Annotated in this window: 103 protein-coding genes and 3 pseudogenes (2 of these 106 running past the window's edge); 58 read left to right on the forward strand and 48 right to left on the reverse strand. The window is 62.1% G+C overall.

Annotated features, from left to right (window positions below):
- From TU79_RS01000 to TU79_RS01010, 3 genes and pseudogenes are all read left to right on the forward strand, one after another.
- Positions 1 to 269, forward strand: a pseudogene (locus TU79_RS01000) (DUF3077 domain-containing protein); it begins 12 nt to the left of the window's first position.
- 221 nt (positions 270 to 490) lie between these two features.
- Positions 491 to 1700, forward strand: a pseudogene (locus TU79_RS01005) (PAAR domain-containing protein).
- Positions 1697 to 2086 (forward strand): hypothetical protein, encoded by a 390-nt coding sequence (locus tag TU79_RS01010; RefSeq protein WP_057006308.1) that lies wholly within the window; start codon positions 1697 to 1699, stop codon positions 2084 to 2086. The pseudogene TU79_RS01005 and the gene TU79_RS01010 overlap by 4 nt, the downstream one beginning before the upstream one ends.
- Positions 2087 to 2638: 552 nt before the next feature.
- Here TU79_RS01010 and aspA read toward each other — a convergent pair.
- Positions 2639 to 4063: an aspartate ammonia-lyase gene (aspA, locus tag TU79_RS01015; protein ID WP_057006309.1), complete on the reverse strand. Its 1425-nt coding sequence runs from the start codon at positions 4061 to 4063 to the stop codon at positions 2639 to 2641.
- 182 nt (positions 4064 to 4245) lie between these two features.
- Between aspA and TU79_RS01020 the strand changes: the two genes are divergently transcribed.
- The 5 genes from TU79_RS01020 (at position 4246) to TU79_RS01040 (ending at position 7993) form a co-directional block, all read left to right on the forward strand.
- Positions 4246 to 5154: a LysR substrate-binding domain-containing protein gene (locus TU79_RS01020; RefSeq protein WP_010566930.1), complete on the forward strand. Its 909-nt coding sequence runs from the start codon at positions 4246 to 4248 to the stop codon at positions 5152 to 5154.
- A gap of 285 nt (positions 5155 to 5439) precedes the next feature.
- On the forward strand, positions 5440 to 5931 hold the full coding sequence (gene purE / locus TU79_RS01025; protein ID WP_003231730.1) for a 5-(carboxyamino)imidazole ribonucleotide mutase: 492 nt from the start codon (positions 5440 to 5442) through the stop codon (positions 5929 to 5931).
- A gap of 11 nt (positions 5932 to 5942) precedes the next feature.
- Positions 5943 to 7028 (forward strand): 5-(carboxyamino)imidazole ribonucleotide synthase, encoded by a 1086-nt coding sequence (locus TU79_RS01030; RefSeq protein WP_057006310.1) that lies wholly within the window; start codon positions 5943 to 5945, stop codon positions 7026 to 7028.
- 105 nt (positions 7029 to 7133) lie between these two features.
- A complete protein-coding gene (locus tag TU79_RS01035; protein WP_057006311.1) occupies positions 7134 to 7379 on the forward strand; it encodes a GlsB/YeaQ/YmgE family stress response membrane protein in 246 nt (81 codons plus the stop codon).
- A 77-nt stretch (positions 7380 to 7456) separates the two neighbouring features.
- A complete protein-coding gene (locus TU79_RS01040) occupies positions 7457 to 7993 on the forward strand; it encodes a DUF3299 domain-containing protein (protein ID WP_050784921.1) in 537 nt (178 codons plus the stop codon).
- A gap of 110 nt (positions 7994 to 8103) precedes the next feature.
- On the opposite strand, the gene TU79_RS01045 is transcribed toward TU79_RS01040, so the two are convergent.
- Both TU79_RS01045 and TU79_RS01050 read right to left on the reverse strand, forming a co-directional pair.
- Positions 8104 to 9003 carry a D-hexose-6-phosphate mutarotase gene (locus tag TU79_RS01045; protein ID WP_057006312.1) on the reverse strand — a complete coding sequence of 300 codons (900 nt, stop codon included), beginning with the start codon at positions 9001 to 9003 and terminating at the stop codon, positions 8104 to 8106.
- Positions 9004 to 9061: 58 nt separating this feature from the next.
- On the reverse strand, positions 9062 to 9466 hold the full coding sequence (locus TU79_RS01050; protein ID WP_003176975.1) for an acyl-CoA thioesterase: 405 nt from the start codon (positions 9464 to 9466) through the stop codon (positions 9062 to 9064).
- A 406-nt stretch (positions 9467 to 9872) separates the two neighbouring features.
- Between TU79_RS01050 and TU79_RS01055 the strand changes: the two genes are divergently transcribed.
- The 7 genes from TU79_RS01055 (at position 9873) to TU79_RS01085 (ending at position 19243) form a co-directional block, all read left to right on the forward strand.
- Complete coding sequence (locus tag TU79_RS01055) at positions 9873 to 11162, forward strand: MFS transporter (protein ID WP_057006313.1); 1290 nt, start codon at positions 9873 to 9875, stop codon at positions 11160 to 11162.
- A 167-nt stretch (positions 11163 to 11329) separates the two neighbouring features.
- Entirely contained in the window at positions 11330 to 12316 is a 987-nt protein-coding gene (locus tag TU79_RS01060; protein WP_015886581.1) for a phosphate ABC transporter substrate-binding protein PstS, read from the forward strand.
- A gap of 402 nt (positions 12317 to 12718) precedes the next feature.
- Positions 12719 to 14752, forward strand: a complete 2034-nt coding sequence (locus tag TU79_RS01065; protein WP_173670280.1) for an ABC transporter permease subunit — start codon at positions 12719 to 12721, stop codon at positions 14750 to 14752.
- A gap of 15 nt (positions 14753 to 14767) precedes the next feature.
- Positions 14768 to 16438, forward strand: coding sequence for a phosphate ABC transporter permease PstA (pstA, locus tag TU79_RS01070; protein WP_057006315.1), 1671 nt, complete (start codon positions 14768 to 14770; stop codon positions 16436 to 16438).
- Positions 16439 to 16510: 72 nt separating this feature from the next.
- Positions 16511 to 17344, forward strand: coding sequence for a phosphate ABC transporter ATP-binding protein PstB (gene pstB, locus TU79_RS01075; RefSeq protein WP_003231719.1), 834 nt, complete (start codon positions 16511 to 16513; stop codon positions 17342 to 17344).
- Between the two features lie 70 nt (positions 17345 to 17414).
- On the forward strand, positions 17415 to 18176 hold the full coding sequence (gene phoU / locus TU79_RS01080; protein ID WP_057006316.1) for a phosphate signaling complex protein PhoU: 762 nt from the start codon (positions 17415 to 17417) through the stop codon (positions 18174 to 18176).
- Positions 18177 to 18346: 170 nt separating this feature from the next.
- The gene (locus TU79_RS01085) at positions 18347 to 19243 is read left to right on the forward strand and encodes a response regulator (RefSeq protein WP_057006317.1); all 897 of its coding nucleotides are present in this window, start codon (positions 18347 to 18349) and stop codon (positions 19241 to 19243) included.
- A gap of 104 nt (positions 19244 to 19347) precedes the next feature.
- Here the strand turns inward: TU79_RS01085 and TU79_RS01090 are convergent, their stop codons facing one another.
- From TU79_RS01090 to phoB, 3 genes are all read right to left on the reverse strand, one after another.
- Entirely contained in the window at positions 19348 to 20688 is a 1341-nt protein-coding gene (locus TU79_RS01090) for a hemolysin family protein (protein ID WP_057006318.1), read from the reverse strand.
- A 207-nt stretch (positions 20689 to 20895) separates the two neighbouring features.
- The gene (gene phoR, locus TU79_RS01095) at positions 20896 to 22182 is read right to left on the reverse strand and encodes a phosphate regulon sensor histidine kinase PhoR (protein WP_231986906.1); all 1287 of its coding nucleotides are present in this window, start codon (positions 22180 to 22182) and stop codon (positions 20896 to 20898) included.
- 78 nt (positions 22183 to 22260) lie between these two features.
- Complete coding sequence (gene phoB / locus TU79_RS01100; protein ID WP_003231714.1) at positions 22261 to 22950, reverse strand: phosphate regulon transcriptional regulator PhoB; 690 nt, start codon at positions 22948 to 22950, stop codon at positions 22261 to 22263.
- 155 nt (positions 22951 to 23105) lie between these two features.
- On the opposite strand from phoB, the gene TU79_RS01105 reads away from it, so the two are divergent.
- Positions 23106 to 23483 carry a COG4315 family predicted lipoprotein gene (locus tag TU79_RS01105; RefSeq protein ID WP_057006320.1) on the forward strand — a complete coding sequence of 126 codons (378 nt, stop codon included), beginning with the start codon at positions 23106 to 23108 and terminating at the stop codon, positions 23481 to 23483.
- Positions 23484 to 23602: 119 nt separating this feature from the next.
- On the opposite strand, the gene ubiA is transcribed toward TU79_RS01105, so the two are convergent.
- Both ubiA and TU79_RS01115 read right to left on the reverse strand, forming a co-directional pair.
- Positions 23603 to 24493 (reverse strand): 4-hydroxybenzoate octaprenyltransferase, encoded by an 891-nt coding sequence (gene ubiA, locus TU79_RS01110; protein WP_057006321.1) that lies wholly within the window; start codon positions 24491 to 24493, stop codon positions 23603 to 23605.
- The gene (locus tag TU79_RS01115; protein ID WP_057006322.1) at positions 24493 to 25056 is read right to left on the reverse strand and encodes a chorismate--pyruvate lyase family protein; all 564 of its coding nucleotides are present in this window, start codon (positions 25054 to 25056) and stop codon (positions 24493 to 24495) included. The genes ubiA and TU79_RS01115 overlap by 1 nt, the downstream gene beginning before the upstream one ends.
- 194 nt (positions 25057 to 25250) lie before the next feature.
- On the opposite strand from TU79_RS01115, the gene TU79_RS01120 reads away from it, so the two are divergent.
- From TU79_RS01120 to TU79_RS25925, 9 genes are all read left to right on the forward strand, one after another.
- The gene (locus tag TU79_RS01120) at positions 25251 to 25418 is read left to right on the forward strand and encodes a rubredoxin (protein WP_003213373.1); all 168 of its coding nucleotides are present in this window, start codon (positions 25251 to 25253) and stop codon (positions 25416 to 25418) included.
- A 36-nt stretch (positions 25419 to 25454) separates the two neighbouring features.
- Positions 25455 to 26603 carry an NAD(P)/FAD-dependent oxidoreductase gene (locus TU79_RS01125; RefSeq protein WP_057006323.1) on the forward strand — a complete coding sequence of 383 codons (1149 nt, stop codon included), beginning with the start codon at positions 25455 to 25457 and terminating at the stop codon, positions 26601 to 26603.
- 191 nt (positions 26604 to 26794) lie between these two features.
- Positions 26795 to 27070 carry an HU family DNA-binding protein gene (locus tag TU79_RS01130; protein WP_003213368.1) on the forward strand — a complete coding sequence of 92 codons (276 nt, stop codon included), beginning with the start codon at positions 26795 to 26797 and terminating at the stop codon, positions 27068 to 27070.
- A 206-nt stretch (positions 27071 to 27276) separates the two neighbouring features.
- Positions 27277 to 27711 (forward strand): DUF1795 domain-containing protein, encoded by a 435-nt coding sequence (locus TU79_RS01135; protein WP_057006324.1) that lies wholly within the window; start codon positions 27277 to 27279, stop codon positions 27709 to 27711.
- A gap of 43 nt (positions 27712 to 27754) precedes the next feature.
- Positions 27755 to 29008, forward strand: coding sequence for a PAAR domain-containing protein (locus tag TU79_RS01140; protein WP_057006325.1), 1254 nt, complete (start codon positions 27755 to 27757; stop codon positions 29006 to 29008).
- 8 nt (positions 29009 to 29016) lie between these two features.
- Positions 29017 to 29280, forward strand: a complete 264-nt coding sequence (locus TU79_RS01145) for a hypothetical protein (RefSeq protein WP_057006326.1) — start codon at positions 29017 to 29019, stop codon at positions 29278 to 29280.
- Positions 29281 to 29310: 30 nt separating this feature from the next.
- Positions 29311 to 29550, forward strand: coding sequence for a hypothetical protein (locus TU79_RS01150; RefSeq protein WP_331716187.1), 240 nt, complete (start codon positions 29311 to 29313; stop codon positions 29548 to 29550).
- Positions 29551 to 29681: 131 nt separating this feature from the next.
- A complete protein-coding gene (locus tag TU79_RS26705; protein ID WP_269457978.1) occupies positions 29682 to 30950 on the forward strand; it encodes a PAAR domain-containing protein in 1269 nt (422 codons plus the stop codon).
- Positions 30947 to 31396, forward strand: coding sequence for a hypothetical protein (locus tag TU79_RS25925; protein WP_139136744.1), 450 nt, complete (start codon positions 30947 to 30949; stop codon positions 31394 to 31396). The genes TU79_RS26705 and TU79_RS25925 overlap by 4 nt, the downstream gene beginning before the upstream one ends.
- Here TU79_RS25925 and TU79_RS01165 read toward each other — a convergent pair.
- The 12 genes from TU79_RS01165 to tssA all read right to left on the reverse strand — a co-directional run bounded on the left by TU79_RS01165 (position 31393) and on the right by tssA (position 44974).
- A complete protein-coding gene (locus tag TU79_RS01165; RefSeq protein WP_057006328.1) occupies positions 31393 to 31944 on the reverse strand; it encodes an RNA 2'-phosphotransferase in 552 nt (183 codons plus the stop codon). The genes TU79_RS25925 and TU79_RS01165 overlap by 4 nt on opposite strands.
- Before the next feature lie 239 nt (positions 31945 to 32183).
- Entirely contained in the window at positions 32184 to 34115 is a 1932-nt protein-coding gene (locus TU79_RS01170) for a type VI secretion system Vgr family protein (RefSeq protein ID WP_057006329.1), read from the reverse strand.
- Positions 34116 to 34264: 149 nt separating this feature from the next.
- On the reverse strand, positions 34265 to 36916 hold the full coding sequence (gene tssH / locus TU79_RS01175) for a type VI secretion system ATPase TssH (protein WP_057006330.1): 2652 nt from the start codon (positions 36914 to 36916) through the stop codon (positions 34265 to 34267).
- The gene (gene tssG, locus TU79_RS01180) at positions 36909 to 37952 is read right to left on the reverse strand and encodes a type VI secretion system baseplate subunit TssG (RefSeq protein ID WP_057006331.1); all 1044 of its coding nucleotides are present in this window, start codon (positions 37950 to 37952) and stop codon (positions 36909 to 36911) included. The genes tssH and tssG overlap by 8 nt, the downstream gene beginning before the upstream one ends.
- Positions 37916 to 39775 (reverse strand): type VI secretion system baseplate subunit TssF, encoded by a 1860-nt coding sequence (gene tssF / locus TU79_RS01185; RefSeq protein WP_003231700.1) that lies wholly within the window; start codon positions 39773 to 39775, stop codon positions 37916 to 37918. Before tssF ends, tssG begins: the two co-directional genes overlap by 37 nt.
- Complete coding sequence (tssE, locus tag TU79_RS01190) at positions 39772 to 40287, reverse strand: type VI secretion system baseplate subunit TssE (protein ID WP_057006332.1); 516 nt, start codon at positions 40285 to 40287, stop codon at positions 39772 to 39774. The genes tssF and tssE overlap by 4 nt, the downstream gene beginning before the upstream one ends.
- Complete coding sequence (locus TU79_RS01195) at positions 40281 to 40727, reverse strand: hypothetical protein (RefSeq protein WP_057006333.1); 447 nt, start codon at positions 40725 to 40727, stop codon at positions 40281 to 40283. Before TU79_RS01195 ends, tssE begins: the two co-directional genes overlap by 7 nt.
- On the reverse strand, positions 40724 to 41161 hold the full coding sequence (locus TU79_RS01200) for a type VI secretion system amidase effector protein Tae4 (RefSeq protein WP_003231694.1): 438 nt from the start codon (positions 41159 to 41161) through the stop codon (positions 40724 to 40726). Before TU79_RS01200 ends, TU79_RS01195 begins: the two co-directional genes overlap by 4 nt.
- 80 nt (positions 41162 to 41241) lie before the next feature.
- A complete protein-coding gene (locus TU79_RS01205; RefSeq protein WP_003231692.1) occupies positions 41242 to 41730 on the reverse strand; it encodes an Hcp family type VI secretion system effector in 489 nt (162 codons plus the stop codon).
- Between the two features lie 164 nt (positions 41731 to 41894).
- Positions 41895 to 43391, reverse strand: coding sequence for a type VI secretion system contractile sheath large subunit (tssC, locus tag TU79_RS01210; RefSeq protein ID WP_057006334.1), 1497 nt, complete (start codon positions 43389 to 43391; stop codon positions 41895 to 41897).
- A gap of 2 nt (positions 43392 to 43393) precedes the next feature.
- Positions 43394 to 43900 carry a type VI secretion system contractile sheath small subunit gene (gene tssB / locus TU79_RS01215; RefSeq protein WP_003231688.1) on the reverse strand — a complete coding sequence of 169 codons (507 nt, stop codon included), beginning with the start codon at positions 43898 to 43900 and terminating at the stop codon, positions 43394 to 43396.
- Positions 43901 to 43954: 54 nt separating this feature from the next.
- Positions 43955 to 44974 carry a type VI secretion system protein TssA gene (tssA, locus tag TU79_RS01220; RefSeq protein WP_057006335.1) on the reverse strand — a complete coding sequence of 340 codons (1020 nt, stop codon included), beginning with the start codon at positions 44972 to 44974 and terminating at the stop codon, positions 43955 to 43957.
- A 393-nt stretch (positions 44975 to 45367) separates the two neighbouring features.
- Here tssA and tagH point away from each other — a divergent pair, with 393 nt between their 5' ends.
- From tagH to TU79_RS01285, 13 genes are all read left to right on the forward strand, one after another.
- Complete coding sequence (gene tagH / locus TU79_RS01225; RefSeq protein WP_057006336.1) at positions 45368 to 46669, forward strand: type VI secretion system-associated FHA domain protein TagH; 1302 nt, start codon at positions 45368 to 45370, stop codon at positions 46667 to 46669.
- 55 nt (positions 46670 to 46724) lie between these two features.
- Positions 46725 to 47234, forward strand: coding sequence for a type VI secretion system lipoprotein TssJ (gene tssJ, locus TU79_RS01230; protein ID WP_057006337.1), 510 nt, complete (start codon positions 46725 to 46727; stop codon positions 47232 to 47234).
- A gap of 18 nt (positions 47235 to 47252) precedes the next feature.
- The gene (gene tssK, locus TU79_RS01235) at positions 47253 to 48587 is read left to right on the forward strand and encodes a type VI secretion system baseplate subunit TssK (protein WP_057006338.1); all 1335 of its coding nucleotides are present in this window, start codon (positions 47253 to 47255) and stop codon (positions 48585 to 48587) included.
- A 6-nt stretch (positions 48588 to 48593) separates the two neighbouring features.
- The gene (locus tag TU79_RS01240; RefSeq protein WP_003231678.1) at positions 48594 to 49883 is read left to right on the forward strand and encodes a DotU family type VI secretion system protein; all 1290 of its coding nucleotides are present in this window, start codon (positions 48594 to 48596) and stop codon (positions 49881 to 49883) included.
- Positions 49880 to 53380, forward strand: a complete 3501-nt coding sequence (gene tssM, locus TU79_RS01245; RefSeq protein WP_057006339.1) for a type VI secretion system membrane subunit TssM — start codon at positions 49880 to 49882, stop codon at positions 53378 to 53380. The genes TU79_RS01240 and tssM overlap by 4 nt, the downstream gene beginning before the upstream one ends.
- Positions 53377 to 54030: a type VI secretion system-associated protein TagF gene (gene tagF / locus TU79_RS01250; RefSeq protein WP_057006340.1), complete on the forward strand. Its 654-nt coding sequence runs from the start codon at positions 53377 to 53379 to the stop codon at positions 54028 to 54030. The genes tssM and tagF overlap by 4 nt, the downstream gene beginning before the upstream one ends.
- A complete protein-coding gene (locus TU79_RS01255; protein ID WP_057006341.1) occupies positions 54031 to 54750 on the forward strand; it encodes a PP2C family protein-serine/threonine phosphatase in 720 nt (239 codons plus the stop codon). It begins immediately after the preceding gene.
- Positions 54747 to 57719, forward strand: a complete 2973-nt coding sequence (locus TU79_RS01260) for a serine/threonine-protein kinase (RefSeq protein WP_057006342.1) — start codon at positions 54747 to 54749, stop codon at positions 57717 to 57719. The genes TU79_RS01255 and TU79_RS01260 overlap by 4 nt, the downstream gene beginning before the upstream one ends.
- Positions 57719 to 58423: an ABC transporter ATP-binding protein gene (locus TU79_RS01265; RefSeq protein WP_057006343.1), complete on the forward strand. Its 705-nt coding sequence runs from the start codon at positions 57719 to 57721 to the stop codon at positions 58421 to 58423. The genes TU79_RS01260 and TU79_RS01265 overlap by 1 nt, the downstream gene beginning before the upstream one ends.
- Entirely contained in the window at positions 58423 to 59607 is a 1185-nt protein-coding gene (locus TU79_RS01270) for an ABC transporter permease family protein (protein WP_057006344.1), read from the forward strand. The genes TU79_RS01265 and TU79_RS01270 overlap by 1 nt, the downstream gene beginning before the upstream one ends.
- The gene (locus TU79_RS01275) at positions 59600 to 61312 is read left to right on the forward strand and encodes a formylglycine-generating enzyme family protein (protein ID WP_057006345.1); all 1713 of its coding nucleotides are present in this window, start codon (positions 59600 to 59602) and stop codon (positions 61310 to 61312) included. Before TU79_RS01270 ends, TU79_RS01275 begins: the two co-directional genes overlap by 8 nt.
- An 83-nt stretch (positions 61313 to 61395) precedes the next feature.
- Complete coding sequence (gene tagQ / locus TU79_RS01280) at positions 61396 to 62325, forward strand: type VI secretion system-associated lipoprotein TagQ (protein WP_057006346.1); 930 nt, start codon at positions 61396 to 61398, stop codon at positions 62323 to 62325.
- A 124-nt stretch (positions 62326 to 62449) separates the two neighbouring features.
- Positions 62450 to 62824 carry a hypothetical protein gene (locus TU79_RS01285; protein ID WP_057006710.1) on the forward strand — a complete coding sequence of 125 codons (375 nt, stop codon included), beginning with the start codon at positions 62450 to 62452 and terminating at the stop codon, positions 62822 to 62824.
- 30 nt (positions 62825 to 62854) lie between these two features.
- Here the strand turns inward: TU79_RS01285 and TU79_RS01290 are convergent, their stop codons facing one another.
- The 6 genes from TU79_RS01290 to exbB all read right to left on the reverse strand — a co-directional run bounded on the left by TU79_RS01290 (position 62855) and on the right by exbB (position 69637).
- Complete coding sequence (locus TU79_RS01290) at positions 62855 to 64255, reverse strand: aminoacyl-tRNA deacylase and HDOD domain-containing protein (RefSeq protein ID WP_057006347.1); 1401 nt, start codon at positions 64253 to 64255, stop codon at positions 62855 to 62857.
- Between the two features lie 77 nt (positions 64256 to 64332).
- Entirely contained in the window at positions 64333 to 66408 is a 2076-nt protein-coding gene (gene recG, locus TU79_RS01295; protein ID WP_057006711.1) for an ATP-dependent DNA helicase RecG, read from the reverse strand.
- An 8-nt stretch (positions 66409 to 66416) separates the two neighbouring features.
- Entirely contained in the window at positions 66417 to 67337 is a 921-nt protein-coding gene (locus TU79_RS01300; RefSeq protein WP_057006348.1) for a hydrogen peroxide-inducible genes activator, read from the reverse strand.
- 153 nt (positions 67338 to 67490) lie between these two features.
- Entirely contained in the window at positions 67491 to 68237 is a 747-nt protein-coding gene (locus tag TU79_RS01305; RefSeq protein ID WP_057006349.1) for an energy transducer TonB family protein, read from the reverse strand.
- Positions 68234 to 68659, reverse strand: coding sequence for a TonB system transport protein ExbD (gene exbD, locus TU79_RS01310; protein WP_003231649.1), 426 nt, complete (start codon positions 68657 to 68659; stop codon positions 68234 to 68236). The genes TU79_RS01305 and exbD overlap by 4 nt, the downstream gene beginning before the upstream one ends.
- A 6-nt stretch (positions 68660 to 68665) precedes the next feature.
- Positions 68666 to 69637, reverse strand: a complete 972-nt coding sequence (exbB, locus tag TU79_RS01315) for a tonB-system energizer ExbB (RefSeq protein WP_057006350.1) — start codon at positions 69635 to 69637, stop codon at positions 68666 to 68668.
- A 191-nt stretch (positions 69638 to 69828) separates the two neighbouring features.
- Between exbB and TU79_RS01320 the strand changes: the two genes are divergently transcribed.
- Positions 69829 to 70680 carry an SDR family oxidoreductase gene (locus TU79_RS01320; protein WP_057006351.1) on the forward strand — a complete coding sequence of 284 codons (852 nt, stop codon included), beginning with the start codon at positions 69829 to 69831 and terminating at the stop codon, positions 70678 to 70680.
- 65 nt (positions 70681 to 70745) lie between these two features.
- On the opposite strand, the gene TU79_RS01325 is transcribed toward TU79_RS01320, so the two are convergent.
- The 6 genes from TU79_RS01325 to TU79_RS01350 form a co-directional block, all read right to left on the reverse strand.
- Positions 70746 to 71486, reverse strand: a complete 741-nt coding sequence (locus TU79_RS01325; RefSeq protein WP_057006352.1) for a hypothetical protein — start codon at positions 71484 to 71486, stop codon at positions 70746 to 70748.
- A gap of 55 nt (positions 71487 to 71541) precedes the next feature.
- Entirely contained in the window at positions 71542 to 71922 is a 381-nt protein-coding gene (locus TU79_RS01330; protein ID WP_003176922.1) for a RidA family protein, read from the reverse strand.
- Between the two features lie 24 nt (positions 71923 to 71946).
- Positions 71947 to 74052, reverse strand: coding sequence for a bifunctional GTP diphosphokinase/guanosine-3',5'-bis pyrophosphate 3'-pyrophosphohydrolase (spoT, locus tag TU79_RS01335; RefSeq protein ID WP_003231642.1), 2106 nt, complete (start codon positions 74050 to 74052; stop codon positions 71947 to 71949).
- A 60-nt stretch (positions 74053 to 74112) separates the two neighbouring features.
- Positions 74113 to 74376, reverse strand: a complete 264-nt coding sequence (rpoZ, locus tag TU79_RS01340; RefSeq protein ID WP_003176920.1) for a DNA-directed RNA polymerase subunit omega — start codon at positions 74374 to 74376, stop codon at positions 74113 to 74115.
- A 167-nt stretch (positions 74377 to 74543) separates the two neighbouring features.
- Positions 74544 to 75164: a guanylate kinase gene (gmk, locus tag TU79_RS01345; protein WP_057006353.1), complete on the reverse strand. Its 621-nt coding sequence runs from the start codon at positions 75162 to 75164 to the stop codon at positions 74544 to 74546.
- A 10-nt stretch (positions 75165 to 75174) separates the two neighbouring features.
- On the reverse strand, positions 75175 to 76038 hold the full coding sequence (locus tag TU79_RS01350) for a YicC/YloC family endoribonuclease (RefSeq protein ID WP_057006354.1): 864 nt from the start codon (positions 76036 to 76038) through the stop codon (positions 75175 to 75177).
- Between the two features lie 182 nt (positions 76039 to 76220).
- Between TU79_RS01350 and rph the strand changes: the two genes are divergently transcribed.
- Both rph and TU79_RS01360 read left to right on the forward strand, forming a co-directional pair.
- A complete protein-coding gene (gene rph, locus TU79_RS01355) occupies positions 76221 to 76943 on the forward strand; it encodes a ribonuclease PH (RefSeq protein ID WP_057006355.1) in 723 nt (240 codons plus the stop codon).
- A 23-nt stretch (positions 76944 to 76966) separates the two neighbouring features.
- The gene (locus TU79_RS01360) at positions 76967 to 77335 is read left to right on the forward strand and encodes a DUF4870 domain-containing protein (RefSeq protein WP_057006356.1); all 369 of its coding nucleotides are present in this window, start codon (positions 76967 to 76969) and stop codon (positions 77333 to 77335) included.
- A 57-nt stretch (positions 77336 to 77392) separates the two neighbouring features.
- On the opposite strand, the gene TU79_RS01365 is transcribed toward TU79_RS01360, so the two are convergent.
- Positions 77393 to 78172, reverse strand: a complete 780-nt coding sequence (locus TU79_RS01365) for a catabolite repression control protein Crc (protein WP_003195493.1) — start codon at positions 78170 to 78172, stop codon at positions 77393 to 77395.
- A gap of 82 nt (positions 78173 to 78254) precedes the next feature.
- On the opposite strand from TU79_RS01365, the gene pyrE reads away from it, so the two are divergent.
- Positions 78255 to 78899, forward strand: coding sequence for an orotate phosphoribosyltransferase (gene pyrE, locus TU79_RS01370; protein WP_003195489.1), 645 nt, complete (start codon positions 78255 to 78257; stop codon positions 78897 to 78899).
- A gap of 69 nt (positions 78900 to 78968) precedes the next feature.
- On the opposite strand, the gene argB is transcribed toward pyrE, so the two are convergent.
- From argB to coaBC, 4 genes and pseudogenes are all read right to left on the reverse strand, one after another.
- On the reverse strand, positions 78969 to 79874 hold the full coding sequence (gene argB, locus TU79_RS01375) for an acetylglutamate kinase (protein ID WP_003231632.1): 906 nt from the start codon (positions 79872 to 79874) through the stop codon (positions 78969 to 78971).
- 20 nt (positions 79875 to 79894) lie between these two features.
- Positions 79895 to 81310: pseudogene (locus TU79_RS01380) on the reverse strand (phosphomannomutase/phosphoglucomutase); the annotation flags it as partial.
- A gap of 246 nt (positions 81311 to 81556) precedes the next feature.
- Positions 81557 to 82012: a dUTP diphosphatase gene (gene dut, locus TU79_RS01385; RefSeq protein ID WP_057006358.1), complete on the reverse strand. Its 456-nt coding sequence runs from the start codon at positions 82010 to 82012 to the stop codon at positions 81557 to 81559.
- Between the two features lie 5 nt (positions 82013 to 82017).
- On the reverse strand, positions 82018 to 83226 hold the full coding sequence (gene coaBC / locus TU79_RS01390; RefSeq protein WP_057006359.1) for a bifunctional phosphopantothenoylcysteine decarboxylase/phosphopantothenate--cysteine ligase CoaBC: 1209 nt from the start codon (positions 83224 to 83226) through the stop codon (positions 82018 to 82020).
- 152 nt (positions 83227 to 83378) lie between these two features.
- Here coaBC and radC point away from each other — a divergent pair, with 152 nt between their 5' ends.
- On the forward strand, positions 83379 to 84053 hold the full coding sequence (gene radC, locus TU79_RS01395; RefSeq protein ID WP_057006360.1) for a RadC family protein: 675 nt from the start codon (positions 83379 to 83381) through the stop codon (positions 84051 to 84053).
- 18 nt (positions 84054 to 84071) lie between these two features.
- On the opposite strand, the gene TU79_RS01400 is transcribed toward radC, so the two are convergent.
- Positions 84072 to 85664, reverse strand: a complete 1593-nt coding sequence (locus TU79_RS01400; protein ID WP_057006361.1) for an ABC transporter substrate-binding protein — start codon at positions 85662 to 85664, stop codon at positions 84072 to 84074.
- A 458-nt stretch (positions 85665 to 86122) separates the two neighbouring features.
- Between TU79_RS01400 and rpmB the strand changes: the two genes are divergently transcribed.
- Together rpmB and rpmG are read left to right on the forward strand one after the other, a co-directional pair.
- Positions 86123 to 86356 carry a 50S ribosomal protein L28 gene (gene rpmB, locus TU79_RS01405; RefSeq protein ID WP_003176907.1) on the forward strand — a complete coding sequence of 78 codons (234 nt, stop codon included), beginning with the start codon at positions 86123 to 86125 and terminating at the stop codon, positions 86354 to 86356.
- Between the two features lie 11 nt (positions 86357 to 86367).
- Positions 86368 to 86523 (forward strand): 50S ribosomal protein L33, encoded by a 156-nt coding sequence (gene rpmG, locus TU79_RS01410; protein WP_003176906.1) that lies wholly within the window; start codon positions 86368 to 86370, stop codon positions 86521 to 86523.
- Positions 86524 to 86595: 72 nt separating this feature from the next.
- On the opposite strand, the gene TU79_RS01415 is transcribed toward rpmG, so the two are convergent.
- The gene (locus TU79_RS01415; protein ID WP_057006362.1) at positions 86596 to 86958 is read right to left on the reverse strand and encodes a cupin domain-containing protein; all 363 of its coding nucleotides are present in this window, start codon (positions 86956 to 86958) and stop codon (positions 86596 to 86598) included.
- A 227-nt stretch (positions 86959 to 87185) separates the two neighbouring features.
- Between TU79_RS01415 and TU79_RS01420 the strand changes: the two genes are divergently transcribed.
- Complete coding sequence (locus TU79_RS01420; RefSeq protein ID WP_057006363.1) at positions 87186 to 88679, forward strand: aldehyde dehydrogenase; 1494 nt, start codon at positions 87186 to 87188, stop codon at positions 88677 to 88679.
- 170 nt (positions 88680 to 88849) lie between these two features.
- On the opposite strand, the gene TU79_RS01425 is transcribed toward TU79_RS01420, so the two are convergent.
- Positions 88850 to 90418, reverse strand: a complete 1569-nt coding sequence (locus TU79_RS01425; protein ID WP_057006364.1) for a phospholipase D family protein — start codon at positions 90416 to 90418, stop codon at positions 88850 to 88852.
- Between the two features lie 62 nt (positions 90419 to 90480).
- On the reverse strand, positions 90481 to 91905 hold the full coding sequence (locus TU79_RS01430; RefSeq protein ID WP_057006365.1) for an aminotransferase-like domain-containing protein: 1425 nt from the start codon (positions 91903 to 91905) through the stop codon (positions 90481 to 90483).
- Positions 91906 to 92069: 164 nt separating this feature from the next.
- Between TU79_RS01430 and TU79_RS01435 the strand changes: the two genes are divergently transcribed.
- Positions 92070 to 92294, forward strand: a complete 225-nt coding sequence (locus TU79_RS01435) for a DUF1127 domain-containing protein (RefSeq protein ID WP_057006366.1) — start codon at positions 92070 to 92072, stop codon at positions 92292 to 92294.
- Here TU79_RS01435 and TU79_RS01440 read toward each other — a convergent pair whose 3' ends face one another.
- A complete protein-coding gene (locus TU79_RS01440; RefSeq protein WP_057006367.1) occupies positions 92295 to 93587 on the reverse strand; it encodes an NAD(P)/FAD-dependent oxidoreductase in 1293 nt (430 codons plus the stop codon). It lies immediately after the preceding gene.
- 114 nt (positions 93588 to 93701) lie between these two features.
- Between TU79_RS01440 and TU79_RS01445 the strand changes: the two genes are divergently transcribed.
- Positions 93702 to 94055 (forward strand): YkgJ family cysteine cluster protein, encoded by a 354-nt coding sequence (locus tag TU79_RS01445; protein WP_057006368.1) that lies wholly within the window; start codon positions 93702 to 93704, stop codon positions 94053 to 94055.
- A gap of 18 nt (positions 94056 to 94073) precedes the next feature.
- Here TU79_RS01445 and TU79_RS01450 read toward each other — a convergent pair whose 3' ends face one another.
- Positions 94074 to 94562, reverse strand: coding sequence for an Lrp/AsnC ligand binding domain-containing protein (locus tag TU79_RS01450; RefSeq protein ID WP_003206849.1), 489 nt, complete (start codon positions 94560 to 94562; stop codon positions 94074 to 94076).
- Positions 94563 to 94717: 155 nt separating this feature from the next.
- Between TU79_RS01450 and dadA the strand changes: the two genes are divergently transcribed.
- From dadA to TU79_RS01475, 5 genes are all read left to right on the forward strand, one after another.
- Complete coding sequence (gene dadA / locus TU79_RS01455) at positions 94718 to 96019, forward strand: D-amino acid dehydrogenase (protein WP_057006369.1); 1302 nt, start codon at positions 94718 to 94720, stop codon at positions 96017 to 96019.
- 125 nt (positions 96020 to 96144) lie between these two features.
- Positions 96145 to 97218 carry an alanine racemase gene (gene alr, locus TU79_RS01460; protein WP_057006370.1) on the forward strand — a complete coding sequence of 358 codons (1074 nt, stop codon included), beginning with the start codon at positions 96145 to 96147 and terminating at the stop codon, positions 97216 to 97218.
- A gap of 116 nt (positions 97219 to 97334) precedes the next feature.
- Entirely contained in the window at positions 97335 to 97883 is a 549-nt protein-coding gene (locus tag TU79_RS01465; RefSeq protein ID WP_057006371.1) for a cupin domain-containing protein, read from the forward strand.
- 66 nt (positions 97884 to 97949) lie between these two features.
- Positions 97950 to 98375, forward strand: a complete 426-nt coding sequence (locus TU79_RS01470) for a c-type cytochrome (protein WP_173670279.1) — start codon at positions 97950 to 97952, stop codon at positions 98373 to 98375.
- Positions 98376 to 98507: 132 nt separating this feature from the next.
- Positions 98508 to 100430 carry an acetyl-CoA hydrolase/transferase C-terminal domain-containing protein gene (locus tag TU79_RS01475; RefSeq protein WP_057006373.1) on the forward strand — a complete coding sequence of 641 codons (1923 nt, stop codon included), beginning with the start codon at positions 98508 to 98510 and terminating at the stop codon, positions 100428 to 100430.
- A gap of 126 nt (positions 100431 to 100556) precedes the next feature.
- Here the strand turns inward: TU79_RS01475 and TU79_RS01480 are convergent, their stop codons facing one another.
- On the reverse strand, positions 100557 to 101126 hold the full coding sequence (locus TU79_RS01480) for a xanthine phosphoribosyltransferase (protein ID WP_003176890.1): 570 nt from the start codon (positions 101124 to 101126) through the stop codon (positions 100557 to 100559).
- Positions 101127 to 101184: 58 nt separating this feature from the next.
- Positions 101185 to 103194 carry a DNA helicase Rep gene (gene rep, locus TU79_RS01485; protein WP_057006374.1) on the reverse strand — a complete coding sequence of 670 codons (2010 nt, stop codon included), beginning with the start codon at positions 103192 to 103194 and terminating at the stop codon, positions 101185 to 101187.
- A gap of 255 nt (positions 103195 to 103449) precedes the next feature.
- Here rep and TU79_RS01490 point away from each other — a divergent pair, with 255 nt between their 5' ends.
- Entirely contained in the window at positions 103450 to 105114 is a 1665-nt protein-coding gene (locus TU79_RS01490) for a putative bifunctional diguanylate cyclase/phosphodiesterase (protein ID WP_057006375.1), read from the forward strand.
- A 13-nt stretch (positions 105115 to 105127) separates the two neighbouring features.
- Here the strand turns inward: TU79_RS01490 and TU79_RS01495 are convergent, their stop codons facing one another.
- Positions 105128 to 106504: a NorM family multidrug efflux MATE transporter gene (locus tag TU79_RS01495; protein WP_057006376.1), complete on the reverse strand. Its 1377-nt coding sequence runs from the start codon at positions 106502 to 106504 to the stop codon at positions 105128 to 105130.
- A 229-nt stretch (positions 106505 to 106733) separates the two neighbouring features.
- Here TU79_RS01495 and TU79_RS01500 point away from each other — a divergent pair, with 229 nt between their 5' ends.
- A complete protein-coding gene (locus TU79_RS01500) occupies positions 106734 to 108710 on the forward strand; it encodes a methyl-accepting chemotaxis protein (protein ID WP_057006377.1) in 1977 nt (658 codons plus the stop codon).
- A gap of 71 nt (positions 108711 to 108781) precedes the next feature.
- Here TU79_RS01500 and TU79_RS01505 read toward each other — a convergent pair whose 3' ends face one another.
- The gene (locus tag TU79_RS01505) at positions 108782 to 110278 is read right to left on the reverse strand and encodes a YifB family Mg chelatase-like AAA ATPase (protein ID WP_057006378.1); all 1497 of its coding nucleotides are present in this window, start codon (positions 110276 to 110278) and stop codon (positions 108782 to 108784) included.
- Positions 110279 to 110433: 155 nt separating this feature from the next.
- Positions 110434 to 110697 carry an accessory factor UbiK family protein gene (locus tag TU79_RS01510; protein ID WP_057006379.1) on the reverse strand — a complete coding sequence of 88 codons (264 nt, stop codon included), beginning with the start codon at positions 110695 to 110697 and terminating at the stop codon, positions 110434 to 110436.
- A gap of 423 nt (positions 110698 to 111120) precedes the next feature.
- On the opposite strand from TU79_RS01510, the gene glnK reads away from it, so the two are divergent.
- From glnK to TU79_RS01525, 3 genes are all read left to right on the forward strand, one after another.
- Positions 111121 to 111459, forward strand: coding sequence for a P-II family nitrogen regulator (gene glnK, locus TU79_RS01515; protein ID WP_002555808.1), 339 nt, complete (start codon positions 111121 to 111123; stop codon positions 111457 to 111459).
- A gap of 34 nt (positions 111460 to 111493) precedes the next feature.
- On the forward strand, positions 111494 to 112831 hold the full coding sequence (locus TU79_RS01520) for an ammonium transporter (protein ID WP_057006380.1): 1338 nt from the start codon (positions 111494 to 111496) through the stop codon (positions 112829 to 112831).
- Positions 112832 to 113042: 211 nt separating this feature from the next.
- Positions 113043 to 113371, forward strand: partial view of a secondary thiamine-phosphate synthase enzyme YjbQ gene (locus tag TU79_RS01525; RefSeq protein WP_057006381.1) — the 5' portion only. It continues 97 nt past the right edge of the window; only the first 329 of its 426 coding nucleotides appear in the window; it begins with the start codon at positions 113043 to 113045; its stop codon lies beyond the right edge, outside the window.

The raw sequence follows: 113371 nt of genomic DNA on the forward strand, positions 1-113371 counted from the left end.
GCCGAAACCATCGGCGCTGCCACCTTCGCAGACTGCGGAACAAAAGCCACCTGAAACTGTTCCGCGTCGACGCCGGGGTTCCGCTTGTGGAAGCCCTCGAACACGCCTCCCACGTGCTCTACTACGCCAAAATGCTCTCCCTTGAAGCCGCCATGGACCCAAGGGCCGAGAGGTTTGCGTTTGCCTCGCATTACTTGGGCGAAATGGGCAAAGCCATCATCGATGATCTGCTGCTGGCGATGCAGCCTGGCAGCCAAACTCCGCAGTAAGCAGTACGCGCCCGGTGCACGGCATCGGGCGCCGCAGATCTATCAGACTTATGCGACGAAACTCACGGAAACGTCCGACTTTACCCTCAGTAAATCCCTCTCCAAAGTTTGGCTTGCCACTGACTCTCCCTTGCTCGTTTACCTCGATTGAAATGCGTCACGCGTCAGTTTTCTTATCGAAACGAGCAGGAAAGCACACCATATGGATAAAGGGCAAAACAATGAGTGAAGGGTACTTTGTTGGTCTAGGCGACAAAACGACATGCGGCGGTGAGATTCTCGATGGTGACCCCAGGGTAAATATGCACGGTGTTCTCCACGCGCGCGAAGGAGACCGAGTAACTTGCGGAAAACATGTAGGGACTTATCAGATTCAAGGCGGTATTTCCCACATTCAAAGTCATGGGAAACGTGTCGCTGGCACGCTGGACAGCTACAGCAGTTGCCCCTGTCGAGCTCGCCTGATTCCCTCGGTGTACTCGGCTACCTACGAAAACCAGAGCGCCGCATCACCCATGGGGCAGCGAGTTGCTTCATCGAATGCATCAGCTGGAAATGGCAGCCCTGTAGCACCGCGTCAATCTGGTTTCGTGCCGTCCGCTCGTACAGCGCCAACGACATTCAGTGGTGCGCACGGCCAGGAGCCTGGCTTCTATATCGTTCCCGAGAGCATGACCCGCGAGGCGCTGGAAGCCACACTTTTGCCATGGAGCTGAAATCGCCAGTTTCATCGGGCAGACCTCAACCTGGTTAGGTGTCAGTGCGGTGGTGATGGAAAAACACCTGAGCAACTTGCGCGACACGCTGCAGGCCATGGAACGCCTCCATCAGGACAGCTATCGGCAGCACGGGCACCTTAGGTCACCGCAGTTCTTTGCTGATCGCCAGCGGTTGATGAATCAGCTGGATGCTCATTTGCTCAACTCCACGGGCCTGCGCGGCCAGACAACCTTGGGCGATCACCCCAAGTTGAAAACGGCCCTGGGTATATCCAGTCGCAGCTTGGTGCATCACTGGGACAAGGCAGGTGGGCCGGGTCAGATTCCGGGGTATGCCGCGCATGTGGAAGCGGTCAGTCGTGCCACGAAGTATATGAAGGCCGGTGGTTACATCGGTATTGGCCTTGGTGGGGGGGCTTCGCTGCTGGCTGTTCAGCAAATATGTAATGGTGAATCTGGAGCTGCTTGCGAAAAGGTTAAGTTTACAGAGAGCGGTAAGTTCGCAGGGGCCACGACGGGTGGTTATATAGGCGGAGAGATAGGTAAGTACGTTAGTGCCCCTATTTGCGTAGCGCTTGGTGTTTCTACGGGTATAGGAGGTGTTGTCTGCGTCGCTGCCATAATAGGGGCTGGGGCGTGGGTCGGTACAACGGTTGGGGAGAGGGAAGGTGAATATATGGGTGAGATAATTTATGAAATTAATCAACTATGACCAGTATCGACACCTGGTCCCCGTGGGTTGCACTCATCGCTACAGGTGGACCAATCCTGCTTGCGATAGTCAACGTTATATACAGTTTGTATCTGCGCAGTCGTCATCTGGATGCCATAAAAGAGGCATTGAAGCACAGCCGTTATGTCTACCTGTGGGGACCGAGTTTGGGGCGCCGGGGTTTGATCTGGTCCCTTTTGGAAATCGTAAAATTCACAGGAATGGTCACCCTGCCAAAAACACACATCCGCCTTGGTGATTTGGACCCTACGGATGCTGAAAATTTTCCTTCCCGCCTCAAGCGGCTATTGCAAATTAAAGCAGTAATGATGATTGGGGGAGGGGTTTGGTTGGGAGTGGTGTTCGCGCTGCTGCAATCCAGGTAGCGTAATGAATACCCGCGAACATTCGCAACATGGCGCTAGGGCTACTACAGGTATAGGGGGCAGTCCGGGTGGTGACAGTAATAGGAGCTGGCGCTTGGGTGGGTACGACTTATGTTGGTGGAGGGGGCGAGCATTTTGGGAGATAAAATTTATGAGGTTTCTCAACCATGACCAGTATCGACTACTTTAGAGATGTAAACCCATACTTATCGACAGCATGGGGACCTTGGATCACCGCAGTTCTTTGCTGATCGTCAGCGGTTGATGCATCAGCAAAAGCCAATTGCCAGCGCACAACCCCTGTGGGAGTGGGCTTGCTCGCGAATGCGCCATACCAGCCACTACATGCGTTGACTGGCCCACCGTCCCAGGCGAACGCTGAAAGGAAGTAAGGGGGAAATGTTTTTATATGAAACGCAGTAGATGAAGGCAAGGGCTTTATATAAGCAGCGCAATGACAGGCAAAAAAAAGAGCCTGAAGAACGAGCCTTCAGGCCCTCAAAAGGTGAGAGGTGTCTAGTCCCTCAGCCTGGTGAGCGGTGCAACAAACACTTAGGCCTTCAGCGGCACCAAGCGTGGAGCAATCATGTTTTCCGGGCGCAGGATGTCGTCGAGCATGGCGTCGTCGAGCAAGCCTTCTTCGCGCACCAGTTCCAGCACGCCGCGACCGCTTTCAAGGGCGATTCGCGCAATGCGGGTGGCGTTTTCGTAGCCGATGTAGGGGTTCAGCGCGGTGACCAGGCCGATGGAGTGCTCCACCAGTTCGCGGCAGCGCGCTTCGTTGGCGGTGATGCCGACGATGCAGTGTTCGCGCAGCATGTCCATGGCGCGTTGCAGCAGGCGGATCGAGTCGAAGATCTTGAAGGCGATCAGCGGCTCCATCACGTTCAACTGCAGTTGGCCGCCTTCGGCCGCCATGGTCAGCGCCAGGTCGTTGCCGATCACCTGAAATGCCACCTGGTTCACGGCTTCCGGGATCACCGGGTTGACCTTGCCGGGCATGATCGAGCTGCCTGGCTGGCGGGCCGGCAGGTTGATCTCGTTGATGCCGGTGCGTGGGCCGCTGGACAGCAGGCGCAGGTCGTTGCAGATCTTCGACAGCTTCACGGCGGTACGCTTGAGCATGCCGGAGAACAGCACGAAGGCGCCCATGTCGGAAGTGGCTTCGATCAGGTCGGCGGCCGGAACCACTGGCTGGCCGCTGATAACGGCCAGGCGTTGCACGGCCAGGGCCTGATAACGCGGGTCGGCGTTGATGCCGGTACCGATGGCGGTGCCGCCCAGGTTCACTTCGGTCAACAGCTCTGGCGCCAGGGTTTTCAGGCGGGCCAGGTCTTCACCGAGGGTAGTGGCGAAGGCGCGGAATTCCTGGCCGAGGGTCATCGGCACGGCGTCCTGCAACTGGGTGCGGCCCATTTTTAGCACATGGCCGAACTCCACGCCCTTGGCGGCGAAGGCCTGGATCAGGCTGTCGAGGCTGGCCAGCAGCGCGTCATGGCCCAGCAGCAGACCCAGGCGGATCGCGGTGGGGTAGGCGTCGTTGGTCGACTGCGCCATGTTCACGTCATTGTTGGGATGCAGGTACTGGTATTCGCCCTTCTGGTGACCCATGGCCTCCAGCGCGATATTGGCGATGACTTCGTTGGCATTCATATTGGTTGAAGTGCCGGCGCCGCCTTGAATCATGTCCACCACGAACTCTTCGTGGAAATCGCCGCGGATCAGGCGGGCACAGGCTTCGCTGATGGCCGCGTGCTTGGCGTCGCTGAGCTGGCCCAGCTCGCGGTTGGCATCCGCCGCCGCCTGCTTGACCATTGCCAGACCGACCACCAATTTCGGGTAATGCGAAATCGGAACGCCCGAGAGGCGGAAGTTGTTCACCGCTCGCAGGGTCTGGATGCCGTAGTACGCTTGGGCGGGTACTTCGAGTACGCCAAGCAGGTCTTTTTCTGTGCGGAATGATGCAGCGGAGGACATGACGGAAATCATCTCGATAAGGACCCGGAACAGGCCGGAACGCTGCGAATGCTAGGCGTGTGGGCGTTTTTGGGCCAATGCTGTTAAACACTGGGCTATGCACAAACGGCATAATGTCGGCGTGACCCGGCTATCATGATGGGCGTGTGTGCCAAATGGGTGCGTGACCTTGGGAGGCAGTGATGAACCTTGAGAGCAAATGGCTGGAAGACTTCAGCGCCCTGGCGGCGACGCGCAGCTTTTCCCAGGCGGCGGAGCGGCGGTTCGTCACCCAGCCGGCGTTCAGTCGGCGAATTCGCAGCCTGGAGGCCGCGTTGGGCCTGACGTTGGTCAACCGTTCACGTACGCCGGTGGAGCTGACGGCGGCGGGGCAACTGTTTCTGGTCACCGCGCGTACGGTGGTCGAACAACTGGGCGAAGTGCTGCGCCATTTGCATCATCTGGAAGGCGGGCAGGGCGAAGTCATGCAAGTGGCCGCCGCCCACTCCCTGGCGCTGGGCTTCTTCCCGCGCTGGATCGCCCAACTGCGCAACGAAGGTTTGAACATCGCCACGCGGCTGGTCGCCACCAACGTCGGCGACGCCGTGCACGCCCTGCGTGAAGGCGGCTGCGACCTGATGCTGGCGTTCTACGACCCGGATGCCGCGATGCAGATGGACGCCGAGATCTTCCCCTCGCTGCACCTGGGCAACACCGAAATGCTCCCGGTGTGCGCCGCCGATGCTGATGGCAAGCCGCTGTTCGATCTGGAGGGTGAGGGCAGCGTGCCGCTGCTGGCCTACAGCGCCGGCGCATTCCTCGGGCGCTCGGTGCATTTGCTGCTGCGCCAGCGCGCGCTGCGCTTCACCACCGTGTACGAAACCGCGATGGCCGACAGCCTCAAGAGCATGGCGCTGGAAGGCCTGGGCATTGCCTGGGTGCCGCAACTGAGCGTACGGGCAGAATTGGCCCGAGGCGAGTTGGTGGTGTGTGGCGGGCCGCAGTGGCATGTGCCGCTGGAGATTCGCCTGTATCGCTGCGCATTGGTGCGCAAGGCGAATGTACGGTTGTTGTGGCGCAAGCTCGAAGGGGGCGCCGCGCAAAACACCTGAGTTCAATCTCGGGCCCAACACAGGACACACCGTAATCGGGAGCAAGCCCCCTCCCACACTATTTTGCGGTGCTTTGGACTGACTCTTAAGTCAATAAAACCGCCACTTTGCACCGCTGGACAGATGGTCATCCAAGGGGCTGTTTATCCCGATTATTACGGTATACTGCGCGGCCTTCGGCCGGTCCAACCGGCCTTATTTCGTACACCAAGCCACGCCGGACTTCCTGCGTGGCTTGTTGTTTTTTGACGCGCCTGCGGGCGCCCAGAGAGAAGAGGCACGACGATGAGTGCATTGGTTGGCGTGATCATGGGCTCCAAGTCCGATTGGTCCACCCTTAGCCACACCGCCGATATGCTGGAAAAACTCGGCATTGCGTACGAAGTGAAGGTGGTCTCCGCCCACCGCACTCCGGACCTGCTGTTCCAGTATGCCGATGAAGCAGAATCCCGTGGCATCGAGGTGATCATCGCCGGGGCCGGCGGTGCGGCGCATTTGCCGGGCATGTGTGCGGCCAAGACCCACCTGCCTGTGCTTGGGGTGCCGGTGCAGTCGTCGATGCTCTCGGGCGTGGACTCGCTGTTGTCCATCGTGCAGATGCCCGCCGGCATCCCGGTGGCGACGCTGGCGATCGGCAAGGCCGGCGCGATCAACGCCGCCTTGCTGGCGGCCAGCATCCTGGGCGCCAAGCACCCGCAATTTCACGCGGTGCTGAAAAAATTCCGTGCCGAGCAGACAGACAGCGTGCTGGACAATCCAGACCCACGCATCGCCTGAGGTTGTTATTGATGAAAATCGGTGTAATCGGTGGCGGCCAACTGGGTCGTATGCTGGCTCTGGCGGGCACCCCGCTGGGGATGAACTTCGCTTTCCTGGACCCTGCGCCGGACGCCTGCGCGGCCGCCCTGGGTGAACACCTGCGCGCTGACTACAGTGACCCGGATCACCTGCGCCAACTGGCCGAGGAAGTCGACCTGGTGACCTTCGAGTTCGAAAGTGTCCCGGCTGAAACGGTGGCGTTCCTGTCGCAATTCGTGCCGGTGTACCCGAGCGCCGAAGCACTGCGCATTGCGCGCGACCGCTGGTTCGAAAAAAGCATGTTCAAGGACCTGGGTATTCCGACCCCGGACTTCGCCGACATTCAGTCCCAGGCGGACCTGGACGCCGCCGTCGCCCGCATCGGCCTGCCGGCGGTGCTCAAGACCCGCACCCTGGGTTACGACGGCAAGGGCCAGAAGGTGCTGCGCACCGAGGCCGACGTGGTGGGCACCTTCGCCGAGCTGGGCAGCGTCGCCTGCCTGCTCGAAGGCTTCGTGCCGTTCACCGGCGAAGTGTCACTGATCGCCGTGCGTGCCCGTGATGGCGAAACCCGTTTCTACCCGCTGGTGCACAACACCCACGACAGCGGCATCCTCAAGCTGTCCGTGGCCAGCACCGAGCACCCGTTGCAGGCCCTGGCCGAAGACTATTCCAGCCGCGTGCTCAAGCAGCTGGACTACGTCGGCGTGATGGCTTTCGAGTTCTTTGAAGTGGACGGTGGCCTCAAGGCCAACGAAATCGCGCCACGGGTGCACAACTCCGGGCACTGGACCACCGAAGGCGCCGAGTGCAGCCAGTTCGAAAACCACCTGCGGGCGGTAGCGGGCTTGCCGTTGGGCTCCACGGCCAAGATCGGCGAGAGCGCCATGCTCAATTTCATCGGTTCGGTGCCGCCCGTGGAGCGTGTAATTGCCATCGATGATTGCCACCTGCATCACTACGGCAAGGCCTTCAAGGCCGGGCGCAAGGTCGGTCACGCCAACCTGCGTTGCAAGGACCGTGCGACGCTGCAGGCGCAGATCCTCAAGGTCGAAGCGCTGATCGCCGAACAATAAGCCTGGCAATGGCGGGAACCATTGGTCGTCGCTGTCCCTCTGATTGCAGGATGGCAAAGCCTGACCAGGCTTTGGCATGACTCACACCAATCAGAGGGAAATGCCATGGGTATCATCGGAACCATCTTTATCGGCTTGATCGTCGGCCTGCTGGCGCGCTTCCTCAAGCCCGGCGACGACAGCATGGGCTGGATCATGACCATCCTGCTGGGTATCGCCGGCTCCCTGGCCGCGACCTACGGTGGTCAGGCGCTGGGTATCTACCAGGCCGGTCAAGGCGCTGGCTTCATCGGTGCACTGGTCGGTGCCATCGTGCTGCTGGTGATCTACGGCCTGATCAAAAGGAAGTAATCAGCCGACAAAGTCCTCTGCGCTGCGCAGGCGCAGAGGGCTAGAATACTCGGCACTTGAACTTGCCGAGCTTCTCCATGCGCCGTCTACTGCTGACACTCCTCTTGCTGGGCTCAGGCCTGGCGCACGCCGGTGAACTGCCGGAAACCGACTGGCTCGACCTGATGCCCCTGTCGGACCAGAAAGCCCTCGAAGCCATGCCCGAGATCGACCACAACTCCCCCGAAGCCCAAGGCACATTCACTGACAAGGGTGGCCTCAAGCAAAGCAAGGGGTTGCCGGCGGTGATGTATTCCACCAAGACCGTGGCTGCCATGAACGGCAAGAACATCCGCATTGGCGGCTACCCGGTGCCGCTGGAAACCGATGCCAAGGGCCGCAGTACGCTGTTCTTCCTGGTGCCATACCCGGGCGCGTGTATCCACGTGCCGCCACCGCCGCCCAACCAGTTGGTGCTGGTGCGCTATCCCAAGGGGCTGAAGCTGGATGATATCTACACGCCGCTGTGGGTCACGGGGACGCTGAAGGTGGAGAAGGTGAATAACGATTTGGCGGACGCGGCGTATGCGCTGGATGCGGGGAAGGTCCGTGTAGTGAAGGAATCCGACCTGTAAGAAACCTGCCCGTGCGGGCGCTGGCTTGCCTGCGATGCAGAGGCCTCGGTGTGTCAGTAATACCGAGGTGATGCTATCGCAGGCAAGCCAGCTCCCACATGGAATCGGGTTTACAGGGGGACGGCTGTGATGCTCACGGCCAGGGAGTGGCTTTCGCCCGGGGCCAATGCCACCACATCATCCAGCACATTCGCCGTCTCGATGCACAACATTCCCTGCCAGCCATCGTCGGCCATGTCGTCGAAGGCCTTGGCGCGTTCGGTCCACGGGTTCCAGATGACGGTGGAGTGGGAGCCCTGGCTGGTGAGCTGGATGCGGCGCTGCCAGTCGTTGTCGACGATGTTGAGCTGCGTCGGAGTGTCGAGATAGATACGGTCGGTCTCGGCGGCGAACGGTAGCAGGCCGGACTGCTGTTTCCCGGTCCAGCCATCGGCGGTATCGATATACGCCAGGCCATCCACGCCTTCGACCTGCACGTTGCGCACATCGCTGACGGCGAAATAGGTGTGCAGCGCCTGACTGAGTGTCACGGTGTGGTCGTCACGGTTGTGGCTGGTCAGGCGGATGTGCAGTTGGTCGTCCAGCAGCAGGCTCAGCTTCAGGTCGACCTGATGGGGCCAGCCGGGGAAGCCGCCGGCTGGCGCTGGCAGGACCAGGTCCACACGCAGTGATTCACCTTCGAGTTCGGTCGCAGCCAATTCCCAGATCGCAGTTCGCACAAAACCATGGGCACCGGCCGGCTGTTCGCTCTGGCGCATCGCCTTCACGCTCTGCGGGTTGCGCTCGAACACGCCAAACCACGGCCAGCACACCGGCACACCGGTACGAATGCCTTTGCCTTGCTTGAACACCGCCTCGGGGTTCGGCCAGATCAGCGGCTGCTCGCCTTCACGCTGATAGCTAAAGATATGCGCGCCCTGTTGGGCCACCATCAGTTCGGCGCCGTTGTGGCGAATACGCCAGCAGTCCAGTTCGTCGATCTTTACGGTTTCAACGTGGGGCGTCGGCATATCACGGCTCTCTCAATGGCAGGCAATGGGGCAATGGACCGTCAAAACCGCGCGAGGTTTAACGCGCGCGCGAAGGCACCGAGCGGGTGCGACCACTGCCATCGATGGCGACGAACACGAAGACCGCCTCGGTCACCTTGCGCCATTCGCTGGACAACGGGTCGTCGCTCCACACTTCGACCATCATCTGGATCGAGCTGCGGCCGATTTCCAGGGCCTGGGTATAGAAGGACAACTGTGCGCCCACCGCCACCGGTACCAGGAAGGCCATGCGGTCAATCGCCACGGTGGCCACGCGCCCACCGGCGACCTTGCTGGCCATTGCCGTGCCGGCCAGGTCCATCTGTGCGACCAGCCAGCCGCCGAAGATATCGCCAAAACCGTTGGTTTCACGGGGGAGCGCGGTGATTTGCAGGGCGAGATCGCCTTGCGGGATTGGATCTTCTTGTTCGAGTTCGATCATGCCGAGGGTGCCTCTGACCCGTGACGCTTCATGGGTATTTCAAATGGATAGCCGTCTTGCGAAAAAACGTTTCAGCATCAACATACACCGCTCAATGCGTTTCTCGTAAGGCGTACTGAAGGGAAACTCTGCCAAATCGGCTGGATGGCACCCAACGGCGTTTTGGCACAGCAGCCCGTCAAGACTGCGGTTCTTGCACTTGCAAGGGCCGAGTATATCCACAGGTTGGCGTCACTACGACCTCCAGGGCCGCATTTGGTCGCTAATCAGGCGCTGTACGGCGGCTTTTGCGGGCAACTGTTCTCCTGGCGCTGTGCTTTTACAAGCGATTTGCTATCTTGCCAAGCCGCCGCCCGTCACGGCGTGCCGTTCTCACTACGCTGACTACTATAAGAGAAGCCTTGCCATGTCCTCCGTGCCCGCAAGCAGTGCGCCACCCTCGCGCCCGCTGACCCGCAACGACTACAAAACCCTGTCGCTGTCTGCCTTGGGCGGGGCGCTGGAGTTCTACGACTTCATCATCTTCGTGTTTTTCGCCACCGTGGTCGGAAAACTGTTCTTCCCTGTCGACATGCCCGAATGGCTGCGCATGATGCAGACCTTCGGCATCTTCGCTGCCGGCTATCTGGCACGCCCGCTGGGCGGCATCATCATGGCGCACTTCGGTGACCTGCTGGGCCGCAAGAAGATGTTTACCCTGAGCATCTTCATGATGGCCGTGCCGACTCTGATCATGGGCCTGCTGCCGACCTACGCGCAGATCGGCCTGTGGGCGCCGCTGTTATTGCTGTTGATGCGCGTCATCCAGGGCGCGGCCATTGGCGGCGAAGTGCCCGGCGCCTGGGTGTTCGTCTCCGAACACGTTCCGCCGCGCCACATCGGCTACGCCTGCGGCACCCTGACCAGCGGCCTCACCGCCGGCATCCTGTTGGGTTCGCTGGTGGCCACCGCCATCAACACGCTTTATAGCCCCGAGCAGGTCTCGGATTACGCCTGGCGCATCCCGTTCCTGCTGGGCGGGGTGTTCGGCCTGCTGTCGGTGTACCTGCGTCGCTGGCTGCATGAAACGCCGATCTTCGCCGAGATGCAGCAACGCAAGGCCTTGGCTGCCGAGCTGCCATTACGCGCGGTATTGCGCGACCACCGGGGCGCCATCGTGCTGTCGATGCTGCTGACCTGGTTGCTGTCGGCCGGCGTCGTGGTGGTTATCCTGATGACCCCGACCGTGCTGCAAACCGTCTACCACTTCAGCCCGACAGTTGCGCTGCAGGCCAACAGCCTGGCCATCGTGACCCTGAGCCTGGGTTGCATCGCTTCCGGCGCACTGGCCGACCGCTTCGGTGCCGGGCGCGTGCTGGTCAGCGGTTGCCTGCTGCTGCTGGCGACGTCGTGGACGCTGTACCACAGCCTCATCGAGCACCCGAACTGGCTCTTCCCGCTGTACACCCTGACCGGCCTGTTTGTCGGTGTGATCGGCGTGGTGCCTTACGTCATGGTCAAAGCCTTCCCGCCCGTGGTGCGTTTCAGCGGGTTGTCGTTTTCCTACAACGTGGCCTACGCCATCTTCGGCGGGCTGACGCCGCTGGCGGTGTCGTTGCTGATGAAGGAAAGCCCGATGGGCCCTGCCTACTATGTTGCCGCGCTGTGTGTGATGGGGACGCTGGTGGGCGGGTACCTGTGGAAGCGAGGACGCTGATTGATTTGTTCCCACGCTCTGCGTGGGACACCCCTCTGGGACGCTCAAGTCCCCTTGCCAGCGATAGTGGCCTTTCATCTAACTGTCATATTCTCGACATAGAGTGTTCACACGGCCTCTCGATACTTGGCCCCGATCCAACTATCCCTATCTGCTAGGAGCAAGGCATGAAACTGAAGCGTTTGATGGCGGCAATGACTTTTGTCGCTGCTGGCGTTGCGACCGCCAACGCGGTGGCCGCTGGTGTTGACCCGGCAATCCCGGCTTATGTTAAGACCACTGGTGTGTCGGGCAACCTGTCCAGCGTCGGTTCCGATACCCTGGCTAACCTGATGACCCTGTGGGCCGAGGGTTACAAGAAGGAATACCCGAACGTCAACATCCAGATTCAAGCTGCCGGCTCCGCCACCGCGCCACCTGCGCTGACTGAAGGCACCTCCAACCTGGGCCCGATGAGCCGCAAGATGAAGGACACCGAGCTGGCCGCCTTCGAGCAGAAGTACGGTTACAAGCCAACCGCTATCCCGGTGGCCGTGGATGCCCTGGCTGTGTTCGTGCACAAGGACAACCCGATCCAGCACCTGACCATGGAGCAGGTCGACGCGATCTTCTCCTCGACTCGCCTGTGCGGTGCCAAAGCCGACGTGAAAACCTGGGGCGACCTGGGTGTGACTGGCGACCTGGCCAACAAGCCGGTGCAGCTGTTCGGTCGTAACTCGGTATCCGGCACTTACGGCTACTTCAAGGAAGAAGCCCTGTGCAAAGGCGACTACAAGCCTAACGTCAACGAACAGCCGGGCTCGGCTTCGGTTGTGCAGTCGATCAGCTCTTCGCTCAACGGCATCGGTTACTCGGGCATCGGCTACAAGACCGCCAGCGTGAAAACCGTGGCCCTGGCCAAGAAAGGCAGCACGGACTTCATCGAAGACACCGAAGAAAACGCCCTGAACGGCAAGTACCCGCTGTCGCGTTTCCTCTACGTTTACGTCAACAAAGCCCCGAACAAGCCACTGGCACCGCTGGAAGCCGAGTTCGTGAAGCTTGTACTGTCGAAGCAGGGCCAGGAAGTTGTCGTGAAAGACGGCTACATCCCACTGCCAGCCAAAGTGGCCGCCAAGGCCCTGGCTGACCTGGGTCTGAAAGAAGGCAACTAAGCCCGTAAGACCGGGTGCAGCTGCACGCTTCTCTGTGGGAGCGGCCTGCACCCAAAATCCTTTTATCCGCTGCCAGCCCCGCTGCGCGGCGGATTTCCTGCGTCACCGCATTGTCATCTTTCTGTCATACAGGACCGCTAGGGTGTGCGCATGAATGATCTGGCCAATTCCACCATGACGACGACTTCCCCCCCCAAGCGCATTGATTTCAATACGCCTGAGCTGCAACGCAAGCGCCGCATCCGCGCGCTCAAGGACCGCCTGACCCGCTGGTACGTGCTGGTCGGTGGCCTCGCTGTCCTCGGCGCCATCACTCTGATTTTCTTCTTTCTTGCCTATGTAGTGGCACCGCTGTTCCAGGGCGCTTCGCTGACCAGGGAAGACGCACTCACCCCGGCCTGGATCCAGGACGCGGGCAAGCCGCTGATGATCTCCCTTGAGGAACAGAACCAGGTGGCCATGCGGGTTTCCGACAAGGGCCAGGCGCTGTTCTTTGACATCACCACCGGCGCAGAACTCAAGCGTGTCGACCTGCCGCTGCCGGCCGGTGCCAGCGTGGCGTCCATCGGTGAAGACCAGCCCGGCAGCCCGCTGGTGGTGCTCGGTCTGTCCAACGGTCAGTCTCTGGTGTTCCGCCACACCTATAAGGTGTCTTACCCGGACGGCAAGAAAACCATCAGCCCTGCCATCGAATACCCGTACGGCGAAACGCCCATCGTATTGGATGACGCCGGTCGCCCGCTGGAGCACGTGGCGCTCACCGCCACCGACTCTACGCTGGTGCTGGCCGGTTCCGCCGGCTCTTTCCTGAACGTGCTGTCCCTGAGCCGCGAAGAAAACATGATGACCGGCGAAGTCACCAGCGAGCAGCAGCGCATCGAGTTGCCGCAGATGACCGAGCCGGTAAAGGCAATCTTCATCGACCCGCGCCAGCAATGGCTGTACGTGATCAACGGTCGCGCCCTGGCCGATGTGTTCAGCCTGCGCGACAAGAACCTCAACGGTCGCTATAAATTGCTCGAAGACGGCAACGCCGAAATCACTGCCAGCACCCAGTTGGTGGGCGGTATCTCGCTGATCGTCGGCAACTCAAAGGGTGGCCTGGCCCAGTGGTTCATGGCCCGCGACCCGGATGGCGAGCAGCGTCTGAAGCAGATCCGCACCTTCCAGATGGGCACCTCGCCCATTGTGGAAATCAGCGCCGAAGAGCGTCGCAAGGGCTTCACCGCACTGGATGCGTCCGGCCAGTTCGGCGTGTTCCACAGCACCGCGCACCGCACTCTGCTGGTCGACCCGGTAGTCGACGGCCTGGGCGTGTACGGCCTGTCGCCGCGGGCCAACCGGGTGATCGTCGAGGCCGGTGGCAAGCTGCAGCCGTTGCTGCTCGACAACCCGCACCCCGAAGTTTCATGGAGCGCGCTGTGGAGCAAGGTCTGGTACGAGAACTACGACGAGCCCAAATACGTCTGGCAATCGACCGCCGCCAACACCGATTTCGAACCCAAGATGAGCCTCGCACCGTTGACCTTCGGCACCTTGAAGGCGGCGTTCTACGCCATGCTGCTGGCTGCACCGCTGGCGGTGGCTGCGGCGATCTACACCGCCTACTTCATGGCGCCGAGCCTGCGCCGCAAGGTCAAGCCGGTGATCGAGCTGATGGAAGCCATGCCAACGGTGATCCTCGGCTTCTTCGCCGGTCTGTTCCTCGCGCCGTATGTGGAGGGGCATCTGCCGGGGATTTTCAGCCTGCTGATGCTGCTGCCGATTGGCATCCTGGTGGCCGGTTTCGTGTTCAGCCGCCTGCCTGAGTCGATCCGCCTGCGGGTTCCCGATGGCTGGGAAAGCGCGATCCTGATCCCGGTGATCCTGTTTGTGGGCTGGCTGTCGCTGTACATGAGCCCGTACCTGGAAACCTGGTTCTTTGGCGGCGACATGCGCATGTGGATCTCCCACGACCTGGGCATTACCTACGACCAGCGCAACGCGCTGGTGGTGGGCCTGGCGATGGGTTTTGCGGTGATCCCGAACATCTATTCCATCGCCGAAGACGCCGTGTTCAGCGTGCCGCGCGGCCTGACTCTGGGCTCGCTGGCGCTGGGCGCCACGCCGTGGCAGACCATGACCCGCGTGGTGATCCTGACCGCCAGCCCGGGGATTTTCTCGGCGCTGATGATCGGCATGGGCCGCGCCGTGGGCGAGACCATGATCGTGCTGATGGCCACCGGCAACACCCCGGTGATGGAGATGAACCTGTTCGAAGGCCTGCGCACGCTGGCGGCCAACGTCGCGGTGGAAATGCCCGAGTCGGAAGTGGGCGGCAGTCACTACCGCGTGCTGTTCCTCTCGGCGCTGGTGCTGCTGCTGTTCACCTTCATCATGAACACCCTCGCCGAGCTGATTCGTCAGCGTCTGCGCAAGAAATACTCGTCGCTTTAAGAAAGGTAGAAGTCTGTGAAACAGAACTCCCTGAACGGATGGTTCAAGAGCGGCGCCCCCGGCGTCTGGATCAGCGGTGGCGCGGTGTCCATCGCGGTCATCATGACCCTGGGTTTGCTGGCCGTGATTGCGGTGCGTGGCCTGGGCCACTTCTGGCCGGCCGACCTGATCCAGGCCAACTACAACGTGCCGGGCCAGGAAAACCATATCGTCATCGGCGAAGTGGTGCAGAAGGAAGAAGTACCGCGCGAACGCCTGAAAAGCGCGGGCCTGCCGGTGCCCGATGCGGGCCCGGAGTTCATGACCCGCGAGCTGATCAAGGTCGGCAACCGCGACCTCAACGGCAATGACTTCACCTGGATCGTCGGCGAATGGTTGAAGGACCAGACCACCCCGAAGAGCCTGATGACCATCGAACGCCGTGAGTGGGGCAATTTCTACGGCACCCTGGTCAACGTCAAGCAGGACGGCAAGGTGATCGCCGAAGGCGAGGCTGCGTGGCCGGAGCTGCAGGCCCGCGTCGACCGCGTGAACGCGCTGGCCGCCCAGCTCAAAACCCTGGAGAAGTCCGACATTGGCGCGATCAACGCCGGTCTCGAACGCATCCGCCTGCACGGGCGCAAACTGGAACTGGAAGGCAAGCTCGACGCCGCCGCCCAGGCCGACATGGAGGCTGACCGCGCTGAGCTGAACGCGCGTTATCAGGATATCGAGGCGCGTCTGGCCGACCTGCACGCGCAGTTCAACCGCGATGCGCTGACGGCGCGCGACGGCAACGGCAAGGAAATTGAAATCGGCATCGGCAAGGTGGTGCACGCCTACCAGCCGAACGCCATGAGCACGCTGACCAAGATCGGCTTCTACTTCAGCAAGGTGTGGGAGTTTCTGAGCGATGACCCACGGGAGGCCAATACCGAGGGCGGGATCTTCCCGGCGATTTTCGGCACCGTGATGATGACGTTGATCATGGCGATGATCGTGACGCCGTTCGGCGTACTGGCGGCGGTGTACCTGCGCGAATACGCCAAGCAGAACACCCTGACGCGGGTTATCCGCATCGCCGTGAACAACCTGGCGGGCGTCCCGGCCATCGTCTATGGCGTGTTCGGCCTGGGCTTCTTCGTGTATGTGCTGGGTGGTTCGGTGGACCGCCTGTTCTTCGCCGAAGCCCTGCCGGCACCGACCTTCGGCACGCCGGGCCTGCTGTGGGCCTCGCTGACCCTGGCGCTGCTGGCGGTGCCGGTGGTGATCGTGGCCACCGAAGAAGGCCTGGCGCGCATTCCGCGCACCGTGCGTGAAGGCTCCCTGGCGCTGGGTGCAACCAAGGCGGAAACGCTGTGGAAGATCGTGCTGCCGATGGCCAGCCCGGCCATGATGACCGGCATGATCCTCGCCGTGGCCCGCGCGGCCGGCGAAGTGGCGCCGCTGATGCTGGTGGGTGTGGTGAAACTGGCGCCGTCGCTGCCGGTGGACGGCAACTACCCGTACTTGCACCTTGACCAGAAGATCATGCACCTGGGCTTCCATATCTACGACGTCGGCTTCCAGAGCCCCAACGTCGAAGCGGCACGCCCGCTGGTGTACGCCACTGCGCTGTTGCTGGTGCTGGTGATCGCCACGCTTAACCTGTCGGCGGTGTGGATCCGTAACCACCTGCGCGAGAAGTACAAAGCGCTGGATAGCTGATTTATAAGTGAATGCAGAATAAATGTGGGAGGGGGCAAGCCCCCTCCCACACAACAGCACAGGGAGCATCCCATGCAACACGAAACCCAATCCCATGGCATCAACATGTCTGCCCTGGGTCGCGACAAGCAGAGCCTGAGCCTGGCCCAGGAAACCGTGGCCATCGAAGTGCCTGGCCTGAGCCTGTACTACGGTGAAAAGCAGGCGCTGTTCGACGTCAGCATGAACATCCCCAAGCAGCGCGTGACCGCCTTCATCGGCCCGTCCGGCTGCGGCAAGTCCACATTGCTGCGCACCTTCAACCGCATGAACGACCTGGTGGACGGTTGCCGCGTGGAAGGCGCGATCAACCTCTACGGCACCAACATCTATCGCAAGGGCGAAGACGTGGCCGAGCTGCGTCGTCGCGTCGGCATGGTGTTCCAGAAGCCCAATCCGTTTCCCAAGACCATCTACGAAAACGTGGTGTACGGCCTGCGCATTCAGGGCATCAACAAGAAGCGCGTGCTCGACGAAGCCGTTGAGTGGGCGCTCAAGGGCGCGGCACTGTGGGACGAGGTCAAGGACCGCCTGCACGAATCGGCACTCGGCTTGTCCGGCGGCCAGCAGCAGCGTCTGGTGATCGCGCGTACCATCGCCGTGGAGCCGGAAGTGCTGCTGCTCGACGAACCCTGCTCGGCCCTCGACCCGATCTCCACGTTGAAAGTCGAAGAACTGATCTACGAACTCAAATCCAAATTCACCATCGTCATCGTGACCCACAACATGCAGCAGGCGGCACGGGTTTCCGACTACACCGCGTTCATGTACATGGGCAAGCTGGTGGAATTCGGCGACACCGACACCCTGTTCACCAATCCGGCGAAGAAGCAGACCGAGGACTACATCACCGGTCGCTACGGCTAGGAAGCTGTGGTTCCGATTGCACTGACGCTGCGGTTCTCCGCACCTTACCGGACGCTCCAAGGACGCCAACATGATTAGCAAAGAAGGCCTCACCCATCACATCTCCGCGCAGTTCAACGCCGAGCTTGAGGAAGTGCGCAGCCACCTCCTGGCGATGGGCGGGCTGGTGGAGAAGCAAGTCAACGATGCGGTCACCGCGCTGATCGAGGCCGACTCGGGCCTGGCCCAGCAAGTGCGCGAGATCGACGACCAGATCAACCAGATGGAACGCAACATCGACGAGGAATGCCTGCGCATTCTCGCCCGTCGCCAGCCGGCGGCCTCCGACCTGCGTCTGATCATCAGCATTTCCAAGTCGGTGATCGACCTGGAGCGCATCGGCGACGAAGCCACCAAGATCGCGCGCCGGGCCATCCAGCTGTGCGAAGAAGGCGAAGCGCCGCGCGGTTATGTGGAAGTGCGCCACATCGGCGACCAGGTGCGCAACATGGTGCGCGATGCCCTCGACGCATTTGCCCGGTTCGATGCTGATCTGGCGTTGTCGGTGGCGCAGTACGACAAGATCATCGACCGAGAATACAAGACGGCCCTGCGCGAGCTGGCCACCTATATGATGGAAGACCCGCGCTCTATCTCGCGGGTCCTGAATATAATCTGGGTGCTGCGTTCGCTGGAACGCATCGGCGATCACGCGCGCAATATCTCGGAACTGGTGATTTACCTGGTGCGCGGCACCGACGTACGGCACATGGGCCTCAAGCGCATGAAGGCTGAAGTTGAGGGCACTGCCGATCAAATGCCTAATGTTCCAGGCGAACCTGACGATAAGTAAGGTTGCCCGTGAAATTAACGCCCGGCCATTGGCCGGGCGTTTTCGTTTGGGGCCAGTTGAATGTTATTGCGCCAAAGACAAAATAAAGTCAGAACGTGATTGCAGAGTTTTGGCAAAATGCCATCAGTCAGGCGTGCTGCCAGCCAAGGTTTTTATAGGATGAAGGGTCGATGAGTAAAGTCAGTGTATTGGTGGTGGATGACGCCTCGTTTATTCGCGACCTGGTGAAGAAGTGCCTGCGCAATTACTTCCCGGGGATCAAGCTTGAAGACGCGGTAAACGGCAAAAAGGCGCAATCCATCCTGATGCGCGAAACCTACGACCTGGTGCTGTGCGACTGGGAAATGCCGGAGATGTCCGGCCTGGAGTTGCTGACCTGGTGCCGCGAACAGGAACACCTGAAGGCCATGCCCTTCGTGATGGTGACCAGCCGTGGTGACAAGGAGAACGTGGTGCAGGCGATCCAGGCCGGTGTTTCCGGCTACGTCAGCAAGCCGTTTACCAACGAGCAGTTGCTGAGCAAGGTGCGCCAGGCGCTGCACAAGGTTGGCCGCCTCGACGCGCTGATCGCCAGCGCACCGACCAGGATGAGCTCGGCCTTCGGCAACGATTCCCTGAGCGCGCTCACCGGCGGCAAGCCCGAAGCCATCAAGCCGGCCCCGGTGGCGGCGCCGAGCAAAGGCCTGCTCAACACCCCACCGCCGGCTGCCCCGGCCGCTTCGCCTGCCAGCGGTCGTGGTCAGGGCCAGTTGCGTCTGTCCAGCGGCACCCAGCAATGCGTGATCAAGGCCCTGAGCATCAAGGAGGCGCTGCTGGTGGTGCGTCGCGGCGAGGTGCTGCCCCAGGTGCTGGAAAGCGCCGTGCTCGACCTTGAGCAGGGCGACAACGCCGAAGTCGCGCGCCTCAACGGCTACCTGCACGCCATCGTCGCATTCGAACCCAGGCCCGACAGCGACTGGCTGCAACTGACCTTTCGGTTCATCGACCAGGACGCGCAGAAGCTCGACTACATCTCCCGCCTGATCGCGCGCGGCACGGCGCAGAAGCATTTTGTGCCGGGTGCCTGATCTTCCAATGTGGGAGGGGCTTGGTCTCTCTCATCATCAAGCGCCGCGCATGAGTATTTCCAGCCGACCACCTCTCTGTGGCAAGCCCGCTCGCCACACAAGATTCAATCCAGCATCACAACCTTGGCCAGCACGATCTTCGGCCCTTTCATCTTCTTGATGATGATCCGCAGGCCTTCCACCTCCAGCACTTCCTCTTCTTCCGGCACCCGTTTCAAGGTGTCGTAGATCAGGCCGGCCAGGGTTTCGGCTTCGATGTGGTCCAGGTCCACGCCCAGCAGGCGTTCGACCTTGAACAGCGGGGTGTCGCCGCGCACCAGCAGTTTGCCCGGCTGGTAGGCCAGGATGCCGCGCTCGGCCTTGCGGTGTTCGTCCTGGATATCGCCCACCAGCACTTCCAGCACGTCTTCCATGGTGAGGTAGCCGATGATGTTGCCGTCGGCTTCTTCCACCAGGGCGAAGTGCGCGCCGCCCTTGCGGAATTGCTCCAGCAGCTGCGACAACGGCATGTGCCGCGACACGCGCTCCAGCGGGCGGGTCAGCTCGGCCAGGTTGAACGACTCGGGGATGTGATCGAGCGCCGCCAGCTCCAGCAACAGGTCCTTGATATGCAGCAGGCCGACGAATTCATTGCGCTCGGCGTCATACACCGGGTAGCGACTGAATTTGTGCCGGCGAAACAGCGCGAGGATTTCCTTGAGCGGGGCATTGAAGTCCAGGGTCACCAGGTCTTCCCGGGAGTTGGCCCAGTCGACCACTTCCAGCTCGCCCATCTCCACGGCCGAGGCCAGTACGCGCATGCCCTGGTCGCTTGGGTCCTGGCCACGGCTTGAATGCAGGATCAGCTTGAGTTCTTCACGGCTGTAATGGTGCTCATGGTGCGGGCCAGGCTCGCCCTGGCCGGCGATACGCAGGATCGCGTTGGCGCTGGCGTTGAGCAGGTAGATCGCCGGGTACATCGCCCAGTAGAACAGGTAGAGCGGCACGGCCGTCCACAGCGACAGCAGCTCGGGCTTGCGAATCGCCCAGGATTTGGGCGCCAGCTCGCCGACCACGATGTGCAGGTAGGAAATCACAAAGAAGGCGGCAAAGAACGACACACCCTTGATCACTTCCGGCGATTCGACGCCTGCGGCACCCAGCAAGGGCTCGAGGATGTGCGCAAATGCCGGCTCACCGACCCAGCCGAGGCCGAGGGAGGCGAGGGTGATGCCCAACTGACAGGCCGACAGGTAGGCGTCGAGCTGGCTGTGTACGGTGCGCAGGATCTGCCCGCGCCAGCCGTTGGTGTGGGCGATGGCCTCCACCCGGGTGGAGCGCAGCTTGACCATGGCAAATTCCGCCGCAACGAAGAAACCGTTGAGCAGTACCAGGACCAGAGCAAAAAGAATCATGCCGAAATCGGCGAAGAGTGTGGCGAAGGTGATACCAGGGGAAGGGTCCATGATGGGGTTTTGCGGGTTCCGTGTGTTCAATAAGGGATGGCAGGCAGGCCCCGAAAGGCAGGCGCAAGGCGGCCAATGTAGCGGCTGGCGGGGCGCTTGCCTAGTACCCGCTGGCGCGCGGGCTCTGGAATAGCGCCTCCAGCGCAATACAACTCCAATGTGGGAGGGAGCAAGCCCCCTCCCACAGGGATCTACAGTGTTCTTGGATTACAGGTCGTCGTCGACCCTGGGTGAACGCGTCACCTGCGTTGGCGGAAAATGGCAGGTGAACGTGCTGCCATGCCCCAGCACGCTGCTGATTTCCAGGCGAGCGCGATGGCGTAGCAGCACATGCTTGACGATGGCCAGGCCCAGGCCCGTGCCGCCGGTGCTGGAATTGCGGCTGGAGTCGACACGGTAGAAGCGCTCGGTCAGGCGGGGCAGGTGTTTGGCGTCGATACCGATGCCGGAGTCCTGCACGCTCAGGTGCGCGCCGTGTTCGTCGGCCCACCAGCGGATGCGGATGTTGCCTTTGTCCTGGGTGTACTTCACGGCGTTGAACACCAGATTGGAAAACGCACTGCGCAACTCGCCTTCGCTGCCCTTGAGCAGGACCGACGGATCGGCCTCCAGGCTGATCTGCTGCCCGCGCTCGCCGGAGAGGGCCTGGGCGTCGTTCTTGATGGTGTGCAACAGGCTTTTCACCACCACCGGATGATTGTCCGAGGGGTAATCAGTGGCTTCCAGCTTGGCCAGCAACAGCAAATCGTTGAGCAGGGTCTGCATGCGCGAACCCTGCTGCTGCATCTGTTGCAGGGCGCGGGTCCAGCGTGGGTTGATCTCGTCGACGTTGTCCAGCAGCGTCTCCAGGTAGCCGCAGATCACCGTCAACGGCGTGCGCAATTCGTGGGAAACGTTGGCGACGAAGTCCTTGCGCATCTGTTCCATCTGGTGAATGCGCGTGACATCGCGCACCAGCATCAGGTGCTCATTGTTGCCGTAACGCGTCAGGTACAGCTGGATGCGCACCCGGTCGTTGGTGGGCGAGGGGATTTCCAGGGCTTCTTCGTAGTTGTCCTGCTCGAAGTATTCCTTGAAGCGCGGGTGGCGCACCAGGTTGGTGACCGGCTGGCCGCTGTCCTGGGGGGTCTTGAGGCCCAGCAGAGTCTCGGCGGCGCGGTTCCACCATTCCAGGTTGCCGTCGCTGTCGAGCATGATCACCGCATCCTTGAGCGCGGCGGTGGACTCCTGCACCCGGTCGATCACCGCCTGCAGGCGCCCGCGTACCCGCTGGTCGCGGCGTTGCAGGTGGTAGATGCTGTCGAACACCTCGCCCCACAGGCCGTAGCCGTCGGGGGGCGCTTCGTCGGGTTTGTGCTGGCGCAGCCATTCGTGCAGACGCAGCAATTGCTTGAGGGTCCAGCCCAGATACAGGGCAATGCCGACCGCCAGGCTCCAGCCGTAATAGCCACTGACCAGGCCCACCAGCAGGCAGGCGGTGATCAGCAGCAGCATGTGGCGGATCAGGGTGCCATGCCAGTTTTGATTCACTTGAACATGCGTCCTTGTCAGCGGTTAAGTCAGAGGCGGGGCTCAGCCCTTGGTGGAAAACCGATAGCCGGTACCGCGCACGGTTTGTACCAGATTCTCGTAGGCATCGCCCAAGGCTTTGCGCAGGCGGCGGATATGCACGTCCACGGTGCGCTCCTCCACGTACACATTGCCGCCCCACACCTGGTCCAGCAACTGGCCACGGGTGTAGGCGCGTTCCTGGTGCGTCATGAAGAACTGCAGCAAGCGGTATTCGGTGGGCCCCATCTCTGCCGGTGTGCCGTCGATGGTTACACGGTGGCTGATCGGGTCCAGGATAAGGCCGCCGACTTCGATTGGCGCTTCACCATCGGTCGGCCCGGCGCGGCGCAGTACGGCCTTCAGGCGCGCGACCAGCTCGCGTGGGGAAAACGGCTTGGTGATGTAGTCATCCGCGCCTACTTCCAGGCCCTGGATCTTGTTGTCCTCTTCGCCCTTGGCGGTGAGCATGATGATCGGGATGTCACCGGTCAGCTCGTCACGCTTGAGGCGGCGGGCCAGTTCGATGCCGGAGGTGCCGGGCAGCATCCAGTCCAGCAGGATCAGGTCCGGCTTGCGGTCGACAATAATGGCATGGGCCTGCTGGGAGTTTTCCGCCTCCAGGCAGTCGTAGCCGGCCATTTCCAACGCAACGGCGATCATCTCGCGGATGGGCGCTTCGTCGTCGACGATCAGAATGCTCCTGCCAACCATGCTCGAAAATCCTCTTGTCATTTAACTGTCTTGCGCCGCATTAGATAACGGAATTATTGCAGTCGTGTGACAGTAATTTCGCCGCCCGGGCAATTCACGGCACTCTGGACTACCCTTTGGGTCCGAATCCTGACAACCACAAGAGGAAGGTTCCGATGACGTACCGCACTGTTTCCTGGAAAGCCCTGCTGGTATCGGCTGCGCTGGCACTGCCTGGCCTGGCGTCCGCAGCAGAGCCTGCAATGACCAAAGACGGTTTGCTGGTGGACCACAAGGGCCTGACCCTCTACACCTTCGACAAGGATGCCGATGGCAAGTCAGCGTGCAAGGACCAGTGCGCAATCAACTGGCCGCCGCTGAAGGCGGAATCCACTGATACCAAGGCCGGCGACTGGACCGTCATCACCCGTGATGATCAGACCAGCCAGTGGGCCTACAAGGGCAAGCCGGTGTACACGTTCAAGGGCGACGCCAAGGCCGGGGAAAAGACCGGTGATGGCAAGGGCGGCGTCTGGCACGTCATCAAGCCTTGAGACTGCGCCGCTGGTGAGCGCATCGGGAGCAAGCCCCCTCCCACATTTGATCTGTGAATGCACTCAAATGTGGAAGGTGGCTTGCTCCCGATGGCCTCCGAACTGTCGCCGCAAACACCTCAGCGAGCCGCGTAATCCAGCACAATCCCCACAAAAATCGCCAACCCTGCCCAGTGGTTGTGCAAAAACGCCTTGAAGCATTTCATGCGGTCCCTGTCCCGCGTGTACCAGAACTCCCACACAAAACAGCCCGCCGCTGCCAGCAGCCCCAACTGGAACCAGCCGCCCAGTTCGAACCGCGCGCCGGCCAGCAGCAGGCACACCAGCGACAGGCCCTGCAGGGAGAGAATGATCACCCGATCGGCATCGCCAAACAGAATCGCCGTGGATTTCACCCCGATCTTCAAATCATCATCACGGTCGGTCATCGCGTAGTAGGTGTCATACCCCACCGTCCACAGCAGGTTGGCGATATACAGCAGCCACGCGGTGGCCGGCAGGTGGCCGGTTTCGGCGGTGAACGCCATCGGCATGCCCCAGGAGAAGGCCGCGCCCAGCACCACCTGCGGGTAATAGGTGTAGCGCTTCATGAACGGATAGCTTGCCGCCAGCGCCAGGCCGCCGAGGGACAGCAGGATGGTGCTGGCATTGGTCAGCAGCACCAGCAGGAAACTGACGCCCATCAGCAGCGCAAAAAATACCAGCGCCTCTTTCGAGGTGATCCTGCCGCTGACCAGCGGGCGTTGTTCGGTGCGTTTCACGTGGCCGTCGACCTTGCGGTCGGCCCAGTCGTTGATCACGCAGCCGCCCGCACGGGTGAGCACCACGCCCAGCACGAAAATCACGATATTGAGCAGCGAAGGCGAGCCCTTGCCGGCGATCCACAGCGCCCACAGTGTCGGCCACAGCAGCAGGTAGATGCCGATGGGCTTGTCCATGCGCGTTAATTGAATGAAATCCCAGGCCCTGGGGTTCAGGCGATTCAGGGACTTGAGCACACGTTGATACATCAGCAACTCTCCGGATGATCTTGCAGCACCTGCCAGAAGCCCGGCAGGAAAGTTTCCGCCACCAGCACGCTCAATGCCCCGCGATCAAAGCGCGAGCGGCGTGCCCACAGCCCGTCGGCCTGGTTCGCCTCGGGCAGCCACTGGCGTGGGTAATGGCAGACTTCAATGGCCTGGCGGGTAAACGCGTGGTCGCAGAACAACAACTCACCCAGCGAGCGGCTGCCCAGCGCGTCCATGTGCAAGCCGTCACCCTGCAACGCACTGCGCGACGCCACGCTGCGGGCGAATACCCACGGCTGGCCGTGGCCGCGCAGGTACACCTCGCGCACCCAGCCGAGCGTGGCCGGCGGCAGGCCCAGCGCCGCGCATTCGTCGTCCCGCAGCGCTTGCCAGCCTTCGACCAGCGGCGTCACGCTGAACGCGTCGTTGGACAACCCCGTCAGCCGCCGCGTAAGCGAGCCTTCGTCGAACAGCCAATCGAGGATCAGGGGCGCGGGTGTCGGGCGCAGAAGGCTCTGGGGCAGCCATTGGCAAGCATCGGAAAGCGCGGTTGAGTGCGGCACGGCGAGTCAGTATGGGCAGCAAAAGAGGCGCCGAGCTTACCATGGCGTCCCGACCTTTTGCCGCGCCGAACCGGCCGTTTGCGCCGAACGTGCTTGCATCCGGCGGCCCCTGTCAGTACAAAACGCCCTGAGCCGTGCGGCAATGCGAGATAAGGACCGCCGGCCAAAATGCCTGGACCCTGAGGAAGCAAGTAATGAAGAAGTGGCAATGTGTAGTCTGCGGCCTGATCTACGACGAAAAGGACGGCTGGCCGGATGACGGAATCGCGCCGGGCACCCTGTGGCAGGACGTCCCGGAAGACTGGCTGTGCCCGGACTGCGGCGTGGGCAAAATGGATTTCGAGATGATCGAAATCGGCTGATTCGAAGTTTGAGAAACGTATTACAAGGAGAAAGGAATGAACGCACCTGTCGTGATCATCGGCACAGGACTGGCCGGTTACAACGTGGCCCGGGAGTTTCGCAAGCTCGACAGCGACACGCCTTTGCTGCTGATCACCGCCGATGACGGGCGCTCCTACTCCAAGCCCATGCTCTCCACCGGCTTTGGCAAGAACAAGGAGGCCGATGGGTTGAGCATGGCTGAACCGGGCGCCATGGCCGAGCAACTCAAGGCCGAAGTGCGCACCCACACCCGCATCAGCGGCATTGACCCCGGCCACAAGCGCCTGTGGATCGGCGAGGAAGCGGTGACCTACCGCGACCTGATCCTGGCCTGGGGCGCCGAAACCATACGCGTGCCAGTCGAAGGCGATGCGGCTGAGCTGATTTTCCCGATCAACGACCTCGAAGACTACGCCCGCTTTCGCGCCGCCGCTGCGGGCAAACGCCGCGTGCTGGTGCTCGGCGCAGGCCTGATCGGTTGCGAGTTCGCCAACGACCTGATCCTCGGCGGCTATGAAATCGACCTGGTGGCGCCGTGCGAACACGTCATGCCGACCCTGCTGCACCCGGCGGCGGCCGCAGCGGTACAGGCCGGCCTGGAAGGCCTGGGCGCGCGTTTCCACCTGGGCCCGGTGCTCAATCGCCTGCAACGCACGGCGGATGGTCTTGAGGCCCATTTGTCGGACGGCAAGGTGATCCCGTGCGACCTGGTGGTCTCGGCCATTGGCCTGCGCCCGCGCGTCGACCTCGCCGCCGCCGCCGGCCTGCAGATCAACCGAGGGATCATGGTGGACCGCCACCTCAAGACCTCCCATGCCAATATCTACGCCCTGGGCGACTGCGCCGAGGTCGATGGCCTGAACCTGCTGTACGTGATGCCCCTCATGACCTGCGCCCGCGCCCTGGCCCAAACCCTGGCCGGCAATGCCACGGCGGTCAGCTACGGGCCAATGCCGGTTACGGTGAAAACCCCGGTTTGCCCACTGGTGGTGTCGCCACCGCCACGCGGCACCGAAGGCGTGTGGAGCGTCGAAGGCGAGGGCGCCAACATCAAGGCCCTGTGCCGCGACGCCAGTGGCCGCCTGCTGGGTTACGCGCTAACCGGCAGCGCCGTGATGGAAAAACTGGCGCTCAACAAGGAACTCCCGCCTTTGCTGGCGTAAATGCCTGTCGTTCTGTCGGAATAAGCACGTTTTTGCCCAGAGAAAGGTCGCCGCGAGGCTGGCGCGGCGTCTGTGGGCATGCCATCCTCACTCCCGTCTGCCGCAGAGTAGAGCCTGCGGCGCTTTGGGCGCCGTTCCGCCAGAGAGTGGCACGGACATAACAACAAAAAACCGTCAAAGAGGCTTCATCCATGCGTAAACCAGAACTCGCAGCCGCCATCGCTGAAAAAGCGGACCTGACCAAAGAACAGGCCAACCGCGTGCTCAACGCCGTCCTCGAAGAAATCACCGGCGCCCTGCACCGCAAGGACAGCGTCACCCTCGTTGGTTTCGGCACCTTCCTGCAACGCCACCGCGGCGCCCGCACCGGCAAAAACCCGCAGACCGGCGAGCCGGTGAAAATCAAGGCGAGCAACACCGTGGCGTTCAAGCCGGGCAAGTCGTTGAAGGACAGTGTTAACCCGTAACGGGCAGTACTGCCTCGAAGGGAGGCGGGGTGGTACGAAAAAAAATGGGCACGCCGATTGGGTCGGGTGCCCATTTTTTGTGTGAGGTCTCAGCGCTAAGGCAGTAATGCCCACTCAGCGCTATCTCCCTCGGCTTGATTATTGTGGTGCATTACCTGAGTATCTACGCTTCCTCGCCTCACCCACCTCCATGGTAAGCGATCACTGTGACCCTCTACAGAATTCAAGAAGCGGACCTCGATATCCCTGATTCCTGGCAGGACCAGAGTATCAATATCTTCAAGCTGCCGGCCGTTGGCGGCGCCAAGGAAGCCAGTTTTGTCATCAGTCGTGATGCCTCCCAAGGCGACGCGATCTTTGCGGATTACATCGACAAGCAGGTGAAGAGCGCAGAGCAGCAATTGCCTGAGTTCAAGCTGGTCCAGCGGTGGGATACGGTACTGCATGAACATGCCGCCACACTGCTGGATTACACCTGGAAGCGTGAAGGGCGCGAACTGATGTTGCGCCAGATGTTCATCGAACGAAAACCGGCTGTGCTGATCACCACATTGACGACCACACCGGGTGACCTGATTCATCACGAGACCGCTTGGAAAATCGCCATGAGCAGCCTCAGGCCCCTGGTATCAGGCACCTGATTCGCACACGGCATCGGTTTAACCAATACAGTAGATAGACGCAATGGATGCGCAAGCAGCGGCCCGCTTGGGTGATGACATAGCCCACGGATTTGGCGTGGCTGCAATGCTGGCGGGCGCAGTGGCAGGTGCATTGATTGGTGCTGCGGTCATCGCAGCGACAGTTGCCACGGGCGGACTGGCAGTGGCAATCATGGCCGGCTCCGTTGCGGCGGGCGGGCTGTCTATGTTCCAGGTCGTCAAGGGCCTGAGTACCCTCTTCACTCTGCCTGAGCCCACGACGGGCAAGCTGGTGATGGGCAGTTTCAACGTCTATATCAACGGCCTCAATGCGATGCGCGCCGGTGAAGACATTGCCTCATCCTGCAGTGGGCTGCCGATGAATCATCCTGTGTGGCCCTTTCCGGTTTTGATCGCCGAAGGCAGCGCCACCGTGTTTATCAATGGCAAGCCGGCGGCACGCCTTCACAGCAAAATGGTATGCGGTGCCCATATCAAGAGTGGCAGCCCTGATACCTTTATCGGTGGACCAACCGTCTCGGTAGCCTTTGTGTTGGATATCGAGGGGTGGATGCATACCGGGTTGGAGTTTGTGGGGTTGTTGGCGGCCGGAGTTGCATTGGTTGCGGCGGCTATGGTCGGCCTGGCGGTACTTGCTGAATTTGTTGTTGTTGGTGCGGCGGTTTTGGGAGGGATGACACTCCTTGGCGATCTGGGTGACCGGCTTGGGCCAGGCTATCGGGATCTGTTGCAGGGAGTCGCTGGGATGGCGATGCTTGGGCTGAGTCCCAGGATGGCAAGGTTGGCGACGCCTAAGTACAAACTGGGCGTGACTGAGGCGGACATTCTTGCGATGCCAAAGGGCTCCCGGCCGGCGGCGGATAACTATCTATCGCCTAAGTACATCAGTGAGCATTTGGCACAGTTCGACAAAGGAGCGTCGCGTTTTATGACGAAATCCAATCTCGACAAGTACGGGATTGCGCAAAAAGATGGCACCTCTTTCATCATGCCCAAGCACGAGGCCGATCAATTGGTGGCAAATGCCAAGGGTGATCCGAGAGCCTTGGAGCAAGCGCTCGGGCTTCCTGAGAATACGCTGGACAACCACAGTCTGGTCCGTATCGACATCCCTGCTCCCAAAGACTTGAACCTGCGTATCCCCTCAGGAAACGAGGCGGGGGCAAATGATCTTTGGATTCCAGGCGGTAAATTGCCTACGGGCAGTAGCGAGGCCGTTATCGATGCGGGCAGTATTTCACCTGCGGACTTTACGTGGACACCATTAGGGCCTTAGAGACAATCATGAAATTTCAGGATGTTTTTGTAAGTCGCGAGCACATGTTTTCCTTGGGTATCGAGCAGGACTCCGGTCGCTTTTACGTATCCATACCGGTCAGTAATGGTATGGCGGACTACGAGGAATACTATGAAGTTGATCGGGCGACATTTGACTTGTTTAGTCGTGACCCGAACCTCGCGTTACCGTTTGTTATCCGCTGCCGAAAACGTGAGTTGGATGAGCTTTTGATGATCCCGCCGGGCACGAATCGGGGTACAGCAATATGATTTTCCGATACGACGTCAATAAGATGACCCTTGGCTAAGTACCACAAAGCGCTGCAATGTTTTTTCTGCGACCTGATCGACTGTACAGGCGCCGTGGCATTGGCCCTTCAGAAACAGTTGGAAAGCAACAAGACGGCCCTTGTCATCGATACTCGTTGGGCGGGCGCTGTGTGGAATAGCCAGAACGGTCTGGGGGCTCCGTTGATGCGTACTGCGCGGGTGGTTCGGGACAAACTGGGTGGTCGCGACTTCGTCCCCGCCACTATCTGATGATGCGAATGACCGCGAAAGCTGCAGGGGCCTAATCAGGATGCTTGTCCCTGCTTTTGACTCGCCTTATTGTGACGCTGGACCGTAGAGCTTTTTACCCAGTCCTCATGCCACAAGGAGAGAGGTAGGCGATGGATGCGCAAGCGGCAGCTCGTCTAGGCGATGAAGTAGCCCATGGCTTTGGCGTCGCTGCAATGCTCGCCGGGGCTGTTGCTGGCGCTTTGATTGGCGCCGCAGTCATCGCCGCTACCGTTGCTACCGGCGGGCTGGCGGTGGTGATCATGGCAGGCGCGATTGCTGCCGGTGGTCTGTCGATGTTTCAGATCGTCAAAGGCCTGAGTACGATCTTCAACTTGCCCGAACCCACGACGGGCAAGCTGGTGATGGGCAGTTTGAATGTCTATATAAATGGCCTCAATGCGATGAGAGCCGGGGAGGACATTGCGGCGTCCTGTACGGGATTGCCGATGAATCACCCTCTTTGGCCATTTCCAGTATTAATTGCCGAAGGCAGTGCCACGGTCTTTATCAACGGCAAGCCAGCAGCACGTCTTCACAGCAAGATGGTCTGTGGCGCGCATGTCAAGAGCGGCAGTCCTGATACGTTTATTGGCGGCCCGACGGTATCGGTAGCGTTCGTCCTCGATATCGAAGGTTGGATGCACACAGGGTTGGAAACTCTCGGAATGCTTGCGGCGGGAGGCGCGCTGATTCTCGCAGGCATGGCTGGCTTGGCGGTTCTTGCAGAGTTTGTTGTTGTCGGTGGTCTGGTTTTGGGCGGCATGGCTATCCTGGGTGATCTGGGTGACAGGTTGGGCCCGGGTTATCGAGATCTGTTACAAGGCGTCGCGGGCATGGCGCTATTGGGATTGGGCGCCAAGCTTGCGAAACCTAAAGCAGCGCCGGCGCTTAAAGCCGAACCTCAGACGCCGTTGCCCAAAAATTTGGAAGAGGGTCCTGTGAAGGTGCCCGATGTAAAAGGTGCGGGTACCCTTGCTAATGCAGAGCGAGGAGCGTTAACAGAAGCAAACTTTGCTCAAAATAAAATCAAGTCTGATCGTTCCTTTAGCGAAGAGGGGCAAAAGGTATACTCAGAACTTGCTGGCACGCCGGTCAAGACCGTCGATGACTTAGCCGGTGCGTTGAGGGCTGGGACCATTAAGCCTAGTCAGCTTCCCATTGATTATGTAGATATGAATGGGACTCGCCTTATTTTGAATACGCGAACGTCGACCGCACTGGAGCAGGCAGGTATCCCACGAGGTGAGTGGTATGGGCGAAATCAGACAGGTGTTGAAGCTTATCCAGGTACCACATTCAATGATTTGGCAGCAGATCAGTTGAAAAATAACAAATTACCGCCGACAGGCGCAGAAAAATTAAAATCGGTACGACCATGAAAATAAGTCAGCCAACACTAATAGTGGATCCCTATGAGTGGCTACCAGGCTATGGTGAGTCACGCGTATCATTTCGCTCCGTTGGCCCGGACGTCATAGTGGATGTTGAGTATGAGAAAGAGATCGTAGTTGATGGCGAAGAGGTCACCCTGGCTGTAAGTCGGAAGGTTGTATTCAAATCGGTGCGATGCTTTATTCGGGAGCCGTTCCCTGGAGGGGGGGCTATTTTCGAGTTTGAGGGTAATCCAGGTGAATTTCGGCCGGGGAAGTTGACAGAATTTAAAGAATCCGAATGGCTGAGAGATAACTTGAAAGTATGGCGCTCCGTGTCGAGTCATGAACCGCCGAAATTGAGGCATTTCAGTATTCAGTTTTTGTCAGAAAATATTATTTTCCATGTGCTGGCTGCGGATGTATTTTTGTCGGATGAAGTGTCTGACAGTTAATTTTGTTTTGAAATGAAATCAACGGGAACCGCTTCAGTTAACCAAACACTGTTTTCAGCTTGAAAAAATTTAAATCCCTGTTGGTACATCCGCAGGGATTCAATCTTCAGAACCACCGGCTTGCCGTAGCGCTGTCCTACAGCAATCGCTGTTAGAGTCTCTTGCGACAGGTGCACATGGTGGCGTGAACCTGCAATCAATCCTTGCTGAAGAATAGACTCAAGAAAGCGTGTTGCGGTGCCATGGTAGAGGAATTCCGGCGGCTCTTTCTCTATGTGTTGGAGGTTTACGTCGGGTGCTGAATGCCCTTGTACGGCTCGAATACGCAGGCCATCGTCGGAGAGGGAAAAACGTTTTTTGTCACTGTTATTTACTACAGACTGAATGATCGCCCGATCCAGTACACGGCCTTCTTTCGCTGCGCCGGTTATCAGCGAGTTAATATCTGTCCAGCCTTCTGCATCGAGTTGTAATCCGATAGTTTGAGGCTCATGACGCAAGACGAAGCTCAGGAATTTACTTGTTTCGTTCAGTTGTTTTTTGTTCATGATTGCCCTGCATGAATTTGTCGGTTTTCAGGATTCAATTGCCATTTTTTACTGACTGAAAAATTCCACTTTCTTCACTGATCGCCTTGGCCGTTGCCTGAGCGATCAGGCCTTGAGCATCGGCGCCGCACATTTCTGCTGTCTCGCCATTAACGTGCTCCAGATCTTACCGCCGCTGGGTAAAAATAATAGTGTTGAGGTGCGGTACTTCTGATGTGGTTGATCCATTCACCGAGCTATCAGCTTTTGGGAAAGAAGGCTTTCACTGCGGCATCAATAACGCTTTTGATACCTTTGCCCTTGTTATCAACGGCACAGGCATTGCCCGCGTTGAGGTCCAGTCGGCCGCCGGTATCGATATTGCCGTTACCACTGGCGTAGATATTGAACGCGGTACCCGAGATGTTGATCTCGCCACTGGCGTTGAACTCCAGCACACTTTTTCCACAGACCAACCGAATTTGCGAGCCTGCCTCGATCAGGTATTGGGTGTTGATGCTGTCGCTCTTGGCTCCGCCAACATGCAAAGCATCATTGGCCAACACCGCACGCAGGCGGTCATTGCCGATCCTGATCGTCTCGTTGTGATCCACAGTGCTATTGCGGTCGTGGCCAACCCAATGACCTTCGTCATTTTCTACGGCGATATCCTGATTACGCTCTGCGTGGATATAGAGTTGTTCGGCTCCTTTTTTGTCCTCCATGCGTATTTCGTTGAAGTTGGCGGGTGAGCCACCCTTGCTGGAGCGGCTTTTCATACCGCTTTGCGTGGCATTTTCGGGCAGTTTGTAAGGCACCGTCTGCTCGGCGTTGTACACCCGCCCGGTGATGATCGGGCGGTCCGGGTCACCTTCCAGAAAGCTCACGATCACTTCCTGGCCGATGCGTGGAATCTGCATCGAGCCCCAGTTCTTGCCGGCCCAGGACTGCGACACCCGAATCCAGCACGAGCTGTTCTCGTTGGACTGGTCGTGACGGTCCCAGTAAAAGTGCACCTTCACGCGGCCGTACTGGTCGGTCCAGATTTCCTCGCCCTTGGGGCCGACCACCAGCGCCGTCTGCGGGCCTTTGACGATGGGTCGATGGGTGTTGGCCAGCGGGCGGAAGCTCTGCTGGGCGTCGATGCAGGTCAGGCTGCTTTCGAATTGCGCCGAACCCGAGCCGCCGCCGCTTTCCAGGCGTTCCTGGGTGATGTAATAGCGGCAGCCGACGATCAGGTATTCGCGGTTCTGGTCCTGGCGGCTGAAGCCAGTGAGGCTGAACAGATGGCCTGAGCCCAGGCCACGGGCATTGCCGGCGAACTCAATCTGCTCGTGCAGGGTTTGCAGCGCCTCGATGCGGGTGCGCGCATAGTGTTCGCCATCGGCGCTTTGCACGTAAGTGCCGGGGTAGTCGTACAACGGGTAGTCGCCGGCGGCGTGCGGGCGCGGCATGGCCGAACGCACGTCGATGCTGGCGCTGGGGCGCTGGAAGTCGTAGTCGTTAAGCTCCAGCGAGCCCGGCTGCACTTCCTGGGCGAGGTGCCAGTTGTGCATGTGGTCGCGCTCGCGCTGCTGCTCGTCTTTGGGGTAGTACGGAATCGATGCGTAGCCGGGCACCGTGGTGTGGGCGCCATAGGCGTCGGCCAGCACCAGCACGTGGCGGTCCTGTTCATGGCGGAAGAAATAGTAGATCCCTTCCTGTTCCATCAGGCGGCTGACGAAATCAAAGCTGGTCTCGCGGTACTGCACGCAGTATTCCCACTCGCGGTACGGCCGGCTCAGGGCGTCTTCGAAGTCGGAAAAACCCAGGTCGCGAAACACCTGCTTGATGATCTGCGGGATGCTCAGGTTCTGGAAAATCCGGCAGTCCGAGGTTCGGCTCAGCAGCCAGAACCATGGACGCAACGTCACCTGGTAACTGGCGAACTGGCCTTGGTCGATGTTCTGGCTGCAGCGCGCGACGATGCCGTGGAAGTGCCGCTCACCGCCGTCCGCCAGTTGCACGCCCACGCTCATCGGTTTGCCGAGCAACTGGTTGAGGTCGATGTTGGCGTCCAGTGACGTCAGTTGCAGCTCATAGTTGAACAGCCTTCCCAGCTCTTCACCGCCGCCCATTTCATTGAGCAGCAGCACATCCGGCCCGAGGGGGCTGGTGATCCTGGCCAGGCGTGAGGCTTGGTTGAATAGCATCGGTTGTCCTGTAATGACTGAATAACTGAAGAAACCGGATCAAATGTGGGGGGGCTTGCTCCCGATTGCAGTGCGTCAGCTGATACATGGAGTGACTGATTCATCGCTATCGGGAGCAAGCCCCCTCCCACAGTTTTAACCGCACTCCGTCAGCCAAACTGATAGTGCAATTCGTTATCCCGACTGCTGATCCGCACCCCCGCCAGCGCCTTGCCTTCAAGCATGCGCGTGAGGAACTCACGGCTCATGTCCGGCAGCAACGTATTGGTGAGGATAGTGTCGATCATCCGCCCGCCGCTTTCGGTTTCGGTGCAGCGCGACACGATCAGGTCGACCACCGCGTCGTCGTAGTCGAAGGCGACCTTGTGGGTATTCTCCACGCGCTTTTTGATGCGGTTCAGTTGCAGGCGGGTGATCGCCTTGAGCATCTCGTCGCTCAGCGGGTAGTAGGGAATGGTCACCAGCCGGCCCAGCAGCGCCGGCGGGAAAATCTCCAGCAGCGGCTGGCGCAGGGCCTTGGCGATTTCCTCGGGCTCGGGGATGTTCGCCGGGTCCTTGCATACCCGGGAAATCAGCTCGGTGCCGGCGTTGGTGGTCAGCAGGATCAGGGTGTTCTTGAAGTCGATCACGCGGCCTTCGCCGTCCTCCATCACGCCCTTGTCGAACACCTGGAAGAAGATCTCATGCACGTCCGGGTGGGCTTTTTCCACCTCGTCCAGCAGCACCACGCTGTAGGGTTTGCGCCGCACCGCTTCGGTCAGCACGCCGCCTTCGCCGTAGCCGATGTAGCCCGGTGGCGCGCCCTTGAGCGTCGACACCGTGTGGGCTTCCTGGAACTCGCTCATGTTGATGGTGATCACGTTCTGCTCGCCGCCGTACATGGCTTCAGCCAGGGCCAGGGCGGTTTCGGTCTTGCCCACGCCAGAGGTGCCGGCGAGCATGAACACGCCAATCGGCTTGCTCGGGTTGTCGAGGCCGGCGCGGGACGTCTGGATGCGCTTGGCGATCATCTGCAGCGCATGGTCCTGGCCGATGATGCGTTTCTTCAGGTGCTGGTCGAGGTTGAGCACCGTCTCCAGTTCGTTGCGCGCCATGCGGCCCACCGGGATGCCGGTCCAGTCGGCGACCACCGAGGCCACGGCCTGGTAATCCACGGTCGGCAGAATCAGCGGGGTTTCGCCTTGCAGTGCGGTCAGGCGCTGTTGCAGGTCGACCAGTTGCGCGCGCAATTGATCGTCGCCACTGTCCACCACACCGGCTTTTTCGCGCAGGGTCGCGCGGGTGGCGAGCAACTCGTCCACCAGCGATTTTTCTTCGGCCCAACGGCTTTCCAGCGTCGCCAGGCGATCACGTTCTGCGGTCAGCAACGCTTCGCTGTTGCTCTGGCGCGCACCAATGTCGATGCCGATGGCATGCTCGCGGGCGATGATCTGCAGCTCGGTTTCCAGCGCTTCGATACGGCGGCGGCTATCGTCCACTTCGGCCGGCACCGCGTGCAGGCTGATGGCGACGCGGGCGCAGGCGGTGTCCAGCAGGCTTACGGATTTGTCCGGCAACTGGCGAGCAGGGATGTAGCGATGCGACAGCTTCACCGAGGCTTCCAGGGCCTCGTCGAGCACCTGCACCTGATGGTGTTTCTCCATGGTCGACGCCACGCCGCGCATCATCAGCAGCGCCTTGTCTTCCGACGGCTCGGCCACCTGGACCACCTGGAAGCGGCGGGTCAGGGCCGGGTCTTTCTCGATGTGCTTTTTGTACTCGGCCCAAGTGGTGGCGGCCACGGTACGCAGGGTGCCACGGGCCAGCGCAGGCTTGAGCAGATTGGCCGCATCGCCGGTACCGGCGGCGCCACCGGCACCCACCAGGGTGTGGGCTTCGTCGATGAACAGAATGATCGGCTTGGGCGAGGCCTGCACGTCTTCGATGACCTGGCGCAGGCGCTGTTCGAACTCGCCTTTCATGCTGGCGCCGGCTTGCAGCAGGCCCACATCGAGGCTGCGCAGTTCCACGTCCTTGAGCGCTGGCGGCACGTCACCGGCGACGATACGCAGGGCAAATCCTTCGACCACGGCGGTCTTGCCCACGCCGGCTTCACCGGTGAGGATCGGGTTGTTCTGGCGCCGGCGCATAAGGATATCCACCAGTTGGCGGATCTCTTCATCACGGCCAACAATCGGGTCGAGCTTGCCACTGCGCGCCTGTTCGGTGAGGTCGACGGTGAAGCGCTTGAGCGCTTCCTGCTTGCCCATCGCGCTGGGCGCCATGGCACCACTGGCTTCGCCGGGCACGCCGGCATTGAAGCCGTCGCTGGCGCTCAAGGCGTTTTCCGGCGAGTCGCCGATGTAGTCGTCAAAGCGTTCGCTCAGGGCTTCGGGTTTGATCTTGTCGAACTCGGCGGACAAGCCCAGCAGTGCGTGACGCAGGCTCGGTGTCTTCAAGATGCCAAGCACCAGATACCCGGTACGCACCTGGCTTTCGCCAAACATCAGGCTGCCGTACACCCAGCCGCGTTCCACGGCTTCTTCCACGTGGGAGGACAGGTCGGTGATCGACGTCGAGCCGCGCGGCAGACGGTCCAGGGCTTCGGTGAGGTCACGGGCCAGGCGCGCCGGTTCCACGTTGAACTGGCGGATGATGCGGTGCAGGTCCGAGTCCTGCAGTTGCAGCAACTGGTGGAACCAGTGGGCCAGTTCCACATAGGGGTTGCCCCGCAGCTTGCAGAACACGGTGGCGGCTTCGATGGCCTTGTAGGCCACGCTGTTGAGTTTGCCGAACAGTGCGGCGCGACTGATTTCACCCATGCTCTGGATTCCTTGAGGTGGTGGCGTGATCGGCGTAATGCCGGGCCAGGATTAGGTCGTTGGCGTCCCGCTCGGGTTGGCCGAGCCAGGTGTTGAAGCCCAGGCGGAACTGGCCGTTGAGTTGCAGCGCCGGGACTTCGGGTTGTTGCAGAATCAGGTTCAGGTCCCAGTCCAGTTCATGGCCCAGGTACTCGGCCACCCACGCCACCAGCTCGTTGAACGGCTGACGGCCTGGCAGCATGCCCATGTAGTCCTGGAGCGTGAGCGGGCCCAGGCGGATGCGGAATTTATGCTGGCGGTCCCACACATGGCTGCCCAGGCAGAAATCCACGCCCAACTGGTTGGCGCTGACACCCACGCGGCTGCGTTCTGGCAGCTCCAGCCATTGGCCGACATATTCCTCGATTTCCACCGGCAGGCCGAAGTACTCGCCGAGAATCGCCTTCAAACCGTCCGGGTAGCGGGTTTGCGCTGACAGGTGGCCGCTGTAATGCAGCTTCGCCGTGTCGGGGATCAGCCCCTGATTCAACAGGCTCGGCATGCCTCGTCCGCTTAACGCCGCCAGGCGCGCGGACCAGTAGTCATCGTCCGGGCGGTCGTGGCTGACCGTCGGCCGCGCCTCGGCCCAGGCCCGGTAAAACAGGCTCAGCAGACGATGATGGAACACATCCAGGAACTGCTTGCTGGTGCTGTCGGCGTTGTTGCGCTGGCGTTCGCGCACGTACTCGGTGATATGCAGCGGCAGCGGGCCGTTGGGACCGCCGAGGCCGAAGAAAAACTGTTCGAGCCGCGCCGGTTTGCCGTCGCCACCGGGGTCGACCGACGCCAGCGTAGCCGGAGCGAACGTGCAGTCGGCCTGTTGCCCCAGGCGCAGCGGGTCGTCCGCCAGGCGCAGGGAATGGCCCAGGCGCGGCAGGTCCAGCGATTCGCACTCGATACGCCGCAGCGCCTGGAAGAAGTCATATTCCCAGGGCGCCTGGTGCATCGCCTCCAGGGTACTCACAGGGTCGGACGCCGTCCGGGCGTGGCTTTCCATCGCATGATCTCGCCGCGTTCGGTGGTACGGATCACCGTCTCGGTAAAACTGTTGATCGACACGTAGCGTGCCAGGAAGCGTTCGAGCACCGCACCGAGCAGGAACACGCCGGTGCCGCGAAACGCGTTTTCATCGAATTCCAGGGTGATCTCCAGGCCGCGCCCGAACACAATCGGGCCGGGCATCGGCAGGCGCCGGGTCACGGCTTTGCTGCTGACCTCGCGCAGGCCTTCGATCTGCAAGGGCAGGGCGGCGTCGTTGCTGTCGCCATACAGGCGCAGGAGTTCGCGCAACGCACCGGCGCCCTGGCCTTGCTCGCTCAGGGACAAATAGTTGAGCGACAGCTGGCTGATCAGCCGCCACGCCTTGGCGTCGTGGGCGTGGCTGGCGCGCGGACGGCTCGGCCCAGCCACACAACGCACGGCCAACACCGGCGCGCTGTCGGCCAAGGTGAAATCGGTCTTGCCGTTGCCCACGCTCATGAACAGCGGCAGGTCGCGGTTGGTGCACAGCGCGGTCACGCCCAGTTGACGCAAGTCGTGGCCATAAGGCGCCTGGCGGCTGTCCACCAGGCTGACGAAGGTTTCGCTGCCCACGTAGGTGGAGCGCGGGCCGTTGCGGCGCTGGTCGCTGGACAACACACGGGGCTCGCGGCGCACGGTGTAGTACGCCTGATCACGGCCGTAACGCGACGGATCGCGCACCGCGTAAAACGGCAGGAACGGTTGCTCCGGTCCGGTACCGTGGCCGGTGATGCCGCTCAAGGAGTGAATCTCGAAGTCCATCGGCCGCGTGCGGTCGGCGATCACGTGGTGTTCGTTGACGCGGTCGGACAAATGGATGCGGTCCACGCGTTTGGGGAACAGGTTGATCGCCGGCGTGCAGAACGGCAGGAACTGCGCCGCGCCGACACTGCCTTCCAGGCTTGGCTCGTGGCGGTCGAACAGCACGATCAGCTCCAGCTCCTGGCCGTCGCAGCGTTTGACCGCGCGGCTCAGTTCGGCGAACTCGACGAACAGAAAGCGATGGGGCAGGGCGAAATACTCTTGCAGCAGGCGATAGCCCTGGAACGCACGCGCCACCACCGGCATTGCCGCGTCGGCATCGTCAAAGCCTCGCGAGCGCAGCGCGTCTTTGGGCAGGCGCTCGACCCAGTCGCCACCCGGCTTGCGCGCAAACACGGCGCAGGCATTGCCGAGCAATTGTTCGTAGAGGCGGAACGGTTGCTCGTCGGCACCGCTGAGGTACAGCGGCAGGTTGTCCAGATCGAGGCTGTTGAACGGCAGTTCGGCGCCGGTACGCAGGGTCAGGCGCAGGCCGGCCTTGGCTTTCGGCTCGCTGGCAGCCAGGCGGCCGAGTACGGCGGCGGGGTTGCCGAAGTACTCGGCGTTGCTCACCTGCAGCGGCCACAACGTCACCGGGTGCGCAGTGCGGTACTCGCAGCAGGTCTGGGTTTCGCGGCCCAGTGCGGCGCGCAATACGGTGTCGCGGGGCAGGGGAAAGCCGCTGGCCAGAGAGCCTTCGTCAGGGTCGGTCTGCAGCTGCACCACGGTCATCGACGGCGTTGGCGCCAGATAGTGCGGGTAAGCGATTTCCAGCAGGTTGTGGGTGAAGGTCGGGTACTCGGCGTCGAGCTTGAGCTGCACGCGGGCCGTGAGGTAGGCAAAACCTTCGAGCAGGCGTTCGACGTACGGGTCGGCGCAGTCCATGCCGGACAACGTCAGCCGACTGGCGATCTTCGGGTATTCCCGGGCGAACTCGGCGGCGCTTTCGCGCACGTGGTGCAGTTCCTGGTTGTACAGCTCCAGCAGGCGCGGGTTCATGGGCGTCTCCGCTGGTCGGCGTTAACCACACGCACATGGCCGGATTCAAGATCGAGGTCGGTTTGCAGCAGCAGGCGCAACGGCACCGGCTGCGCCCACAGGTCGCCTTCGATCTCGAAACTCAGGGCGTTGTGATTCATCTCGTCCTGGCCGACGCGGGCCTTGACCCGCAAGGTGTGACGCAGGATGCGCGGTTCAAAGGTGGCGATGGCCTGGTAGATCAGCGCTTCGAGCGCCTTGATGTCCACACTGGAAACGCTGTTGCCCGCCAGCGCCGGCAGGCCGTAATTGACCACGGAAGTGCCGGCCGGTGTGTGCAGGGTGGCATCGGCATCAAGCAGCGAAGTGGTGTTGAGCAGCCACGCCAGGTCGCGCAGCACCGAGGCTTTCAATTGGCTCAGGGACAGCACGCGTTTGTCGGCGCTCTCCTTGGGGTTGGTCGGGTCGTCGTCGGTCAACCGGTCCAGCAGGGACGGTTGCAGACGGTCGCGGGAAGCGATTTCGGTTACCACCGGAAGAGGGCCGTAAACATTTTCTGGTCTTCCTGACCATAGCCGCACATGGCGCTTGGGTTGACCGTTGATGCTTCCAGGCGACCGTTGATCAAGCGTACGGCCTGGGATTGGGTCAGGCAGTTTCGGCTCGGTGGAGGCTCTGGCACGCTACGCTCGACCAGAAAAATCGGCACACCCCTGAACGTCTCTACCCGTAATTCACCTTTTGGATTCAGGTTGAAGTAGCAGGGCCATTCCATTCCCAGTGCCAGATGAGTCTGGTCGGGCTTGAGCACCGCACATTGACCCTTGGCGTCCACGAGCTGGATGGCCTGACCGGCGAATACCCCCTGCGTGCGAGCAGGTGCGTCGAGCGGATTCGGAGCGGGCTCGGCGCACGCGCTCAAGCTGATCAACAGGTTGGCGAACAGCATTGATTTTAACGTTTTAGCGATCATTGCAATTCCCAGAACCAGACCTGTTTGGAGAGAAAGTCGCCATCGAAAAAGCCTTTGGTTCGGCCTCGGTTCCACAGGTCGATATGGTCACCTGTACGCTCGCTCTCGGGTTCGCCGGCACGTGCAAAGCAATCCTTGAAGAAAACAATTCCGGTTTTTTGATTCAGCGTCAGCCGGTCGGCCGCACTGCCACTGAGAATGGTCGGACGGCCCAAGTGATGACGCCAGAGCCAATTGGCCAGGGATTCAGCACCGCGAGCATGGTCGTGTTTGCATTTTGGGTCGGTATAGGTCGATTTATTGACCTTGATATTCAGCTCGCCATTGAGCGCGACGCTCATACGGATAGCGCACTGATTGCCCCACGGTTGGTCGCAAGGGTTTTTGACGGTGGGGTAGCTGTTCCACAAATTGATAAACGACGGTTTGGCCATGACTCAGATACCGAAGAGGAAAAGGTCGAATGCGAGCAAGCACCAAAACCCCCGGCGCGTAACGACGGGGGTGTGTTGTATCAACGCTTGGTGTTGGACCGGATGTTCCAGCCGAACTTGATCGGGCCGCCGTCTTTGGTGCCGTCGGCTTTCTGTGGCTGGTAGTCGACCAGCACCTGGGCAAAGTTCAGCGTGACGTTTTCGGTCAGGCGATCATCGCTGCCCGAACCGCCGGTGCTCAGGGACGTGACCAGCACTTCTTCCAGGTTGATCACCATGTACTCGACCTGGCTCTCGCCACCGGCCTTGCGCACGGTCAGCTTGACCTTGTCGATGTGCTTGCCGCTGGCGCAGTGCATCATCAGGTTGGGCGACGCCTTGTCGACGTACTTGGTCAGCGACAGGTCCTGGATATTCACCTTGCCGGCGCCGCCGCCACCGCCCACGTGCATGTTGCCGGACTGGGCCATGCCCCAGCTCCAGTTCAGCACGTCGATTTCGTCCTTGTGGGCCTTGTCCATGGACTCGCCCTTGATGTCGCCGATCTTGATGAAAATATCAACAGCCATGATTTCTCCCTGTGTGGCACGGGCCACTGAATTTGTTATGCCCCGAAAGGGGCAGTGCTTCTCTGTGGGAGGGGGCTTGCCCCCGATGCAGGCAACTCGGCCTGTCAGGCAGACCGAGGTGATGCTATCGGGGGCAAGCCCCCTCCCACAGGAGAGCGAGGCGCTTAGGCGCTTTTCGCCGACGGCAGCTTCGAGACCAGACGCAACGACACCGTCAGCCCTTCAAGCTGGTAGTGCGGGCGCAGGTAGAACCTGGAGTTGTAGTAACCCGGGTTGCCCTCGACGTCTTCCACGATCACTTCGGCGGCCGCCAATGGGTGCTGGGCCTTGGTGGTTTCGGTGGAATGCGCAGGGTCGCCGTCGACGTAGTTGAGGATCCAGTCCTGCAACCAGCGCTGCATCTCGTCCTTCTCTTTGAAGGAGCCGACCTTGTCGCGCACGATGCACTTCAAGTAGTGCGCGAAACGGCAGGTGGCGAACAGGTACGGCAGGCGCGCGGCGAGGTTGGCGTTGGCGGTGGCGTCAGGGTCGTCGTACTCGGCCGGTTTTTGCAGCGACTGGGCGCCGATGAACGCGGCGAAGTCGGTGTTTTTCTTGTGCAGCAGCGGCATGAAACCGTTTTTGGCCAGTTCCGCTTCACGGCGGTCGCTGATGGCGATTTCGGTCGGGCACTTCATGTCCACGCCACCGTCGTCGGTCGGGAACGTGTGCGCCGGCAGGTTTTCCACTTCGCCGCCGGACTCGATGCCACGGATGCGCGAACACCAGCCGTAGTGCTTGAACGAACGGTTGATGTTCACCGCCATCGCGTACGCGGCGTTGGCCCAGGTGTACTTGGAGCTATCGGCGCCGTCGGTGTTTTCTTCGAAGGCGAAGGCCTCCACCGGGTCGGTCTTGGCGCCGTACGGCAGGCGCGCGAGGAAGCGCGGCATGGTCAGGCCGATGTAGCGCGAGTCTTCCGATTCACGCAGCGAGCGCCAGCCGGCGTATTCCGGGGTGGTGAAGATCTTGGTCAGGTCGCGCGGGTTCGACAGCTCCTGCCACGAGCCCATGCCCATCACGGTCGGCGAGGCCGCAGCGATGAATGGCGAGTGCATGGCGGCGCAGACTTTCGACAGCTCGCCCAGCAGCTCCACGTCCGGTGGCGACTGGTCGAAGTAGTAGTCGCCGACCAGGCAGCCATAAGGTTCGCCGCCGAACTGACCGTATTCCTCTTCGTACATCTTCTTGAAGATCGGACTCTGGTCCCACGCGGTGCCCTTGAATTTCTTCAAGGTCTTGTGCAGTTCGGGCTTGGAGATGTTGAGCACGCGAATCTTCAGCTGCTCATCGCTCTCGGTGTTGTTGACCAGGTAGTGCAGACCACGCCAGGCGCTCTCCAGTTGCTGGAAGTCCTGGTGGTGGATGATCTGGTTGACCTGGGCGGTGAGCTTGGCGTCGATGGCGGCGATGATCGATTCGATCGACTTGATCGCGTCGTTGGACACCAGATCGGTTTGCGCCAGGGCCTGTTCGGCCAGGGTGCGCACGGCGGTTTCCACGGCTTCGCGGGCACGCTCGGTCTTGGGCTTGAATTCCTGCATCAGCAGGGAGGCGAACTCGCTGGTTTCTTCGGTGGCGCCCAGGTTGAGCGCGCCTTCGCGGACGGTCGTGTCGGTCATGATTACTGATCCCCTGCAGGCTTGGGCGCGCTGGCAAGTGCCTGGAGCAGTGCCGGGTCCTTGATCGCCTTCATGATGATTTCTTCAGCGCCGGTCTTGCCGTCCATGTAGGTCAGCAGGTTGGCCAGTTGGGTGCGCGCTTCGAGCAGTTGGTTCAGCGAGTCGACCTTGCGCGCCACGGCGGCGGGGCTGAAGTCGTCCATGCTTTCGAAGGTGATGTCCAGGCTCAGGTTGCCTTCGCCGGTCAGTTCGTTGGGCACATGGAACGCCACGCGCGGCTGCATGGCCTTGAGGCGCGAGTCGAAGTTGTCGACGTCCACTTCAAGGAACTTGCGGTCGGCGACCGCCGCCAGAGGCTCGGCAGGCTTGCCGGCGAGGTCGGCCATCACGCCCATCACGAAGGGCAGCTGGACCTTTTTCTCGGCGCCGTAAAGCTCGACGTCGTACTCGATCTGCACCCGGGGCGCGCGGTTGCGCGCGATGAACTTCTGAGAACTTTGCTTCGCCACGTTGCTGCTCCTGGTCGCTTGAGCGACGGTGTTGTTACTGCTCAGTCAAGCGGCTTACTCGCCGTCCGGGCCGCGCAGGTTTTCAAATTGGGACATGCCGTCGGGAATCAGATTGCGCACGATGGCCGCGAAATCGGCATGCACCAGATTCTTTGCGCGATTCAACAGCACCGGCAGCGGGCTCGAAGGCTCGTGCCGGGTGTAATACGCAAGGATCTTGTCGAGGCTGCGCAGCACGTCATCGCGGCTGGCGATATCGCCAGCCGGAAGCGGTGCGGCCGGGGCTGCGGCGAAGTCGGCCGAGGGGGCACTGTCGTCACTGACGGCCTCGGGTTCGCGGCTGCTGTCGGTGCCGGGCACCGCTTGATTGAGCAGGTGCAACGCCTGTTTGAGCGGCTGCTTCAAGGCGCCAAGGTCCACGCCCTGGGCGGAACCGACCCGATCGTTGACCTGTTGTTCGATGGCTTCGCAGGCGGCACGCGCCGCGCTGAGGGCGTCGCGGGTGGCTTGCAGCTGGTCGGGATCGCTGTCGAGGAACGCAGCGTTGAGTTGCTGCGCGCCGAGTTGCTCATCGGGGAAGCTCAGCAGGCCGCCGGCGTTGAGCGCGGCGCGCAGGGTCACCGGGCCGAAGGTGCGCGAGCGCGTGAGGATGCTTTCGCGCAGCAGGCGGACGGTGGTGTCGCTGGCCAGGCCGGAGAGGGCGTTGATGCGCACGGTCGGGTCGTTGTCGTCGTCGGCATCCAGGCGCGGATGCAGCTCGGCCCAGTATTGGCGCAGCAGCGCATCGATCAGCGTGAGGACGTCGGCCAGCCCCGCGACACCCTGGAGGGCGAGGGCGCTTTGCAGCAGAAAGTGGGTGATGCGCAGGTCTTTGCTGCGCTGCAGCAAGTCGAGACTTTGCTGCTGGATGCTGCGCCATTCCGGGGGTTCGGCGGGCAGGATGGAGTCGCCCATGCTGCGCTCGGGCTGGCCCTTGGCATCACGTTCCAGTTGGAGAAATTGCGCGTCATATTCCATGTCTTCGCCACACGGCGAGTTCGCGGAAACGGCGGTGAGCAGCAACGGCACATCCACTGAAATTGATCTCCCTATCAGCCCGCTGGAAGGCGAGCAATGCATGCATTAGTTGCGCGAGGAACTTTGCATGGTTTCTTTGTCATATAAATTGAATGCCACTAATGTGACATCACGTCTATGCAAGAAGTTGTGCATTTTTGGTGTAGTAGTTATGCCTTGTCAAGGTAAGCTATTCGCCCTCTGTGACAGATGTGCGGTGCTTAACAACTTGTGCGACTGGCGGGTCGAGTGAAGCACCCGCGCAGGATTTTTGTCACAGAGCCCGGTTAAGATCAGCGATCATGCTGACAAAAGCAGGTTTCGAAGGTCGATTGCGCGACCTGAAGGGGAATCTCGGGAAACGCTGTCCCGGGAGCCGACTGCGCGGCGAAGTATCAGCAAGGAGGCAAGATGTCGCTGTGTTTGACTATCACTAGTTATCACAAGATCACCCCTGGGCAATGCCCCGAAAAGTCCATTAATCAGGGCTCGATGGCGATCGGCCGCAGTTCGGAAAACGACTGGGTATTGCCTGATCCAGAGCGCCTGGTCTCTTCACAACATTGCATTATTCAGTACAAGGACGGCCGTTATTATTTAACCGATAACAGCACCAATGGCGTGGAGTTGGTTAACGCCGGCATTCGTATGCGGCGGGGGAGCAGCGAGCCGTTACAGGACGGTGAGTTGATCCGTATTGGTGATTACGAAATCCGGGCGCGTATCGATTTCAATGTGCAAGCCATTGAAAGCGAAGCCTTTGCCGGTGACTCGCCGAACAGCTTCGAGGCGCTGATGGGCGCCGTTGCGAACACGCCCAAGGCCACGCCGGCGATTGCCCCGCAGTTCCAGGGCGCCTCGTCAATGGACACTCTGCCGGACCTGTTCGACTTTCTTGCCCCCGCCGCCGTGCCGCCGCCGACCGTGGCCGATCATGTGCCGTCCGAGCAACACGATTTCCGCCCACCCGCGCCCGTCGTCGCGCCGCTTGTCGAAACGCCTGGAGCGTCGGCTGCGGTGATTCCCGAAGACTGGGACCTGCTCGGCGACGCGCCGCCCCCCGCCCCCATTATCGCTGCGCCACCTGTGGTCGAGCCTGTGCTCCCCGTGGCCGAAACTCCGCACCAGCCCGATCTTTTGCAAGCCTTCCTGCGCGGTGCCGGCCTCGACCAGTTGCGCCTGGACAAAGACGACGCCATCGCCCAGATGGAGAGCATCGGCCGCAGCTACCGGCTGATGGTCGAAGGCCTGATTGACGTGTTGCGTGCCCGCACCAGCCTCAAGGGCGAGTTCCGCATGCAGCAGACCATGATCCAGCCCGCCGAAAACAATCCGTTGAAATTCGCCCCGAATGCCGACGAAGCGTTACTGCTGTTGCTGCGTCATGGCAACCAGGCGTTCATGGCGCCGGATGTGGCCGTGCGCGAGAGTTTCGATGACCTGCGCGCGCACCAGTTGGCGGTGATGGCCGGCGTGGAAGCGGCGATCAAGCATTTGCTGGCGCGTTTTGAGCCGGCGCAACTGGAAGCGCGCATGGGCAAGCCCGGCGGGCTGTCGAGTCTTTTCAATGGTTCGCGTCAGGCCCAGTACTGGCAGCAGTTTACCGAGCTCTACAGCAATATTTCCCGCGAGGCCCAGGAAGATTTCCAGGACCTGTTCGGCCGCGAGTTCAGCCGGGCCTACGAGGAGCACAGTGCACGACAGCGTCGCTGACCCCGACGCGACCCAGGATTCAACGGATAGCCAAGTACGTCATTGAGGACACAGGATGATTTTCAGGTTTTTACTCGCAGCCGCCACCGCGCTGCTGTTGACGGCGTGTGCGAAGGATGCGGCCAGGCCCGAAAGCGCGGCTGACGCCGACGCGAACAGCTCCGCCATCACGCTGCATTTTCACGCCATTGCCGGACTCAACCCCGGCGCCAATGGCCAGGCCGCGCCGGTACGGGTGCGCATTTTCGAACTGAAAAACGCCGCCACCTTCGCCCGCTCAGACTACTTCGCCCTGGCCGACCGCGCGCAGTCCACCCTCGGCCTCGACCTGCTGGACCAGGACGAAGTGATGGTGCAGCCCGGCCAGCAACTGAGCATCCGGCGCCACCTCGACCCCGCCACGCGCCAGGTTGGCCTGCTGGTGGGCTATCGCGAACTGGATCGCGCGCAATGGCGCACGGTGATCAACGTGCCGCCGCGCCAGAACACCGAACACCAGATCAGCCTCGATGTGCGCGCCGTGCGCGCCGACGTCGTGGCTCCCCCCTCCAGCCCTGCCCAATAAGAAATCATCGGAGCTCCCATGTCCTGGAACAATCGCGTGGTCTGGTCGGAAGGCATGTTCATCGGAACGCAGCACTTCCAGCAGCATGACCGTTACCTCGAGAACCTGATTGATGCTCGCAGCCGCCCGCTGTCTGCCGGCGCCTGGGGCTTTTCCGAGCTGCTGATCGACCAGGGCTTGCTGGCCCAGGGCAAGCTGGCGATTGTCTCGGCGCGTGGTCTGTTGCCCGATGGCACGCCGTTCAATATTCCTCAGGATGACTTGGCGCCCAGCCCGCTGAACATCGACGACAACCTGCGCGACGGCCTGGTGTACCTGGCCTTGCCGCTCAAGCGTGCCGGTGCGCGGGACACGGTGGAGGCCGGCGAGGCGCTGGAAGCAGCGCGTTACGTGAGCCAGGTGCGCGAAGTGCGCGACGATAACGCACCGTTCGAAAACCGCGCGCCCGTGGCCGTGGGCGCGCGTGCCTTGCGCCTGCTCACCGCCGAGGATGGCATCAGCGACTACGCCGCCGTGGGCCTGGTGCGCATCAAGGAAAAACGCGCCGACCGTGCCCTGGTGCTCGACGACACCTACATCCCGCCAGTGCTGGATGTGGCCGCGAGCAAACCGCTGAGCGCGTTTCGCAGTGAATTGCTCGGCCTGCTGCACCAGCGCGGCGAAGCCCTGGCTGGACGCGTGGTGGCTTCGGGCGCTGGCGGCGCCTCGGAGATTGCCGATTTCATGCTGCTGCAACTGGTCAACCGTGCGCAGCCGCTGATCCAGCACCTGACCCAACTGAGCCCGCTGCACCCGGAGCGGTTCTTCAGCGAACTGGTGAGTCTGGCCGGTGAGTTCTCCACCTTTGCCACCTCGGGTCGACGCCCCCAGGAATACCCGCACTACCAGCACGACGACCTGGCCCTGAGCTTCGCCCCGGTAATGGCGGCGCTGCGAGAAGCGCTGTCGATGCTGATCGACAGCAAGGCCACACCGATCCCGATTGTCGAGAAAGCCTACGGCGTGCACGTGGCCATGCTGGCGGACAAGACCCTGCTCGACAGCGCCAGTTTCATCCTCGTGGTGCGTGCCGATGTACCCGGCGAAACCCTGCGCGCGCGCTTCGGCCAGCAGAGCAAGGTCGGTTCGGTGGAGCACATCCGCGACCTGGTCAACCTGCAACTGCCGGGTATCGGCCTGCTGCCCTTGCCGGTGGCGCCGCGCCAACTGCCGTACCACGCAGGCTCCACCTACTACGAGCTGGACCGTGGCAGCGAACACTGGCAGCAACTGGGTAATTCCGGTGGGTTCGCCTTCCATATCGCCGGGCAGTTCCCGGGCTTGAACCTGGCCTTCTGGGCGATTCGAGGATAAACCGCGATGCATCCCAATGACGATGACCGCACCCAGTTCATGCCGCGCCCGGGAGGCCGCGCGCCGGAACCTGCGCGTGCCGAGCCTGCCCCGTTGGCGATGCCGGCGGCGCCGATCCTCACCGGTAAAAGCCAGGGCCTCAACCCGCTGGAAAGCGCTGCCGGCCCGCTGTTGGCGCTGCTGACGCGCCTGCGCAACACCATCGCCCACCCGGCGCCGGCCAGCCTGCGCGCGCAGTTGCTGGCCTACCTGCGCCAGTTCGAAGAGCGCGCCGAAGCCGCCGGCATCCCGCGCAACGAAGTGCTGCTGGCGCGTTACGCGCTGTGCACGGCCCTCGATGAAGCCGTGCTCAGCACGCCGTGGGGCAGCACCAGTGACTGGGGTAAACAGAGCCTGCTGATCACCGTGCACAACGAAGCCTGGGGCGGCGAAAAGGTCTTCCAGTTGCTCGACCACTGCCTGCAAAGCCCGCGGGAACGCCTGTACCTGCTGGAGCTGTTGTACTTGTGTCTGTGTCTGGGTTTCGAAGGCCGCTACCGCGTAATGAACGACGGTCGCAGCCAGCTCGAAGCGCTGCGTGAGCGCACCGCCGCAGCGATTCGCAGTGCCCGTGGCGAGCATGAGCGCGAGCTGTCGCCGCACTGGCGCGGCGTGACCGTGGCGCGTGATCGCTTGGCGCAGTTCATGCCGCCGTGGATCGCCGTGGCCATCGGCCTGGCGCTGCTGCTGGCGTTGCTGTTCGGCTTGCGCCTGAAGCTGGCCGCGGACGCGGAGCCGGTGTTCAAGAACATCCACGCCCTGGGCGAGATCCCGGTGCAGGCCATCGACCGTCCGGTGGCGCAGCCCAAAGTCATCGAACGGCCGCGCCTGGCGGGCTTTCTGGCCGAAGACATCAAGGCCGGTCGCGTTGCGGTGGAGGACAAGGTCGACCGCTCCGTGGTGACGATCAAGGGTGACGAGCTGTTCGCCTCGGCCAGCGCGAGCATCGTCGACAACTACCAGCCGTTGATGCTGCGCATCGCCGATGCCATCCGCAAGGTCAAGGGTCAGGTGCGTGTTACCGGCCACAGCGACAACCGCCCGATTGCCACGCTGCGCTTCCCGTCCAACTGGGCCTTGTCCGAGGCGCGGGCCAAGTCGGTGCTGGAGATTCTCGCCGCCAAGACCGGCCAGGCCGAGCGCTTCAGTGCCGAAGGCCGCAGCGACACCGAACCGCTGGCGACCAACGCGACCGCAGAAGGCCGTGCCCGCAATCGTCGGGTTGAAATCACTGTATTGGCGGAGGGCGTCGAGTGAAGGCGTTTTTCAGTTTCATGATTCGCTGGGTGATCCCGCTGCTGGGCCTGATCGCCCTCAGCCTGATCATCTGGTTTGTCGGGCCGTTGCTCGACGTGCTGGTGCCCGAAGGGCGGCGCTGGGCGCTGATCATCCTGGTGTTTGCGGTATGGGTCGGCTACCGCGTGTGGCGCATCATCCAGGCCCGCCGCCAGGCCGCCGAAGTGCTGCGCAGCCTCACTGCCGACACCCCGGCGGACCCCAACAGCGTGGCCACTGCCGAAGAATTGTCGACCCTGCGCCAGCGCATGGACGAAGCCCTGGCGCTGCTGAAAAAAGCCAAGCTGGGCGGTGATGAGCGGCGCAACCTCTACGAGCTGCCGTGGTACGTGATCATCGGGCCGCCGGGGTCGGGCAAGACCACCGCGCTGGTCAATTCCGGCCTGCATTTTCCGCTGGCCGCCCAGCTTGGCGCCGGTGCGGTACGTGGGGTCGGCGGCACGCGCAATTGCGATTGGTGGTTTACCGATCAGGCGGTACTGCTCGACACCGCCGGCCGCTACACCACCCAGGACAGCAACTCGACGGTGGACAAGGCCGCGTGGCTGGGCTTTCTCGACCTGCTGAAAAAGCAGCGCTCGCGCCGCCCCATCGACGGTGCGTTCATCGCCATCAGTCTGTCGGATTTGCTGCTCGGCAGCGACGCCGAGCGCGCCGCCCATGCCGCCGCGATCCGCCTGCGTATCCAGGAGCTGTACACCCAGCTGGGCGTGCGCTTCCCGATCTACCTGATGCTGACCAAGCTCGACCTGGTGCCGGGCTTCATGGAGTTCTTCGACAACCTGAGCAAGGAAGATCGCGCCCAGGTATGGGGCATGACCTTTGCCCTGGACGAGGGGAAAAACAGCGACAGCCCGCTGGCCCATCTGCAGAGCGAATTTGCCGGCCTGGAACAGCGTCTCAACGAGCGCCTGGTGGAGCGCCTGCAACAGGAACGCGACCCGGCGCGACGCGACCTGATCTACGGCTTCCCGCAGCAGTTCGGTGCGCTGAAGGATTGCCTGCAAAGCTTCCTCGAAGGCGTGTTCAAGCCCAATGCGTTCGAAGAGCGCGTGCTGTTGCGCGGCGTTTACTTCACCAGCGGCACTCAGGAAGGCAGCCCGATCGATCGCCTGATCGGTGCGATGGCCCAGAGCATGAACCTGGACCGCCAGCATCTGGCACGCCAGAGCGGCACTGGGCGCAGTTACTTCATCGAAAAACTCTTCACCGCCGTGGCGTTTGCCGAGCGTGGACTGGTTGGCGTGAACCCGAAGGTCGAGCGGCGGCGCAAATGGCTGGCGCGCGGCGTTCTCGCCGCCACGGTCGCGCTGGTCGTGGTGGTCAGCGCTGTGTGGTGGGTGAGTTATCGCGCCAACCAGGCCTATATCGCCCAGGTTGACCAGAAGGTCGCGCCCCTGGGCCAGACCTTGCAAAACCTCAGCCCGGCACAGCGCGACGTGCTCGCCGTGCTGCCGCTGCTCAATGCGGTGAAGAACCTCGCGGGCGATTCGCCCAGTTGGTCCGAAGGCCTGGGGCTGTATCAGGGCGACATGCTCGAAGCCGAATCCGCCAGCGTCTACCGCAAGCTGTTGATCGCCGTGTTTGCGCCCCGTCTGGTGACGCGCATCGAAGAGCAACTGCACGGCGGCGGCAATTCGGACTTCCTGTACGAAGGCCTCAAGGCCTACCTGATGCTGGCCGACAGCGAGCATTACGACCCGGACTTTATCAAAGCGTGGATCGCGCTGGACTGGGATCGTAACCTGCCACGGGACCTGCCGGCCGATCAGCGCCAGGCGCTGACCGGGCATTTGCAGGCGCTGTTCGACCGCCATCCGCCGAATGCGCGACTGGACCCGCGCCTGATCGACGACCTGCGTCGCCAGTTACAGCAACTGCCGGTAGCCCAGCGCGTGTATGACCGGGTCAAGCGCCAGAAATTGCCCGACGGCATCCCGGACTTTCGCCTCAATGAGGCGGCCGGGCGGGATGCCGCGCTGGTGTTCAGCCGCAAGAGCGGCAAGCCGTTGGGCGAGCCATTGAGCGGGTTTTTTACCGCCAAGGGGTATCGCCAGGCGTTCCTGCTGAGCAGCCTCAACCAGACCGGCACCCTGGCGGAAGAGCAATGGGTGCTGGGCAATGAACCGGCCGATCAACAGAACGTGGTGAGCCTGGCCGCCGACGTGCGCCGCTTGTACTTCCAGGATTACCAGCGTCAATGGGACGCATTGCTCGCGGACATCGACTTCGTGCCCATCACCAGCGTGGCCCAGGCGGCCGATGTGCTGCGGGTGATCTCCGGGCCGACGTCGCCGCTGAAAAAACTGCTGGTGGCGGTGGCCAGGGAAACCGATCTGCAAGCCGAAGAGCGTCAACTGGTGGCCAAGGGCGTGCCGGTGGAAGGCGGCGTCGACAAGCTCAAGGAGCGGCTGGGCAGCCTGCTCGGCCAGGAACAACCCACTGCCAATGCCCCGGTGGCGGCGGATGATCCGGTAACCGCGCATTTTGCTGAACTCAACAGCATCGTCAGCAAGAACGAAGGCGAACCCGCTGCCATCGACGGCCTGCTCGCGGACATGAACGCGCTGTATGTGCAGGTCAGTGCGATGGTCGGCGCCAGCGGCGATGCGCTGCTGGGCGAAGCGAAGAACCAGGCGGCTGCTGCGGCCACGCGGGTCAGCCTGAATGCCGAACGTCAGCCGCCGCTGGTGCAGGGCATGGTCAAGTCGGTGGTCAATTCCACCACCAACAGCATGATGGGTGGGGTGCGTAATCAACTGAACGCGGCCTGGGTCAGCGAGGTGGTCAATGTGTACCGCCAGTCGTTGGCCGGGCGCTATCCGATGTCACCGGGCAGCGCGCGCGACGCGACCCTGGATGACTTCGGCCAGTTCTTTGGCGTGGGCGGGGTGATGGACAACTACTTTCGCAAGTACCTGCAGCCTTACGTGGACACGTCGAGCCAGACCTGGCGCTGGCAGCCGGGCGCGGCGCAGAAGCTCGGGATCGCCCCGGGCGTGCTGCAAACCTTCCAGCGTGCGGCGGCGATTCGTGACGCGTTCTTTAGAGCGGGGGGCACCCAGCCCATCGTGCGCTTTGAACTCAAGCCGGTGTCGATGGACCCGACCATCACCCAATTTCTGCTCGACCTCGACGGCCAGCAATTGAGCTACGACCACGGCCCGAGTCGCCCGGTGGCGATGCAATGGCCGAACCCCGGCAGCATTGGCGTGGTGCGCATTTCCATCATGCCGCCGTCGGCCAGTGGCCGCTCCGGTGTGACGCTGGACGGCCCGTGGGCATGGTTCCGCCTGCTGGAGCAATCGGACCTTACCGCCGGCAACTCGCCGGACCGTTTCAACCTGCGCCTGCGGGTGGACGGTGCGAGCATCGCCTACGAACTGCGCGCCAACAGTGCGTTCAACCCGTTCAAAAGCCGCGTACTCAGTGGCTTCAGCCTGCCGGAGCGGCTATGACCGCCCTGGGCTTCTACGGCAAGTTGGCCAGCCGAGGCGATTTTGTCAGCCGCGCCTTGCCCCAGAGTTTTGTCGGCCCGTGGGACAGCTGGCTGGCGGCGGGCCTGCTCGCCAGCCAGAACAGCCTGGGCGGCGACTGGCTCAACGTCTACCTGGTGAGCCCGCTGTGGCGCTTTGTGCTGGCGCCAGGCGTGTGCGGGCCGGATGCCGCGGCGGGCGTGGTGATGCCAAGTATTGATCGGGTGGGGCGTTATTTTCCATTGGCGGTGGTGGCCCTGCTCGATCACGACACCAACCCGGCCTCGCTGGTGGGGGGGCCGGATGCCTGGTTCGAACAGGCCGAAGAACTGTTGCTGAGTACCCTGGATGCCGGCGCTACCTTCGAAGGTTTCAATGCCGGGCTCGACCGGCTTGGCGTACCGGCGACCGAGCCGCGTGCGGTCGACAGCCGTTTCGCCGGCCTGCAACGGGTGGCCGCCACCTTGCCCCACGGGCGACTGGCCGCGCTGGCCGAACAGGCCTGCGAGGGTGCCAGCCTGTGGTGGGGCCGTGGTTCGCAGCGGATCGCCCCCGGTTTATTACGGTGCCAGGGCTTGCCTGCCACCGACGATTTTGCGCAGTTTTTGCTCGGACAAGAAGGTGTGGTGTAGATGGGGGCGACGTACAAATCCGCGAGCAAAAGCCATGTGGGCATGGTGCGCCAAGTCAATGAAGACGCGTGCCTGGACCTGCCGGAAAACCGCCTGTGGGTGGTGGCTGACGGCATGGGCGGGCACGCGGCGGGGGACTATGTCAGCAGCCTGATCGTCGACAGCCTGCGCAGTGTGGCGATGGGCCGTTCCCTCGACGAATACACAGCGGCGCTGCGCAACGATCTGGTCCGCATCAACACGGCCGTGCGCGAAGAAACCGCCAACCGTGGCGTCAGCCTGATGGGCAGCACCGTGGTGCTGCTCGCCGCCCGTGGCCTGCGCGGCGTGTGCCTGTGGGCCGGCGACAGTCGCCTGTATCGCCTGCGCGACGGCGTGCTCGACAGCATCTCCCGCGACCACAGCTACGTGCAGGACCTGCAGGACAGCGGCCTGCTCAGCGAAGCCGATGCCCGCACGCACCCGCGCGCCAATATCGTCACCCGCGCCGTGGGCGTGGAGGCCCAGTTGAACCTGGCGGCGGTGGAGCTGCTGATCGCTCCCGGCGACAGTTACCTGTTGTGCAGCGACGGCCTGACCAAGACCGTCGAAGACCACGAAATCCGCGAAGTACTCGGCCACAACGCACCCGATGAAATCGTGCGCAGCCTGGTGCACCTGGGGCTCAACCGGGGCGCGCCGGACAACATCACCGCCATCGTCGTGAAGGTATCGGCATGAACATCCTGATCCCGGGTTACGACATCGACGGCGAGATCGGCGAGGGCGCCATGGCCAGCGTGTACCTGGCGACCCAGCGTTCGCTGGAGCGCAAGGTCGCCCTGAAAGTGATGGCGGCGGCGCTGGCGGCCGACCCGAGTTTCTGCGAGCGCTTCCTGCGCGAGGGCAAGACCCTGGCGCGGCTGTCGCACCCGCACACGGTGACCATCCATGACATCGGCAATGTCGGTGAGCTGTATTACATGGCCATGGAATACCTGCCCAACGGCACGCTCAAGGAGCGTATCGCCGCCGGCATGACGCCGCAGCAGGGGGTGACGCTGATCCGCCAGATCGCCTCGGCGCTGGGGTATGCCCATGCCCAGGGTCTGGTGCACCGTGACGTCAAGCCGGCGAACATCCTGTTTCGCGCCGATGGCACAGCGGTGTTGTCGGACTTCGGCATCGCCAAGTCCCTCGACGACCGCACCCAGTTCACCCAGGCCGGGTTTGCCGTGGGCACGCCGAGTTACATGAGCCCGGAGCAGGCGCGGGGCCAGGAGATCGATGGCCGCGCCGACCTGTACGCGCTAGGCGTGGTGCTCTACGAAATCCTCGTTGGCAAGCTGCCCTACAACGGCACTGATGCACTCTCCACGGCGCTGGCGCACCTCACCGAACCGTTGCCGGAATTGCCGGTGCACCACGGGCGTTATCAGGGTGTGCTGCGCAAGCTGCTGGCCAAGGACCCGGCCGAGCGGTTCGCGGATGCGGCGGCGTTGCTGGTTGCGCTCGATCAACTGCCGATGGATTCCCCGGAGGCCACCCTGGTGCGGCCGCTGCCGATGCCGATGAGTTTCGACTTGGCGGGCATCACGCCCCAATCCATCGAGATCCCGACCGCCAAGCCGCAACCGCAAGTGGTGCGTCAGCCGGTGGTGACGCCGACCCAGCATCGCGCGGTGTCCGAGCAGCACCGTGGGCCGGTGTTGGCCCTGGCCGCCGTGGCGGTTGCCGTGGCGCTGGCCATTGGCGGCGCGAGCTTCTGGTGGTTGAGCGGCAACAATGAGCCGGCCACGCCGCCGGCGGCCGCAGTGCCCAGGGCCGTCACGGCACCTGCGGCGGTGGCCGAGGTGGATGGCGGCCAGCGCCCGCTGTTGATGGCCGGCAAGAAAACCCTGTTCCAGCGCGTGCTCAGCAAGCCCGGTGCAACGCTTGCAAGCGACGCCGGCGGTGCGTCCGGCAAGGCGCTCCCGGCGTTCTCCGTGCTCTACGTGTACCAGCGCAAGACGGCCGGCGGCCAGCCCTGGGTGCGCGTGGGCGCCGCCACCGATGGACGCAGCGACGGTTGGCTGCCGGCCTCCCAGGTCAGCGACTGGAAACAGAGCCTGGTGCTCAAGTTCACCGAACGCTCGGGGCGTGCGCCGGTGATGTTCCTGCGCCAGCCCGGCGAGGTGGAAAAGCTGCTGGCAGACCCGTCCGCCGCGAAAAATGCCCTGGCCAGGGCGCAGAAAAACAGCGACGACAATCAGCAGGTGTTGGCCCTGGAGCCTGCCGCCAGCGCCGTGCCGCAGAACCAGTTCTACCTGTTGCCGATCTTCGATTCCAAAGAGCGCTTCGACGAAAACGGCCAGCCGGTGCAGTTGCTCAACGTGGCGTCCATCGACCCCGGCAGCAGCGCCGTGGCCAGGCCCGCCACGCCTGCAATCAACGCCGACGCTTTCCGCACCGCGGTGGTGATGGTGGTGGACACGACCGTGTCGATGCAGCCCTACATCGACCAGATTCGCGATGTGGTGCACGAGCTGCAAACCCGCATCGCTGAGCGCGGCGAGCTGGACAGCGTCAGTTTTGGCCTGGTGGGCTTTCGCAACAGCATCAAGAAAACCCCTGGCCTGGAATACGTGGCCAAGACCCTGATCAGCCTCGACCAGGGCCGCGACCCACAGCGTTTTCTCGACATGGCGCGCCAGGTCAAGGCTTCCAACGTGTCGAGCCATTCATTCAACGAAGACGCGTTTGCCGGGGTGATGCAGGCCGTGGAAGGCATGGACTGGTCCGGCTACGGCGGGCGCATCATCCTGCTGGTGACCGATGCAGGCGCGCTGCGCAAGAACGATCCGTTCGCCGCCACCCAGATGAACGAAGCCGAAGTGCGCCAGGCCGCGCTGGGCAAGCAGATCAAGGTCTACGCCCTGCACCTGCGCACCGATGCCGGCAAGAAAACCCATGCCGGCGCCGAGAGCCAGTACCGCATCCTTACGGCCGACGCCAACCCGCAGATCGGCGACCTGTATACGCCGGTGCCCGGTGGTGATGTGCGCAAACTGGGCGAGCGTGTCGATGAGATCGGCACGGTGTTCGCCAACCTGGTGCACCAGGTGCGCAGCAACACGCCGCAGCCGGTGCCGTTGTTGAGCGCTGCGCCGAGTCTGGCGGACAAGTCGGCAGCGGTGGGCTATGCGATGCACATGGATTTCCTTGGCCGCAAGACCGCGAGCCAGGCGCCGCAACTGGTGAGCGCCTGGACCGCCGACCGTGACCTCACCAACCCGGCGCTGCCGGCGTTCCAAGTGTGCGTGATGCTGACCAAGTTGCAGCTCAACGACTTGCAGCAGTCGCTGAAACTGATCGTCGATGCCGCACGCAAGACCCAGACCTCGCCCAGGGACTTCTTCCAGGAAATCGCCAGCGCTTCGGCCTACATGAGCCGCGACCCGCAAGCCTTGCGCAAGGGCGGCAACCTGGCCGACGGCGGTATTCTCGGCGAATACCTGGAGGGCCTGCCGTACCGCAGCAAGTCGCTGAACATGACTCAGGACCTGTGGTTGTCGTTGAGCGTGGCCGAGCAGGAAGACTTTATCGACGAGCTGGATTCGAAAATCCGCCTCTACGAAACCTTCCACAATGACGTGGCCAACTGGGTTCGATTCGGCGATGCCGAGCCGGGCGACGCGTTGTACCGCGTGCCTTTGTCGACGCTGCCGTGATGTTGAACCTCTGCGCGGTGCACAAGAGCCGGGGCGTCGGCAGCCAGCGCTACAGCCTGGTGATTCCGGCGCTGGCGTTGCGTGCCGGTGAGCAGGTGGCGATTGTGGGCCCCAGTGGCTGTGGCAAAAGCACCTTGCTGGACCTGCTGGCGCTGGTGCTGGCGCCGGACCAGGTGGGCCAGTTTGAATTTCATCAACAGGACATCGGTGGGCTGTGGCGCGCCGACCAGCAATCGGCCCTGGCTGCGTTGCGCAGTCGGCACCTGGGCTATGTGCTGCAGACCGGCGGCCTGTTGGGGTTTCTCGATGTGCGCGGCAATATCGCCTTGCCCCGGCAACTGCTGGGGCTTGAGGACGACGGTAGCGTGGCGCGGTTGGCCGAGCAACTGGGCATCAGCGACCAGATGGGCAAGCCGCCGGCCGCGCTGTCGGTGGGCCAGCGCCAACGGGTGAGCTGCGCGCGCGCCCTGGCCCATGCGCCGCAGTTAGTGCTGGCGGACGAGCCGACCGCTTCGCTCGACCCGCTGAACGCCGAGCGGGTGATGCAGGCGCTGCTGGATCGGGCCCGTGAGCAGCGCGCCGCCTGCGTGATCGCCACCCATGACGAACCGCTGGCCCGCGCCAGCGGCTTGCCGGTGCGGCGCATCAGTTGCCGGCGCGATGCCGATGGCGGCGTTACCGCAACCCTCGGGGAGGCCTGCTGATGCGCATCGCTCTGGTGGCCTCGCTCGCCTGGCAGGACTACCGCAGGGACGCCTGGCTGTCGGCCTGTTCGGTGCTGGCGCTGGCGGCGGTGATCGCGCCGTTGCTGGTGTTGTTCGGCCTGAAATTTGGACTGGTCAGCAGTTTGACCGAACGCCTGGAGACGGACCCCGCCACCCGTGAAATTATTCCGCTGGGTGGCGGTCGCTTCAGCAGCGCATTGATCGAGCAGCTCGGCCAGCGCTCCGATGTGTCATTTGCCATCCCGCGTACGCGGCAGATTGCGGCGACGGCGCAGGTGGGCGCGCGGGTGCTGGAAATGCTCCCGACCGCGGCGGGTGATCCATTGTTGGATGGTTTGCCAATCCCGAAAGGCCTGGACCAGATCGTGTTGAGCCATACCGCCGCCGAGAGGCTCGCGGCGCGGCCGGGGGATCTGTTGGAGGCCCGCTTCGCCCGTCAGGTAGCGGGGCGTGTGGAAGAACAGCGCACACGGGTGCAGGTGCTGGCGGTGTTGCCGCTGGAGGCCTTCCCCCGTGACGGTCTGTTTGCTGACCTGGCCTTGCTCGAAGCGGCGGAAGATTACCGCGATGGCGGCGCGGTGCCGGCATTGGGTTGGCCGGGTGATGAGATGAGTGCAGTCGAGCAGCGGGTGTATCCGGCGTTCCGCCTGTACGCGCGCAGCCTCGCCGATGTGGAGCCGCTGCGCGTGTATTTCGCCGGGCAGAACCTGTTGGTATCGACCCAGGCGAACACCATCGCCCAGGTGCAGTCGTTAAGCCGCAACCTGTCGATCGTATTCTGGATCATCGCCGGGCTGGCCCTGGCGGGTGCGTTTGCGGCGATGCTTGCCGGTGCGTTGGCGGCGGTGGCGCGCAAGCGGCGCGAATTGTCGGTGCTGCGTCTGTTGGGGTTTTCCACTGCCGCGTTGTTGTTGTTTGTGATGGTGCAGGCGCTGTACAGCGCAGGCATTGCCGCCGTACTCAGTGCCGGGCTGTATGGCCTGGCCGAGACAGGTTTGAATCGGTTGTTCGTGCAGGTGCCGGGCGAACATGCCAGTCATCTATTGGCGCGGCATTACGGCGTGGCACTGGTGGCCGTGCTCGGCGTGAGCGCCGTGGCGGCGGCGTGTGGCGGTTGGCGAGTGGCACGTATCCAGGCTTCTGAAGGAATCAGAGATGTATAAATTACTGGGCGCCTGCGTGGCGCTGAGCCTGGCCTCGCTGGCCTGGGCCGATGAGGCAAGCGACAAGCTCGACAATCCCAAACCGTTGCCGGACGACGTGAGCCTGCCGCTGCCCTGCGACGGCAACATGGTGTTCCGCTACGCCTACGTGCTGGCCCAGGGCACCCTGGACGACCGCGAGATCAGCCTCGGCTATCCCTTTGCCGAAGGCGAGGCCGGCTACCAGCAGTCGTTTATCTCCGGCTACCGCCGCGACTTCATCAACGGCCAGTTCACCCTCAAGGACTTGCCGCAGGGCTGGAACAAGGTCATCGCGCCCTTGATGCCCAAGACGGACGCCAAGACCCCGCTCAAGCCGATGCTCTACTTCATCGGCAAGTACGAAGTGACCGCGCGCCAGTACGCCCAGGTCATGGCCCAGGCGCAGTCCCTGGCCAGCGGCGAGCCGGCGCCTGCGTGCGATGTGCCCGGCGGCATGGCCGGGCGTTTGCCCAAGGTCAAGCTGTCGCGCTTTGAGGCCGAGCGCTTCTCGGCGGTGTACAGCGCCTGGCTGATGAAATACCACCGAGACCTGCTGCCGGTGAGCGGTCGCGGCACCTCGGCCGAGGACGGCGGCCTGGGCTTTGTGCGCCTGCCGACCGAAGTGGAATGGGAGTTCGCCGCACGCGGTGGTCAGGCGGTGAGCCGCCAGGACCTGGAAGGGCGGCTGTTCCCGCGTCGCCTGGAAGGCAGCGAAAGCGATGGCCCGCTGGCCGATTGGGCGGTGTTCAATCAGGTTGCCGGCGGCACCGGCCAGGCTGCGCGGCTGATGCCCATCGGCACAAAGTTGCCCAACCCCATCGGTCTGTTCGATGTGATCGGCAACGCGGCAGAAATGGTCCAGGAATCCTTCCAACTGGTGCACGCCGGCCGCCGCCAGGGTACCTATGGTGGCTTTGTGGTCAAGGGCGGCAATTACCTGGAAGGCGAGGGCACGCTGTTTACCGGCATGCGCCGCGAATACCCGCTGTTTGCCGCCGACGGCACCGAGCAAAGCAACGAGACCACGGGTTTTCGCGTGGCGATTGGCGCGCTGTCGGCGCCGCGTTCTCGCTACAAGGAACTGTTTGCGCAGTGGCAGAAAGAAGGCCGACTGGCCTCGCTGACCGACGCCATCGACGACGCCCAGGACCCGACCAAGCGCCTGGACAGCATCATCGCCACCAGTGTCGATCCCAAGCTGCAAGCCGAGCTGGGGCTGGTCAACGAAGAGCTCAAGCGCAACGTCTCGCTGATCGCCCAGCAACGCGAGGAAGCGGCGGGCAACCTGATTCAGTCGGCGGCGCTGGTGGCCGAGACCATCGGCAACTACAACATCCGCCTGGCCAACCTGCAGAAGAGTCGCCAGCAGGCGCTGGACAACAAGGACACCGCCAGCGCCGAGCTGTTGGCCATGGCGATCACCAACGGCCGCAGCGCCCTCGACGGCGCGGTGGCGATCTACATCGATAACCTGGCGACCGGCACGCGCTACACCGATGCGGTGATCCAGGCGCAGTTTCAACGGATCAAGGAAGAGTTGGATCGCAAGCCAGTGCTCGGCAAGAGCCTGGTGACGCGCGCGACACTGTTCGTTCGCCATGTCGGCAACTACCGCAAGCAACAGCGGGCCGACCCGGCGGCGATCTTGAAGGAATTGCTCGCAGCGAGCGGTCAGCGGTCTTGACCGTTGGTTGCAGCGAGCTTGGAAGGGACTCAGACGGCGTTGGGCCGTGCTGGGCATGTCAAACTTAAAAGAGAACACAACCTATGCTTTTTTCCCGTAAGGCGGTCTCCAAGCGTCACCTGCTGCTGATCGCGGCCGGTTTCAGCACGGTCCTCACCGGTTGCGCCACTTCGCCGGCCGGCAAAGTCGCGTCCACCACCAAGGTCGAGTACTACCCCAACTGCTACGAGCCGGTGCAGCACTTGCGTGCCACCGACTCGAACATGACGCGGTCAGTCGTTACCGGTGCAGCCATCGGCGCCGCCGGCGGTGCACTGCTGGGCGCCCTGACCGGCGACAAGGAAAAGCGTGGTCGTAACGCCGCCATCGGCGCGGCGGGCGGCGCCCTGGCCGGGGGCGCGGCGGGTTACTACACCGAGCGCCAGAAGCAGATCAGCGATGACAACCAGCGCATCGCGTCGTACTCGACCGACTTCAACAAAAGCGCCGCCGACATCGACCGCAGCACCGCCTACGCCAAGGCTTCGCAACAGTGCTACCAGAGCGCATTCACCAAGCTGGTGGCCGACCGCAAGGCCAAGACTGTCAACGACACCGAAGGCCGCAAGCGCCTGGCGGAAATCGTCTCGGGCCTGAAAGAGTCAAATGACCTGATCGTTGCGGTCAACGGCAAGGCCAGCGAAGACCTGAACAACTACACCCAAGCCTACGAAAAAGACCTGCAGCAAGTGGGTGTGCAGCGTAACGACGTGGTGACGGTGGCGACCGCTGATACGACGACCCCTGCGGCGGCCTCAGGCAAGAAAAAAACCGGCGGCAAAGCCGTGACCAAGCGTCCTCCGCTGCCGGTGGTGCCGAAGGAAGCCGTGACCACCGAGAAGAGCATCCAGACCGTGCAGGCCAAGCAGGCTGAAAGCAAGCAGGTAGCCAACGCCGGTAAAACCCAGATCGAAGGCACATGCCGCGATCCGAACCTGGCCGATTGGGCACCGGTGCCTTGCCCGGCTGTTTAAGCAACATGCTGCTATAAGCGTCAAACGCCAGCCGATCTTCCGCTAATGCGCCAGATCGGTGGCGTTCTTTTGGCAAATCGTTAAACTGCTGCGGCCACTCAATAATTACACCGAGGCCGTGTGCATGAAATTTCGTCTCCTGCTGTGGGTGCTGGGCCTGATGATGGGCAAAGCCAGCCGCACCAATCCTGCCTTCCAGCAACAGCTGGGCGATAAAGACCTGGCCTTCCAGTTGCAAACCCTCGACGGCAAGGTTGCCCGCCACTTCATCGTCAAAGACCAGCGCATCACCAGCCGCTCAGGTGTGCACCCCGCGCCGGCGTTTGCGATTGCGTTCAAGGATGCCGCCTACGGCTTTGCCACGATGCAGGCGAAGAACAAGCAGCTGGCGTTCATGACGGGGATTCAGGACAAGTCAATCCAGATCAAGGGCAACCCGGCGCTGGTGATCTGGTTTCAGGGGCTGACCAAGTATTTGAGGCCGAAGAAAAAGAAGTAGGGTTTCAGGCAGACCGAGTTGGATATACATTCAGCCCTGGCTGAACTGGGATGCCAGCTCGCGCAACAGCACCTCGGCATCCAGCACCTTGCCCACCACCTCTTCCGCCTTCTCGCGGCTCAGCCCGAGCCGTGCCAGCAGCGCATCCGGAATCGCCTCATCCGGCCCGGAGCCTACGCCCCGGCTGCGCAGCAGGCGCACGGCCAGGCACACCAGGTTCGGGTATTCGGCGTACTGACCGTCATAGGCGGGATCGTGCTGGAAGCGCAGCGCGGTGGCCAGTTCGTCCGGCATGTCCCAGAAGCGCATCAGCCAGGCGCCGATCTGTTCGCGGCTGATGCCGAGCAAGTGTTGCTCCACATAGCTGTGGCACAGGTGCGGGTTGACTTCCAGGTGCCGGCAGATCAGTGAGAAATGCGGCGGGAACACGTGGGCCAGCAGCAGGTAACCGAAGTTGTGCAGCAGGCCGGCCAGATACGTCAGGCCGGCTTCCGGTCGCTGGGCGCGCGGCATGGCGCGGGTCAGGCCTTCGATGACGGCGGCGGTGTAGATCGACTGGTGCCAGTACGGCGTGGCTTGGTGCGGGTTGTCCTTGGGCAGGCTGAGGGTCTTGCCCAGGGCCAGGCCCAGCGCCAGGTTGATCACCAGGTCAAAGCCCAGCACGCGCACGATGGCGTCTTCCACCGAGCGAATCTTGCCCGGCGAGGCGTAGTACGGCGACGCGGCCCAGCTGACGACCTGGGCGGCCAGGGCCGGGTCGGTTTCGACTACCCCGGTGATGTCATCAATGGTTGCATTGGGGTCGACACGCAGCTTGATGATCTTCTGCGCAGTGTCGGCCAGCGGCGGGATTTCGATGGTCGCTTCCAGGCGTTGCTGGATACGGCGGGCGGTGAACGCCTGCATCGCCTGGGTGATTTCCTCGCGGTCGTCATTGGGACGGTCGAGGTTGGGACGGATATTGCGCAGCGGCTCGCCGAACTGCGCGGCGCTGGCTTTGGTGAGCAGGGTCTTGAAGGCGTCGGTGGGGATGTCCAGCAGCAGACCGGCTTCGCCCGAATGCACCAGCAGGCTGGGCTCGTTCAGCAGGCTGCCTTCATACAGGCACGGCGAACTGGTCAATGGCGGCAGGCCCGGCAGCAGGTTCAGGTCGTGTTTGCTGAGCATGCGCTTGACGCGGTCCGGCGCCACGGCCGTAAGGCGCCGGCCGGTGAGTTCGGCGAGGCGGTTGAGGTCGAGCAACTGGTTCTGGGGGAGCAGCACCATCAGGGCGCCTACCGCGTCTTCCAACAAGACTGCCTGGACCTTTCGCGCTGGGTTCAGGCCCGCGTGTTCGGCGACTTCCGTGTAGGGGATGGCGAGTTTTGCGAGCAGTGCCTGAATAACCGACGGGGCGGTCAGTGGGGCGGAGGCGAGGGCGACTTCTGACATGGCCTGATCCAAATTCGTACAGTCACTGAAGTATAACCAGCTTGTTACGCGTGAGGGTTGGCTAACTGCGCCAGCCGTCACACTTGGCCGTATTGCTGCCCATGCCGCAACCAGCGATCCAGCAGCGGGCTGACGTGCTCGGGCCAGCGCTCCAGCAGCGCTTGCGCCGCATCGCGCACGGCGGGCAGCAGGTCGGCGTCGCGCATCAGGTCGGCGACCTTGAATTGCAGCAGGCCGGTCTGGCGGGTGCCGAGCATTTCGCCGGGACCGCGCAGTTCGAGGTCTTTTTCGGCAATCACAAAACCGTCGTTGGTCTCGCGCATGATCCCCAGGCGCTGGCGGCCGATCTGCGACAGCGGCGGGTGGTACAGCAGCACGCAATGGCTGGCGGCGCTGCCCCGGCCCACGCGTCCGCGCAGCTGGTGCAGTTGCGCCAGGCCCAGGCGCTCGGGGTTTTCGATGATCATCAGGCTGGCGTTGGGCACGTCCACACCCACCTCGATCACGGTGGTGGCGACCAGCAGTTGCAGGTTGCCGGCCTTGAACTCGGCCATGACCGCGGCCTTTTCCACAGGCTTCATGCGGCCGTGGATCAGCCCGACCTTGAGCTCTCCGAGGGCGCTGGTGAGGTCCTCGAAGGTGGTTTCGGCGGCCTGGCAGGTCAGCTCTTCGGACTCTTCAATCAGGGTGCACACCCAATAAGCCTGGCGCCCTTCGGCGCAGGCGCCGCGCACGCGTTCGATCACTTCGACGCGCCGCGAGTCAGTGACCAGCACGGTGTTGACCGGCGTACGGCCGGGCGGCAGTTCGTCGAGGATCGAGGTGTCGAGGTCAGCGTAGGCACTCATGGCCAGCGTGCGCGGGATCGGCGTGGCGGTCATGATCAACTGGTGCGGGTTCATGCGCCCGCCCACGCCTTTCTGACGCAATGCCAGGCGTTGCTGCACGCCGAAACGGTGCTGTTCGTCGATGATCACCAGCGCCAGGTTCTTGAACTGCACTTCGTCCTGGAACAGCGCGTGGGTGCCGACCACCATTGGGGCGCCATTGGCAATTTGCTCCAGTGCGGCTGCGCGTACCTTGCCCTTGAGCTTGCCGGCCAGCCACGCGACTTCCAGGCCCAGGGGCTCGAGCCAGCGCTTGAAGGTGATGAAGTGTTGTTCGGCGAGGATCTCGGTGGGGGCCATCAGCGCCACCTGGTAACCGGCTTCCAGCGCCTGCAGGGCGGCGAGGGCGGCGACCACGGTCTTGCCCGCGCCCACGTCGCCCTGGATCAGGCGCAACATGGGTTCGTGCTGGCTAAGGTCGTAGGCGATTTCATTGCCCACGCGCTGTTGCGCACCGGTCGGCGCAAAGCCCAGGTTGGCCAGGTATTGTGCAGGCAGGCGTGTGGCCTTGGGCATCGCCGGCGCGCGCAGGGAGCGCATGCTTTCGCGCAGGCGTTGCTGGGACAGTTGGTGGGTCAGCAGTTCTTCAAAGGCCAGGCGATGCTGGGCCCAGTGATGGCCGAGGGCGAGTTCGTCGACATCGGCATCGGCCGGTGGGTGATGCAGGTAGCGAATCGCATCGGCCAATGGCGCCAGTTGATAGTCGCGGGCCAGCTCCAGGGGCAGCCAGTCGGGCAGGCTCTGGGGGCCGAGCATCGTCAGCGTCTGCATGCACAACTGGCGCAGGCGCTGTTGCGTGAGGCCTTCGGTGAGCGGGTAGATGGGCGTGAGGGTGGTGTCCACCGGTGGTGGTTCGTCGCCGGTGATGGCGCGGTATTCCGGGTGATAGATCTCCAGCCCGGAGGCGCCAGGGCGGGCTTCGCCGTAGCAGCGCACGCGGGTGCCGCGCTTGAGGCCTTCCTTTTGTGCGTTACTGAAGTGATAGAAGCGCAGGCTCAGGCCGCCGGTGCCGTCCTGCAGGCGCACCACCAGGCTGCGGCGCTTGCCCATCACCACATCGGCGCCGCTGACGGTGCCTTCGACCACCGCATCCTGCCCGGGGCGCAGGTGGCCGATGGGCACGACGCGGGTGCGGTCCTGATAGCGCAGGGGCAGGTGGAACAGCACATCCTGGAGGTTTTCCAGGCCGACCTTGGCCAGTTTTTCGGCCATGGCCTCACCGACACCCTTGAGTGCCGTCACCGACACCTGCGACAGCTCAGTCATACGTTTGCTTAGCTCGCAGCGGGCGGCTTGGCCACCGAACACAGGCGGATCGAATCGGCGAGGATCTCAATGGCTTTTGGCCGTGGGAAGCTGGCACGCCAGGCGATCGCCACGGTGCGGAACGGCACCGGTGGTGTGAGTGGACGCACTTCGATCACGCCGGGGGCGTAGTGATGGCTGTCCACCGCCGACAGCGGCAGGATCGAGATACCCAGGCCGGACGCTACCATATGGCGGATGGTTTCCAGGGAGCTGGATTCGACCGTGGTGTGCTTGGCGCCGTCGTTGCCCTTGGTCAGGGTCGGGCAGGCTTCGAGCACCTGATCGCGGAAGCAGTGGCCTTCGCCGAGCAGCAGCAGGCTCTTGTCGTTGAGCAGGCCGGCGTCGATGGTGGCCTTCTGCGTCCAGGGGTGGGAGGCCGGCATCAGCACGTAGAACGGCTCGTCGTAGAGCGGCAGGGTCAGTACATCGGCCTCATTGAACGGCAGGGCGATGATGATCGCGTCCAGCTCGCCGTTGCGCAGTTTGTCGCGCAGCACGTGGGTGAAGTTTTCTTCGATGTACAGCGGCATCTGCGGCGCGACGCGGTGCAGTTGCGGAATCAGGTGGGGGAACAGGTACGGGCCGACGGTGTAGATGGCGCCGACCTTGAGCGGTGCGGTCAGCTGGTTCTTGCCGGCCTGCGCCAGTTCGCGAATGCTTTGCGCCTGCTCCAGCACCTTCTGGGCCTGGGCGACGATGCCTTCGCCTACCGGCGTGAGGCGCACGGCACTTTTGCTGCGCTCGAAAATCAGCACACCGAGTTCGTCTTCAAGCTTTTTCACGCCCACCGACAGCGTCGGCTGGCTGACATGGCAACGCTCGGCCGCGTGGCCGAAGTGTTGCTCCTGGGCGAGGGTCACGATGTAGCGTAATTCTGTAAGAGTCATAGCGGGCGTCCATGAAGTTGCGGGCCAAGCATACCGGCTGCAATCGATAGACGCACGTTATCAGAAGTTTGCGGGGGATTGAGCGGGGGCAGTCAAAGATGTGCTGAAAAACAATGTGGAAGGGGGGCAAGCCCCCTTCCACAACAGCGCCGCTTACCGGCGACGCTTTTCGATGTTGTAGACAAACGGCGCGACGATTTCGACGCTACCGCCTTTCAACATGTCCGCTGGCGGCTTGGGCAGCGGCTGGGCACGACGGATCATGTCCAGGGTCGCGCGGTCCAGGTCGGCGTTGCCGGAGCGGCCCACCAACTCATAGGACAGCACGTTGCCTTCGCCATCGACCACGAAGCGCAAGCGGTTCAAGCCTTCCTTGCCACGGGCCTGGGCGCCTGGCGGGTACTTCTTGTACTTCTGCAAATGCGCCAGCAGCGTGCCTTCCCAGGATGCCTTGGCCGCCAACTGCTGCGGCGATGGGCCGGGTGCCGGCTGCGCCGATTTTTCGACCGGGGCGTTGTTCTGCGGCGCGTCGCTCGGCGGCTGATCGGAAGGTTTCTCCTTGGGCGGCTCGGGCTTTTTCTCCACCGGCTTGGGCGGCTGCGGTTTGGGTTTGGGCTTGACCGGCTTGGGCACCTGGATGGTCGGCTTGGGCGCTTCGGCCAGTTTCGGCAGCGGCGGTTCTTCCACCGGTGCCGGCGGCGGCGTTACCACTTTTGGCGGTGCCGGTGGTGGTGGCGGCGCAGGCGCAGGTGCCAGGTCGATGACCATGGCCGCCGGCGGCAACACCACCGTACGCGGGGCCGACCAGTGGAGCGCGATGGCAATCGCGACGGCATGCACGCCCAGTACGACGGCGAGGCTGGTGCCATAACGCGTCAGTTTGTGGCGCGTCGTGATCATTTCTTGGCTGCCGTCTCAAGTCCGACCAGACCTACCTTGAGGTAGCCGGCTGCCCGCAGGGCATCCATCACGCTCATCAAGTCGCCGTAGTCCACGCCCTTGTCGGCCTGGAAGAAGATCGTCGTGTCTTTCTTGCCTTGGGTCTTGGCATCGAGCACCGGCCCCAGGGACTCAGGCTTGACCTCTTCTTCGCCCAGGAACAGACGCTGGTCCGCCTTGACGCTGAGGAAAATCGGCTTTTCCGGGCGCGGCGCCGGCTTGGCGCTGGACGCGGGCAGGTCAACCTTGATGTCCACGGTGGCCAGCGGTGCCGCGACCATGAAGATGATCAGCAGCACCAGCATCACGTCGATAAACGGCGTGACGTTGATTTCGTGGTTCTCGACGAGCTCGTCGTCGCCTTGATTCAAATGCAGGCCCATGGCCGATTACCCCACTTTTACCATCTGCGGTTGCGAGCTGCGCTCGGGAGGCAGGTGGTCGAGGTCGCGGCTGACCAGCAGCAGGACTTCCGCCGACGCATCCGACACCTGGGCCTTGTAGCCGGCAATCGAACGGGCGAAGACGTTGTAGATCACCACCGCAGGGATTGCCGCAACCAGGCCCAGGGCTGTGGCCAGCAAGGCTTCGGCGATGCCGGGGGCAACGACGGCGAGGTTGGTGGTCTGGGTTTTGGCGATGCCGATGAAGCTGTTCATGATGCCCCATACGGTGCCGAACAGGCCGACGAAGGGCGCGGTGGAACCGATGGTCGCCAGCACGCCGGTGCCGCTGCTCATGTTGCGGCCGCAGGCGGCTACCAGGCGCTCAAGGCGGAAGGCCACGCGTTCCTTGATGCCTTCTTTTTCGCGGGCGTTGGCTGACAGGCGCATTTCTTCGAGCGCGTCGTGCACCAGGGTGTTGGCCAGGGTGCCCTTTTTGGTCGCCGTTTCGCTGGCTTCCTTGAGGGTGGTGGCCTTTTTAAGGTGGACGATTTCAGTGCGCAGACGACGCTTGGCGCCCAGCAGCTCGAAGCCTTTGGCGATCCAGATGGTCCAGGTGATGATCGAGGCGATGGCCAGGCCGATCATCACGGCTTTCACCACCACGTCGGCGTTCTGGTACATGCCCCATGGGGACAGGTCGTGGGCCATGCCCAGGGTGTTGTTTTCTTCCAGTACGACGCCGGTGCCGTCGGCGGGGGCTGGCGCAGCAGGGTCGGTTGCTGCCGGCGCGGCGGCGGGTGCGGCCGGGGTCGCGGCATTTTGCTCGGCAGCGGCGGGCGTTGCGGGAGCGCTGGCGTCAGCGAATGCGGCGGTCGGTGCCAGCATTACGCTGAACAGCAACGCAGCAATCGCGCGCCAGGCGCGGGATGGGCTGTGCAGCTTGGTTGGCGAAGCGGGGGTTGTAATACGTGTCATGCTGGCCGGACCTGAGAAGAAAAAATGGAGTGATCGTCCTTCCAGACCCGTCGCGGGCCGAGGACAAATGGGCGGTCATTATTGCAAGTAATTCTTGTTAACTAAAGTGCCAGTGTTACTTTATTTCTATTTTTACTGGCCGCTGAACCCCGAGCGCAGCTAACCTGCGCCTTTGAGAATGGAGTTTTGTGATGTCTGTGCCTTCTGTTGTGATTGCCGGTTGCGGCGATGTGGGTAGTCGGCTGGCTAGCCAATTGCTGGCCTCGGGATGGGAGGTTCATGGCCTGCGACGCGATATTTCGCGCCTGCCCGAGGGCGTCATTGGCATCGCCGGCGACCTGTTCAAAAAGGATTGCCCCGACACCTGGCCGATTGGCGGGGTGGATTACCTGGTGTACTGCGCCGCCGCGACCGAACACGACGAGGCCGGCTATCGCGCGGCTTACGTGCACGGTTTGCAGCATGTGCTGGAGTGGCTGGATGACTATGGCCAGCAGCCCAGGCATCTGCTGTTTGTCTCCAGCAGCAGCGTTTACGGTCAGCAGCATGGCGAGTGGGTCGACGAAACGTCCGACACCCAGGCGCAGGGCTATTCCGGTCAGGTGATGCTGGAAGCCGAGCAGGTGGCACTCAACAGCGGCATCCCGGCGAGTGTGGTGCGCTTGACCGGCATCTATGGCCCGGGCCGTGAGTGGCTGCTGACTCAGGTGCGCAAAGGTTATCGCGTGGCGACCGAGCCACCTTTATATGGCAACCGCATCCACGCGGACGACGCGGCCGGTTTGCTGGCGTTTTTATTGCGCCATGTGGAGCAGGGCGGTTCGCTGGACAAGGTCTATATCGGCGTGGACAACGAGCCTGCACCGCTGGCCGATGTGGTGGGCTGGTTGCGTGAGTATCTGGGAGTGACCGAGTGGTCCGAGGACGCCAGTGTGCGGCGCGCGGGCAGCAAGCGGTGCAGCAATAAGCGGATCAAGGCGTTGGGATGGGAGCCGGCTTACCCAACTTATCGTGAAGGTTATGCCGCGATCCTCAAAGGCTGAGAAACACGGTCAAAAAATGTGGGAGGGGGCTTGCTCCCACATTTTGATTCGAGCTTTGGGGGTTGTTACTTTTCGAGCAACCATTGGCGAGGGCCAGGGGTAAACGACGGTACTTCGTCCGCTTGCGCCGTATTCACCGCTTGGAATATCTCAAGCTGCTTGCCCTTGCGCGCAAAAATCCACGGGTTGCCCTGGCCGTTCAGTTGCAGCCAGATGCTGTCGTAGCCGCCGCTCATCGAAGCGCAGTCGCCTGCCAGGCACAGCGAGTAACGGTCGACACCGGGCAAGCCGACAACCTTGCCGTCCGCCTGGAACTGCACCGTGGCGCCGTCGCCGAAGCCGTCGGTGATTTTCCAGTCGCCGCCCATATAGGCCCCATACAGGGCGCGTTCGAAGTTGGCGCCCAGTGGCGCGCCTTCCGGCGCAGGGTCCTTGGCGCGGGCAAACAGCTGCTCGGGTTCATTGTCGTTGGCCACTTGCAGCAGTTGCCGGCCTTTGCGCTTGAGTTCGGTGGCGGAGCTGCCGTAAAAGTCCACGCTCCAGGTGCCGGATTTCTCGCCGGCCAATTTGCCTTCAGCCACTTCAAAACCGTTGTAATAACGCGCCTGCGCGGCCTTGGTGTTGATCTCCCATTCGAGGTTCGGGCCAAAGCGCTGCAACGCTTCACGCAAAGGGCCGCCCTTGGCTGCTGCGTCGATGGCGACCTGATTGATCCAGGTGCCGCTCACATCCCTGTCGGCGGGATTGCTGGCGCAGCCGCCGAGCAACAAGGCGAGCAACGAAGAGGTTACAAGCGCTTTGCGCATCATGAAATCCTTCTGAAACGAGGTCGGCGCAGCCTGTGCGGGCTGCGCCGGGTGTTTATTCGATGACCAGGATCGCGTCCATTTCGACCTGTGCGCCCTTTGGCAGGGCAGCAACGCCGATGGCCGCGCGTGCCGGGTAAGGCTGTTCGAAATACTTGCCCATGATCTCGTTGACCTTGGCGAAGTGGCTCAGGTCGGTGAGGAAGATGTTCAGTTTGACGATGTCCTTGAACGAACCGCCTGCGGCTTCGGCCACGGACTTGAGGTTTTCGAACACCTGTACGGTCTGTGCTTCGAAGCCTTCAACCAGTTCCATGGTTTTTGGGTCCAGCGGAATCTGCCCGGACATATAGACGGTATTGCCCGCCTTGATCGCCTGGGAGTAGGTGCCGATGGCGGCCGGGGCTTTGTCGCTGGTGATTACGGTCTTGGTCATGTGTGACTCCTTGTTAGAGGTGGGTTAGGCACGCATACGGGTGATGCGGATAACCCCGATCAAAGCGCGCAGCTTTTTGATCACGCGGGCCAGGTGCACGCGGTCGTGCACACTGACCACCAACTGGACCACGCTGATGCGGCCATCGCGCTCGTCCATGCTGATTTTTTCAATATTGCCGTCGGCCGCGTTGACGCTGCTGGCCAGCAGCGCGATCAGGCCGCGCTGGTGTTCCAGCTCAACGCGCAGCTCGACATTGAATTCGCCGGTGACGTCCTTGGCCCACGAGAGCTGGATGCATTTTTCCGGGTTGTGGCGGATTTCGGTGATGTTGCGGCAGTTGTCCAGGTGCACCACCATGCCTTTGCCTGCCGACAGGTGCCCAACAATCGGGTCGCCCGGGATCGGCGTGCAGCATTTGGCATAGCTGAGCACCAGGCCCTCGGTGCCACGAATCGCCAGCGGGCCTTCGGGGCTTGGCAGCTGTTCGCCTTCGCCGAGCAGGCGACGGGCGACCACATAGGCCATGCGATTACCCAGGCCGATATCTTCCAGCAGGTCTTCGATGGTTTCCTGGCGATACTCGTGGAGCATCGCTTGCACCCGCTCGTGCGCGATCTTGTCCAGGGCGCTGTCGAAACCGTTGAGCACCTTGTTCAGCAGGCGTTCGCCCAGGCTGATCGACTCGGAACGACGTTGCAGCTTCAGCGCGTGGCGGATGTGCGTGCGCGCCTTGCCGGTGACCACGAAGTTGAGCCACGCCGGGTTCGGGCGGGCGCCCGGTGCGCTGACGATCTCCACCGTGGAGCCACTTTGCAGCGGTTCGGACAGCGGTGCGAGACGACGATTGATCCGACAGGCAATGCAGCTGTTGCCGACGTCGGTGTGCACCGCGTAGGCAAAGTCGACCGCCGTGGAGCCTTTGGGCAGCTCCATGATGCGGCCTTTGGGCGTGAACACGTAGACCTCATCCGGGAACAGGTCGATCTTCACGCTTTCAATGAATTCCAGGGAGTTGCCGGCCCGTTGCTGCATTTCCAGCACGCCCTTGACCCACTGACGGGCGCGGGCATGGGTACCTTTGGGCTGCTCGTCGCCGCTGGACTTGTACAGCCAGTGGGCGGCGATGCCGTTGTTGGCCATTTCTTCCATTTCGCGGGTGCGGATCTGGATCTCGATCGGCACGCCATGCATACCGAACAGCGTGGTATGCAGCGATTGGTAGCCGTTGGCCTTGGGAATTGCGATGTAGTCCTTGAAGCGGCCCGGCAAGGGTTTGTACAAATTATGTACAGCGCCGAGCACGCGGTAGCAGGTGTCGACCTTGTCAACGATGATGCGGAACGCGTACACGTCCATGATCTCGTTGAAGGCCCGACGCTTGCCGCGCATCTTCTTGTAGATGCCGTAGATGTGCTTTTGCCGCCCGCTGACTTCGCCCTCGATCTCGTCGATGGCCAGGCAATGGCTCAGGGACTCTTCGATCTTGTTGACGATTTCCTTGCGGTTGCCCCGGGCGCGCTTGACCGCCTGGTAGATGCGCGCCGAACGCATCGGGTGCATGGCCTTGAAGCCGAGGTCTTCGAATTCGATACGAATGGCGTGCATGCCCAGCCGGTTGGCGATGGGCGCGTAGATTTCCAGGGTTTCCTTGGCGATGCGCCGGCGCTTTTCGCCGGACAGCACTTCCAGCGTGCGCATGTTGTGCAGCCGGTCGGCCAGTTTCACCAGGATGACCCGAATGTCGCGGGCCATGGCCATGGCCATTTTCTGGAAGTTTTCCGCCTGGGCTTCGGCCTTGGTCTCGAAGTTCATCTGGGTCAGTTTGCTGACCCCGTCAACCAGTTCGGCCACGGTTTCGCCAAATTGCGCATTGAGCGCTTCCTTGGCAATACCGGTGTCTTCGATCACGTCATGCAGCATCGCGGCCATCAGGCTCTGATGGTCCATGTGCATGTCGGCAAGAATATTGGCCACCGCAAGAGGATGGGTGACATACGCCTCGCCGCTGCGTCGGCGTTGGCCGTCGTGGGCTTGTTCGGCGTAGAAATACGCTCGGCGGACCAGGTTGACCTGGTCTGGACCGAGGTAGGCCGATAAGCGATCGGCGAGGGCGTCTATGCTCGGCAAAGTGTTAACTCCTGCCGAAGGCTGTGACCCCGCGCCGTGCTACGTCGACCAGGCATAGGCTTAGACGGCCTCGTTGGACTCGTCCTCGAACGCTGCGAACAGCGGTTCGTCTTCAACGATTTCGGCGTTGGCGATGAACTCGTAGCTCATCAGGCCTTCGGCGATTTCACGCAGGGCTACAACGGTAGGCTTGTCGTTTTCCCACTGGACCAGGGGCTCTTTGCCGCCAGTGGCCAGTTGACGGGCACGCTTGGTAGAGAGCATGACCAGCTCAAAGCGGTTATCCACGTGTTCTAGGCAGTCTTCAACGGTTACGCGGGCCATGGTATTCCTCGGAGCGAATGCAAGATGCGCGCTGCCCGGCTGGGCGAGCGGACTGAGCAGTTTAAAAAAACACCAGCGTTTAGGGAAGCGCTGATTTTCGCGACACCTTCGCAAAACCGCTGCAAGTGCCAATGTAAGGCCCTTGCGGCGGTTTTGGGAAGCGTCAATCAGCCGAGCAGTTCGGCCAGTAATTTGCCGAAACGTTGCTGCTGACGCTTTTGCTGGAGCTGGTTGGCGCGGAAAATCGCCTTCAAATCGTCCAGCGCGTGGGCAAAATCGTCATTGATGATCAGGTAATCGTAGTCGACGTAGTGGCTCATTTCGCTGACGGCTTCGCGCATGCGGCCTTCGATGATCTCGTCGCTGTCCTGGCCACGGTTGGTCAGGCGCTGGTGCAAGGCTTCGAGCGAGGGCGGCAGAATGAAGATCGAACGCGCCTTGGGCATGAGTTGGCGTACTTGCTCGGCGCCCTGCCAGTCGATTTCCAGGATCAGGTCATGGCCTTCGTCCAGGGTCTGCTGCAGGTGGCTTTGCGAGGTGCCGTAGAGGTTGCCGAACACTTCGGCGCGCTCCAGAAAGTCGCCGTGTTCGATCATCCTGACGAACTCGGTGCGCTCGACGAAGTGATAGTGCACGCCGTTCACTTCGCCCGGGCGCATGGCGCGGGTGGTGTGGGAGACCGAAATGCGGATCTGCTCGTCAGCGTCGGTCAAGGCCTTGACCAGGCTGCTCTTGCCCGCGCCCGAAGGGGCGGAAATGATGTAAAGGGTGCCGGTGCTGTGGGTCATGAAGGTTGCCTTACTCAATATTCTGTACTTGTTCGCGCATCTGCTCGATCAACACTTTGAGGTTGACCGCCGCCGTGGTGCTGCGCGGGTCAAACGCCTTGGAGCCGAGTGTATTGGCTTCGCGGTTGAGTTCCTGCATCAGGAAGTCCAGACGCCGACCGGCGGCGCCGCCGGACGTGAGCACGCGGCGCACTTCGAGGATGTGGGTGCTGAGACGGTCGAGTTCTTCGGCGACGTCGCTTTTCTGCGCCAGCAGCACCATTTCCTGCTCCAGGCGCACGGGGTCGAGGTCGGCCTTCATGTCGGTGAAGCGGTCGAGCACCTTCTGGCGCTGGGTGGCGAGCATCTGCGGCACCAGCTCGCGCAGAATGACCACGTCGGCTTCGATGGAGGTCAGGCGCTCGCTGATCAACCGCGCCAGCTCGGCGCCTTCGCGCTCGCGGCCGGCCTTGAGCTCCTTCAAGCCCTGGGTGAACAGCGCTAGGGCCTGGGCGTTGAGGGCCTGCGGGTCGCTGGCGTCGGCCACCAGCACGCCGGGCCAGGCCAATACTTCAAGCGGGTTCAATGCCGCCGGCTGCTTGATCAGGCCGGCGATGGTTTCGGCGGCGGCGACCAGTTGCGCGGCGCGCTCGCGGTCCACTTGCAGCGGCTTGCCGGTGGTTTCTTCGGTAAAACGCAGGGTGCATTCCAGCTTGCCCCGCGAGATGCCCTGACGCAGGGCTTCACGCACGGCGCCTTCGAGGTCGCGGAACGATTCCGGCAGGCGCAGGTGCGGCTCCAGGTAGCGGCTGTTGACCGAGCGCAGCTCCCAGCTCAGGGTGCCCTGGGCGCCGGCTTGTTCGACGCGGGCGAAGGCGGTCATGCTGTGCACCATGGAGGTACCTCGCGTTGCAGCCCGCACACACGGGCTGATGGTTAAGAAGGCGCAGGATTGTAGCGCAGTGGGGCGGGTGCGCCCAAACCCGAGCATTCGTAACCGGATTTTAAGAAGTGCCCCGAATCGGTTCGCGGCTCTATAATGCTCGGCAGTTTTCGTCCTCAGTACAGGAATCCCCTATGAAACGTCCAAGTGGTCGCGCTGCCGATCAGCTCCGCTCGATCCGCATCACCCGCAACTACACCAAACACGCCGAGGGATCCGTACTGGTCGAGTTTGGCGATACCAAGGTGATCTGCACCGTCAGCGTCGAAAACGGCGTGCCGCGCTTCCTCAAGGGTCAGGGCCAGGGCTGGTTGACCGCCGAGTACGGCATGCTGCCGCGCGCTACCGGCGAGCGTAACCAGCGCGAAGCCAGTCGTGGCAAGCAGGGCGGGCGTACCCTGGAAATCCAGCGCCTGATTGGCCGCTCCCTGCGCGCGGCCCTGGACATGTCCAAGCTGGGCGACGTGACCCTGTACGTCGACTGCGATGTGATCCAGGCCGACGGCGGCACGCGCACCGCGTCCATCACCGGCGCCATGGTGGCCCTGGTGGATGCGCTCAAAGTCATCAAGAAGCGCGGCGGTCTCAAGGGCGGCGACCCGCTCAAGCAGATGATCGCCGCCGTGTCGGTGGGCATGTACCAGGGCGAGCCTGTGCTGGACCTGGACTACGTGGAAGACTCGGCCGCCGAGACCGACCTCAACGTGGTGATGACCAGCACCGGTGGCTTTATCGAAGTACAGGGCACCGCTGAAGGCGCGCCATTCCAGCCGGCCGAGCTGAATGCCATGCTGGCCCTGGCCCAGAAAGGCATGACCGAGATTTTCGCACTGCAGAACGCCGCCCTGGCTGACTGAAATCCGCCTCAAGGAGAAGCGCCATGAATGACCAGCAACTACCGGTGCCCACGCCTTCGTACGAAGTGCGCCAGGGAGCAATGTTGTGCCATCTCGCGGCGTTTCTGGGGTTCGTGTTCCCCTTCGGCAGCGTCGTGGGGCCGCTGATCCTGTGGCAGATGAAGAAGGAAGTGGACCCGTTCATTGATGACCAGGGCAAGGAAGCCTTGAATTTCCAGATCACCGTGGCCATCGCCTGGATCGTCTGCATCGTGCTGGCGTTTGCAGTCATCGGGTTTTTTCTGATGACGGCCCTGGCCGTCGCCAGTGTGGTGCTGACGATCATTGGCTCGATCAAGGCCAACAAGGGCATCGCCTATCGCTATCCCTTGACTTGGCGACTGGTCAAATAATGAGCGCCCACAAAAAAACCGACAGCGATGTCGGTTTTTTTGTGCCTGGAAAAGACCTCAGATGGTCAGGGTCCAGTCGTAGTCCACGATCAGCGGCGCGTGCTGCGAGAAGCGCGGCTGACGCGGCAGGCGTGCGCTGCGAACGAACCGGCGCAGCCCCGGGGTCAGCAACTGGTAATCGAAACGCCAGCCCAGGTTGAGCATCTCGGCCTGTTCGTTGTCCGGCCACCAGCTGTACTGATCGCCTTCACGGCTGACTTCGCGCAGGGCATCCACATAGCCCATGTTGCCGACAATCTCGTCCATCCAGGCCCGTTCCGGCGCCAGGAAGCCCGGGGATTGCTGGCTGTCGCGCCAGTTCTTGATATCCAGCTTCTGTTGCGCCACGTACAGCGAGCCACAATAAATGTACTCGCGACGTTTACGCCGCTGTTTATCCAGGTAACGGGCGAAATCGTCCATTAGCTTGAACTTCTGGTTCAAGTCTTCATCGCCGTTCTGCCCCGAAGGGAGCAGCAAGGTCGCGATGCTGACCTTGTCGAAATCGGCTTGCAGGTAGCGCCCGTAGCGGTCGGCTGTCTCAAAGCCCAGGCCGCTGATGACCGCCTTGGGTTGCAACCGCGAGTACAAAGCCACGCCACCTTGGGTGGGTACTTCGGCATCGCAGGCATAAAGGAAGTAGCCATCCAGTTGGAAGGCTGGGTCGTCCAGTTCAAAGGCGGAGGCGCGGGTGTCCTGCAGGCAGATGACGTCGGCATTCTGTGCTTGCAGCCAACTGAGCAAACCACGCTCGACTGCCGCCTGAATACCATTGACGTTCACACTGATGATCCGCATAAATGGCCCCAAAAATCGCGTGCGTGTATGATACACGCCGTCTACCTAATTAGCTAAATCCGTGGTATCTGAGGCTTTTTTCATGCAGGCGTATCAACGCGATTTCATTCGTTTTGCCATCGATCGCGGCGTTTTGCGCTTCGGTGAGTTCACCCTGAAGTCCGGGCGCACCAGCCCCTACTTCTTCAATGCAGGCTTGTTCAACTCGGGTTCGGCCCTGGCTCAGTTGGGTCGTTTCTACGCGGCCGCCATCGTTGAAAGCGGGATTTCCTTTGACGTGCTGTTCGGCCCGGCCTACAAGGGCATCCCCCTGGCCGCCGCGACCGCCGTGGCCCTCGCCGAACACCACGGGCAGGATCTGCCTTGGTGTTTCAACCGCAAGGAGGCCAAGGCCCACGGTGAAGGTGGCAGCCTGGTGGGCGCACCGCTGACCGGCGATGTGCTGATCATCGACGACGTGATCACCGCAGGCACGGCGATCCGCGAAGTGATGCAGATCATCGCTTCCCAGGACGGCGCCAAGGCCGCCGGCGTGCTCATCGCGCTGAACCGCCAGGAGCGCGGCAACGGCGAGTTGTCGGCCATCCAGGAAGTGGAGCGCGATTTCGGTATTCCGGTGGTAAGCATCGTGTCGCTGAATCAGGTGTTGCAGTTCCTGGAAGATGATCCGCAGCTCAAGCAGCATTTGCCGGCGGTGCGTGCATACCGCGAGCAATTCGGCGTCTGACACCGATAGCTCTGTGTCAGAAAGATAATGTGGGAGGGGCTTGCTCCCACATTTTGATTACGGCGTTGTTCAGGGACGCTTGCGATTACTGATCAGCGTGCCCACACCGGTGTCGGTGAAGATTTCCAGCAGGATTGCATTCGGCACGCGCCCATCCAGAATCAGCGAGCTGCCGACGCCGCCCTGCACCGCTTCCAGCGCACAACGAATCTTCGGCAGCATGCCGCCGTAGATGGTGCCGTCAGCGATCAGCTCATCCACTTGCTGCGTGGTCAGGCCGGTCAGCACCTTGCCCTCCTTGTCCATCAAGCCGGCGATGTTGGTCAGCAGCATCAGCTTTTCAGCCTTGAGCGCTTCTGCCACCTTGCCCGCCACCAGGTCGGCGTTGATGTTGTAGGACTCACCGTTGGCGCCCACGCCGATGGGCGCGATCACCGGGATAAAATCGCCCTTGACCAGCAGGTTGAGCAGGTCGGTGTTGATGCCGATCACTTCGCCCACCTGGCCGATGTCGATGATTTCCGGCTGAGTCATCTCTGGCGTCTGCCGGGTCACGGTCATTTTTTTCGCCCGGATCAGCTCCGCGTCTTTACCGGTCAGGCCGATGGCGCTGCCGCCATGGCGGTTGATCAGGTTGACGATGTCCTTGTTGACCTGGCCGCCAAGGACCATTTCCACCACGTCCATGGTCTGCGCGTCAGTGACGCGCATGCCATCGATGAAATGACTCTCGATCGACAAGCGTTTGAGCAGGTCGCCGATCTGCGGGCCGCCGCCGTGCACCACCACCGGGTTGATGCCCACGGCCTTCATCATCACGATGTCGCGGGCAAAGCCGGTTTTCAGCTCCTCGCTTTCCATGGCATTGCCGCCGTATTTGATCACCAGCGTCTTGCCGACGTAGCGTCGAATATAGGGCAACGCTTCGGACAGGACCTTGGCGGTATTGGCAGCGGCTTCGCGTTCGAGGGTCATTCAGGGCTCCGGGCAAAAAATCAGAACGGTAATTGGAGATCAGGGGCAACACGTTTCAACTGGGCGTGGAACACGTCCTTGATGCGCTGCAACTCAGCCTCGGTATCCGCCTCGAAACGCAGGACCAGCACCGGCGTGGTGTTGGACGCGCGAACCAGGCCCCAGCCTTTGGCGTAATCGACTCGCACACCATCAATGGTGGTCAGGTTGGCGCCTTCGCCCCATTGTGCATCGTGCAATGTGTCAATGATGCTGAATTTGCTCTCCTCGGTCACATGGATATTGATCTCTGGCGTGGAAATATCATTCGGGAAGGTCTGAAACAGCTCTTCGCAGGTGGATTTTTCCTTGCTGAGGATCTCCAGCAGACGCGCAGCGCTGTAGATGCCGTCGTCAAACCCGAACCAGCGCTCCTTGAAGAACACATGGCCACTCATTTCGCCGGCGAGCAGAGCGCCGGTTTCCTTCATTTTCTTTTTGATCAACGAATGACCGGTCTTCCACATGAGCGGACGACCGCCGTATTCCTTGATCAGCGGCGTCAGGCGGCGGGTGCATTTGACGTCGAAGATGATCTCGGCGCCAGGGTTGCGCGCCACTACGTCGCGGGCGAACAGCATCAGCAGGCGGTCCGGAAACACGATCTCGCCGGTTTCAGTCACCACACCGACACGGTCGCCGTCACCGTCAAAGGCCAGGCCCACATCGGCGCCGACTTCCTTGACCTTGGCGATCAGGTCCACCAGGTTTTCAGGTTTGCCCGGGTCCGGGTGATGGTTGGGGAAGTGGCCATCGACGTCGCAGAACAGCGGGATCACTTCGCAGTTCAGCGCTTCGAGCAGTTGCGGGGCGATTACGCCGGCCGCGCCGTTGCCGCAGTCCACCACTACCTTGAGGCGGCGTGCGAGTTTGACGTCACGGGTGATTTCATCGGAGTAGCGCTGCAGGATGTCGACCCGGGTGATGCTGCCCTGGCCGCTGGTCAGGTCATTGGTCTTCAGGCGCGTGTGCAGGGCCTGGATCTGTTCGTTGGCCAGGGTGTCGCCGGCAATGACAATCTTGAAGCCGTTGTAGTCGGACGGGTTGTGGCTGCCGGTCAGCATCACGCCGGATTTGCCGGCCAGTACGTTGGCCGCGTAGTACAGCGCTGGCGTGGGCACCAGGCCGACGTCACTCACATGGCAGCCGCTGTCGGCCAGGCCCTGGATCAGTTGCTCCACCATCTCCGGGCCGGACAAGCGCCCATCGCGGCCCACCGACACGTTCGGCTCGCCCTGGGCCAGGCTCTGGGCGCCGATGGCGCGGCCGATCCAATAGGCGGTTTCGGCGGTCAGGGTCTTGGGCACAACGCCACGAATGTCGTAGGCGCGGAAGATGCTGTCGGGAAAGGTCGGGGCGACGCGGGGTGCGGTACTCATCGCGGGGGGAATCTCCATAAGAAAGGGGCAAAGCTGGCCTTTAACTGACTGACCGGCAGGCTCAAACTGAAGGGTATGACGGCGTTTTCGGCGGGGAGTTCGTAGTGCAAAAAGGCCATCGGCGTGTGGGCTTCCGCCTTATTAAAGCGTAATGCTTTGATTTTGCTGAGAAAATCTCGCCGGTTAAAACTGCGTATTCTTCATTCTGAAAAGCCATGCGGTGGCGTCTGGCCGGATAAACGCATCCGGCCAGGTTCAGCTTAGTCAGTGGCTGCCGGAATGCCCAAAACCACCTGCGCCGCGTTGTGTTTCGTCAAATTCCTCGACCAGTTCGAATTGCGCCTGCACCACGGGCACCAGCACCAGTTGGGCGATGCGCTCGCCCACGGCAATGTTGAACGCGGTCTGGCCGCGGTTCCAGCACGACACCATCAGTTCACCCTGGTAGTCAGAGTCGATCAGGCCCACCAGGTTGCCCAGCACGATGCCGTGTTTGTGGCCAAGGCCCGAGCGCGGCAGGATCAGCGCGGCCAGACCCGGGTCGCCCACGTAGATCGACAGGCCGGTAGGAATCAGGATCGTCTGGCCAGGTTCGAGAACGGTGTCCTGCTTGAGCATGGCGCGCAGGTCCAGGCCGGCTGAACCGGGAGTGGCGTAGGCGGGCAGCGGGAAGTCGGTGCCGAGGCGGGGGTCGAGGATCTTGGCTTGCAAAGCGTGCATGGAAATTAAACCTGGTTCAGCCGTTGGGCGATAAAAGAGATCAGTTGGCGGGCAATCTTGCCCTTGCTGGTCTGGGCGAAAAGGGTGGCATGCAGCTCGCGGTCAATCACGCTGCAGGCGTTTTCCTCGCTGTTGAAGCCGATGCTGGGGTTGGCGACATCATTGGCAACGATCAGGTCGAGGTTTTTGTCTTTCAGTTTGCGAGCGGCGTAGTCGAGCAAGTGCTCGGTTTCGGCGGCGAAACCGACGCTGAACGGGCGATCCGGGCGGGTGGCGATGGTGGCCAGGATGTCCGGGTTGCGCACCATTTGCAGGAGCAGGCCGTCACCGCTCGTAGGGTCTTTCTTGAGCTTTTGCGGGGCGATGACTTCCGGGCGGTAATCCGCAACCGCTGCCGAGGCGATAAACAGGTCGCACGGAATCGCGGCTTCACAGGCCGCCAGCATGTCCCGGGCGCTGACTACGTCGATTCGCGTGACGCGATCGGGGGTCGGCAAATGCACCGGACCGGTGATCAGGGTGACGCGTGCGCCTGCCTCGACCGCCGCTTCTGCCAGCGCAAAGCCCATTTTTCCTGAGCTATGGTTGGTGATGTAGCGCACCGGGTCGATGTTTTCCTGGGTCGGGCCGGCGGTGATCAGTACGTGTTTGCCGGTCAGGGCCAGGTGCTGGAAGCACTCGGCGGCGCACAGCGCCAGGTCGTTGGCTTCGAGCATGCGGCCCATGCCGACGTCGCCGCAGGCTTGGCTGCCGGACGCCGGGCCGAACACTTTCAGGCCACGGCTTTGCAGGAGCTGGGTGTTGGCCTGGGTGGCCGGGTCGCGCCACATGGCCTGGTTCATCGCCGGGGCGATGGCGACGGTGGCGTCGGTGGCCAGTACCAGGGTGGTCAGCAGGTCATCGGCAATGCCCTGGGCCAGACGGGCGATCAGGTCGGCGGTGGCCGGGGCGATCAGCACCAGGTCGGCCCATTTGGCCAGTTCGATATGGCCCATGGCGGCTTCGGCGGCCGGGTCCAACAGGTCCAGGTGAACCGGGTGGCCGGACAGGGCCTGCATGGTCAGCGGCGTGATGAACTCGCTGCCGCCGCGCGTCATGACCACCCGCACTTCGGCGCCCTGGTCCAGGAGCCGGCGAACCAGCTCTGCGCTCTTGTAGGCGGCAATGCCGCCGCCGACGCCGAGAACGATGCGTTTCCGATACAGACGCTGCATTGGTTTGCCTTTCCAGTTCAGTGAAGCCAGTTCAGTGACGCCTGCGATGCCTGCTCCCCAGGTGAAATCGCAGGCAAAAAAGAGGGCCTACGATAACACAGCGTCCGCCTGGCAACAGCGGCGCGCAGGGTGCATATGGAGAGGGACGTGACATGAGTATTCGCGATTGGCCAGCCGCTGAACGGCCGCGGGAGAGACTTCTGGAATGGGGCGCGGCGAGTCTGTCCGACGCCGAGTTGCTGGCAATCTTCCTGCGCACAGGGGTGTGCGGTTTGAGCGCGGTGGACCTGGCGCGCCACTTGTTGACGCGTTTTGGCGGCCTGCGCCCGCTGCTGGAGGCCAGCCAGGCACTGTTCAACCAGCAACTGGGCCTGGGCCCGGCAAAATACGCGCAACTGCAGGCGGTGATGGAAATCGCCCGGCGCCATATGGCGGAAGGTCTGCGCCATTATTCGGTGCTGGAAAGCCCCGAAGCCGTGCGCGATTACCTCAAAGCCCTGCTGCGCCATGAACCTCACGAGATTTTTGGCTGCCTGTTTCTCGATTCAAGGCACCGCGTGCTGGGTTTCGAGGCCTTGTCCCAAGGCACCATCGACAAGGCGCAGGTGTATCCCAGGCAGGTGGTCAAGCGTGCACTGGCCTACAACGCGGCGGCGTTGATCCTGTGTCACAACCATCCTTCGGGCAGTGTCGAGCCCAGCGCGGCTGATCGAAAATTGACCAGGACCTTGCAAGATGCTCTGGAAATGGTGGACGTGCGGGTACTGGATCACATCATTGTGGGGGACGGTGATCCATTGTCGATGGCGGAGTACGGGTGGATGTAACGCCACCCGCCGCAACGATTACGGTTTGACGTTGACCCTGGAGAAATCCTGCCGGCCAAACGGGCTCACCTGGTACCCCTCGACATTCTTGCGCGTCAGGGCAAACGCTGTCGGATGTGCCAACGGCAACCACAGCGCCTGCTGCTGGATCTGCGCCTGGGCCTGCTGATACAGCTTGCTGCGCACCCCTTGCTCGCTGGTGGTCTTGCCGGCGCTGATGAGTTTGTCCAGCGCAGGGTCGCAATAGCGGGCGAAGTTGGTGCCGGATTTGACTGCCGCGCAGGAAAACTGCGGGGTCAGGAAGTTATCCGGGTCGCCATTGTCACCGGCCCAGCCCATGAACAGCAGGTCATGCTCACCGGCCTTGGCGCGGCGGATCAACTCGCCCCATTCGATCACGCGGATTTCGGCCTGGATGCCGACCTTGGCCAGGTCCGCCTGCAACAGTTGCGCACCCAGATTCGGGTTGGGGTTCAGCAGGCTGCCGGTGGGTCGCGTCCAGATGGTCGTCTTGAAGCCGTCCTTGAGCCCGGCACGCGCCAGCAGGGCCTTGGCCTTGGCGAGGTCCTGTGGATAACCCGGCAAGTCCTTGGCGTAGCTCCAGGTATTGGGCGGGAACGGACCGTTGGCTGCTTCGGCGGTGCCTTCAAACACCGCTTTAAGGTAGCTGTCCTTGTCGAAGGCCAGGTTGATCGCCTGGCGCACTTCCGGTTTGTCCAGCGGCGGATGCTGGCTGTTGATGGCGACGAAGGCGGTCATGAACGCTGCGTTTTTTTCCACCTTGAGCGCCGGGTCTTTCTCGGCTTCGCCTACATCCAGCGGCTTGGGCGACAGGGCGATCTGGCATTCGTCACGGTGCAGTTTCTGCAGGCGCACGTTGGCGTCCGGGGTAATGGCAAAGATCAGGTTGTCCACCGCCGGTTTACCGGCGAAGTACTCCGGGTTGGCCTTGTAGCGCACCACGGCGTCCTTCTGGAACCGCGTGAAGATGAACGGGCCGGTGCCGATGGGCTGGCTGTTGAGCTTCTCCGGGGTGCCGGCCTTGAGCAGTTTGTCGGCGTATTCGGCCGGGTAGATCGAGGCAAAGCCCATGCTCAGCGCCGCGAGGAAGGTCGAGTCGGCGTGATCCAGGGTAAAGCGCACCGTCAGCGGGTCGAGGGCATCGATCTTCTTGACCAGCGTGGGCAATTGCAGGGATTGCGCGTGGGGGAAGCCGCTCTGGGCGATCTTGTGCCATGGGTTGGCCGGATCGAGCATGCGTTCGAAGCTGAAACGCACGTCTTCCGCCGTGAGGGTCCGGCTCGGGGTGAAATAGGCGGTGCGATGGAATTTCACGTCGGGGTGCAGCTTGAAGGTGTAGATCAGGCCGTCCGGCGAAACGTCCCAGCTGTCCGCCAGGCTCGGCACCAGCTTGCCGCTGGTCGCGTCATAGTCCACCAGGCGGTTCATCAGCACATCGGCCGAGGCATTGGTGGTGGTCAGCGAGTTGTACTGCACCACATCGAACCCTTCGGGGCTGGCTTCGGTGCACACGCTCAGGTTGGTGGCCGCAGACGCCAGCGGGGCGATGAAGAGAGGGGCTAGCAAGAGCGGCAGGGCAGCGAGGCGCATGGTCGGTTTCCTTTGCAGATCGAAGGCCCATCTGCGAGTGCAGTCTGGAAAAGTCCTACCGTAGTGGTCTGATGAATAAATGACTAGCCCATTTTTGCCTGTGCTTTTGCCGCAAATGCTGTTTTGATGGCGTCCCAGACGGTTTCGCGCTGCCCTCTGCGGTGCGCGCGAGCCCTGGAAATCATTCTGTGCGACGAGCGGTCGGCTGTGACAGCGGCCCCTCCTGGCAACGGTTCAGGCGACAACTGCGCAGATTTACTCCGGTAAAAACATATGGGCTGTTGTTGCGCCAGGGTCTTTCTGGTATAAAGCAGCGCTCTTTTCTAGGGGCCCGGTTCCTTCACTGTAGGTGTAGCCGGTAAGACCCTTAAAGAAACGCGGCGCCTGGCGCCAAATGACTGAGAGATTAAGCGGCCAACCCATGCCGGGTTGGGCATGTGGTTTTAGAGGGCTGAGGCATGTCGAGAGTCTGTCAAGTTACCGGTAAGGGTCCGGTGACTGGGAATAACATTTCCCACGCAAATAACAAAACCCGTCGTCGTTTCCTGCCGAACCTGCAGCATCACCGCTTCTGGGTTGAAGAAGAGAAACGTTTTGTTCGCCTGCGTGTATCTGCCAAAGGCATGCGTATCATCGACAAGCGTGGCATCACTGTCGTGCTGGCCGAAATCCGCGCCGCCGGCAAGATCTAAGGAGCTCTATCATGCGTGAATTGATTCGAATGATCTCTAGCGCCGGTACTGGTCACTTCTACACTACCGACAAGAACAAGCGTACTACCCCGGACAAGCTCGAAAAGAAAATGTTCGACCCGCGCGTTCGCAAGCACGTGATCTACAAAGAAGGCAAAATCAAGTAATTGGTTTTCCTCCTTGTGAAAAAAAGCCCGTCTCTCACGATTCGGGCTTTTTTTTGCCTGGGATTTGCCTGATCAGGCTTTCTGTTCGAACACCACGTAGATCTTGCGGCACGTCTCCAGCACTTCCCAGGTGCCGGTGAAGCCGGCCGGTATCACAAAGCGGTCGCCAGCGCGCAGGGTCTTGGCGTTGCCGTCCGCATCGCGTAACACCGACACACCCTGCACAATCTCGCAGTACTCGTGCTCGGTGTAGTTGACCTTCCACTGCCCGACCTCACCTTCCCACACCCCGGCGCTCAGTTGGCCGCACGGACTGTTGTAGTGGTTGTAGAGAGTCTGTTCGGGATCGCCCTTGAGGATTTTTTCGGCGGCGGGGCGATAGCGTTCGGGGGCGGTGCTGGCTTGGCTGAAGTCGACGATATCCTGGATGCTCATGTGCGTGTCCCGTCTGGCCTGCGGTAGGAGAGCCCAAAGTCTATGTTTATTAAAATGAACATCGCAAGGGCGTTTTCCGGCGTTATGTCAAATATATTGAAACATCACCAGCCGCTGGTTTAGGGTGGCAGCTGCCTTGAGCCGAACAGCAGGCTGGACGGGCACGCATTCTTTAAGGCTGCCGGGCGATCGCCCCGGCCCTTCATTCATAAGAGGAGGACACTCGCATGACCACCCTGACCCGTGCCGACTGGGAACAACGCGCCAAGGACCTGAAGATCGAAGGTCGCGCCTACATCGATGGCGAATACACCGCCGCCGTTTCCGGTGACACCTTCGAATGCATCAGCCCGGTCGACGGCCGTCTGCTGGCCACCATCGCCAGCTGCGACGTCGCCGACGCCCAGCGCGCCGTCGAAAACGCCCGCGCCACCTTCAATTCCGGTGTCTGGTCGCGTCTGGCGCCGGCCAAGCGCAAAGCCACCATGATCCGTTTCGCCGCGCTGCTCAAGGCCAATGCCGAAGAGCTGGCGCTGCTTGAGACCCTGGACATGGGCAAGCCGATCAGCGACTCCCTCAACATCGACGTGCCCGGCGCCGCCAATGCGCTGAGCTGGAGTGGCGAGGCGATCGACAAGATCTACGATGAAGTCGCCGCCACCCCGCACGATCAATTGGGTCTGGTCACCCGGGAGCCGGTCGGCGTGGTTGGCGCCATCGTGCCGTGGAACTTCCCGCTGATGATGGCCTGCTGGAAGCTGGGCCCTGCGCTGTCCACCGGTAACTCGGTGATCCTCAAACCGTCCGAAAAATCCCCGCTGACCGCCATCCGTATCGCCGCCCTGGCCGTTGAAGCCGGTATTCCCAAAGGTGTGTTCAACGTACTGCCGGGCTACGGTCACACCGTGGGTAATGCGCTGGCGCTGCACATGGACGTCGACACCCTGGTGTTCACCGGTTCGACCAAGATCGCCAAGCAACTGTTGATCCGCTCCGGCGAATCGAACATGAAGCGCGTGTGGCTGGAAGCCGGCGGCAAGAGCCCGAACATCGTGTTCGCCGATGCACCGGACCTGCAGGCTGCCGCCAAATCCGCCGCCAGCGCCATCGCCTTCAACCAGGGCGAGGTTTGCACCGCCGGCTCGCGCCTGCTGGTCGAGCGTTCGATCAAGGACAGCTTCCTGCCTCTGGTAATCGAAGCCCTCAAGGGCTGGAAGCCAGGCAACCCGCTGGACCCGGCCACCACTGTGGGGGCGCTGGTGGACACCCAGCAGATGAACACCGTGCTGTCGTACATCGAAGCCGGCCATGCGGACGGTGCCAAGCTGGTCGCCGGCGGCAAGCGCATCCTCGAGGAAACCGGTGGCACCTATGTCGAGCCGACGATCTTCGACGGTGTGACCAATGCCATGAAGATCGCCCAGGAAGAGATCTTCGGCCCGGTATTGTCGGTGATCACCTTCGACAGTGCGCAAGAGGCGGTCAGCATCGCCAACGACACCGTCTATGGCTTGGCCGCTGCGGTGTGGACTGCCGATATCTCCAAGGCGCACCTGACCGCCAAGGCGTTGCGTGCAGGCAGTGTGTGGGTCAACCAGTACGACGGCGGCGACATGACCGCGCCGTTTGGTGGCTTCAAGCAGTCGGGTAACGGCCGCGACAAGTCGCTGCATGCGTTCGACAAATACACCGAACTGAAGTCGACCTGGATCAAGCTCTAAGCCACACCGCTGTCCAAAAATGTGTGCCTTGTGGGCGCTCACGATTTTTGAAATGCGGTTAACTGTGGGAGGGGGCTCGCTCCCGATGGCGGTGTTTCAGTCAGCTCATCTGTCGCTGGCCCACCGCTATCGAGAGCAAGCCCCCTCCAACAGTGGATGTGCTGGGGTTGTCAGAGCATGCGTTCAAGGCCGACCGACGTGGCAAACCACGCATTGAAGCGCCGCCACCAGTTGCCCGGCTCGCGGGTCAGGGTGTGCATCTGGCCGTTATCCTCGGTCACCCACACCACGTTGCCATCCTGCAGTTTCGCCTCATAACTCAACGCTGGCGCCATGCCTTGCAGCGCCAGGTTGCGCACGTGTTCGGCCAGCTCCGGGCTGTCGACCAGCACGCCTACTTCGGTGTTCCACAGCACCGAACGCGGATCGAAGTTGAATGAGCCGATAAACGACTTCTCCCGATCAAAGATCATCGCCTTGCTGTGCAGGCTGGAGTCCGAACCCCGGAAACTGCCGCGCCGGAACAGGTGTGGCCCGCTGCCGGCACTGGGGTCGCCGGGTTGGCGGCGCAGTTCGTAGAGTTTCACGCCATGTTCCAGCAGCGCCTTGCGATAGGGCGCGTAGCCGCCGTGTACGGCAGGCACATCGGTGGCCTCCAGCGAGTTGGTCAGCAGGCTCACCGACACGCCGGCGTCAGCGCGTCCGGTCAGGTACAACAGCCCCGGCTGGCCGGGCACGAAATACGCCGAGATCATCATCAGCTCTTGCTTGACGCCTTCCAGCTCCGGCGCCAATTGGGTGGTCAGCAGCAGGCGCGGGTCCGGGTCGGCCTTGGCCAGCACCTTGCTCGGCGCGTCCCACAGCGCCTGGTTCCAGGCCCAGATCAGTTCGCGCCGCCAGATGTGCATGCGGGGCTGGGTCTGGTAGGTGCGCAAACGGTTGTACAGCGCGTGATTCTGCTGGCGCGACTCGGCCAGCGAGGTCTCCAGTCGCTCGCGCGCAACTGCCAGGTCGCCTTTGGTGGGCACATTGGAGACAAATTCATCGATGGGTTTGCTCAGTGCGCTGTTCCAGTACTGATCGAAACTGTGGCCCAGTTGCTCGGCCACCGGCCCGACGCTGAGCATGTCGATGTCGGTGAAATTCAGGTTCGGCTCGGCATCGAAGTACTCGTCCCCCAGGTTGCGACCGCCCACGATGGCCACGCTGTTGTCCGCCAGCCACAGCTTGTTATGCATGCGCCGGTGTTGCAGCGACAGGTTGAACAGGCGCCCCATGGCCCGGGTGACGCCGGTGCTGCGCCCCAGGTGCAGCGGGTTGAACAGGCGAATATCGATTTTGGGGTGGGCGGCGAGGGTGGCGATGATCTGGTCGAGGCCGTCGCTGGTGGTGTCATCGAGCAGGATGCGGATGCGCACGCCACGGTCGGCGGCCTTGAGCAACTCGTCCACCAGCATGCGCGTGCTGATGCCGTCGTGAACGATGTAGTACTGCAGGTCGAGGCTGCTCTGGGCATTACGGATCAGTTCGGCGCGGGCCATGAAGGCTTCACTGCTGTTGGGCAGCAGCCGAAAGCCCGACTGACCCTGATGCGGCGCCGCCTGGGCCTGGATCGAGCGGCCGAATGCCGACTGCGCGGCAGGCAGCGCGTCGCTGGGGATACGCGGTGCGCTCGTGGTGGCGCAACCGCCCAGCGCCAGGGCGCCCAACAGGCAAAACGGTAAAAGCCGTCGAATCATCAAGGGCGTGGCTTCCAGATCAGGGCGGTTGTCGACATCTGACGGCGAGTTTACGCAAAAGGTCAGTGCGCCGCCTCGGCCAGCATGTTGCTCGCGGCGGCGCCGACCTTGCGCACCGCTTCTTCAATCTGCGGCGTCGGCCTGGCAGCGTAGTTCATGCGCAGGCAATTGCGGTACTTGCCCGACGCAGAAAAAATGCTGCCCACCGCCACCTGTACGCCTTGTTCCACCAAAACGCGGTTGAGCTTCAAGGTGTCGAAGCCTTCCGGCAGTTCTATCCACAGCATGAAGCTGCCCTGCGGTCGGCTGGCGCGGGTGCCAGCGGGAAAATAGCGGCTGACCCAGTCAAGCATCAGGTCGCGCTGACGCTGATATTGCGTGCGCATGCGCCGCAAGTGCGGTTCGAAATGCCCGCCTTTGAGAAATTCGGCAATTGCAATCTGCGGCTGGGTGGCGGTAGAACCGGTGCTGATGTATTTCATGTGCAGCACGCGCTCCAGGTAACGGCCCGGCGCTACCCAGCCAATGCGCAGGCCCGGCGCCAGGGTTTTCGAGAACGAACTGCACAGCAGCACGCGGCCGTCTTCGTCGAATGACTTGATGGTGCGCGGGCGCGGATAGCTGTAGGCCAGTTCGCCATACACGTCGTCTTCGATGATCGCTACGTCAAAGCGCTGGGCCAGGGTCAGCAGTGCGCGCTTGCGTGCCTCGGGCATGATGTAGCCCAGTGGGTTGTTGCAGTTGGGGGTCAGTTGGATGACTTTGATTGGCCACTGTTCCAGGGCCAGCTCAAGCGCTTCCAGGCTGATGCCGGTGAGCGGGTCGGTGGGGATTTCCAGGGCTTTCATGCCCAGGCCCTTGAGCGTCTGCATGGCGCCGTGAAAGCTGGGCGAGTCTACCGCCACGATATCGCCGGGTTCGCAAATCGCATGAATGCTGGCCGACAGCGCTTCGTGGCAGCCGGTGGTGATCACAATGTCTTCGGCGGTCAGTTGGCAACCGGAATCCAGTGACAGCCGCGCGATCTGCTCACGCAGTTCCATACAGCCCAGGATATTGTCGTAATACAGCCCCGGCAGGTCCTGGCGTCGACTCACGCGGGCAAGGCTGCGCAGCAGTGGCTTGAGCGTGGGCGACAATACATCCGGCATGCCGCGACCCAGCTGTATGACATCCTTGCGCGGCACTGCGCGGATCAGTTCCAGCACCTGATCCCACTGTGAGATCTCAACCGGTCGCTGCGCCGGGCGGCCCACTTCGGGCAGCGCCGGCAGCTCACGGCCGACCGGTACAAAGTAGCCCGACTTGGGCCTGGGCGTCACCAGGCCGCTGTCTTCCAGCACACGATAAGCCTGTTGCACGGTGCTCAGGCTGACGCCGTGCTCGACGCTCAAGGCCCGCACGGAGGGCAGGCGGTCGCCGGGGCGGTAGAAGCCCTGTTCGATCCGAGTGCCGAGCAATTCGGCTAGATTGACGTAAAGGGTCATGGCGGCCACTCCGAGGACCAGTACAGATAGGCGCAAAATACAGGATTCAGCCCTGAATAAGCATCATCTGTATGTATTTAATATCACGGTGTTGAGTCTGTATTGGTGTTGCCGCCGCCCCCATGCTTGTTACTCAAGGCAACGAGCCAGCAAGGGGTAGCAACATGAACGGGATCTGCGATGTGCGGTTGGTGTTACAGGGTCAGGAACTGGAAGCAGGGCAGCGGCGCGTACGCTCGGCGTCGGCCCTGCAAGGCTGGGAGTTGTTCTGGCTGCGTCGCCATACCCGCAAGGCCCTGCTGACGCTGACCCGCGAGCAGTTGCGCGACATCGGCCTGACGCAAGAGCAGGCGCGCGAGGAAGGCGTCAAGCCTTTCTGGCGCGGCTGATCACACCAGCTCTTTGAGGCGATGCCAAAGCATGCCCAGGGCCAGGAGCGGTGAGCGCAAATGCTTGCCGCCGGGAAAAGTCATGTGCGGCACCTGGGCGAACAGGTCGAAGCGCCCCTGTTGCTGGCCGCTGATGGCTTCGGCCAGCAGCCTGGCGGCCAGGTGCGTGGCATTCAGGCCGTGGCCCGCGTAGGCCTGGGCGTAATACACGTTGGGTTGGTCCGCCAGCCGGCCGATCTGCGGCAGGCGGTTGGCGCCGATGCCGATCATGCCGCCCCATTGGTAGTCGATCTTCACGTCGGCCAGTTGCGGAAACACCTTCAGCATCTTGGGCCGCATGTAGGCGCCGATGTCCTGCGGATCGCGCCCGGAATAGTGGCAGGCACCGCCGAACAGCAGACGGCGGTCGGCAGACAGGCGGAAGTAATCCACCGTCACCCGCTGGTCGCACACGGCCATGTTCTGCGGCAACAACCTGGCGGCCTGAGCCTCATCCAAAGGTTCGGTGGCGATGATGTAGCTGCCGGCGGGCAGTACTTTGCCGCTCAAGTGCGGGTTGAGCCCGTTCAGGTAGGCGTTGCAGGCCAGCACCAGGGTCTTGGCGCGTACCTGGCCGTGGGCGGTGTGCACGGTGACCTCGGGACCGTAGTCGATGCGCGTGACCTCGGATTGTTCGAACAGTCGCACCCCCAGTTGCTGCGCGGCGTTCGCTTCGCCCAGCGCCAGGTTCAACGGGTGCAGGTGGCCGGACCCCATGTCGATCATGCCGCCTACATAGCGCTCGGAGCCGATCACGCTGCCCATCTCTGAGGCTTGCAGCAGGCGCACTTCGTGGCGATAGCCGAGGCTGCGCAGTTCTTCGGCGTCTTCGGCCAGGCCTTGCAGGTCGCGGGGCTTGTTGGCCAGGTCGCAATAGCCCCAGGTGAGGTCGCAGGGGATCTGGAAGCGCTCGACGCGCTCACGCACGATTTCCACCGCTTCCAGGCCCATCAGTTTCATCTGGCGCACACCGTCGCTGCCGATCACATTGGCGAACTGGTCGAGGCCGTGACCGACGCCGCGAATCAACTGACCGCCGTTGCGCCCGCTGGCGCCCCAGCCGATTTTGCGCGCCTCCAGCAACACCACGCTGAAGCCGCGCTCGGCCAGCTCCAGCGCCGTGTTGAGCCCCGAATAACCGCCGCCGATCACGCACACGTCGGCACTCACGTCGCCTGCGAGCGCCGGGTAATCGGGCTGCGGGACGCTGCTGGCGGCGTAGTAGGACGTGGTGTGCCGGGCGCTGGTGGTCATGGGAGCCTCCCTGTGTGAAAAATTTGACGCAGGATACAACGGTCGCGCGGAGCTGTCTGTGGGCGGCGTTTTGCGGCAGAATCCACGCCTGTTCGCCGTTTGGTATGGGTTTCGATGAGTTGCAACAGTCAGAAAATCAGCGCGCTGCGCAAGCAGATTCCTTCGTTCGAGTGCGTCCCCGGCTGCCATGACTGCTGTGGGCCGGTGACCACCTCGCCCGAGGAAATGTCACGCCTGCCGCGCAAGACCGCTGACGAACAGGACGCAGCAATGGATGAGCTGAACTGTGTGCACCTGGGGCCCAACGGCTGCACCGTGTATGACGAGCGGCCGCTGATTTGCAGGCTGTTTGGCACCACCCCAACCCTGCCTTGCCCCAATGGGCGGCGACCGGTTGAGTTGATCCATCCGCGGGTGGAGAAGCAGATTCACGCCTACATGGCCAGCACTCGGCAGGTGCTAGTCTAGCCAATTGAATGTGCGCGGTTAGTCCGGAATCGGCAGGTTCAGGCTCTCTTTCACCTCTTCCATCACGATATAGCTTTTGGATTCGCGAACATGGGGCAGCTTGAGCAGGATGTCGCCCAGTAATTTGCGGTACGACGCCATCTCGGAAATCCGCGCTTTCACCAGGTAGTCAAAGTCGCCTGACACCAGATGGCATTCCAGCACATGGGGCAGCTTCAGCACAGCGCGGCGGAACTCCTCAAAGGTGTCGCCAGACTTGTAATCCAGGCTGATCTCGACAAATACCAGCAAACTTCCCTTCAAATGCTGCGGATTGAGCCGCGCGTTGTAGCCCATGATGATCCCCTCGCGCTCCAGGCGCCGCACCCGCTCGGTACAGGGCGTGGTCGACAAACCGACCTTTTCCCCCAGCTCCGTGAACGAAATACGCCCATCGGCCTGCAGGATGCGCAGGATATTGCGGTCGATCTTGTCCAGCTCCCGCTTGGTCTGGGTGTTGGTACGCATAGGGGATACGCCTCTGTGAAAAGGGTTTTTGCCGAGAATTGTCGCCAAATATAGGCACTTATATAGTGAAATGCACTGGACATTCTTTTTTACACTGCGCTCATCATTGCTCCAATAACACACGTCAGCGGCTGAGCCCGCGATGAGGATAAAAAATGCGCGTTCTGGTTTTGGGTAGCGGCGTCATTGGTGTGACCAGTGCCTACTATTTGGCACGGGCCGGCTATGAGGTGGTTGTGGTCGACCGTCAGCCCGCCGCTGCCATGGAAACCAGCTTCGCCAACGCCGGCCAGGTGTCGCCTGGCTATGCTTCGCCGTGGGCCGCGCCGGGCGTGCCGCTCAAGGCGATCAAGTGGTTGCTGCAACGCCACGCGCCGCTGGCGATCAAGGCCACTGCCGATATCGACCAGTACCTGTGGATGGCGCAGATGCTGCGCAACTGCACGGCCAGCCGTTACGCCGTGAACAAGGAGCGCATGGTGCGCCTGTCCGAGTACAGCCGCGATTGCCTCGACGAATTGCGCGCAGAAACCGGCATTGCCTACGAAGGCCGCAGCCTGGGGACGACGCAGTTGTTCCGCACTCAGGCGCAGCTCGACGGCGCCGCCAAGGACATCGCCGTGTTGCAGGAGTCGGGCGTGCCGTTCGAGTTGCTCGACCGCGCGGGCATCGCCCGCGTTGAGCCGGCCCTGGCCAGTGTTACCGATATTCTTGCCGGCGCCCTGCGCCTGCCGAACGACCAGACCGGCGATTGTCAGCTGTTCACCACGCGCCTGGCTGATATGTGCAGGCAGTTGGGTGTGGAGTTTCGCTTCGAGCAGGACATCCAGCGCCTCGACTGGGCCGGCGACCGCGTCAATGGCGTGTGGGTCGACGGCAAGCTGGAAACCGCCGACCGCTACGTACTCGCCCTGGGCAGCTACTCGCCCAAACTGCTCAAACCGCTGGGCATCAAGGCGCCGGTGTACCCGCTCAAGGGTTATTCGTTGACCGTGCCGATCATCAACCCCGCGATGGCGCCAACGTCGACCATTCTCGACGAGACCTACAAGGTTGCGATCACCCGTTTCGACAACCGCATCCGCGTCGGCGGCATGGCTGAAATAGCCGGTTTTGACCTGTCGCTGAACCCACGTCGACGCGAAACCCTGGAGATGATCGTCAACGACCTTTATCCTCAGGGTGGCGACCTGGCCCAGGCGAGTTTCTGGACCGGACTGCGCCCGACCACGCCGGATGGCACGCCGATTGTCGGTGCCACCCCGTTCAGGAACCTGTTCCTCAATACCGGTCATGGCACCCTCGGCTGGACCATGGCCTGTGGCTCCGGCCGCTTGCTGGCCGACCTGATCGGGCGTAAAACGCCGCAGATCAGCGCCGAAGGCCTCGATATTTCCCGTTACGGTAGCCGCCAGGAGTCTGCAAAACATGTCCATCCATCGCCAGCTCACCCATGAGCGCATCAAGCATGCTGTTGTTCACAGCGGAACTGCGCTGAGTTGAACCTGGCTACCTGTGCCGGCACCGGCTCTTTTTATCGGTGCCGGTTTTCTCTCTACTTGCTGCCTGGAAGCCTGCCGCCATGCGCCCAGCCCGTGCCCTGATCGATCTCCAGGCCCTGCGCCACAACTACCAGTTGGCCCGTGAAGTCGCGGGGGCCAAGGCCCTTGCGGTGGTCAAGGCAGACGCCTATGGTCACGGCGCGGTGCGCGTGGCCCAAGCGCTGGAAGCCGAAGCCGACGGGTTTGCCGTGGCGTGCATCGAGGAAGCCCTGGAGCTGCGAGCGGCCGGCATTCGTGCGCCGGTGCTGCTGCTGGAAGGGTGTTTCGAAGCCGACGAACTGCCGCTGATCATCGAGCATGATTTCTGGTGCGTGGTGCACTCGCTGTGGCAACTGGAGGCCATCGAACAGGCCCGCTTGAGCAAACCGCTGACCGTCTGGCTCAAGCTCGACTCGGGCATGCACCGCGTGGGCCTGCATCCCGAGGATTACCAGGCGGCCTATCAACGCCTGCTGGCCAGCGGCAAGGTGGCGAACATTGTATTGATGAGCCACTTCGCCCGTGCCGATGAACTCGACTGCGTGCGCAGTGATGAACAGGTGGCGGTGTTCGAAGCGGCGCGCCAAGGCTTGTCGGCCGAGGTCAGCCTGCGCAATTCACCGTCGGTGATGGGCTGGCCACAGGTGTCCAGCGACTGGGTGCGCCCCGGCATCATGCTGTACGGCGCCACCCCGTTTGGCGAAGACCAGGCCATCGCCGCGCGCCTGCAGCCGGTGATGACCCTGGAGTCGAAGGTGATTTGCGTGCGTGAACTGCCGGCCGGCGAACCGGTGGGTTACGGTGCCAGGTTCATCACCCCCAGGCCGATGCGCGTCGGCGTGGTTGCCATGGGTTACGCCGATGGTTACCCGCGCCATGCACCCACCGGCACGCCGGTGCTGGTGGCGGGCCAGCGCAGCCAGTTGCTGGGGCGTGTGTCCATGGACATGCTGTGCGTCGATCTCACGGATATCCCGCAGGCCGGCCTGGGTTCCACCGTAGAGCTGTGGGGCAAACACATTCTTGCCAGTGACGTAGCCGCTGCCGCCGAAACCATCCCCTATCAGATTTTTTGCAATCTGCGCCGCGTGCCAAGGCTCTATTGCGGCGCTTGATTGCAAGCCAGCAAGGCGACCGTCCGGGATTCAGGCCCAAGTGTTGTAAATACTGAACGCTGTCGCCATGATAACGCTCAACTACAACAAAGCCTGAATCCCAGGAGGCACCAGCATTGGACGTCGGCGAACGACTGCAATCCATCCGTAAACTCAAGGGTCTTTCCCAGCGTGAGCTTGCCAAGCGCGCGGGTGTCACCAACAGCACCATTTCGATGATCGAAAAAAACAGCGTCAGCCCCTCGATCAGCTCTTTGCGCAAGGTGCTGGGCGGCATCCCCATGTCCATGGTCGAGTTCTTTTCCGAGGAAATTCTCCAGGAAGTGCCCACGCAGATCGTCTACAAGGCCCACGAGCTGATCGACATTTCCGACGGTGCCGTCACCATGAAACTGGTTGGCCGCGCGCACCCCAGCCGGGCGATTGCGTTTCTCAACGAGATCTACCCGCCGGGCGCCGACACGGGCGAAGAAATGCTCACCCACGAAGGTGAAGAAACCGGCATCCTGGTGGAAGGGCGTCTGGAGCTGGTGGTCGGTCTTGAAACGTTTGTGCTCGAAGCAGGCGATAGCTACTACTTCGAGAGCAGCAAACCGCATCGTTTTCGCAACCCGTTCGACGTACCCGCGCGACTGATCAGTGCAGCCACCCCGGCGAATTTTTAAACAACGAGACGCGCTGCCTGCAAAACCCTAGGCGCAGGCGTGAACAGCCACCATGAGGGTGAACGCGTGAACCGGATCAGCGGAATGCTGGCTGCACCAGCCACCTTGGTGGCCCTGTTGGCTTTCAGCGCCCAGGCGGCAACCGACGACGACATTGCCAGGCGTCTGGAGCCTGTAGGCCAGGTGTGCGTTCAGGGTCAGGCCTGCACAGGCACGGACGTTGCCGCAACAGCGGGCGGCGCCCGTGCGAGGTCGCCGGATGAGGTGATCGCCCAGCATTGCACCGCATGTCACAGCGCCGGCCTGTTGAACGCGCCGAAAATCGGCGATGCGCCAGCCTGGAGTAAACGCGCCGAGGAGCAGGGTGGTCTTGATGGCTTGCTTGCCAAAGCCATCACCGGCATCAATGCCATGCCGCCCAAGGGCACCTGCGGGGATTGCTCGGATGACGAACTCAAGGGCGCCATCGATAAAATGTCTGGGTTGAAATAATCCGATCTTCGCCAAAAAGCCGCTGACCCGCGGCTTTTTTGTGGGCGTCATTTGTGTTTCGACGCTGTTCATTGCAGCAAAGACCCGGCAATCTCGGTCCAATCCCACATCATGGAATGTCAGGAGGGTCGGATGGTGCAGTTGTGTTCAATCGAGCAAGCAGTTGACGACGTACTGGCGCGGTTGCCGGCGCATATCCACCTGGGCATCCCCCTGGGTCTGGGCAAACCCAATCAGTTCGTCAATGCGCTGTACCGGCGCATCGCCACGCTGCCGGACCGCGCCTTGACTGTCTACACCGCACTCAGCCTGGGCCGCCCGACGATGGGCGACGGCTTGCAGAAACGCTTCCTCGAACCCTTCATCGAGCGCGTGTTTGGCGATTACCCCGAGCTGGATTTCCTCGCTGACCTGAACAAGGACAGCCTGCCGAAGAACATCCGCGTGCAACAGTTTTTCATGCAGCCTGGCAGCCTGCTGCACAGCGCGGCCGCGCAGCAGGATTACGTCAGCAGCAACTACAGCCACGCGGCGCGCGATATCAACGCCGCCGGGCTGAACCTGGTGGCGCAACTGGTCGCCAGCAGCCCTGAACATCCCGACCGCCTGAGCCTGAGCTGCAACCCGGATATTTCCCTCGACCTGTTGCCGATGATCGCCAAGCGCCGCGAAGCCGGGGAAACCATTCTCGTCGTCGGCCAGGTGCACAGCGATTTGCCCTACATGCCCGGCGATGCCGAGCTGGGCATGGATGCCTTCGATTACCTGCTCGACGAGAAAGACAACACCACGCTGTTCTCCACGCCCAATATGCCGGTGGGCTTCCAGGACCACTTTATCGGCGTGCATGCCAGCACCCTGGTGCGCGATGGCGGCACCTTGCAGATCGGCATCGGCTCCATGGGCGACGCGCTGACCGCCGCCTTGCTCGCGCGCCAGGCCGATAACGAGGCCTATCGCCTGCTGCTTACCGACCTGAATGTGTACCAGTGGGCGCGCCTGATCAGCCGTGAAGGCGGCGTCGATCCTTTCGTCCGTGGCCTCTACGGCTGCAGCGAAATGTTCGTCAACGGCCTGCTGGTGCTGGCGGATGCGGGGATCATACGGCGCAAGGTCTACCCGGATGTGGCGACTCAGGAGCAGGCCAACGCCGGCCTGCTCGATGATGCGGCGCAGCCCGACGGTGTGTCGGTTCACGGTGGCTTCTTCCTGGGCCCCCGCAGTTTTTACCAGCGGCTGCAGGAAATGACGCACGCCAAGCGCCTTGAATTCAACATGACGCGCATCAGCTACATCAACGAGCTGTATGGCCAGGAAGAGCTCAAGCGCTTGCAGCGCCTGGATGCGCGATTCATCAACAGCGCGATCATGGTGACCCTGCTCGGCGCCGGCGTGGCTGACCAGCTTGAAGATGGCCGGGTACTCAGCGGCGTCGGCGGGCAGTACAACTTCGTGGCTCAGGGACATGCGCTGGAAGGTGCGCGCTCGATCCTGATCCTGCGCAGCTGGCGCGAGTCGGCGGGGGAGGTCAGCTCCAATATCGTCTGGGAATATGGCCATTGCACCATTCCTCGGCACCTGCGCGATATCGTCATCACCGAGTACGGCATCGCCGACCTGCGGGGTCAGACCGATGCCCAGGTGATCGAGGCGCTGCTCAATGTCACCGACTCACGGTTCCAGGGTGACCTGATCGAACGCGCGCAAAAGGCCGGCAAGTTGCCCAGGGATTTCCAGCTGGATCCGCGCTTTCGTGACAACACGCCGGAGCGCTTGAAAGCGATTCAGGCGCGGCATGGCCGGTTGTTCCCGGAGTACCCGCTGGGCACGGACTTTACCGACGAAGAACGGGATCTGTTGCGCGCGTTGAATTGGCTCAAGAGCAAATTCAAGCTGACGGAGATTCTTGAGTTGGGCCGTGCGGCGCTGGATGCGCCGGAGCCGGAGGCCTTTCCCAGGCACCTGGAGCGGATGCGCCTGGACAAGCCCGAGGGGTTAAAAGAAGACCTGTATCAGCGCCTGCTGCTCGCGGGCCTCCAGGCCACCGCACACTGAAAGACCCACACAAACCAAATGTGGGAGGGAGCTTGCTCCCGATGGCGGTGTATCAGTCATACATTCGGTGACTGACACCCTGCTATCGGGAGCAAGCCCCCTCCCACTTTTTAGCGCTGTGTTGGCTCAGATGAAGGTGACGACACCACCGGCCAGGGATTTCACCCGCGCCAGCGATTCAACTCGATAACCCTGCGCATCGAGTTCCGCACGGCCGCCCTGGAACGACTTCTCGATCACGATGCCCAGCCCGGCAACGGTCGCGCCGGCCTGCTTGATGATCGAAATCAGCGCCTGAGAGGCTTTGCCGTTGGCCAAAAAGTCATCGATCACCAGTACGCGGTCGCTGCTGGTCAAGTGGCGCGGCGAAATGGCCACGGTGCTTTCGGTCTTCTTGGTGAAGGAGTACACGGTCGCCGACAACAGGTTTTCCGTCAGGGTCAGGGACTGCTGCTTGCGGGCGAAAATCACCGGCACGCCGAGGTTGAGGCCGGTCATGATCGCCGGCGCGATGCCCGAGGCTTCGATGGTGACGATCTTGGTGATGCCCGAGTCCTTGAACAGCGCGGCGAACTCGTCGCCGATCAGTTTCATCAGCGCCGGATCGATCTGGTGGTTCAAGAAGGCGTCGACCTTGAGAACCTGATCGGAAAGCACGATGCCTTCTTCGCGAATTTTCTTGTGCAGTGCTTCCACGGAAAGCTTCCTCTAATGGCGCGGTCTGCGCCGAAAGTAGATTAAAAAGTAGTCGATTCTAGCGCTTTAACATCGCGCGTATGTCGGCCAGGGCAGTGTTGCCGCGAACGGCCTTGACCTCGGTCGGGGTGTCGTCGTTGCCTTCCCAGGCCAGGTCGTCCGGCGGCAGTTCGTCGAGGAACCGGCTGGGGGCACAATCGATGATTTCGCCGTATTGCTTGCGCTTGGCGGCAAAGGTGAAAGCCAGGGTCTGACGCGCGCGGGTAATGCCCACGTAGGCCAGTCGGCGTTCCTCCTCAATGGTGTCAGCTTCGATGCTGGAACGGTGCGGGAGAATTTCCTCTTCCATGCCCATGATGAACACATAGGGAAACTCCAGGCCCTTGGAGGCATGCAAGGTCATCATCTGCACGCCTTCGGCGCCGTCTTCCTCTTCCTGCTGGCGCTCGAGCATGTCGCGCAGCACCAGCTTGCCGATGGCGTCTTCGACGGTCATTTCGCCGTCTTCGTCTTTCTCCAGGGTGTTTTTCAGCGCGTCGATCAGGAACCAGACGTTGCCCATGCGGTAATCGGCGGCCTTGTCGCTGGAGCTGTTGGTACGCAGCCAGTTCTCGTAGTCGATGTCCATGACCATACTGCGCAGGGCGCTGATCGGGTCTTCGCCGGCGCACTGTTCACGCACCTTGTCCATGAAACGCTTGAAGCGCGCCAGGCGATCAGTGAAACGCGTGTCCAGGTGCTCGCCCAGGCCGATTTCATCGGTGGCGGCGTACATCGAGATCTTGCGTTCGGTGGCGTAGTTACCGAGTTTTTCCAGGGTGGTCGAGCCGATTTCCCGGCGTGGGACGTTGATCACCCGCAGGAAGGCGTTGTCGTCATCGGGGTTCACGATCAGCCGGAAGTAGGCCATCAGGTCTTTGACTTCCTGGCGCCCGAAGAAGCTGTTGCCACCCGACAGGCGATAGGGAATCTGATGGTGCTGCAGCTTCAGCTCGATCAGTTTGGCCTGGTAGTTGCCGCGATAGAGGATGGCGAAATCGCTGTAGGGTCGGTCGGTCCGCAGGTGCAGCGTGAGCAGTTCAACCGCCACGCGCTCGGCTTCGGCGTCTTCGTTACGGCAGCGGATCACGCGGATCTCGTCGCCATGGCCCATCTCGCTCCACAGTTGTTTTTCAAATTCATGGGGGTTGTTGGAGATCAGCACGTTGGCGCACCGCAGAATGCGGCTGGTGGAGCGGTAGTTCTGCTCCAGCATCACCACTTTCAACGACGGATAGTCATCCTTGAGCAGCATCAGGTTTTCCGGGCGGGCGCCGCGCCAGGCGTAGATCGACTGGTCATCGTCGCCGACCACGGTGAACTGGTTGCGCGTGCCGATCAGCAGTTTAACCAGCAGGTACTGGCTGGCATTGGTGTCCTGATATTCGTCCACCAGCAGGTAGCGCACCTTGTTCTGCCACTTTTCGAGGATGTCCTTGTGTTCCTGGAACAGCTTGACCGGCAGCAGGATCAGGTCGTCGAAGTCCACCGCGTTGAACGCCTTGAGCGTGCGCTGGTAGTGGGTGTAGACGATGGCGGCGGTCTGTTCCTTGGGATTGCGCGCCGCTTCCAGGGCCTCGGCGGGCAGGATCAGGTCGTTTTTCCACGACCCGATCATGTTCTTGATCTCGTCGACGCCGTCGTCGCCCGCGTATTCCTTCTGCATGATGTCGGTCATCAGCGACTTGACGTCGGTCTCGTCGAAGATCGAGAAGCCCGGCTTGTAGCCCAGCCGCGCATGCTCCTTGCGGATGATGTTCAGCCCCAGGTTGTGGAACGTACACACGGTGAGACCGCGGCCTTCGCCACCCTTGAGCAGGGTGCCGACACGCTCTTTCATTTCCCGCGCTGCCTTGTTGGTAAAGGTCATGGCGACGATGTACTGGGCACGGATGCCGCAGTTCTGGATCAGGTGCGCAATCTTGCGGGTGATCACGCTGGTCTTGCCGGAGCCTGCGCCGGCGAGCACCAATAGAGGGCCGCCGACGTAGTTCACGGCTTCTTGCTGCCGGGGATTGAGTCGGGACATACGGAATTCGGGAGGTCGTTGTTCAAAAGGGCGGGCATTTTAACAGGCTGGCAAGATTCTGCTGCCCTGGATCGACGGTGTGACGTACCACTCGATCTAAATTTGCCGGTTTTGTTACTTTGCCGCAGGATGTGACGCGCTTCAGGACTTTTTCTGACAACTTGCGTATTTGATAACCCCTATCATTGGTGATTATCAGGCCGCACGTCATAATGCCCGCCGCCAACGAAATTTTGCAGAGTCTAGGGAGCTAGCTTGGCTACGCCTGTCGAACCCTTGCGTTTGCTGCTGCTGTCCGATGCGCCCGAGTGGGCGGCCTTGTTGCGCGAGTGCCTGGCGCCGATGGGCGATGCAGCTGTGTTGATCAGCGCGCCCAACTGGGACTCGGTGAGCCGTCTGTTCAATGACGACCACAGTGCCGTGTTGTTGACCACTCCCGGCCTGCAACCCGGCCCTGGCCGCTGCAGCCTGGCGTGCGTATTGCTGCTGGAGCAGGAGCCGCTGGTTTCACCGCTGGGGGTCAGTGACTGGCTGGTGCGTGACGCACTGGACGCTGGCACGTTGCGCCGCTGCCTGCGCCATGTGCGCGAACGCGGCGTGCTCGAGCACACGCTGCAGCGTCTGGCCGAGCAGGACCCGCTCACGGGGATCGCCAACCGCCAGGGCTTCCAGACCCTGCTGGCGGCGCGCCTGGCCGACAATGAAGGGCGCGGCCTGGCCCTCGGTCACCTGGACCTCGACAACTTCCGCCACGCCAACGACGCCCTCGGCCATCAGGCCGGCGACCGGCTGATCCTGCAAGTGGTCGCGCGGCTCAAGAGCCAGCTCGAAGCCGGCGACCAGTTGGCGCGTTTGGGCAGCGACGAATTCGCCCTGTTGATCGACACCCGTCGCGCCCCCCAGCGCGCCGAATGGATGGCCGAGCGCATTACCCAGGTGATGGCCGAGCCTTACTGGGTGGACGGTGAAAGCCTGCTGATCGGCTGCAGCCTGGGTGTGGCCCATGCCCGCGCGCGCGCTGGCGCCGACCCGTTGATGTGGCATGCGCACATCGCCATGCAGCAAGCCAAGAGTACCCAGGGTTGCACCTTTCATATCTTCAACGAGCGCATCAACCGCAATGCGCGCAGCCTTGCCGATCTGGAAAGCGAACTGCGCCGCGCCTTGCGCCGTGACGAGCTGGAACTGCATTACCAGCCGCGCCTGGACCTGGGCGACGGCCGTATCGTCGGCCTCGAAGCCCTGGTGCGCTGGCGCCACGGCGAGCGCGGGCTGCTGGCGCCCAGTGAGTTCGTGCCCCTGGCCGAACAGAGCGGCCTGATCGTGCCGCTGGGTTACTGGGTAATCTCCCGCGCCCTGCGCGACATGCAGGACCTGCGCGAACGCGGCCTGCCGCCGCTGCACATGGCGGTCAACCTGTCATTCCGTCAGTTCCAGGACAGCCAGTTGCTGTCCACCCTCAGTCGCCTGATCACCGAGCGCGGCGTGGAAGCGCAATGGCTGGAGTTCGAGCTGACCGAAACCGCCGTGATGCGCCGCAGTGACCTGGTCAAGCAGACCATGGACGCCCTCGGCCGACTGGGCGTGCGGTTTTCCCTGGACGACTTTGGCACTGGATTTTCTTCGTTCGTGCACCTCAACAGCCTGCCGATTGCCTTGCTGAAGGTCGACAAGAGCTTTGTCGGCGGCATGGAAGAGCGCGAAGAGAACCGCAAGCTGGTCCACGCCATGATCAACCTGGCTCACAACCTCAACCTGGAAGTGGTCGCCGAGGGCGTGGAAACGCCGGAGCAACTGGCGTTGCTGCGCCTGTTCGGCTGCGATCAGGCCCAGGGCTATCTGATCAGCAAGCCGTTGCCGTTGCCGGAGTTAGTGCAGTATTTGACTCACGGCAAGGGCCAGCAGGCGCAGCTGGGCTGACTTGTACACCTAATCAACCCAGCAATGCCTGCTGCCGAATCATGCGCTTGATCTTCGCTTCAAACGCCCAGGTCAGGCTCACCGCCGCACACGCCAACCCCAGCGCTAACCCCCACCACACACCCGTGGGGCCCCAACCCAGCGTAAAAGCCATCAACCACGCCGACGGCGCACCGATCAGCCAGTAGCAACCGAGCCCCACCAGAAAGGTGGTCTTGGCGTCCTTGAGCCCACGGATGCAGCCCATGGCGATGGTTTGCACACCGTCGAACAGTTCAAACCAGGCCGCCACCGCCAGCAGGCTGACGGCCAGCACGATCACATCGTGAAACGCCGGGTCGTTGTGGTCGAGAAACAGGCCGATCAGCGGGTCGGAATACAGCCAGAACACCCCGGCAAATCCCAGCATCACCACGCCGCCAAAGCCGATGCCCACGCGCCCGGCCGTACGCACCTTCAGCAATTGTCCGGCGCCGTAGTGCTGGCCGATACGCATGGTCACCGCGTAGGACATGCCCGCCGGTACCATGAACGCCACCGAGACGATCTGCAGGGCAATCTGATGCGCCGCCAACTGCGTGCTGCCCATGGTGCCCATGCACAGCGCCGCAAAGGCGAACAGGCCGACCTCCACCGCATAGGTGCCGCCAATCGGCAGGCCCAGGCGCCATAGCTCGCGCAGGTAATGGGTATTGAGGCGCAGCAGGCCGGTGCTCAGCGGGTAGGCGGCATAGACGCGGTTGCTGCGGATGTACGCCATCAGGGCCAGCGCCATGCCATTGGCGACAATGGCCGTCACCAGGCCGATGCCCATCAGCCCAAGCTTGGGCAGGCCGAACAGGCCTTCGATCAGCGCATGGTTGAGCAGGTAGTTAATCACTGTGCCGCCCAGGCTGATCACCATCACGGGCGTTGCCTTGCCGATGGCGCTGGTGAAGCCGCGCAAGGCCATGAAGCTCAGGTAGCCGGGCAGGGCGAGCGGCAGCAGGGTCAGGAACTGCCCTGCCGAATTCACGTTGGTTTCGGTCTGGCCGAACATCAGCAGCACCGGCTTGAGGTTCCACAGCAACAGGGCCGCCGCCAACGCCATCAGCCAGGCCAGCCACAGCCCGGCCTGGGTCAGGCGGGTGGCGCCTTCGATATCGCCTGCGCCATGACGAATGGCGACCAGCGTGCCCACCGCCGCAATTACGCCGATGCAGAAAATCGCCACGAATGAATAAGTCGCCGCACCCAGGCCGCCACCGGCCAGGGCTTCCGGGCTCAGGCGGGCCATCATCAAGGTGTCGGTCAACACCATCAGCATGTGCGCCAACTGTGAGGCAATCAACGGCCCTGACAACCGCAGAATGGCCCAGAGTTCGGTACGTGCCGCAGGCTGCATGATCATTACTCTCGAAAAGGCGGAAGGATGGGGAAGGGGGATTCTCGGTGCTTTGCGCGCATTTGTAAAAAGGGATGAGTGCAATCGTTTGCGTAATGCCCCCTTGATTCTCTCAAGTATTGGCAAAGCCCGCCGAAGTAGGTGTGTCGGACCTTCACCCCGACGTTTCCCACTAGATAATTTGCCGAGCATCGCTATGAGATCAGGATGATCCTGGCCTCGGTCAGGAGCTGTCATGTCTCAACCTCGCGCCCGGATTGCCTCACAGTTAGGCCTCGCATTGGCCGTGATTCTGGCTGTCGCCATCGGTGGCAGTACCGTTTTCGCCTTGCGTTCTCTCGACTCCGCCAACCTTGCCACCCGCGAGGAGCATCTGGCCAGCGAGGCGCGATTGCTCGCCGATCAGCTCAATACCTTCCACAGCACCCTGCGCGAAAGCACGCAGCGCCTCACTGGGTTGTTTGAAAAGCGCTTCAGCGCCGGGTTGAGTGTGCACGCCGATCAAATGATCGCCGTGGCCGGCGTGCAGACCCCGAGCCTGTTGCTGGGGAGCGACGTGCTTAACAACAATTTCACGGAAGTGGACGAGTTCAAGCAGATGTCCGGCGGCGTGGCCACGGTATTTGTGCGCAGTGGCGACGACTTTATTCGCGTCAGTACCTCCCTGACCAAGCAGGACGGCAGCCGCGCCATCGGCACCGTGCTGGACCGCCAGGGCCCGGCCTATCAGCGTGTGCGCGATGGTCAGGTCTATATCGGTCGCGCTGTATTGTTCGACCGCTCCTATATGACCCAGTACAGCCCGGTGCGTGACAGCAGCGGCAAGGTGATCGCCGTACTGTTCATCGGCTTCGACTACACCGACGCGCAGGCCGCACAGTTCGAAAACCTCAAGCGCTTCCGCATCGGCCAGACCGGCTCCCTGGCCCTGCTGGACGAGCAGAAGCACTGGCTGGTGCCGCCCGCTGGCGTGCAGGCGCCGGATCAAGCGGTGCCGGTGATGCTGGACCTGGCGAAAAAGCCTGGCGCAGGCCGCTTCTGGAGTGACAAAAACGAAGATTTCTACAGCGTGTCGGTGCCCTTCGAAGGTGGCCCCTGGGCCGTGGTGGCCAGCATGCCGAAGGCCGAAATTCGTGCCGTGACCTGGGAGGTCGGCATGCGGCTGGCGATCGGCAGCGTGCTGGCGATGTTGCTGGCGGTGGGCGCAATTGTGTGGCTGTTGCGCAGCAAACTGGCGCCGCTGAGCGACCTGGTGCGCCAGGCCGAAGCCTTGGGTGCGGGCGATTTAAGCGCACGTCTCAACGTGTCCAGCCATGACGAGATCGGCCAGTTGGCGCGCAGCTTCAACCAGATGGGCGAAGCGCTGTCGACCATGGTGTCGCAGATCCGCAAGGCGGCCGAAGAGGTCAACAGCCGTGCCCAGGCGTTGTCCGGGTTGTCGGGCGGTGCCTATGAAGGCATGGAGCAGCAGTCCGGTGAGATCACCAGCATGGCCGGCGCGGTGGAAGAGTTCAGCGCCACCTCCCTGAACATCGCCGACAACATGGGCAACACCGAGCGCCTTGCTCAGGAAAACGCCCAGCAAACCCGCATCGGCCGTACCTCGATGCAAGAGGCGTCGTCGTCTCTGGAACATATCGCCACCGCCCTGAACAGCACCGCCACGGTAATCAATACCCTCGGCCAGCGCTCCCAGGAAATCGGCGGCATTGTCGGTGTGATCACCGCCATCGCCGAACAGACCAACCTGCTGGCGCTCAACGCCGCCATCGAAGCCGCCCGCGCCGGGGAACAAGGCCGTGGCTTCGCCGTGGTCGCCGACGAGGTGCGCAACCTGGCCTCGCGCACCCGCCAGGCCACCGATGAAATTTCCGTGATGATCCAGAGCATCCAGCAGGAAACCGGCAATGCCATCAGCACGATGGAGCAGGGCAAGGTCCTGATGCAGGATGGCCTGTCGCGCAACGCCGACGTGGCTTCGGCCCTGGCGCGTATCGACGAGCAAAGCCGCTCGGCCGGCCAGCAGTTTGCCGCCATTACCACCGCTACCCAGGAACAGAGCAGCACCGCAACCTTGCTCAGCAGCAACCTGCAGAGCATCGCGCTGGCCAACAGCGAGCAGCGTGAAGTGGTGTCGAACCTGGCGATTACCGCCAAGGAACTTGAGACGCTGGCGGCGGGCTTGCGCCATGAGGTGGATCGGTTCCGCTGAGACCTTACAGACACAATCATCTGTGGGAGGGGGCTTGCCCTAATGCCAGTCAGTTGAGCCTGCGCAAAGGCTCAAGTAAGTGCCGCAGGGCGGTATTGCAGCGCCTCTTGCAGGTGGTGACGGGCGATGGTGTCTTGTCGTTCCAGGTCCGCCAACGTGCGCGCCACCTTGAGCAGCCTATGCGCCGCGCGCAGCGACAGCGTCAAGCGTTCGCACGCGGTCTCCAGCCAGCCCTCGTCTACTTTTGCCAGCATGCAGTGCTCGCGCAAACCCGGCAGGTCCAGAAAGGCATTTGCACATCCCTGGCGTTGTTGTTGACGCTCGCGCGCCTCGGCAACGCGCGCTGAGGCGTTGGCTGTTGTGTCACCCTCGTTTTGAACGGGATTGAGTGCTGTGGTCTCCCGTGCCACGGTCAGGTGCAGATCGATCCGGTCCAGCAACGGTCCGGAGAGTTTGTTGCGATAGCGCTGAATCTGCTCCGGTGTGCAGCGACAACGACCACTGGGCTCACCCATATACCCGCAGGGGCACGGGTTCATCGCGGCCACCAGTTGAAAGCGCGCCGGGAAACTCACGCGGTCGCGGGCGCGGGAAATCACGATGTGCCCTGACTCCAGGGGTTCGCGCAGTACCTCCAGCACCTTGCGGTCAAACTCCGGCAATTCATCGAGGAACAGCACGCCATGGTGCGCCAGGGTGATTTCCCCCGGTTGCGGCTTCGATCCTCCGCCCACCAGTGCCGGTCCGGAGGCGGAGTGATGCGGCTGGCGAAACGGGCGGTGCGGCCAGTGACTCAAGGGCGCCAGGCTGACCACCGATTGAATCGCCGCGACTTCCAGTGCTTCCTGCTCGCTCAGCGGGGGAAGCAGGCCGGGCAGGCGACTGGCGAGCAAGGTCTTGCCGGTGCCGGGCGGGCCGCTGAGCAGCAGGTTGTGTGCGCCCGCTGCCGCGATCAACAGGGCACGCTTGGCCGAGAGCTGGCCCTGCACCTCGCCAAGGTCCGGATACGGCTTGTTCAAGTACTGCAAGCCGTCTGACCTGTAGGGATCAATCGGTACATGCCCATTCAGGTGCGCGACCACCTGCAGCAGATGATCCACCGCTATGACCTTAAGCCCCGACGCCAGACACGCCTCCTCGGCATTCGCCCGCGGCACTATCAAGGTGCGCCCGGCCTTGCGTGCGGCCAGCGCCGCCGGCAGTACGCCTTTGACGGCGCGCACCTCACCGGACAACGCCAGCTCCCCGAGGCACTCCACGTCATCGAGCATCAGCGCCGGCACCTGCACACTGGCCGCCAGAATGCCCAACGCAATCGCCAAATCAAAACGCCCGCCGTCCTTGGGCAGGTCGGCGGGCGCGAGGTTGAGGGTGATGCGGCGCGACGGGTATTGCAGGGCTGAATTGAGGATGGCGCTGCGTACGCGGTCCTTGCTTTCCTTGACGGCAGTTTCGGGCAACCCCACCAGCGTCAGGGACGGCAAGCCATTGGCCATATGCACCTCGACGGTGACGGCGGGGGCTTCAACGCCAACCTGGGCGCGGCTGTGGACGATGGCGAGGGACATGCTCGTTCCTTGAAGTGGAAGGCCGCTTTGTGCGGGTTTTTCAAGGGTAGACGAGGTTGGAAAGAGCGAGGCGAGGAGGTTTTTACAGAACGTATCCGGTGCACGACACAGAATAAATGTGGGAGGGAGCAGGTCACCTCCCACCATTTCCGCGGTTATTCAGCGGCAGGTGGCGTCAGCCGAGCCTCCAGCTCCGCCACCTTCGCTTCCAGGTTCTCCAACCGCGCACGCGTGCGCGCCAGCACCACCATCTGGCTGTCAAACTCTTCGCGGCTTACCAGGTCAAGTTTGCTGAAGCCACTTTGCAGCAGCGCCTTGAACTGGCTTTCGATTTCATTGCGGGGCAGCGGGGTGTCGCCGCTGAACAGGCGAGAGGCGTGGCCGCTCAGGGCGTCGAGGAAGTCTTTGGGCGCGAGCATGGGAAATATTCCGGAATAACTGTTGGCCGGCAGTGTATCACGCAGCGTCTATAGTCTTTTTCAAACGCAAAGACGCACGCTTTTCGCGCATCGGGCAGGGCGGCCTCGCACTGTTTTTGTGCGCATTGCAGTCGCCAGTCTCCTGCGCATTACGGCACATGAGGGCAAATGGCTGATTTCAGTGCTTTTTGCGGAGCTGGCAAGGTTTCTGCTTAGTCGATCATGACCCATGCACTGATGCAGTCGCTGTGACGAATGCAGTGCGCCGATGGATCAGGGGTACAGGTTTCGTCACCAGTGGTTCGCTTGCGTTGCAACGGTGAATGCCGAGGCGACGGTGCGTTACAAAGCCAGGCACTGCGCTTAGACTTGAGTCGGGTTTGTTTTCCTGGGGCAAGTCCACCAATTCGGGAGAGAGTTTTCATGAAGCTAGTCACTGCCATCATCAAGCCGTTCAAGTTGGACGATGTACGCGAGTCATTGTCCGAGATCGGCGTGCAGGGCATTACCGTTACCGAGGTCAAAGGCTTCGGTCGGCAGAAGGGTCACACCGAGCTGTATCGCGGCGCGGAATACGTGGTGGATTTCCTGCCGAAGGTGAAGATTGATGTCGCCATTGACGACAAGGATCTTGATCGGGTTATCGAAGCGATAACCAAGGCCGCCAACACCGGCAAGATCGGTGACGGCAAGATCTTCGTGGTCAATCTGGAACAGGCTATTCGCATTCGTACCGGCGAAACCGATACCGACGCAATCTAAGCCGCCAAACCCCAACGCCCCAGGAGAAAACAATATGACTCTGCGTAAACTCGCAGGGCTCGGAGCCCTGTTGTCCATCGTAATGCCAAGCCTGGCCATGGCGGCAGACGAAGTGGCGGCTCCAGTCCTCAACTCCGGCGACACCGCCTGGATGCTGACCGCCACCGCTTTGGTGCTGTTCATGACCATCCCGGGTCTGGCGCTGTTCTACGGCGGCATGGTCCGCTCCAAAAATATTTTGTCGGTGATGATGCAGTGCTTTGCCATCACCGGTCTGATCAGCATCCTGTGGGTGGTTTACGGCTACAGCATCGCGTTCGATACCACCGGTATGGAACAGGGTGTGGTCAACTTCAACTCCTTCTTCGGCGGCATGGGCAAGGCGTTCCTGGCGGGCGTGACCCCGGCCAGCATCACCGGGCCTGCGGCGCTGTTCCCGGAAGCGGTATTCATTACCTTCCAGATGACCTTCGCCATCATCACCCCGGCGCTCATCGTCGGTGCATTCGCCGAGCGCATGAAATTCTCCGCGATGCTGATCTTCATGGCCATCTGGTTCACCCTGGTCTATGCGCCGATTGCGCACATGGTCTGGAGCGGTAATGGCGGCCTGCTGTGGGACTGGGGCGTGCTGGACTTCGCCGGCGGCACCGTGGTGCACATCAACGCCGGTGTGGCTGGCCTGGTGGCGTGCATCGTGCTCGGCAAACGTAAAGGTTTCCCGACGACCCCGATGGCTCCGCACAACCTGGGTTACACCCTGGTGGGCGCGGCGATGCTGTGGATCGGCTGGTTCGGTTTCAACGCCGGTTCCGCGGCTGCGGCCAATGGCACCGCTGGCATGGCGATGCTGGTGACCCAGATCGCTACCGCGGCTGCGGCGCTGGGCTGGATGTTCGCCGAGTGGATCGCGCACGGCAAGCCAAGCGCACTGGGCATTGCCTCGGGTGTTGTGGCCGGTCTGGTTGCCGTTACACCGGCTGCGGGTACCGTGGGCCCGATGGGCGCGCTGATCATCGGCCTGGCGGCGGGTGTGATCTGCTTCTTCTGCGCCACCACGCTCAAGCGCAAGCTGGGCTACGATGATTCCCTGGACGCCTTTGGCGTACACGGTATCGGCGGTATCGTCGGCGCGATCCTCACCGGTGTATTCGCAGCCCCTGCATTGGGCGGCTTCGGCACGGTGACCGACATCGCGGCGCAAGTCTGGATCCAGTGCAAGGGCGTCGGTTTCACCGTGATCTACACCGCCATTGTGACCTTCGTCATTCTCAAGGTACTCGACATGGTCATGGGCCTGCGGGTGACCGAAGAAGAAGAGGCCGTGGGCCTCGACCTGGCGCAACACAACGAGCGTGGTTACAACTTGTAAGCATGCGAAAAAAAACTGCCCGGCTTGCCGGGCATTTTTTTGTCTGGCGTTTGTCAGTCATAACACGCTGTACCGGTTTTTGCGCCGAGTGTGTCATGGGGCGTACTCGGTGCTTTCAAGGGTGCGAAAGTCTTACAGGCATGTAGGCGTATTCGGCACTTTGTTTTTTCCCAGAGCGCGCTAGAATGCGCGCCGATGGGCGGAGAACTGTATGTGGCAACAGACCCTGATTACCCTGCGGGCCAAGCCTCGGGGCTTTCACCTGGTGACCGACGAGCTGCTTGCCGGCTTGCCTGAGCTGAAGTCGTGTCGCGTGGGCTTGTTGCATCTGTGGCTGCAGCACACGTCGGCCTCGTTGACGGTCAACGAGAATGCCGACCCGGCGGTACGTCGTGACTTCGAACGGTTTTTCAACTCGCTGGTGCCCCAAGGCCGGTCCGGGTTCGAGCACAACGACGAAGGACCGGATGATCTGCCTGCGCACTTCAAGGCCAGTCTGCTGGGCTGTCAGTTGAGTCTGCCGGTAAGCGCCGGCCGCTT

Source organism: Pseudomonas trivialis, from assembly GCF_001439805.1.
Lineage (GTDB): Bacteria > Pseudomonadota > Gammaproteobacteria > Pseudomonadales > Pseudomonadaceae > Aquipseudomonas > Aquipseudomonas trivialis.

What these genes read in the sequence shown, in the direction of transcription:
- TU79_RS01285 (WP_057006710.1), top strand. Translation starts at nt 62,450, where the DNA reads ATGAAATTTCGTCTCCTGCTGTGGGTGCTGGGCCTGATGATGGGCAAA.
- TU79_RS01520 (WP_057006380.1), top strand. Translation starts at nt 111,494, where the DNA reads ATGACTCTGCGTAAACTCGCAGGGCTCGGAGCCCTGTTGTCCATCGTA.
- TU79_RS01090 (WP_057006318.1), bottom strand. Translation starts at nt 20,688, where the DNA reads ATGGACCCTTCCCCTGGTATCACCTTCGCCACACTCTTCGCCGATTTC.
- TU79_RS01145 (WP_057006326.1), top strand. Translation starts at nt 29,017, where the DNA reads ATGAAATTTCAGGATGTTTTTGTAAGTCGCGAGCACATGTTTTCCTTG.
- TU79_RS01085 (WP_057006317.1), top strand. Translation starts at nt 18,347, where the DNA reads ATGAGTAAAGTCAGTGTATTGGTGGTGGATGACGCCTCGTTTATTCGC.
- rpoZ (WP_003176920.1), bottom strand. Translation starts at nt 74,376, where the DNA reads ATGGCCCGCGTAACCGTTGAAGACTGCCTAGAACACGTGGATAACCGC.
- alr (WP_057006370.1), top strand. Translation starts at nt 96,145, where the DNA reads ATGCGCCCAGCCCGTGCCCTGATCGATCTCCAGGCCCTGCGCCACAAC.
- TU79_RS01320 (WP_057006351.1), top strand. Translation starts at nt 69,829, where the DNA reads ATGTCTGTGCCTTCTGTTGTGATTGCCGGTTGCGGCGATGTGGGTAGT.
- TU79_RS01265 (WP_057006343.1), top strand. Translation starts at nt 57,719, where the DNA reads ATGTTGAACCTCTGCGCGGTGCACAAGAGCCGGGGCGTCGGCAGCCAG.
- tssK (WP_057006338.1), top strand. Translation starts at nt 47,253, where the DNA reads ATGTCCTGGAACAATCGCGTGGTCTGGTCGGAAGGCATGTTCATCGGA.
- TU79_RS01430 (WP_057006365.1), bottom strand. Translation starts at nt 91,905, where the DNA reads ATGACCCTTTACGTCAATCTAGCCGAATTGCTCGGCACTCGGATCGAA.
- tssJ (WP_057006337.1), top strand. Translation starts at nt 46,725, where the DNA reads ATGATTTTCAGGTTTTTACTCGCAGCCGCCACCGCGCTGCTGTTGACG.
- TU79_RS01205 (WP_003231692.1), bottom strand. Translation starts at nt 41,730, where the DNA reads ATGGCTGTTGATATTTTCATCAAGATCGGCGACATCAAGGGCGAGTCC.
- TU79_RS01505 (WP_057006378.1), bottom strand. Translation starts at nt 110,278, where the DNA reads ATGTCCCTCGCCATCGTCCACAGCCGCGCCCAGGTTGGCGTTGAAGCC.
- TU79_RS01035 (WP_057006311.1), top strand. Translation starts at nt 7,134, where the DNA reads ATGGGTATCATCGGAACCATCTTTATCGGCTTGATCGTCGGCCTGCTG.
- phoR (WP_231986906.1), bottom strand. Translation starts at nt 22,182, where the DNA reads ATGCTGCTGCTGATCACCGCCTGCCTGCTGGTGGGCCTGGTCAGTGGC.
- TU79_RS01060 (WP_015886581.1), top strand. Translation starts at nt 11,330, where the DNA reads ATGAAACTGAAGCGTTTGATGGCGGCAATGACTTTTGTCGCTGCTGGC.
- TU79_RS01260 (WP_057006342.1), top strand. Translation starts at nt 54,747, where the DNA reads ATGAACATCCTGATCCCGGGTTACGACATCGACGGCGAGATCGGCGAG.
- glnK (WP_002555808.1), top strand. Translation starts at nt 111,121, where the DNA reads ATGAAGCTAGTCACTGCCATCATCAAGCCGTTCAAGTTGGACGATGTA.
- TU79_RS01165 (WP_057006328.1), bottom strand. Translation starts at nt 31,944, where the DNA reads ATGAACAAAAAACAACTGAACGAAACAAGTAAATTCCTGAGCTTCGTC.
- exbD (WP_003231649.1), bottom strand. Translation starts at nt 68,659, where the DNA reads ATGGGCCTGCATTTGAATCAAGGCGACGACGAGCTCGTCGAGAACCAC.
- TU79_RS01440 (WP_057006367.1), bottom strand. Translation starts at nt 93,587, where the DNA reads ATGACCACCAGCGCCCGGCACACCACGTCCTACTACGCCGCCAGCAGC.
- TU79_RS01130 (WP_003213368.1), top strand. Translation starts at nt 26,795, where the DNA reads ATGCGTAAACCAGAACTCGCAGCCGCCATCGCTGAAAAAGCGGACCTG.
- dadA (WP_057006369.1), top strand. Translation starts at nt 94,718, where the DNA reads ATGCGCGTTCTGGTTTTGGGTAGCGGCGTCATTGGTGTGACCAGTGCC.
- TU79_RS01365 (WP_003195493.1), bottom strand. Translation starts at nt 78,172, where the DNA reads ATGCGGATCATCAGTGTGAACGTCAATGGTATTCAGGCGGCAGTCGAG.
- TU79_RS01270 (WP_057006344.1), top strand. Translation starts at nt 58,423, where the DNA reads ATGCGCATCGCTCTGGTGGCCTCGCTCGCCTGGCAGGACTACCGCAGG.
- TU79_RS01400 (WP_057006361.1), bottom strand. Translation starts at nt 85,664, where the DNA reads ATGCGCCTCGCTGCCCTGCCGCTCTTGCTAGCCCCTCTCTTCATCGCC.
- TU79_RS01415 (WP_057006362.1), bottom strand. Translation starts at nt 86,958, where the DNA reads ATGAGCATCCAGGATATCGTCGACTTCAGCCAAGCCAGCACCGCCCCC.
- TU79_RS01010 (WP_057006308.1), top strand. Translation starts at nt 1,697, where the DNA reads ATGACCAGTATCGACACCTGGTCCCCGTGGGTTGCACTCATCGCTACA.
- TU79_RS01170 (WP_057006329.1), bottom strand. Translation starts at nt 34,115, where the DNA reads ATGCTATTCAACCAAGCCTCACGCCTGGCCAGGATCACCAGCCCCCTC.
- TU79_RS01435 (WP_057006366.1), top strand. Translation starts at nt 92,070, where the DNA reads ATGAACGGGATCTGCGATGTGCGGTTGGTGTTACAGGGTCAGGAACTG.
- TU79_RS01475 (WP_057006373.1), top strand. Translation starts at nt 98,508, where the DNA reads ATGGTGCAGTTGTGTTCAATCGAGCAAGCAGTTGACGACGTACTGGCG.
- TU79_RS01420 (WP_057006363.1), top strand. Translation starts at nt 87,186, where the DNA reads ATGACCACCCTGACCCGTGCCGACTGGGAACAACGCGCCAAGGACCTG.
- exbB (WP_057006350.1), bottom strand. Translation starts at nt 69,637, where the DNA reads ATGACACGTATTACAACCCCCGCTTCGCCAACCAAGCTGCACAGCCCA.
- TU79_RS01105 (WP_057006320.1), top strand. Translation starts at nt 23,106, where the DNA reads ATGACGTACCGCACTGTTTCCTGGAAAGCCCTGCTGGTATCGGCTGCG.
- rpmG (WP_003176906.1), top strand. Translation starts at nt 86,368, where the DNA reads ATGCGTGAATTGATTCGAATGATCTCTAGCGCCGGTACTGGTCACTTC.
- phoB (WP_003231714.1), bottom strand. Translation starts at nt 22,950, where the DNA reads ATGGTTGGCAGGAGCATTCTGATCGTCGACGACGAAGCGCCCATCCGC.
- radC (WP_057006360.1), top strand. Translation starts at nt 83,379, where the DNA reads ATGAGTATTCGCGATTGGCCAGCCGCTGAACGGCCGCGGGAGAGACTT.
- argB (WP_003231632.1), bottom strand. Translation starts at nt 79,874, where the DNA reads ATGACCCTCGAACGCGAAGCCGCTGCCAATACCGCCAAGGTCCTGTCC.
- TU79_RS01305 (WP_057006349.1), bottom strand. Translation starts at nt 68,237, where the DNA reads ATGATCACGACGCGCCACAAACTGACGCGTTATGGCACCAGCCTCGCC.
- tssG (WP_057006331.1), bottom strand. Translation starts at nt 37,952, where the DNA reads ATGGAAAGCCACGCCCGGACGGCGTCCGACCCTGTGAGTACCCTGGAG.
- TU79_RS01275 (WP_057006345.1), top strand. Translation starts at nt 59,600, where the DNA reads ATGTATAAATTACTGGGCGCCTGCGTGGCGCTGAGCCTGGCCTCGCTG.
- tagQ (WP_057006346.1), top strand. Translation starts at nt 61,396, where the DNA reads ATGCTTTTTTCCCGTAAGGCGGTCTCCAAGCGTCACCTGCTGCTGATC.
- tssC (WP_057006334.1), bottom strand. Translation starts at nt 43,391, where the DNA reads ATGACCGACACGACCGTCCGCGAAGGCGCGCTCAACCTGGGCGCCACC.
- TU79_RS26705 (WP_269457978.1), top strand. Translation starts at nt 29,682, where the DNA reads ATGGATGCGCAAGCGGCAGCTCGTCTAGGCGATGAAGTAGCCCATGGC.
- TU79_RS01425 (WP_057006364.1), bottom strand. Translation starts at nt 90,418, where the DNA reads ATGATTCGACGGCTTTTACCGTTTTGCCTGTTGGGCGCCCTGGCGCTG.
- TU79_RS01510 (WP_057006379.1), bottom strand. Translation starts at nt 110,697, where the DNA reads ATGCTCGCGCCCAAAGACTTCCTCGACGCCCTGAGCGGCCACGCCTCT.
- recG (WP_057006711.1), bottom strand. Translation starts at nt 66,408, where the DNA reads ATGACTGAGCTGTCGCAGGTGTCGGTGACGGCACTCAAGGGTGTCGGT.
- purE (WP_003231730.1), top strand. Translation starts at nt 5,440, where the DNA reads ATGAGTGCATTGGTTGGCGTGATCATGGGCTCCAAGTCCGATTGGTCC.
- tssH (WP_057006330.1), bottom strand. Translation starts at nt 36,916, where the DNA reads ATGGGTGAAATCAGTCGCGCCGCACTGTTCGGCAAACTCAACAGCGTG.
- TU79_RS01445 (WP_057006368.1), top strand. Translation starts at nt 93,702, where the DNA reads ATGAGTTGCAACAGTCAGAAAATCAGCGCGCTGCGCAAGCAGATTCCT.
- TU79_RS01050 (WP_003176975.1), bottom strand. Translation starts at nt 9,466, where the DNA reads ATGATCGAACTCGAACAAGAAGATCCAATCCCGCAAGGCGATCTCGCC.
- TU79_RS01500 (WP_057006377.1), top strand. Translation starts at nt 106,734, where the DNA reads ATGTCTCAACCTCGCGCCCGGATTGCCTCACAGTTAGGCCTCGCATTG.
- TU79_RS01125 (WP_057006323.1), top strand. Translation starts at nt 25,455, where the DNA reads ATGAACGCACCTGTCGTGATCATCGGCACAGGACTGGCCGGTTACAAC.
- TU79_RS01140 (WP_057006325.1), top strand. Translation starts at nt 27,755, where the DNA reads ATGGATGCGCAAGCAGCGGCCCGCTTGGGTGATGACATAGCCCACGGA.
- rph (WP_057006355.1), top strand. Translation starts at nt 76,221, where the DNA reads ATGAAACGTCCAAGTGGTCGCGCTGCCGATCAGCTCCGCTCGATCCGC.
- gmk (WP_057006353.1), bottom strand. Translation starts at nt 75,164, where the DNA reads ATGACCCACAGCACCGGCACCCTTTACATCATTTCCGCCCCTTCGGGC.
- TU79_RS01240 (WP_003231678.1), top strand. Translation starts at nt 48,594, where the DNA reads ATGCATCCCAATGACGATGACCGCACCCAGTTCATGCCGCGCCCGGGA.
- rep (WP_057006374.1), bottom strand. Translation starts at nt 103,194, where the DNA reads ATGTCCCGACTCAATCCCCGGCAGCAAGAAGCCGTGAACTACGTCGGC.
- TU79_RS01450 (WP_003206849.1), bottom strand. Translation starts at nt 94,562, where the DNA reads ATGCGTACCAACACCCAGACCAAGCGGGAGCTGGACAAGATCGACCGC.
- TU79_RS25925 (WP_139136744.1), top strand. Translation starts at nt 30,947, where the DNA reads ATGAAAATAAGTCAGCCAACACTAATAGTGGATCCCTATGAGTGGCTA.
- TU79_RS01045 (WP_057006312.1), bottom strand. Translation starts at nt 9,003, where the DNA reads ATGCCGACGCCCCACGTTGAAACCGTAAAGATCGACGAACTGGACTGC.
- TU79_RS01300 (WP_057006348.1), bottom strand. Translation starts at nt 67,337, where the DNA reads ATGACTCTTACAGAATTACGCTACATCGTGACCCTCGCCCAGGAGCAA.
- TU79_RS01030 (WP_057006310.1), top strand. Translation starts at nt 5,943, where the DNA reads ATGAAAATCGGTGTAATCGGTGGCGGCCAACTGGGTCGTATGCTGGCT.
- rpmB (WP_003176907.1), top strand. Translation starts at nt 86,123, where the DNA reads ATGTCGAGAGTCTGTCAAGTTACCGGTAAGGGTCCGGTGACTGGGAAT.
- TU79_RS01360 (WP_057006356.1), top strand. Translation starts at nt 76,967, where the DNA reads ATGAATGACCAGCAACTACCGGTGCCCACGCCTTCGTACGAAGTGCGC.
- TU79_RS01495 (WP_057006376.1), bottom strand. Translation starts at nt 106,504, where the DNA reads ATGATCATGCAGCCTGCGGCACGTACCGAACTCTGGGCCATTCTGCGG.
- aspA (WP_057006309.1), bottom strand. Translation starts at nt 4,063, where the DNA reads ATGTCCTCCGCTGCATCATTCCGCACAGAAAAAGACCTGCTTGGCGTA.
- TU79_RS01195 (WP_057006333.1), bottom strand. Translation starts at nt 40,727, where the DNA reads ATGATCGCTAAAACGTTAAAATCAATGCTGTTCGCCAACCTGTTGATC.
- dut (WP_057006358.1), bottom strand. Translation starts at nt 82,012, where the DNA reads ATGCACGCTTTGCAAGCCAAGATCCTCGACCCCCGCCTCGGCACCGAC.
- TU79_RS01040 (WP_050784921.1), top strand. Translation starts at nt 7,457, where the DNA reads ATGCGCCGTCTACTGCTGACACTCCTCTTGCTGGGCTCAGGCCTGGCG.
- tagH (WP_057006336.1), top strand. Translation starts at nt 45,368, where the DNA reads ATGTCGCTGTGTTTGACTATCACTAGTTATCACAAGATCACCCCTGGG.
- tssF (WP_003231700.1), bottom strand. Translation starts at nt 39,775, where the DNA reads ATGAACCCGCGCCTGCTGGAGCTGTACAACCAGGAACTGCACCACGTG.
- TU79_RS01200 (WP_003231694.1), bottom strand. Translation starts at nt 41,161, where the DNA reads ATGGCCAAACCGTCGTTTATCAATTTGTGGAACAGCTACCCCACCGTC.
- phoU (WP_057006316.1), top strand. Translation starts at nt 17,415, where the DNA reads ATGATTAGCAAAGAAGGCCTCACCCATCACATCTCCGCGCAGTTCAAC.
- TU79_RS01330 (WP_003176922.1), bottom strand. Translation starts at nt 71,922, where the DNA reads ATGACCAAGACCGTAATCACCAGCGACAAAGCCCCGGCCGCCATCGGC.
- TU79_RS01350 (WP_057006354.1), bottom strand. Translation starts at nt 76,038, where the DNA reads ATGGTGCACAGCATGACCGCCTTCGCCCGCGTCGAACAAGCCGGCGCC.
- coaBC (WP_057006359.1), bottom strand. Translation starts at nt 83,226, where the DNA reads ATGCAGCGTCTGTATCGGAAACGCATCGTTCTCGGCGTCGGCGGCGGC.
- pstB (WP_003231719.1), top strand. Translation starts at nt 16,511, where the DNA reads ATGCAACACGAAACCCAATCCCATGGCATCAACATGTCTGCCCTGGGT.
- TU79_RS01290 (WP_057006347.1), bottom strand. Translation starts at nt 64,255, where the DNA reads ATGTCAGAAGTCGCCCTCGCCTCCGCCCCACTGACCGCCCCGTCGGTT.
- TU79_RS01255 (WP_057006341.1), top strand. Translation starts at nt 54,031, where the DNA reads ATGGGGGCGACGTACAAATCCGCGAGCAAAAGCCATGTGGGCATGGTG.
- ubiA (WP_057006321.1), bottom strand. Translation starts at nt 24,493, where the DNA reads ATGTATCAACGTGTGCTCAAGTCCCTGAATCGCCTGAACCCCAGGGCC.
- TU79_RS01055 (WP_057006313.1), top strand. Translation starts at nt 9,873, where the DNA reads ATGTCCTCCGTGCCCGCAAGCAGTGCGCCACCCTCGCGCCCGCTGACC.
- tagF (WP_057006340.1), top strand. Translation starts at nt 53,377, where the DNA reads ATGACCGCCCTGGGCTTCTACGGCAAGTTGGCCAGCCGAGGCGATTTT.
- TU79_RS01020 (WP_010566930.1), top strand. Translation starts at nt 4,246, where the DNA reads ATGAACCTTGAGAGCAAATGGCTGGAAGACTTCAGCGCCCTGGCGGCG.
- pyrE (WP_003195489.1), top strand. Translation starts at nt 78,255, where the DNA reads ATGCAGGCGTATCAACGCGATTTCATTCGTTTTGCCATCGATCGCGGC.
- TU79_RS01325 (WP_057006352.1), bottom strand. Translation starts at nt 71,486, where the DNA reads ATGCGCAAAGCGCTTGTAACCTCTTCGTTGCTCGCCTTGTTGCTCGGC.
- TU79_RS01120 (WP_003213373.1), top strand. Translation starts at nt 25,251, where the DNA reads ATGAAGAAGTGGCAATGTGTAGTCTGCGGCCTGATCTACGACGAAAAG.